Source organism: Pseudomonas sp., assembly GCF_049300855.1.
In the GTDB taxonomy this organism is placed as follows: Bacteria; Pseudomonadota; Gammaproteobacteria; order Pseudomonadales; family Pseudomonadaceae; genus Aquipseudomonas.
This window is the reverse complement of sequence record NZ_JBAQKH010000054.1, coordinates 170,937-284,266: the sequence shown is the minus strand read 5'-3', so window position 1 is coordinate 284,266 and position 113,330 is coordinate 170,937. Positions and strand designations below refer to the sequence as shown.

General features: G+C 60.8%; 108 protein-coding genes (2 of these 108 cut by a window edge). 51 read left to right on the top strand and 57 right to left on the bottom strand.

Going from position 1 to position 113,330, the window contains the following annotated elements; all coding sequences use genetic code 11:
• From WA225_RS26550 to pilG, 10 genes are all read right to left on the bottom strand, one after another.
• On the bottom strand, positions 1-270 hold the 5' portion of the coding sequence (locus WA225_RS26550) for a malonate decarboxylase subunit delta (protein WP_007913697.1). Its footprint begins 30 nt before the window's first position; the window shows 270 of its 300 coding nt (coding positions 1-270); its start codon is at positions 268-270; its stop codon lies beyond the left edge, outside the window.
• Complete coding sequence (locus tag WA225_RS26545; RefSeq protein WP_422610256.1) at positions 270-1,142, bottom strand: triphosphoribosyl-dephospho-CoA synthase; 873 nt, start codon at positions 1,140-1,142, stop codon at positions 270-272. The genes WA225_RS26550 and WA225_RS26545 overlap by 1 nt, the downstream gene beginning before the upstream one ends.
• Positions 1,142-2,812: a malonate decarboxylase subunit alpha gene (gene mdcA / locus WA225_RS26540; protein WP_169843415.1), complete on the bottom strand. Its 1,671-nt coding sequence runs from the start codon at positions 2,810-2,812 to the stop codon at positions 1,142-1,144. The genes WA225_RS26545 and mdcA overlap by 1 nt, the downstream gene beginning before the upstream one ends.
• 280 nt (positions 2,813-3,092) lie before the next feature.
• Positions 3,093-3,458 (bottom strand): DUF6124 family protein, encoded by a 366-nt coding sequence (locus WA225_RS26535; protein ID WP_422610255.1) that lies wholly within the window; start codon positions 3,456-3,458, stop codon positions 3,093-3,095.
• A 653-nt stretch (positions 3,459-4,111) separates the two neighbouring features.
• Positions 4,112-4,582: a chemotaxis protein CheW gene (locus tag WA225_RS26530; protein ID WP_422610254.1), complete on the bottom strand. Its 471-nt coding sequence runs from the start codon at positions 4,580-4,582 to the stop codon at positions 4,112-4,114.
• Complete coding sequence (locus tag WA225_RS26525) at positions 4,575-10,472, bottom strand: Hpt domain-containing protein (RefSeq protein WP_422610253.1); 5,898 nt, start codon at positions 10,470-10,472, stop codon at positions 4,575-4,577. Before WA225_RS26525 ends, WA225_RS26530 begins: the two co-directional genes overlap by 8 nt.
• An 11-nt stretch (positions 10,473-10,483) precedes the next feature.
• Positions 10,484-12,529, bottom strand: a complete 2,046-nt coding sequence (locus WA225_RS26520) for a methyl-accepting chemotaxis protein (RefSeq protein WP_242207794.1) — start codon at positions 12,527-12,529, stop codon at positions 10,484-10,486.
• A 154-nt stretch (positions 12,530-12,683) separates the two neighbouring features.
• A complete protein-coding gene (locus WA225_RS26515) occupies positions 12,684-13,223 on the bottom strand; it encodes a chemotaxis protein CheW (protein ID WP_422610252.1) in 540 nt (179 codons plus the stop codon).
• A 10-nt stretch (positions 13,224-13,233) separates the two neighbouring features.
• Positions 13,234-13,599 carry a twitching motility response regulator PilH gene (gene pilH / locus WA225_RS26510; protein ID WP_007913674.1) on the bottom strand — a complete coding sequence of 122 codons (366 nt, stop codon included), beginning with the start codon at positions 13,597-13,599 and terminating at the stop codon, positions 13,234-13,236.
• Positions 13,600-13,659: 60 nt separating this feature from the next.
• Positions 13,660-14,064 carry a twitching motility response regulator PilG gene (gene pilG, locus WA225_RS26505; protein ID WP_007913673.1) on the bottom strand — a complete coding sequence of 135 codons (405 nt, stop codon included), beginning with the start codon at positions 14,062-14,064 and terminating at the stop codon, positions 13,660-13,662.
• 225 nt (positions 14,065-14,289) lie between these two features.
• Here pilG and gshB point away from each other — a divergent pair, with 225 nt between their 5' ends.
• From gshB to WA225_RS26470, 7 genes are all read left to right on the top strand, one after another.
• Positions 14,290-15,261, top strand: a complete 972-nt coding sequence (gene gshB / locus WA225_RS26500; protein WP_422610251.1) for a glutathione synthase — start codon at positions 14,290-14,292, stop codon at positions 15,259-15,261.
• Between the two features lie 107 nt (positions 15,262-15,368).
• Positions 15,369-16,268: an energy transducer TonB gene (locus tag WA225_RS26495; RefSeq protein WP_422610250.1), complete on the top strand. Its 900-nt coding sequence runs from the start codon at positions 15,369-15,371 to the stop codon at positions 16,266-16,268.
• Positions 16,269-16,470: 202 nt separating this feature from the next.
• Positions 16,471-17,043, top strand: coding sequence for a YqgE/AlgH family protein (locus WA225_RS26490; RefSeq protein ID WP_422610249.1), 573 nt, complete (start codon positions 16,471-16,473; stop codon positions 17,041-17,043).
• Positions 17,043-17,480: a Holliday junction resolvase RuvX gene (gene ruvX, locus WA225_RS26485; RefSeq protein WP_064589634.1), complete on the top strand. Its 438-nt coding sequence runs from the start codon at positions 17,043-17,045 to the stop codon at positions 17,478-17,480. The genes WA225_RS26490 and ruvX overlap by 1 nt, the downstream gene beginning before the upstream one ends.
• 79 nt (positions 17,481-17,559) lie before the next feature.
• Positions 17,560-18,066 carry a bifunctional pyr operon transcriptional regulator/uracil phosphoribosyltransferase PyrR gene (pyrR, locus tag WA225_RS26480; RefSeq protein ID WP_064116261.1) on the top strand — a complete coding sequence of 169 codons (507 nt, stop codon included), beginning with the start codon at positions 17,560-17,562 and terminating at the stop codon, positions 18,064-18,066.
• A gap of 27 nt (positions 18,067-18,093) precedes the next feature.
• The gene (locus WA225_RS26475; RefSeq protein ID WP_007913665.1) at positions 18,094-19,098 is read left to right on the top strand and encodes an aspartate carbamoyltransferase catalytic subunit; all 1,005 of its coding nucleotides are present in this window, start codon (positions 18,094-18,096) and stop codon (positions 19,096-19,098) included.
• Positions 19,095-20,366: a dihydroorotase gene (locus WA225_RS26470; RefSeq protein ID WP_110718025.1), complete on the top strand. Its 1,272-nt coding sequence runs from the start codon at positions 19,095-19,097 to the stop codon at positions 20,364-20,366. Before WA225_RS26475 ends, WA225_RS26470 begins: the two co-directional genes overlap by 4 nt.
• Before the next feature lie 102 nt (positions 20,367-20,468).
• Here WA225_RS26470 and WA225_RS26465 read toward each other — a convergent pair whose 3' ends face one another.
• The gene (locus WA225_RS26465) at positions 20,469-20,900 is read right to left on the bottom strand and encodes an NINE protein (RefSeq protein WP_064116263.1); all 432 of its coding nucleotides are present in this window, start codon (positions 20,898-20,900) and stop codon (positions 20,469-20,471) included.
• A 249-nt stretch (positions 20,901-21,149) separates the two neighbouring features.
• Here WA225_RS26465 and WA225_RS26460 point away from each other — a divergent pair, with 249 nt between their 5' ends.
• Positions 21,150-21,767 carry a C40 family peptidase gene (locus WA225_RS26460; RefSeq protein WP_242207790.1) on the top strand — a complete coding sequence of 206 codons (618 nt, stop codon included), beginning with the start codon at positions 21,150-21,152 and terminating at the stop codon, positions 21,765-21,767.
• Between the two features lie 125 nt (positions 21,768-21,892).
• Here the strand turns inward: WA225_RS26460 and WA225_RS26455 are convergent, their stop codons facing one another.
• Positions 21,893-22,927: a type IV pilus twitching motility protein PilT gene (locus WA225_RS26455; protein ID WP_422610248.1), complete on the bottom strand. Its 1,035-nt coding sequence runs from the start codon at positions 22,925-22,927 to the stop codon at positions 21,893-21,895.
• Between the two features lie 56 nt (positions 22,928-22,983).
• Here WA225_RS26455 and WA225_RS26450 point away from each other — a divergent pair, with 56 nt between their 5' ends.
• The 10 genes from WA225_RS26450 to WA225_RS26405 all read left to right on the top strand — a co-directional run bounded on the left by WA225_RS26450 (position 22,984) and on the right by WA225_RS26405 (position 30,119).
• Entirely contained in the window at positions 22,984-23,670 is a 687-nt protein-coding gene (locus tag WA225_RS26450; protein ID WP_422610247.1) for a YggS family pyridoxal phosphate-dependent enzyme, read from the top strand.
• 23 nt (positions 23,671-23,693) lie between these two features.
• The gene (proC, locus tag WA225_RS26445) at positions 23,694-24,512 is read left to right on the top strand and encodes a pyrroline-5-carboxylate reductase (protein WP_422610246.1); all 819 of its coding nucleotides are present in this window, start codon (positions 23,694-23,696) and stop codon (positions 24,510-24,512) included.
• A gap of 10 nt (positions 24,513-24,522) precedes the next feature.
• Positions 24,523-25,113 (top strand): YggT family protein, encoded by a 591-nt coding sequence (locus WA225_RS26440; protein WP_422610245.1) that lies wholly within the window; start codon positions 24,523-24,525, stop codon positions 25,111-25,113.
• Positions 25,110-25,406 carry a DUF167 domain-containing protein gene (locus tag WA225_RS26435; RefSeq protein WP_007913642.1) on the top strand — a complete coding sequence of 99 codons (297 nt, stop codon included), beginning with the start codon at positions 25,110-25,112 and terminating at the stop codon, positions 25,404-25,406. The genes WA225_RS26440 and WA225_RS26435 overlap by 4 nt, the downstream gene beginning before the upstream one ends.
• Before the next feature lie 330 nt (positions 25,407-25,736).
• Positions 25,737-26,876, top strand: coding sequence for a homoserine O-succinyltransferase MetX (gene metX / locus WA225_RS26430; protein ID WP_016983244.1), 1,140 nt, complete (start codon positions 25,737-25,739; stop codon positions 26,874-26,876).
• Between the two features lie 7 nt (positions 26,877-26,883).
• Entirely contained in the window at positions 26,884-27,504 is a 621-nt protein-coding gene (gene metW, locus WA225_RS26425; RefSeq protein WP_034153662.1) for a methionine biosynthesis protein MetW, read from the top strand.
• 26 nt (positions 27,505-27,530) lie between these two features.
• A complete protein-coding gene (locus tag WA225_RS26420; protein ID WP_422610244.1) occupies positions 27,531-27,965 on the top strand; it encodes a DUF4426 domain-containing protein in 435 nt (144 codons plus the stop codon).
• The gene (gene rdgB / locus WA225_RS26415; protein ID WP_064116272.1) at positions 27,962-28,558 is read left to right on the top strand and encodes an RdgB/HAM1 family non-canonical purine NTP pyrophosphatase; all 597 of its coding nucleotides are present in this window, start codon (positions 27,962-27,964) and stop codon (positions 28,556-28,558) included. The genes WA225_RS26420 and rdgB overlap by 4 nt, the downstream gene beginning before the upstream one ends.
• Positions 28,555-29,760, top strand: coding sequence for a radical SAM family heme chaperone HemW (hemW, locus tag WA225_RS26410; RefSeq protein WP_422610243.1), 1,206 nt, complete (start codon positions 28,555-28,557; stop codon positions 29,758-29,760). The genes rdgB and hemW overlap by 4 nt, the downstream gene beginning before the upstream one ends.
• A gap of 35 nt (positions 29,761-29,795) precedes the next feature.
• Positions 29,796-30,119, top strand: coding sequence for a DUF3392 domain-containing protein (locus WA225_RS26405; RefSeq protein WP_422610242.1), 324 nt, complete (start codon positions 29,796-29,798; stop codon positions 30,117-30,119).
• A 131-nt stretch (positions 30,120-30,250) separates the two neighbouring features.
• On the opposite strand, the gene trmB is transcribed toward WA225_RS26405, so the two are convergent.
• From trmB to WA225_RS26385, 4 genes are all read right to left on the bottom strand, one after another.
• On the bottom strand, positions 30,251-30,976 hold the full coding sequence (gene trmB / locus WA225_RS26400) for a tRNA (guanosine(46)-N7)-methyltransferase TrmB (RefSeq protein WP_283438471.1): 726 nt from the start codon (positions 30,974-30,976) through the stop codon (positions 30,251-30,253).
• 9 nt (positions 30,977-30,985) lie between these two features.
• A complete protein-coding gene (locus tag WA225_RS26395) occupies positions 30,986-31,780 on the bottom strand; it encodes a thiazole synthase (protein WP_016983239.1) in 795 nt (264 codons plus the stop codon).
• 60 nt (positions 31,781-31,840) lie between these two features.
• Positions 31,841-32,041 (bottom strand): sulfur carrier protein ThiS, encoded by a 201-nt coding sequence (gene thiS, locus WA225_RS26390; protein WP_122604433.1) that lies wholly within the window; start codon positions 32,039-32,041, stop codon positions 31,841-31,843.
• Positions 32,042-32,112: 71 nt separating this feature from the next.
• Positions 32,113-32,493 carry a DUF423 domain-containing protein gene (locus tag WA225_RS26385; RefSeq protein ID WP_422610241.1) on the bottom strand — a complete coding sequence of 127 codons (381 nt, stop codon included), beginning with the start codon at positions 32,491-32,493 and terminating at the stop codon, positions 32,113-32,115.
• Between the two features lie 74 nt (positions 32,494-32,567).
• On the opposite strand from WA225_RS26385, the gene mtgA reads away from it, so the two are divergent.
• Entirely contained in the window at positions 32,568-33,290 is a 723-nt protein-coding gene (mtgA, locus tag WA225_RS26380; RefSeq protein ID WP_422610240.1) for a monofunctional biosynthetic peptidoglycan transglycosylase, read from the top strand.
• Positions 33,291-33,471: 181 nt separating this feature from the next.
• Here the strand turns inward: mtgA and rpoH are convergent, their stop codons facing one another.
• The 4 genes from rpoH to ftsY form a co-directional block, all read right to left on the bottom strand.
• Entirely contained in the window at positions 33,472-34,326 is an 855-nt protein-coding gene (rpoH, locus tag WA225_RS26375) for an RNA polymerase sigma factor RpoH (protein WP_003229146.1), read from the bottom strand.
• Positions 34,327-34,441: 115 nt separating this feature from the next.
• Positions 34,442-35,467, bottom strand: coding sequence for a permease-like cell division protein FtsX (ftsX, locus tag WA225_RS26370; RefSeq protein WP_064116278.1), 1,026 nt, complete (start codon positions 35,465-35,467; stop codon positions 34,442-34,444).
• On the bottom strand, positions 35,464-36,135 hold the full coding sequence (gene ftsE, locus WA225_RS26365) for a cell division ATP-binding protein FtsE (RefSeq protein ID WP_008065082.1): 672 nt from the start codon (positions 36,133-36,135) through the stop codon (positions 35,464-35,466). The genes ftsX and ftsE overlap by 4 nt, the downstream gene beginning before the upstream one ends.
• A complete protein-coding gene (gene ftsY, locus WA225_RS26360) occupies positions 36,132-37,646 on the bottom strand; it encodes a signal recognition particle-docking protein FtsY (protein ID WP_422610239.1) in 1,515 nt (504 codons plus the stop codon). The genes ftsE and ftsY overlap by 4 nt, the downstream gene beginning before the upstream one ends.
• On the opposite strand from ftsY, the gene WA225_RS26355 reads away from it, so the two are divergent.
• The 8 genes from WA225_RS26355 to WA225_RS26320 all read left to right on the top strand — a co-directional run bounded on the left by WA225_RS26355 (position 37,645) and on the right by WA225_RS26320 (position 46,248).
• A complete protein-coding gene (locus tag WA225_RS26355; protein ID WP_025112092.1) occupies positions 37,645-37,839 on the top strand; it encodes a hypothetical protein in 195 nt (64 codons plus the stop codon). The genes ftsY and WA225_RS26355 overlap by 2 nt on opposite strands.
• A 152-nt stretch (positions 37,840-37,991) precedes the next feature.
• Positions 37,992-39,347: a M16 family metallopeptidase gene (locus tag WA225_RS26350; protein ID WP_422610238.1), complete on the top strand. Its 1,356-nt coding sequence runs from the start codon at positions 37,992-37,994 to the stop codon at positions 39,345-39,347.
• A complete protein-coding gene (locus tag WA225_RS26345) occupies positions 39,340-40,827 on the top strand; it encodes a M16 family metallopeptidase (protein ID WP_422610237.1) in 1,488 nt (495 codons plus the stop codon). Before WA225_RS26350 ends, WA225_RS26345 begins: the two co-directional genes overlap by 8 nt.
• On the top strand, positions 40,827-41,429 hold the full coding sequence (gene rsmD, locus WA225_RS26340; RefSeq protein ID WP_422610236.1) for a 16S rRNA (guanine(966)-N(2))-methyltransferase RsmD: 603 nt from the start codon (positions 40,827-40,829) through the stop codon (positions 41,427-41,429). Before WA225_RS26345 ends, rsmD begins: the two co-directional genes overlap by 1 nt.
• A 101-nt stretch (positions 41,430-41,530) precedes the next feature.
• Positions 41,531-42,874: a M16 family metallopeptidase gene (locus tag WA225_RS26335; protein ID WP_422610235.1), complete on the top strand. Its 1,344-nt coding sequence runs from the start codon at positions 41,531-41,533 to the stop codon at positions 42,872-42,874.
• Positions 42,867-44,333: a M16 family metallopeptidase gene (locus WA225_RS26330; protein WP_422610234.1), complete on the top strand. Its 1,467-nt coding sequence runs from the start codon at positions 42,867-42,869 to the stop codon at positions 44,331-44,333. Before WA225_RS26335 ends, WA225_RS26330 begins: the two co-directional genes overlap by 8 nt.
• An 86-nt stretch (positions 44,334-44,419) precedes the next feature.
• Positions 44,420-45,409, top strand: a complete 990-nt coding sequence (locus WA225_RS26325; protein WP_422610386.1) for a hydrolase — start codon at positions 44,420-44,422, stop codon at positions 45,407-45,409.
• On the top strand, positions 45,406-46,248 hold the full coding sequence (locus tag WA225_RS26320; protein WP_422610385.1) for an AraC family ligand binding domain-containing protein: 843 nt from the start codon (positions 45,406-45,408) through the stop codon (positions 46,246-46,248). The genes WA225_RS26325 and WA225_RS26320 overlap by 4 nt, the downstream gene beginning before the upstream one ends.
• A 24-nt stretch (positions 46,249-46,272) precedes the next feature.
• On the opposite strand, the gene WA225_RS26315 is transcribed toward WA225_RS26320, so the two are convergent.
• Both WA225_RS26315 and WA225_RS26310 read right to left on the bottom strand, forming a co-directional pair.
• Positions 46,273-47,127 (bottom strand): sulfurtransferase, encoded by an 855-nt coding sequence (locus tag WA225_RS26315; RefSeq protein ID WP_422610233.1) that lies wholly within the window; start codon positions 47,125-47,127, stop codon positions 46,273-46,275.
• 32 nt (positions 47,128-47,159) lie between these two features.
• Positions 47,160-47,831 (bottom strand): TetR/AcrR family transcriptional regulator, encoded by a 672-nt coding sequence (locus tag WA225_RS26310; RefSeq protein ID WP_422610232.1) that lies wholly within the window; start codon positions 47,829-47,831, stop codon positions 47,160-47,162.
• Positions 47,832-47,976: 145 nt separating this feature from the next.
• On the opposite strand from WA225_RS26310, the gene WA225_RS26305 reads away from it, so the two are divergent.
• The 5 genes from WA225_RS26305 to WA225_RS26285 all read left to right on the top strand — a co-directional run bounded on the left by WA225_RS26305 (position 47,977) and on the right by WA225_RS26285 (position 52,617).
• The gene (locus tag WA225_RS26305; protein ID WP_422610231.1) at positions 47,977-49,407 is read left to right on the top strand and encodes a coniferyl aldehyde dehydrogenase; all 1,431 of its coding nucleotides are present in this window, start codon (positions 47,977-47,979) and stop codon (positions 49,405-49,407) included.
• A gap of 28 nt (positions 49,408-49,435) precedes the next feature.
• The gene (locus tag WA225_RS26300; protein ID WP_422610230.1) at positions 49,436-49,981 is read left to right on the top strand and encodes a twin-arginine translocation pathway signal protein; all 546 of its coding nucleotides are present in this window, start codon (positions 49,436-49,438) and stop codon (positions 49,979-49,981) included.
• 91 nt (positions 49,982-50,072) lie between these two features.
• Entirely contained in the window at positions 50,073-51,668 is a 1,596-nt protein-coding gene (locus WA225_RS26295; RefSeq protein WP_422610229.1) for a GMC family oxidoreductase N-terminal domain-containing protein, read from the top strand.
• Positions 51,669-51,783: 115 nt separating this feature from the next.
• Positions 51,784-52,263: a pantetheine-phosphate adenylyltransferase gene (gene coaD, locus WA225_RS26290; protein WP_003229157.1), complete on the top strand. Its 480-nt coding sequence runs from the start codon at positions 51,784-51,786 to the stop codon at positions 52,261-52,263.
• A 102-nt stretch (positions 52,264-52,365) separates the two neighbouring features.
• A complete protein-coding gene (locus WA225_RS26285) occupies positions 52,366-52,617 on the top strand; it encodes a YfhL family 4Fe-4S dicluster ferredoxin (RefSeq protein ID WP_038358877.1) in 252 nt (83 codons plus the stop codon).
• A gap of 132 nt (positions 52,618-52,749) precedes the next feature.
• Here the strand turns inward: WA225_RS26285 and WA225_RS26280 are convergent, their stop codons facing one another.
• The 3 genes from WA225_RS26280 to WA225_RS26270 form a co-directional block, all read right to left on the bottom strand.
• Complete coding sequence (locus WA225_RS26280) at positions 52,750-53,073, bottom strand: multidrug transporter (protein WP_422610228.1); 324 nt, start codon at positions 53,071-53,073, stop codon at positions 52,750-52,752.
• A 69-nt stretch (positions 53,074-53,142) separates the two neighbouring features.
• Positions 53,143-53,955, bottom strand: a complete 813-nt coding sequence (gene mutM, locus WA225_RS26275; protein WP_007913582.1) for a bifunctional DNA-formamidopyrimidine glycosylase/DNA-(apurinic or apyrimidinic site) lyase — start codon at positions 53,953-53,955, stop codon at positions 53,143-53,145.
• Positions 53,956-53,967: 12 nt separating this feature from the next.
• Positions 53,968-54,780 carry an HDOD domain-containing protein gene (locus tag WA225_RS26270; RefSeq protein WP_174823985.1) on the bottom strand — a complete coding sequence of 271 codons (813 nt, stop codon included), beginning with the start codon at positions 54,778-54,780 and terminating at the stop codon, positions 53,968-53,970.
• Positions 54,781-55,007: 227 nt separating this feature from the next.
• Between WA225_RS26270 and WA225_RS26265 the strand changes: the two genes are divergently transcribed.
• The 6 genes from WA225_RS26265 (at position 55,008) to ilvD (ending at position 62,769) form a co-directional block, all read left to right on the top strand.
• Positions 55,008-55,547: a type 1 glutamine amidotransferase domain-containing protein gene (locus WA225_RS26265; RefSeq protein ID WP_422610227.1), complete on the top strand. Its 540-nt coding sequence runs from the start codon at positions 55,008-55,010 to the stop codon at positions 55,545-55,547.
• Positions 55,548-55,757: 210 nt separating this feature from the next.
• Complete coding sequence (locus WA225_RS26260) at positions 55,758-56,954, top strand: class I SAM-dependent rRNA methyltransferase (RefSeq protein ID WP_422610226.1); 1,197 nt, start codon at positions 55,758-55,760, stop codon at positions 56,952-56,954.
• A gap of 446 nt (positions 56,955-57,400) precedes the next feature.
• Positions 57,401-58,471: a SagB family peptide dehydrogenase gene (locus WA225_RS26255; protein WP_422610225.1), complete on the top strand. Its 1,071-nt coding sequence runs from the start codon at positions 57,401-57,403 to the stop codon at positions 58,469-58,471.
• A complete protein-coding gene (locus WA225_RS26250) occupies positions 58,468-59,445 on the top strand; it encodes a diiron oxygenase (protein ID WP_422610224.1) in 978 nt (325 codons plus the stop codon). Before WA225_RS26255 ends, WA225_RS26250 begins: the two co-directional genes overlap by 4 nt.
• Positions 59,438-60,670, top strand: a complete 1,233-nt coding sequence (locus WA225_RS26245; protein WP_422610223.1) for an MFS transporter — start codon at positions 59,438-59,440, stop codon at positions 60,668-60,670. The genes WA225_RS26250 and WA225_RS26245 overlap by 8 nt, the downstream gene beginning before the upstream one ends.
• Before the next feature lie 257 nt (positions 60,671-60,927).
• Complete coding sequence (gene ilvD / locus WA225_RS26240) at positions 60,928-62,769, top strand: dihydroxy-acid dehydratase (RefSeq protein WP_008088424.1); 1,842 nt, start codon at positions 60,928-60,930, stop codon at positions 62,767-62,769.
• Positions 62,770-62,940: 171 nt separating this feature from the next.
• Here ilvD and WA225_RS26235 read toward each other — a convergent pair whose 3' ends face one another.
• Positions 62,941-64,002, bottom strand: a complete 1,062-nt coding sequence (locus tag WA225_RS26235) for a haloacid dehalogenase-like hydrolase (RefSeq protein WP_422610222.1) — start codon at positions 64,000-64,002, stop codon at positions 62,941-62,943.
• A 242-nt stretch (positions 64,003-64,244) separates the two neighbouring features.
• Here WA225_RS26235 and WA225_RS26230 point away from each other — a divergent pair, with 242 nt between their 5' ends.
• Complete coding sequence (locus WA225_RS26230; RefSeq protein ID WP_038358898.1) at positions 64,245-65,636, top strand: L-cystine transporter; 1,392 nt, start codon at positions 64,245-64,247, stop codon at positions 65,634-65,636.
• 110 nt (positions 65,637-65,746) lie between these two features.
• On the opposite strand, the gene WA225_RS26225 is transcribed toward WA225_RS26230, so the two are convergent.
• On the bottom strand, positions 65,747-66,259 hold the full coding sequence (locus WA225_RS26225) for a dihydrofolate reductase (protein ID WP_422610221.1): 513 nt from the start codon (positions 66,257-66,259) through the stop codon (positions 65,747-65,749).
• Between the two features lie 85 nt (positions 66,260-66,344).
• Between WA225_RS26225 and WA225_RS26220 the strand changes: the two genes are divergently transcribed.
• Together WA225_RS26220 and WA225_RS26215 are read left to right on the top strand one after the other, a co-directional pair.
• A complete protein-coding gene (locus WA225_RS26220) occupies positions 66,345-67,724 on the top strand; it encodes a DUF2868 domain-containing protein (RefSeq protein WP_422610220.1) in 1,380 nt (459 codons plus the stop codon).
• Positions 67,717-69,102: a GTPase/DUF3482 domain-containing protein gene (locus WA225_RS26215; RefSeq protein ID WP_422610219.1), complete on the top strand. Its 1,386-nt coding sequence runs from the start codon at positions 67,717-67,719 to the stop codon at positions 69,100-69,102. The genes WA225_RS26220 and WA225_RS26215 overlap by 8 nt, the downstream gene beginning before the upstream one ends.
• Positions 69,103-69,274: 172 nt before the next feature.
• Here the strand turns inward: WA225_RS26215 and WA225_RS26210 are convergent, their stop codons facing one another.
• The 7 genes from WA225_RS26210 to WA225_RS26180 all read right to left on the bottom strand — a co-directional run bounded on the left by WA225_RS26210 (position 69,275) and on the right by WA225_RS26180 (position 78,385).
• Positions 69,275-69,835 carry a phosphonate degradation HD-domain oxygenase gene (locus WA225_RS26210; protein WP_422610218.1) on the bottom strand — a complete coding sequence of 187 codons (561 nt, stop codon included), beginning with the start codon at positions 69,833-69,835 and terminating at the stop codon, positions 69,275-69,277.
• Positions 69,835-70,968, bottom strand: a complete 1,134-nt coding sequence (locus tag WA225_RS26205; protein WP_422610217.1) for a TIGR03364 family FAD-dependent oxidoreductase — start codon at positions 70,966-70,968, stop codon at positions 69,835-69,837. The genes WA225_RS26210 and WA225_RS26205 overlap by 1 nt, the downstream gene beginning before the upstream one ends.
• A 144-nt stretch (positions 70,969-71,112) precedes the next feature.
• On the bottom strand, positions 71,113-72,138 hold the full coding sequence (locus tag WA225_RS26200) for a putative 2-aminoethylphosphonate ABC transporter substrate-binding protein (protein ID WP_207848367.1): 1,026 nt from the start codon (positions 72,136-72,138) through the stop codon (positions 71,113-71,115).
• Between the two features lie 35 nt (positions 72,139-72,173).
• Entirely contained in the window at positions 72,174-73,898 is a 1,725-nt protein-coding gene (locus WA225_RS26195; protein ID WP_422610216.1) for a putative 2-aminoethylphosphonate ABC transporter permease subunit, read from the bottom strand.
• Positions 73,898-74,974, bottom strand: a complete 1,077-nt coding sequence (locus WA225_RS26190) for a putative 2-aminoethylphosphonate ABC transporter ATP-binding protein (RefSeq protein WP_016983207.1) — start codon at positions 74,972-74,974, stop codon at positions 73,898-73,900. Before WA225_RS26190 ends, WA225_RS26195 begins: the two co-directional genes overlap by 1 nt.
• A gap of 221 nt (positions 74,975-75,195) precedes the next feature.
• Positions 75,196-76,059, bottom strand: coding sequence for a LysR family transcriptional regulator (locus WA225_RS26185; protein ID WP_422610215.1), 864 nt, complete (start codon positions 76,057-76,059; stop codon positions 75,196-75,198).
• 13 nt (positions 76,060-76,072) lie between these two features.
• Positions 76,073-78,385 carry a heavy metal translocating P-type ATPase gene (locus WA225_RS26180; protein ID WP_422610214.1) on the bottom strand — a complete coding sequence of 771 codons (2,313 nt, stop codon included), beginning with the start codon at positions 78,383-78,385 and terminating at the stop codon, positions 76,073-76,075.
• 85 nt (positions 78,386-78,470) lie between these two features.
• Between WA225_RS26180 and cadR the strand changes: the two genes are divergently transcribed.
• A complete protein-coding gene (cadR, locus tag WA225_RS26175; protein WP_064116305.1) occupies positions 78,471-78,920 on the top strand; it encodes a Cd(II)/Pb(II)-responsive transcriptional regulator in 450 nt (149 codons plus the stop codon).
• A 126-nt stretch (positions 78,921-79,046) separates the two neighbouring features.
• Here cadR and WA225_RS26170 read toward each other — a convergent pair whose 3' ends face one another.
• The 3 genes from WA225_RS26170 to WA225_RS26160 all read right to left on the bottom strand — a co-directional run bounded on the left by WA225_RS26170 (position 79,047) and on the right by WA225_RS26160 (position 81,744).
• Complete coding sequence (locus WA225_RS26170; protein WP_008088441.1) at positions 79,047-80,018, bottom strand: thymidylate synthase; 972 nt, start codon at positions 80,016-80,018, stop codon at positions 79,047-79,049.
• A gap of 50 nt (positions 80,019-80,068) precedes the next feature.
• Entirely contained in the window at positions 80,069-80,884 is an 816-nt protein-coding gene (lgt, locus tag WA225_RS26165) for a prolipoprotein diacylglyceryl transferase (RefSeq protein ID WP_016983202.1), read from the bottom strand.
• A 77-nt stretch (positions 80,885-80,961) separates the two neighbouring features.
• Positions 80,962-81,744: a sulfite exporter TauE/SafE family protein gene (locus WA225_RS26160; protein ID WP_102354900.1), complete on the bottom strand. Its 783-nt coding sequence runs from the start codon at positions 81,742-81,744 to the stop codon at positions 80,962-80,964.
• A gap of 132 nt (positions 81,745-81,876) precedes the next feature.
• Between WA225_RS26160 and WA225_RS26155 the strand changes: the two genes are divergently transcribed.
• Positions 81,877-82,623, top strand: a complete 747-nt coding sequence (locus WA225_RS26155; RefSeq protein ID WP_422610213.1) for an NRDE family protein — start codon at positions 81,877-81,879, stop codon at positions 82,621-82,623.
• A 194-nt stretch (positions 82,624-82,817) separates the two neighbouring features.
• On the opposite strand, the gene ptsP is transcribed toward WA225_RS26155, so the two are convergent.
• Together ptsP and WA225_RS26145 are read right to left on the bottom strand one after the other, a co-directional pair.
• A complete protein-coding gene (gene ptsP, locus WA225_RS26150) occupies positions 82,818-85,097 on the bottom strand; it encodes a phosphoenolpyruvate--protein phosphotransferase (RefSeq protein ID WP_422610212.1) in 2,280 nt (759 codons plus the stop codon).
• A gap of 22 nt (positions 85,098-85,119) precedes the next feature.
• Positions 85,120-85,599 carry an RNA pyrophosphohydrolase gene (locus tag WA225_RS26145; protein ID WP_003229203.1) on the bottom strand — a complete coding sequence of 160 codons (480 nt, stop codon included), beginning with the start codon at positions 85,597-85,599 and terminating at the stop codon, positions 85,120-85,122.
• 143 nt (positions 85,600-85,742) lie between these two features.
• Here WA225_RS26145 and WA225_RS26140 point away from each other — a divergent pair, with 143 nt between their 5' ends.
• A complete protein-coding gene (locus WA225_RS26140; protein WP_236427434.1) occupies positions 85,743-86,399 on the top strand; it encodes an HAD family hydrolase in 657 nt (218 codons plus the stop codon).
• A gap of 105 nt (positions 86,400-86,504) precedes the next feature.
• Here the strand turns inward: WA225_RS26140 and WA225_RS26135 are convergent, their stop codons facing one another.
• Together WA225_RS26135 and ilvA are read right to left on the bottom strand one after the other, a co-directional pair.
• Positions 86,505-86,918, bottom strand: coding sequence for a DUF2269 family protein (locus WA225_RS26135; protein ID WP_422610211.1), 414 nt, complete (start codon positions 86,916-86,918; stop codon positions 86,505-86,507).
• A 40-nt stretch (positions 86,919-86,958) separates the two neighbouring features.
• Complete coding sequence (gene ilvA, locus WA225_RS26130; protein ID WP_422610210.1) at positions 86,959-88,473, bottom strand: threonine ammonia-lyase, biosynthetic; 1,515 nt, start codon at positions 88,471-88,473, stop codon at positions 86,959-86,961.
• Between the two features lie 147 nt (positions 88,474-88,620).
• On the opposite strand from ilvA, the gene rpiA reads away from it, so the two are divergent.
• Entirely contained in the window at positions 88,621-89,295 is a 675-nt protein-coding gene (gene rpiA / locus WA225_RS26125; protein WP_008088454.1) for a ribose-5-phosphate isomerase RpiA, read from the top strand.
• 146 nt (positions 89,296-89,441) lie between these two features.
• Here the strand turns inward: rpiA and WA225_RS26120 are convergent, their stop codons facing one another.
• The 4 genes from WA225_RS26120 to WA225_RS26105 all read right to left on the bottom strand — a co-directional run bounded on the left by WA225_RS26120 (position 89,442) and on the right by WA225_RS26105 (position 93,770).
• Complete coding sequence (locus tag WA225_RS26120) at positions 89,442-90,359, bottom strand: SdiA-regulated domain-containing protein (protein WP_422610209.1); 918 nt, start codon at positions 90,357-90,359, stop codon at positions 89,442-89,444.
• A 117-nt stretch (positions 90,360-90,476) separates the two neighbouring features.
• The gene (locus WA225_RS26115) at positions 90,477-91,400 is read right to left on the bottom strand and encodes an SdiA-regulated domain-containing protein (protein ID WP_422610208.1); all 924 of its coding nucleotides are present in this window, start codon (positions 91,398-91,400) and stop codon (positions 90,477-90,479) included.
• A 268-nt stretch (positions 91,401-91,668) separates the two neighbouring features.
• Positions 91,669-92,334 carry a fumarylacetoacetate hydrolase family protein gene (locus WA225_RS26110; protein ID WP_007913879.1) on the bottom strand — a complete coding sequence of 222 codons (666 nt, stop codon included), beginning with the start codon at positions 92,332-92,334 and terminating at the stop codon, positions 91,669-91,671.
• Between the two features lie 41 nt (positions 92,335-92,375).
• Complete coding sequence (locus WA225_RS26105; protein WP_422610207.1) at positions 92,376-93,770, bottom strand: FAD-binding oxidoreductase; 1,395 nt, start codon at positions 93,768-93,770, stop codon at positions 92,376-92,378.
• Between the two features lie 206 nt (positions 93,771-93,976).
• Between WA225_RS26105 and serA the strand changes: the two genes are divergently transcribed.
• Positions 93,977-95,206: a phosphoglycerate dehydrogenase gene (gene serA / locus WA225_RS26100; RefSeq protein WP_008085296.1), complete on the top strand. Its 1,230-nt coding sequence runs from the start codon at positions 93,977-93,979 to the stop codon at positions 95,204-95,206.
• A gap of 62 nt (positions 95,207-95,268) precedes the next feature.
• On the opposite strand, the gene WA225_RS26095 is transcribed toward serA, so the two are convergent.
• On the bottom strand, positions 95,269-95,694 hold the full coding sequence (locus tag WA225_RS26095; RefSeq protein WP_422610206.1) for a DUF4399 domain-containing protein: 426 nt from the start codon (positions 95,692-95,694) through the stop codon (positions 95,269-95,271).
• Between the two features lie 135 nt (positions 95,695-95,829).
• On the opposite strand from WA225_RS26095, the gene WA225_RS26090 reads away from it, so the two are divergent.
• On the top strand, positions 95,830-96,393 hold the full coding sequence (locus WA225_RS26090) for a transporter substrate-binding domain-containing protein (protein ID WP_422610205.1): 564 nt from the start codon (positions 95,830-95,832) through the stop codon (positions 96,391-96,393).
• 286 nt (positions 96,394-96,679) lie between these two features.
• On the opposite strand, the gene WA225_RS26085 is transcribed toward WA225_RS26090, so the two are convergent.
• Entirely contained in the window at positions 96,680-97,165 is a 486-nt protein-coding gene (locus tag WA225_RS26085; RefSeq protein ID WP_422610204.1) for a DUF523 domain-containing protein, read from the bottom strand.
• A 1-nt stretch (position 97,166) separates the two neighbouring features.
• Positions 97,167-97,799: a 2OG-Fe(II) oxygenase gene (locus WA225_RS26080; RefSeq protein WP_422610203.1), complete on the bottom strand. Its 633-nt coding sequence runs from the start codon at positions 97,797-97,799 to the stop codon at positions 97,167-97,169.
• A gap of 108 nt (positions 97,800-97,907) precedes the next feature.
• Here WA225_RS26080 and WA225_RS26075 point away from each other — a divergent pair, with 108 nt between their 5' ends.
• Entirely contained in the window at positions 97,908-98,639 is a 732-nt protein-coding gene (locus WA225_RS26075; protein WP_422610202.1) for a DUF2059 domain-containing protein, read from the top strand.
• Between the two features lie 132 nt (positions 98,640-98,771).
• On the opposite strand, the gene WA225_RS26070 is transcribed toward WA225_RS26075, so the two are convergent.
• Positions 98,772-99,719 carry an alpha/beta hydrolase gene (locus WA225_RS26070; protein ID WP_422610201.1) on the bottom strand — a complete coding sequence of 316 codons (948 nt, stop codon included), beginning with the start codon at positions 99,717-99,719 and terminating at the stop codon, positions 98,772-98,774.
• 98 nt (positions 99,720-99,817) lie between these two features.
• Here WA225_RS26070 and WA225_RS26065 point away from each other — a divergent pair, with 98 nt between their 5' ends.
• Entirely contained in the window at positions 99,818-100,396 is a 579-nt protein-coding gene (locus tag WA225_RS26065; RefSeq protein WP_422610200.1) for a DUF6436 domain-containing protein, read from the top strand.
• 102 nt (positions 100,397-100,498) lie between these two features.
• Positions 100,499-102,907 (top strand): penicillin acylase family protein, encoded by a 2,409-nt coding sequence (locus WA225_RS26060; RefSeq protein ID WP_422610199.1) that lies wholly within the window; start codon positions 100,499-100,501, stop codon positions 102,905-102,907.
• 181 nt (positions 102,908-103,088) lie between these two features.
• Here WA225_RS26060 and WA225_RS26055 read toward each other — a convergent pair whose 3' ends face one another.
• The gene (locus WA225_RS26055; RefSeq protein ID WP_422610198.1) at positions 103,089-104,054 is read right to left on the bottom strand and encodes a GlxA family transcriptional regulator; all 966 of its coding nucleotides are present in this window, start codon (positions 104,052-104,054) and stop codon (positions 103,089-103,091) included.
• Between the two features lie 154 nt (positions 104,055-104,208).
• Here WA225_RS26055 and WA225_RS26050 point away from each other — a divergent pair, with 154 nt between their 5' ends.
• On the top strand, positions 104,209-104,847 hold the full coding sequence (locus WA225_RS26050; RefSeq protein ID WP_422610197.1) for an HD domain-containing protein: 639 nt from the start codon (positions 104,209-104,211) through the stop codon (positions 104,845-104,847).
• Between the two features lie 148 nt (positions 104,848-104,995).
• On the opposite strand, the gene WA225_RS26045 is transcribed toward WA225_RS26050, so the two are convergent.
• From WA225_RS26045 to WA225_RS26015, 7 genes are all read right to left on the bottom strand, one after another.
• On the bottom strand, positions 104,996-105,886 hold the full coding sequence (locus WA225_RS26045) for an ABC transporter permease subunit (protein WP_093429780.1): 891 nt from the start codon (positions 105,884-105,886) through the stop codon (positions 104,996-104,998).
• Positions 105,883-106,764 (bottom strand): ABC transporter permease subunit, encoded by an 882-nt coding sequence (locus WA225_RS26040; RefSeq protein ID WP_422610384.1) that lies wholly within the window; start codon positions 106,762-106,764, stop codon positions 105,883-105,885. The genes WA225_RS26045 and WA225_RS26040 overlap by 4 nt, the downstream gene beginning before the upstream one ends.
• A gap of 35 nt (positions 106,765-106,799) precedes the next feature.
• Positions 106,800-107,942 (bottom strand): ABC transporter ATP-binding protein, encoded by a 1,143-nt coding sequence (locus WA225_RS26035; protein WP_034151965.1) that lies wholly within the window; start codon positions 107,940-107,942, stop codon positions 106,800-106,802.
• Positions 107,943-108,008: 66 nt separating this feature from the next.
• Positions 108,009-109,106: a polyamine ABC transporter substrate-binding protein gene (locus tag WA225_RS26030; protein WP_116254291.1), complete on the bottom strand. Its 1,098-nt coding sequence runs from the start codon at positions 109,104-109,106 to the stop codon at positions 108,009-108,011.
• A 188-nt stretch (positions 109,107-109,294) separates the two neighbouring features.
• Positions 109,295-110,407: a polyamine ABC transporter substrate-binding protein gene (locus WA225_RS26025; protein WP_422610196.1), complete on the bottom strand. Its 1,113-nt coding sequence runs from the start codon at positions 110,405-110,407 to the stop codon at positions 109,295-109,297.
• 172 nt (positions 110,408-110,579) lie between these two features.
• Positions 110,580-111,944, bottom strand: a complete 1,365-nt coding sequence (locus WA225_RS26020) for an aspartate aminotransferase family protein (protein WP_422610195.1) — start codon at positions 111,942-111,944, stop codon at positions 110,580-110,582.
• 56 nt (positions 111,945-112,000) lie between these two features.
• Positions 112,001-113,330, bottom strand: partial view of a glutamine synthetase family protein gene (locus WA225_RS26015; protein ID WP_007913846.1) — the 3' portion only. 29 nt of this gene lie beyond the right edge of the window; only the last 1,330 of its 1,359 coding nucleotides appear in the window; its start codon lies beyond the right edge, outside the window; it ends in the stop codon at positions 112,001-112,003.

Below are 113,330 nucleotides of genomic sequence, written 5' to 3'. Positions count from 1 at the left end.
TTCCAGACGCAAGCGCACCACCCCCGGCGTCGCGCCGAAGTCGTGGATATCGATGGCCATTGCCGGCGGCGTGGTGCCGTCGAACATCCGCGCAAACAGATGCTGCCAGCGCAGCTGTGCGCCGTTGACCGAGGTCTGCACATTGATCGTCAGCTTGCCGGCCAGGCCCGGTTCGATCAGCACTTCCAGATCACCCGAACCGACACAACCGACCAGCGCGCGACCGCGTGGTGGCTGCCCGGCAGGGAATTCAAACGATAAGGTTTCCATCAAAACGCTCCCTGAGAGTTGCCGTCGCGCTCGATACGGTCGAGCAGCAGCGTGGCGGCGAGCAAGTCGGCGGCGCCACCGGGCGAGGCATTCAATGCGATGAGTTGTTGATCCAGTTCGTGCAGCCGGCGGCGACCGCTGAGGCTGGCACTGCCGCCGGCGTCGAGCACCGCTTGCGCGCCGGACTGCATGGCGTGCAGACCCTCTTCACCGGCGCGGTAGAGCACGCAGGTGTCGGCCAGATTGGTCATGATCGCGAGCAAGGCGTCGAGCCGGGCGTTTTGTTCACCGTGGCCGTTGGCGCGGCTGCGCTTGAGTTGTGGCAGGCCGCGTTGCAGCACCGAAGGGAAGCCGAGTTGCGCTTCTTCACGAGCACCGCGAGCGCCGTAACGCAGGGCGACTTGCGCGCCGTGGCTCAAGGGTTTTGGTGCGTGGCGATCGTCCAACAAGGCCAAGCGTGCAGCGCGCAAGGTTACGGCGTTGGCGCTGGAAGATTGCGGCTCCAGCGCAGCGGCCGTCACCAACAATCCCAGCGCCCAAATGGCGCCGCGATGCGTGTTCACGCCGTTGGTGGTCGTAAGCATGGCTTGCTCGCCTTCACGGCCGATGCGGCCAATCGCTTCGCGCAACGTTGAATCGACTCCGCCGATTGCAACCGCCGCTTCAGCAATCTCCTTGAACGCCGGCCACAACGACAGCGCCGAAGCGTGCATCAGGCCCAAGTGCAGATCGGTGTGCGCGCCATTGCCGCGACGGTCGACCAGCGCCGGTTTCGGCGACAGATCGGCTTCGTCGATCAAGGCGTCCACCGCCAGATCAGCCAATCGATCAGCCAGGGACAGCGGTTGCGCTTGCAGGTTAAGTGCGTGCATTACCAGCTCCTGAATTTCGCGGGCGGGTTGTACAGGCCGCCGGACCACTCAACCAGATCGGCCACGCTTTTCGCCGCGAGCAATTCGCGGGTGGCGTCGGTGCGGCGGATGCCGAGGTCTTCGGGCAAGGCGATCAGGCCTTCACGGCGCATGCGCTCGGTGTCTTTCGGGTTGTGGCGCAGGCCGATGGCAGTGACGCCGGCGACCGCTGCGATCATTGCCTGACGTTCTTCCAGCGAGCGCGCCTTGTACAGGTAGGCGATGCCTTCTTCGGTGAGCAGGTGGGTGACGTCGTCGCCGTAGATCATGATCGGCGCCAGCGGCATGCCGCTTTTCTTCGCCACTTCGACCGCGTCGAGGGTTTCGACGAAGGTCGGTTTGCCGCCCTCCTGGAAGGTCTCGACCATTTGCACCACGAGTTTCTTGCCGCGTTCGAGCATCGGTTGCTGCGAGTCGTCGTGACGCATGTCCAGCCACGCCGGGGTGCCGTGACGGCGACCGCGCGGGTCGTGGCCCATGTTCGGCGCACCGCCGAAACCGGCGAGGCGGCCACGGGTCACGGTCGAAGAATGGCCGTCGCCATCAACCTGCAACGTCGCGCCGATAAACAGATCCACCGCGTATTGCCCGGCGAGTTGGCAGAACATCCGGTTGGAACGCAGCGAGCCGTCGCGACCGGTGAAGAACACATCCGGGCGGGCGGCGATGTAGTTTTCCATGCCCAGTTCGGTGCCGAAGCAATGCACGCTTTCGACCCAACCGCTCTCGATTGCCGGGATCAAAGTTGGGTGCGGGTTGAGCGTCCAGTTGCGGCAGATCTTGCCTTTGAGGCCGAGGGACTCACCGTAGGTCGGCAGGATCAGCTCGATGGCGGCGGTGTTGAAACCAATGCCGTGGTTGAGCGACTGCACGTTGTGTTTTTCGTAGATCCCGCGAATCGCCATCATCGCCATCAGCACGTGCACGGGCTTGATGTGCCGTGGGTCGCGGGTGAACAGCGGTTCGATGTAGAACGGCTTGTCGGCGACCACGACGAAATCGACCCACGACGCCGGAATGTCCACTCGCGGCAGTTCGCTGACGTCGTCGACCAACTGGTTGACCTGGACGATGACGATGCCGTCGCTGAACGCGGCCGGTTCGATCAGTGCCGGGGTGTCTTCGGTACTGGGGCCGGTGTAGATGTTGCCGGCGCGGTCGGCCATGAACCCGGCCGAGAGCACGACGTTGGGGATCAGGTCCACCACCAGCCGGGCGTAGAGTTCTATGTAGGTGTGGATTGCGCCGATTTCCAGCAGGCCGTCTTCGAGCAACTGGCTGATGCGCAGGCTCTGGGTGCCGGCGAAAGAGAAATCGAGCTTGCGGGCGATGCCGCGTTCGAACAGGTCGAGGTGCTCGGAGCGACCGACGCTGGGCATGATCATGTGCAGGTCGTGGAGCTTTTGCGGGTCGGCCTTGGCCAGCGAGCGCGAAAGGAAATCCGCCTGCTTCTGGTTATTGCCCTCCAGCACCACACGGTCGCCGGGATGAATCAGCGCTTCGAGCGCGGCGACGATCTTGTCGGTGGGCAACACCACACCGTCGGCCAGCCCGCGCACCTTGTCGAGGCGGCGCTGCTTCTCATCGCGCCGCCGCGTCCAGCGCGAGTCGGGGGAAATTGTTGTTGTCATGCTCACTCCACGGGGTTCGCTGTCGTGGAGCTAAGGTAGGCGTGTGGGGTGGGGGCATCAATCAAGCGCGGTGGTGAATCATTACGCTGAGCGTAACGTTCACTGCTCGCGAAGAGGCCAGCCAAAGCGGCGCAAAAGCTGTATCAGCCCGCCGATGATCGTTCCCACGCTCTGCGTGGTAATGCCTCAACGGACGCTCTGCGTTCGGCTTTTGGGACGCGGAGCGTCCCGGGCTGCATTCCTTTGCTGCGCGTGGGAACGATCAACCGTGACCAATCGATCAGTCAGTCGGCACCAACCTATCCAACAAACGGTTAACAGCCATCTCCGCCACCATCACCACCTGCGCAATACCCTGCACAGTCTTGCGGTGCGTACCCTCCACCATTGCCGCATGGTTGTTGAGCATCACCGTAGCCGAGCCGAGGGTTTCACTGGCGTCCGCCAGCAGGGATTCGGTGTCGGCATTGGGATTGGCCATGTACAGCGTGTTGGGGGTGTAAGGCGTGGCCATCAGGTCGGCGTTGGTCGGGCCGAGGTAATGGTCGAGGGCGCGCTCGGCGGCTTCGTGGAATTTCTTCGAATCGGGGGATTCGTAGGGGGATGCCGGGTCGGTGACCGGCGGGTTTGGCGTTACTTTGAACATTTACCAGATCCTCATTTGGGCTAGCCACCGCTTCTCTACTAAAAGAAGTGGAGGCAGCTGTGCGCAGGTTAGTAGACCGGGGATCTGGGAAACCGGCGCGCCCGAAGGCGCCCTGCGCACAACCACCATAAAGTGCAGGTATGGAGTACCTGACTGTCTGATGAGCTATACGCCCCAAATATGACGGGCTACTAAACCCGATCACTGGAAATCAGTGACGGAATCAAGTTACGCAGCATGCCGAGGGCGCACAAGCCGGCGGATTCTGGTGCATGCGTAGGCAGCGGCGCAAGGATTTGTAGGCTAGGGAGCCGTAACACCGGGTGTCTTTAAACAACGCGACTGGAAGGCGTTTATTACGCACGGAGATTGAGGATTTGTCTGTCGGATTGAGGTGTGGCGACTGGCGCTTTCGCGAGCAGGCTCGCTCCCACAGGGGGACTGTGTCCTGTCCAAAATCTGTGTTCACTGAAGATCAACTGTGGGAGCGAGCTTGCTCGCGAAGAGGCCAGCCGAAGCAGCGCAAGTTTTGGATCAGCCCGCCAATGATCGTTCCCACGCTCTGCGTGGGAATGCCTCAACGGACGCTCTGCGTTCGGCTTTTGGGACGCGGAGCGTCCCGGGCTGCATTCCCACGCGGAGCGTGGGAACGATCAGTGGGCTAGCCCAGCATCCACCAACAACTTCTCCAGCCCAAGCAAGTCAGGCACCTTCGCCACTTGCTCCCCGACCTGCACCGCCGCCTGCTCCAGCGCACACAACGGCACATCGACATAACTCAACTGACTGTCGAGCTTGTACGACCGCGGAATCCCCTGCACCAGCAGGGCAATGAACTTCAACTCCGGCAACCCGCCCAGCGCATTCAAAATCACGATCCGCGCGCGCTCGCCAATAACGATTTTCTGCCCGCACGCCGACTCGAAACTCAGCAACGGAATCTGCCTCTCACGCCACTTCACCCGCCCCAGATACCACGGCGGCGTATCCAGATCGAAGGCACTGGCCTGATAGTCGATCAGCTCGGCCACGGCGACGTTAGGCAGGATCAGATTGCGATCCGCCAGCGGCAGCAGCAACCCGGTGAGTTGGCTGCTGCGCTGATTATGCCGGCGCTCATGCATGTTTCTTGCTCCACTGGGCAATGCTTTCAAGCAGCACCGACTCTTGATACGGCTTGCCGAGGTAGTCGTTGACGCCGATGGCCATGGCGCGGTCGCGGTGTTTCTGCCCGGTGCGTGAGGTGATCATGATGATCGGCAGGTGTTGCAGGCGTTCGTCGTTGCGCACCTGGGTGGCGACTTCGAAGCCGTCCATGCGCGGCATTTCGATGTCGAGCAGCATCAGGTCGGGCATGTGTTCTTCGAGCAGCAGCATGGCGTCGACACCGTCCTTGGCGGTCAGCACGTTCATGCCGTGGCGTTCGAGCAAGCGGCTGGTGACCTTGCGCACGGTGACCGAGTCGTCGACCACCATCACCAGCAGCGGTTTGTGCGGTTCGCTGTCGATTTCCGGCAGCGTCGGCGGCTGTGCAACTCGCGCCTGCATTGCGCGGATTGGTGCGAGCAAATCGAGAATCAGCACCACCCGGCCATCGCCAAGAATCGTCGCCCCGGACACGCCCTGTACCGCCGCGAATTGCGCACCGAGGCTCTTGACCACGATCTCGCGGGTGCCGGCCATGGTATCGACCAGCACCGCGATGCGTCGGTCGTTGTAATGCACCAGCAGCACCGGTAACGGCAGGTTCTGGCCGAGCAATTTCGGCCGTGGCGCGGTTTTCAGCAGTTCGCCGAGGTAGCACAGTTCGTAGGTCTGGCCGCCGTACTGATAACGCGGCGGATCAACGCGGAAGTGAGCTTCCAGATCATTCGGCAACACGCGAACGATGCCTTCGATGGTGTTCAGCGGAATCGCATATTGATCCTCGCCACACTGCACCATCAACGCGCGGTTGACCGACACGGTGAACGGCAGACGAATGCGGAAATGCACGCCCTGCCCCGGCACCGAATCAATGCTCATGCTGCCGCCGAGTTGCCGCACCTCTTCATGCACCACGTCCATGCCGACGCCGCGCCCGGAAATCTGCGTTATCTTTTCCGCCGTGGAAAACCCTGGCTGGAGGATGAACTGCAACACGTCGCGGTCGCTGATCTCGGCTTCCGGCGCGAGCATGCCGCGCTTGATCGCCTTCTTGCGCACCGCTTCCAGTGGCACCCCGGCGCCGTCATCGCGAATGTCGAAAACAATGTCGCCGCCCTCGCGGGACAGGTCGAGGCTGATCTGCCCTTGCGCCGGTTTACCCGCCGCCAGCCGCACTTCGGCGGACTCCAGACCATGATCGACGGCATTGCGCAGCATGTGTTCCAGCGGCGCGGCCATGCGTTCGAGCACGTTGCGGTCCATCTCGCCTTCGGCGTTGCCGACGACAAACGCGACGTCTTTGTTCAGTTCTTCGGCGACCTGGCGGACGATGCGTTTCAAACGCGGCAACATGCGCTCGAACGGCACCATGCGCGTGCGCATCAGGCCTTCCTGCAATTCGGTGTTGATGCGGCCCTGTTGCTGCAACAGGTTCTCCGCGTCGTGATTACGGCGGTCGAGGGTTTCCTTGAGGTCGAGCAAGTCAGAGGCTGATTCGAACAACGCCCGCGACAGTTGCTGCAACTGCGAATGGCGGTCCATTTCCAGCGGGTCGAATTCCTCGTAGCCGAGACGTTCGGCATCGACTTGCTGGCGACTGAGAATCCGCCCCTGGGTTTCGGTATCGAGCCGGCGCAACTGGTCACGCATGCGTTCGATGGTGGTTTCCATCTCGTTCAGGGCGATCTGCGCGTCGTTGACCTGCTGTTCGATACGGCCCCGGAAGATCGAGGTTTCCCCGGCCAGATTGACCAACTCGTCGAGCAGTTCGGCGGAGACTTTGACCATGTCCGCGCCAGCCTCGGCTGCCGGCGGTGCAGGTTCGGTCTTGGCGGGCAGCGGCAACGTTGGCGGTGTTTCGACCGTTACCGGATGACTGAAATTCTGGATCGCGTTGATCAGCCGATCGGCCGGTGGACACGGCTGCCCGGCGCGCACGCCATCAAGCATTTGCGCCAAGCGATCATGCCCACGCTGCACCAGCGCAAACAGCTCCGCCGATGGCTGCAACGCGCCGCTGGAAAGACTTTCGTAAAGGTATTCCAGCTCATGGGCGAGGTCGCCGATCGGGCCGATCTCGACCATCCGCGCGCCGCCCTTGAGGGTGTGCAGATCGCGCAGCAGGGTTTCCACTTCCTGACGATTGCCCGGCTCGGCCTGCCAGCGCAGCAGTGCGGCGCCGGAGTTTTCGATGATGTCGAAACCTTCTTCGAGGAAGATTTCCAGCAGCTCCGGGTCGTGGCCGGCGCTGTCGTGATCGGTTATTGCTGGCGGCGTTTCGGCAACGTTTTGGCCTTGGCGGACCTGTCGGATCGTTTCGATCAGATCCTGTGCCGGCGTCAGTGGCTGATGGTTTTGCAGTTGATCAAGCATCAACGCCAAGCGGTCATGACTCTTGAGCAGCAAGCGCCCCAGGCTTTCGCTGTAGTGGTAGCGACGATCGACCAGTCCTTCGTAAAGGCTTTCCAGCTCTTGAGCCAGATCGCCGATGGCCTCGACTTCGGCCATCCGCGCGCCGCCCTTGAGCGTGTGCAAATCCCGTTGCAGCGAGGACAGTGGCGCAACGTTGTCGGGGTCACTCAGCCAGCGCTGCAAGGCTTGGCCGGCGCTGTCGAGAATGTCGACCGCCTCTTCAAGAAAGATCTCGACGATCTCATCATCGGGTTCAAGCGCCGTTGCCTTTTGCTGCAACTCTGCGGTGGCGCTGCCCAGTTCACGGATACTCAAAGTACGGCTGCCATCGCTGCGAATCAAGCCCATCGACGACGGGTCAAGACTCTCATCGAGCAGGTCATGCAAGGCACGAATTCGTTCCGGCTGCGGCGTGACTTCCTGGCCGGCCGCCAGTTCGTCGAGCATGTTGATCAGTGCTTCGTGGGCGTTTTGCGCTTCCTGGAAAAACCGCTCGCTGACCGCCAGGCTGCTTTCTTCCACCGCGCCATAGAGGTCGAGCAAGGCTTCACACAGCACGTCGACCGGCAGCAGGTCGGCCATGTGCGCGCCTTCGCCGAGGGTGGTCAGCTCATCCAGCAACGCACTGAGTTCCTGACGCTCGCCGGGATGTTGCTGCCAGCGCTGCAAGAGATTTTCCGCGTCAAGGAGGATGTCCATGCCCTGGGCGAGGAAGTTGTTGATCAGTTGCGGGTCGCGCTTGATCCGCAGGCCGGTGTGCGGCGCATCGAGGATCGACGCCAGGCGCTCGGTGAGCAAGGTTTCCGAGCGTTTGATCAGCGACTGCGCGCCGACAATCGGCGCCAGCGGATCATGCTTGAGCTGACGCAGACCGACGCGGAACAGGCCCTCGGCTTCAAGTAGCAACTCCACTTCGTCGAGGTCCAGCGGCAACTGGTGCGCCTTGAACTCGCGGGCCAGTTGATCGAGCGGTGCAGCGAGTTCGGCAATCGGCAATACGCCAGCCATCGACGCGCTGCCCTTGAGCGTGTGCAGGGCGCGCTGCAATTCATCGCTGGCCTGCAACGGCACATGCTCGGCGGCTTGATCGAGGAAACGGTTGAGGCTGGCGAGGTGGGTTTCGGCTTCTTTGCGGAAGATTTCCAGCAACAGCGGATCCAGCGCCGCGACATCGTCGACGTCTTCGGCAGCCAGCGGCTCGTCACCCTTGGCCAGGGCGTGGGCACGGGCCGCGAGTTGATCGACATCGCTGCGTTGCCGCTGGCTGTTCGTGGCGAATTCGCTGATCAACTCGGGCAGCAACAGCACGGTGTCGGTCAGCACTTGCTGCACCACCGAGCCCGGTTCGACGCTTTGTTCGAGCACACGGTTGAGCAGGTTTTCCACCGACCACGCCAGCTCGCCGAGAATCAGCGCGCGGACCATGCGCCCGCTGCCCTTCAAGGTGTGAAAGGCGCGACGCAGCTCGGTCAGCGCATCGCGGTCCTGCGAATTGGCGATCCAGCGCGGCAAGTATTCGTGGAGGACTTCGAGGACTTCATCGGTCTCTTCGAGGAACACTTCGCGCAGTTCATCGTCGACCGGTTCTTCATCGGCCGGTGGCGGCATCAGGCTGCCGGGTGTAATCAGTGCAGGCGGGTTAAGCGCTGAAACCGGGCTGGCCAGAACGTCGGCCAGCGACTGCACGATTTCCGGGTCGTCGAGCGCCTGCATGTCCTGCATCACCAGCGCTTCGCTGGGGCTGAGCACGTCGTCGAGCACGGGCACATGCGGCTCATTTGGAAAGAAACCGAGGCTGGCGAGGGACTTCTGCGCGACGTCCAGCAATTGTTCGCCCGCTGCCTGTGGGTCGTCGCTCAAGCGTTCGAGGTAATACTCGAGGCTGCTGATGACATCGGCCAGATGATCCAGTTGCTCCCAGCCCGGCTCGTGCGGGTCGAGCAGCAAATGTTCGCGGATAAAACCGTTGCAGGCTTCGACCAGACTCGCCGCCCGGCTGAGCGGAATCATCGCCAGCGCACCGCGCACCTGAGTCAGCAGCGCCGGCAACGGTTGCAGGTGCTGGCGATCCCAATCGGCGTCGATGTAGTCGACGATCATGTCCTTGGCCTGTTGCAGGCAGATGCGCGCTTCCTTGATGACGATCTGGTGAATCTGCGTCAGGTCGGTGGTCGGCAGGCGCGCATCTTCCGGGCTTTCCGGCTCGACGGTGCCGACCATCCCGGCCAGCGTCGCTTCGACGTAGAGCAAGGCGCCGGCGACGTCCATCAGGATCGCGTCGTTCGGTTCACGCTGGCCTTGGGCGAGACTGAGCACCACGGCCAGTTGATCAATGATCACTTTGCGCGGCTGACCGAAACCGAGCACCGCGAGGGTGTCGGCGATCTGCCGCAGCGGTGCGAGCAAACTCTCCAGATCCGAGGTGTGCTGGCGGTCGCTGCGCACGAACAGGTCGAGGCGTTCCTTGACCCGCACCAGCTCTTCACACAGCGCCGCCAGCACCGAGCGCATCGCATCGCGGTCGGGGCCGGCCAGGCGCGCGCGTTCTTCGTCGACCATCGCGCTGTCGGGCAACGCGTCGTCCAGCGAGTAGCGATCTTTCATGGTCAGCATCTGCCCGGTGGGATGTTCGGCTTTGGCAATATAGAACAACAGGCTTTTCAGCAGCTCCGGCGGTGGCGGCTGGTTGAGGCCGGCCATGCCTTGGTCGAGCAGACGCTTGAGCTCTTTGTCGGCGTCCTTGAACAGGCTGCGCAGCGCCGGACTGTTGGCAATCACGCCTTCGCGCATGCCTTCGACCAGCGCCGAAGCGACTTGCCACAACGGGCTCAGCGGCGAATCACCGCTCAGTGCTTCGAGGCGGGTGAAGACTTTCGCCAGATAATCGAGGTGCGTCTGGTCGTCCTGCTCGCGCAGTAAACCGACCAAGGCCATTTGCAGCATCTGGCGTAATTTGCGCAGGACGTTGGGCAGTTCCGCCGGCTCGAGCAGCGCCAGTTCATCGGCGCTCAAGGGCGGTAGTTCGGGCAATTGCGGGCTGAACAGGCTGGTTTCCGAGAGCAGGCTTTCGCCCCGGGCACTGCGCAGATCGTTGATCAGCGGCAGCACCACCAACGGCAAATCACGCCGGGCGCTCTGCACGCGATCGAGGTAGATCGGCAATTGCCCAAGGGCTTGCAGCAACAGGTGCAGCGCTTCGTCGCGGTGGCTGACGCGCTCGTGCTGCAAGGCTTCGACCAGATGCTCCATTTCCTCGGCGAGCAGGGCTGCGCCGTAGAATTCGACCATCTGCAAACTGCCGTGGACCTGATGGATGTAATCGTGGCACTCGTCCAGCCCGGGGAAGGCCTGCGGATCTTCGAGCACGGCTTCAATCGCCTGATGCGCCTGTCTCAGCGTTTCGGCAATTTCGCCTTTGACCCATTCGAGGGCCACGTAGTCATGCCGGTCACCCATAACCGCTCCGATCACACTTTTTCCGCCGCCGGCAAGGTGAAGCCGGACACCGAACGGCGCAACTGACTGGCCATTTTCGCCAGGTTACCGATGCTCTCCGCAGTGGCCGTGGAGCCGGACGAGGTCTGCGAAGTAATCTGCTGGATCACGTTCATCGTCAGCGAGATCTGCCCGGCTGACGAGGTCTGCTGCTGCGCCGCGTTGGAGATGCTTTGAATCAGCGCCGCAAGGGTCTTCGACACGCCTTCGATTTCTTCCAGGGCCACACCGGCATCCTGCGCCAGTCGCGCGCCGCGCACCACTTCGGTGGTGGTTTGCTCCATCGAGATGACGGCTTCGTTGGTGTCAGTCTGAATCGCCCGCACCAGGGTTTCGATCTGCCGGGTAGCGGCGGACGAACGTTCGGCCAGACGCTGCACTTCGTCGGCGACCACCGCAAAACCGCGTCCGGCATCACCGGCCATCGACGCCTGAATCGCCGCGTTGAGGGCGAGGATGTTGGTCTGGTCAGCGATGTCGTCGATCAGGCTGACGATGTCGCCGATTTCCTGCGACGACTCGCCGAGACGCTTGATGCGTTTGGCGGTGTCCTGAATCTGTTCGCGAATGTTGTCCATGCCGTGGATGGTGTTGTGCACCACCTCGTTGCCCTTGTTGGCAATTTCCACGGAGCGCTCGGCTACCGCTGAAGACTCGGCAGCGTTGGCCGAGACCTGATCGATGGATTCGGCCATGTCGCTGATCGCTGTCGAGGCTTCAGAAATCTGCTGGGCCTGATGCTCCGAGGCCTGCGCCAGGTGCATGGCGGTGGCCTGGGTTTCCTGCACCGCAGCGGCGACCTGGCCGGCGGTGAGGTTGATCGTCGCGACCAGATCGCGCAGTTGGTCGACGGAGTAGTTGATCGAATCGGCGATGGTGCCGGTAAAGTCTTCGGTTACGGAGGCGGTCACGGTGAGGTCACCGTCGGCGAGGTCTTCGATTTCATCGAGCAGACGCATGATCGCGTTCTGGTTGCGCTCGTTCTTTTCGGCGGTTTCACGCAACTGGCGATTGGTTTCGCGGACCATGACCATGCCGATGAGGATAATCGAAGCCAGCGCCAGCAAACCGAGGACGTAGCCGCCGATGGTGTCGGTGTTGCGTCCGCCGGCAAGGTTCTCGAAACCGGTCGCCAGGTGCGAGGCTTCGTCGAGCAGGGTTTGCGAGAGGCTGAAGATGTTGCTCGCCGATTCGCGGACTTTGAACAGCTCCGGCGAGGTTTCGAGGATTTCATCGACGGAGCCGGAAACGAACTGGAACAGCTCGGAGATCTCGCTCAAACGAGCACGGGCATCACGGTCTTCAACCTGGCTGATTTTCAGCGTCGGATTGCCTTGCAGCATACCGTTGAGCACTTGGCCGAAACGCGTGGCATCGCGGCCAAAGGCGTCGGCGGCTTGCTGCGAGTTTTCGTCGCCGGCAAGCACGGTGTTGACCGCGCCGAGGATGCGTTCGGCGAGCAGCGACTGACGTTGGGCCATGGCCACTTGCGCCGCCGGGGCACCGCGCTGGAGGAGGATTTCGACGACTTTTTCGTATTCGATCTGCAACTGCGGCACGGTTTCAGCCAGGGTCGCGGCGACCTGATGCAGTGACAGCACGGTCTGTTCGCTGGAAAGAATCGCGTCGGTGTTTTTCAGCAGACGTTCCCAGTCGAGCTGCACGGCGCGCATTTCCGGGCGCACGGTGGCAGGTGCTGGCGGCAGGCCGGTGGCCGGATCGCCCTTCTTCAGGTAACCCCAGCGCTGGGCGAAATCGTTGCGCGCATCGCTGAGCAGCTTGAACGCGGCAGCCTTGCCGGCGGCGGCTTCGGTGGCGTTCTTGGCGATGCGTTGCGAGAGCACGCGCAGTTCACCGGCGTGGCCGATGTACTGTTTGTCGTAGTTCGCCTGGGTGTTGAGGTAAGCGAAGTTGGCGAACAGCAGCATGATGAACACGATCAGTGCGATGAACAGCACGATGATCTGCGAGCGACTGCGCGAGCCTTCCGCCGGCTTGCCTGTTTTTGCTTTTGTCATCGGTCCTCGCCCTTAACCCACACCTTTGAGGCCTGCTGCAATCCCTGTGGGAGCGAGCTTGCTCGCGAAAGCGCTGGGTCAGCCGATATTTGTTTCGCCTGACACGCCCTCTTCGCGAGCAAGCTCGCTCCCACAGGGGATGGTATTGAATCTGTTATATCGCGACGCTCATGAACACCGGAGATTTGGCCAGGGCAAACAGGCTGAACACCCGCCAGTTCTGCTCACGCCGGAAATAGCCTTTGACGAACTCGGCCTTGGAACCCTGGCGCTTGCTGATCGAGATCGGTTCGAAGCTGTTCTGCTCAAAGTGCTGCAAGCCAATCACCTCATCGACCATCAACCCGGCAAACACGTCCCCATGCTCAACCACCAACACCCGTCGCTGTTTACGCAGCGGCGACAGCTCATGCCCGAAGAAACCGCACAGATCCATGATCGGCAGCAGCCGCCCGCGCAGGTTAGCCACGCCTTTGACCCACGGCTTGACCCCGGGCAACTGGGTGAAACGCGGCTCATGCAGCACTTCGCTGACTTCGCCCATCGGCGCCACATACCAATGCTCGCCAAGGCGAAAGCCGATGCCGCTCCAGCGATCCTGGCGCGCCGGTTGCGACGGCAGGTCTGCCGCCAGCAAGCGGCAGCGCTGGTCGATTTGCCAGAGCAGTTCGAACGCGGTCAGCGATTCGCTCATGGTCGCGCGATCAGCCTTTGAGCACGTTGTTCAGGGTCTTGATCAAGGTGTCTTCGTCGACCGGTTTGGTCAGGTAGTCCTTGGCGCCCTGACGGGTGCCCCAGACCTTGTCGGTTTCCTGATCCTTGGTGGTGATGATGATCACCGGGATGTGGCTGGTGTCGGCATCCTTGGTCAACTGGCGGGTCGCCTGAAACCCGTTGAGGCCGGGCATGACGATGTCCATCAGCACCGCGTCGGGTTTTTCCTGACGGGCCAGGGCCACGCCGTCGGCACCGTTTTCCGCTTTGAGCACTTCATGGCCGTGCTTTTCGAGCATGCCGGTGAGTTTGTACATTTCAGTCGGCGAATCATCGACGATCAGGATACGTGCCATGGTTTTCCCCATTTTTCTTGTCGACCCCCGACCCGCTGGCCGAGCGTCACTGTACGTGTCTTACTGCGGCAAAACGGCGGCGAAGCCCGGTACGTGGGCCTGGATCGCGTTGAGCAGTTCTTCCTTGCTGAAAGGCTTGGTCAAAAATTGATCGGAACCGACAATCCGCCCCTTGGCCTTGTCGAACAGCCCGTCACGCGATGACAGCATGATCACCGGCGTGGCCTTGAACGCACTGTTGTTCTTGATTAAAGCGCAGGTCTGATAACCATCCAGACGCGGCATCATGATGTCGACAAAAATGATCCCGGGATGGTTGTCGGCGATCTTCGCCAGGGCGTCGAAACCGTCGATCGCCGTGATCACTTCGCACCCGACATTTTTCAACAATGTTTCGGCGGTGCGACGAATCGTTTTCGAGTCGTCGATCACCATGACCTTCAAGGCGCTGGACTGCTGTTCCATAAGAGGGCTCTACCGTCGCCTTTGCGAATCAATTTGTCCGTTTTGCGGTTATGAATGGCTCGAAACCCTTGATGTTCAAGGGCCAGCACGCTACGCCAGTCTTTTTAGCACAGTCTCCAGATGCAATCTATCGACGGGTTTTTCCTTGACCGAAAACCCGCCCGGCGCCACTCTGGCGGCACTTTTTCAATACCGATCCGGTAGCCAATTTTCGAGGAAAACCCAATGAGCGTTCGCGTCGGGATTGTCATGGACCCTATCGCCAGCATCTCCTATAAAAAGGATAGCTCGCTGGCCATGCTGCTGGCCGCGCAGAAGCGCGGCTGGGAACTGTTCTATATGGAACAGCGCGACCTGTATCAGGGTGAAGGTCAGGCGCGGGCGCGCATGAAGCCGCTGAAAGTCTTCGCCAACCCGGAAAAATGGTTCGAACTGGACGCCGAACAGGACAACCTGCTCAGCGATCTGGACGTGATCCTGATGCGCAAGGATCCGCCGTTCGACATGGAGTTCGTCTACTCCACCTACCTGCTCGAACAGGCCGAAACCGCTGGCGTACTGGTGGTGAACAAGCCGCAGAGCCTGCGCGACTGCAATGAAAAGCTGTTCGCCACGCTGTTCCCGCAGTGCACGCCGCCAACCGTGGTCAGCCGCCGCGCCGACGTGCTGCGTGAATTCGCCGCCAAGCACGGCGACGTGATCCTCAAGCCGCTGGACGGCATGGGCGGTACTTCGATTTTCCGTCACCGCGCGGGCGATCCGAACCTGTCGGTGATTCTGGAAACCCTGACCGCCCTCGGTGGCCAGCAGATCATGGGCCAGGCTTACCTGCCGGCAATCAAGGACGGCGACAAACGCATCCTGATGATCGACGGCGAGCCGGTGGATTACTGCCTGGCGCGGATTCCGGCGCAGGGCGAAACCCGTGGCAACCTCGCCGCCGGTGGCCGTGGTGAAGCGCGCCCGCTGACCGACAAGGATCGCTGGATCGCCGCACAAGTCGGCCCGACCTTGCGTGAGAAAGGCCTGCTGTTCGTCGGTCTCGACGTGATCGGTGAAAGCCTCACTGAAATCAACGTCACCAGCCCGACCTGCATCCGTGAAATCGACAATGCTTTCGGCACCGATATCGGCGGCATGTTGATGGACGCGATCGAGAAGAAGCTGCAAGCCGCCGGCAAAAAGCCACAAGCTTGATGCACGTCACATGCAGTCTGTCGCTTGAAGCGTGAAGCCCAAGGCGTGAAACCAACATTGCGTTATCATGCGCAGCCTCTGAAAAACGCGATGTTGGTTTTCTTGTCATGACCCTCCCGTCCGATCTGCCCGCAGAACTCGCCCACCGTGGCGTGCGCCCGGCCGATCGCCTCGGATTTACCCTGTTTCTCGCGGCGCTGATTCATTTGGCGCTGCTGCTCGGCGTCGGTTTCACCATGGTCGAGCCCAAGCAGATCAGCAAAACCCTGGAAATCACCCTCGCCACCTTCAAGAGCGAAAAGAAGCCGGAGAAGGCTGACTTTCTCGCCCAAGAGCATCAGGAAGGCAGCGGCACGCTGGACAAGAAGGCGATCCCGAAAACCACTGAAGTGGCGCCGTTCCAGGACAATCAGGTCAAGAAAGTCACCCCGCCACCGGCCGCTAAGCCGCAAGTGCAGGAGGCCGCGCCCAAGGCTGCGGTGACCACCGTCGCGCCGAAGCCGAAAAAGGCACCGACCAAGAAAGAAGAAAGCAAAACCGAAGTCAAACCGACAGTCGACGCCCCAGAATTCGACAGCTCGCAGCTGTCCAGCGACATCGCCAGCCTCGAAGCCGAACTGGCCAAGGAGCAACAGCTGTACGCCAAGCGCCCACGCATCCACCGCTTGAGCGCGGCGTCGACCATGCGCGACAAGGGCGCCTGGTACAAGGACGACTGGCGCAAGAAGGTCGAGCGCATCGGCAACCTCAATTACCCCGAAGAAGCCCGGCGCAAGCAGATCTACGGCAATTTGCGCCTGATGGTCTCGATCAACCGCGACGGTTCGCTGTATGAAGTGCTGGTGCTGGAGTCGTCCGGCCAGCCGCTGCTGGATCAGGCGGCGCAGCGCATTGTCCGACTGGCGGCACCGTTTGCGCCGTTTACCGGGGACTTGTCGGACATCGACCGTCTGGAAATCATCCGCACCTGGAAATTTGCCCGAGGCGACAAGCTCTCGAGCAACTGACACACCACACAACCCTTGTGGGAGCGACGGTGCGACGATTCGACTTGCTCGCGAAGAGGCCGGCACATGCACCATTGATGTTGCCTGACCTGACGCCCTCGCGAGCAAGTCGAATCGTCGCACCGTCGCTCCCACATTTGATCTGCGTTGTTCTCTGATCCTCAGCTTGTCAGTTTGCCCCTTCGACGCCACACTAGCGCACATGAAAAACGTCAGCCCCAGCTACCTCAAGCATCAATTCCTGATCGCCATGCCCCACATGGCCGACCCGAACTTTGCCCACACCTTGACCTACATCGTCGAGCACACGGCCAATGGTGCGATGGGGATCGTGGTCAACCGGCCGCAAGAGCTGAATCTGGCCGACATCCTTGAGCAATTACGTCCGGACATCGATCCGCCAGCACTCTGCCAGCATGTGCCGATCTTCATTGGCGGCCCGGTGCAGACCGATCGCGGTTTTGTTCTGCACCCGGCGGGCAAGACCTTCCAGGCCACCGCGCAACTGGACGGCGATCTCTCGCTGTCGACTTCGCAGGATGTGCTGTTCGCCATCGCTGACGGCGTCGGCCCGGCGAAAAGCCTGATTGCCCTCGGTTACGCCGGTTGGGAAGCCGGGCAACTGGAAGCGGAACTCGCCGACAACGCCTGGCTGAACTGCCCGTACGACGCCGACATCCTCTTCAACACCAGCAGCGAACTGCGTCTGGAAGCGGCGGCCAAGCATCTGGGGATCAACCTCAGCCTGCTGACCAGCCAGGCAGGTCACGCCTGATGGCCCTGCGCCTGATTCTCGGCTTCGACTACGGCACCAAACAGATCGGCGTCGCGGTCGGCCAGGTGATTACCGGCCAGGCCCGCGAGCTGTGCACCTTGAAGGCACAGAACGGCGTTCCCGACTGGAACCAGGTCGAAGCCCTTATAAAGGAATGGAAACCTGACGCCGTCGTCGTTGGCCTGCCGCTGAACATGGACGGCACGCCGAGCGACATGTGCGTACGTGCGGAAAAATTCGCCCGGCGCCTCAATGGCCGCTTCAACCTGCCCTTCTATACCCATGACGAGCGCCTGACCACGTTCGAGGCCAAAGGCGAGCGCCTGGCCCGTGGCGGTCAGAAAGGCAGTTACCGCGACAACCCGGTGGACGCCATCGCCGCCGCTCTGCTGTTGCAGGGCTGGCTCGATGAAAACACTGCATTGTTTGAATCCTGACAAGCGCTTCGGCGCTTTTCTTTTGAGTGAAAAACCGAGCCGCGTCCAAGGACCCGGCTCGCCCCAACAAGGAGCAACCATGAGCCTGCCAAATCCCGCCGATCTGATCAGCCAGATGGCGACCCGCCTCAAGGCGCACCTTGCCCAGCGTGACATCACTGAACCGCGTTACATCGGCATTCGCACTGGCGGCATCTGGGTCGCGCAGGCCTTGCTCAAGGAACTGGGCAGCGACGCGCCACTGGGCACGCTGGATGTGTCCTTCTACCGCGACGACTTCAGCCAGAACGGCCTGCACCCGCAAGTGCGCCCGTCCGCCCTGCCCTTCGAGATCGAAGGCCAGCATCTGGTGCTGATCGATGACGTGCTGATGAGCGGCCGCACCATCCGCGCCGCCATGAACGAATTGTTCGACTACGGCCGCCCGGCCAGCGTGACCCTGGTCTGCCTGCTGGACCTGGACGCCGGCGAGCTGCCGATCCGCCCCAACGTGGTTGGCGCGACCTTGTCGTTGGCCGCCCACGAACGGGTCAAGCTGTCCGGCCCCGAGCCGCTGACGCTCGAACTGCAAGATTTCAACCTTTAATCCGCCCTATTGAGAGTCCCCTTCGCGATGACGCCTCTAGATACCAAGCGCCCGCTGCAGCTCAATGATCAGGGCCAGCTGCGCCACTTCCTCTCGCTCGACGGCCTGCGCCGCGAGTTGCTGACGGAAATCCTCGACACTGCCGACTCGTTCCTCGAAGTCGGTGCCCGGGCGGTGAAGAAAGTCCCGTTACTGCGCGGCAAGACCGTGTGCAACGTGTTCTTCGAAAACTCCACGCGCACCCGCACCACCTTCGAACTGGCAGCCCAGCGGCTGTCGGCAGACGTAATTACCCTGAACGTGTCGACCTCGTCGGCAAGCAAGGGCGAAACCCTGCTCGACACCCTGCGCAACCTCGAAGCCATGGCTGCCGACATGTTCGTCGTGCGCCACGGTGATTCCGGCGCCGCGCACTTCATCGCCGAGCATGTCTGCCCGCAAGTGGCGATCATCAACGGCGGCGATGGCCGTCACGCGCACCCGACGCAGGGCATGCTCGACATGCTCACCATCCGTCGGCACAAGGGCGGCTTCGAAAACCTCTCGGTGGCCATCGTCGGCGACATCCTGCACTCGCGGGTCGCACGTTCGAACATGCTCGCGCTGAAAACCCTCGGTTGCCCGGACATCCGTGTGATCGCGCCGAAAACCCTGCTGCCGATCGGCATCGAACAATACGGCGTGAAGGTTTACACCGACATGACCGAAGGCCTGAAAGACGTCGACGTGGTGATCATGTTGCGCCTGCAGCGTGAACGCATGACCGGCGGCCTGCTGCCGAGCGAAGGCGAGTTCTACCGCCTGTTCGGCCTGACCACCGCGCGCTTGGCCGGGGCCAAACCGGATTGCATCGTCATGCACCCGGGGCCGATCAACCGTGGCGTGGAAATCGAGTCAGCAGTGGCCGACGGCCCGCACTCGGTGATCCTCAATCAGGTGACCTATGGCATCGCGATTCGTATGGCCGTGCTGTCCATGGCCATGAGCGGGCAAACCGCGCAGCGTCAATTCGAGCAGGAGAACGCCCAGTGAAGCTCAGCATTCTCGGCGCACGCGTCATCGACCCAAGCAGCGGCCTGGATCAAATCACCGACATTCATGTTGAAGCCTGCAAGATCGTCGCCCTCGGCGCGGCCCCGGCCGGTTTCACGGCAGTAGAAACCATCGACGCCCAAGGCCTTGTCGCTGCTCCGGGCCTCGTCGACCTCAACGTTGCCCTGCGCGAGCCGGGTTACAGCCGTAAAGGCTCGATCATCAGCGAAACCCGCGCGGCCGCCGCCGGTGGCGTGACCAGCCTGTGCTGCCCGCCGAAAACCAAACCGGTGCTCGACACCTCCGCCGTGGCCGAGCTGATCCTCGACCGCGCCCGCGAGGCCGGCAACACCAAGGTGTTCCCGATCGGCGCGCTGAGCAAAGGTCTGGACGGCGAGCAACTGGCTGAGCTGGTGGCGCTGCGCGACGCTGGTTGTGTGGCGTTCGGCAATGGTCTGGAGAGTTTCCGCAACACCCGCACTTTGTGCCGGGCGCTGGAATATGCGGCGACCTTCGACCTGACGGTGATTTTCAACTCCCAGGATCATGATCTGGCTGAGGGTGGTTTGGCTCACGAAGGCGCGGTGGCCAGTTTCCTCGGTTTGCCGGGGATTCCGGAAACCGCTGAAACCGTGGCCCTTGCCCGCGACCTGTTGCTGGTCGAGCAGACCGGCGTGCGCGCGCACTTCAGCCAGCTGACCAGCGCTCGCGGCGTTGCCCTGATCGCTCAGGCGCAGGCCCGTGGCTTGAAGGTGACGGCGGATGTCGCGTTGTATCAACTGATTCTGACCGATGAAGCGCTGATCGACTTCAGCAGCCTGTACCACGTGCAACCGCCGCTGCGCACCCGTGCGGACCGCGATGGTTTGCGTGAAGCGGTGAAGTCCGGTGTGGTCTCGGCGATCTCCAGCCATCACCAGCCGCACGAACGTGACGCCAAACTGGCACCGTTCGGCGCGACCGAACCGGGCATCAGCAGTGTTGAACTGTTGCTGCCGTTGGCGATGACATTGGTTGAGGATGGTTTGCTCGACCTGCCGACCTTGCTGGCGCGCCTGAGCGCTGGCCCGGCTGAAGCACTGCGTCTGCCGGCCGGCAAACTGGCGGTGGGCGGTGCGGCGGATATCGTGCTGTTCGATCCGCAGGCTTCGACGGTGGCCGGTGAAAACTGGCTGTCGAAGGGTGAGAACTGCCCGTTCATTGGGCACACTTTACCGGGTGTGGTTCGCTACACGCTGGTGGACGGGCGGATCAGTCACCAGGCTTGATACCGGGTTGCCCCCAATCGCTGGCAAGCCAGCTCCCACAAGGTCTTGCGCTATCTTTGGGTTAGCGCAAAAACCTGTGGGAGCTGGCTTGCCAGCGATGGCTTACTGGAAGGCGCCTCTGCCCTCGGCGTTGCGCACGGACACCTGATCATTCAGCGTCCAGAAGTCATACAGCACGCCCAAAAAGAACAACCCGCCCGTCAGCAGATAGATCAGTCCGCTGATCCACTTGCCCTGATACATCCGGTGCACACCGAGCGCGCCAAGGAACGTCAGCAGAATCCACGCCACGTTGTATTCGATCGGCCCTGCGGTAAAACGCAGATCCGCCTCGCGGTCCATCGCCGGGATCAGGAACAGGTCGATCAGCCAGCCGATGCCGAGCAAACCGAAGGTGAAGAACCAGATCGTCCCGGTCACCGGTTTACCGTAATAAAAGCGGTGAGCGCCGGTAAAACCGAAAATCCACAGCAGATAGCCGATCACCTTGCTGTGCGTATCCTGGGGTTGTGCAACCTGCTGATAGCGGTTCATGGATGACCTCATTTGCTTCGATAGATAAATTTTTTCTGACTTTCTGTGACTTTTTTGTGTCGAGCCGACAAGTGGCTCTTCACTGTTACACCCTGCGCAAAGCCTTATTACAGCGGACTTCTGTCCGACAATCGCGTCAATCTGCCGCTTATTTGGTTCCGTTGCCCGCCAGTTGAATCGACCAACGGACTCAGAAGGGACAAAAAAGCTGTTATAAAGTTGCGCGCTATCACTGAAGAGCCACGCCTAATGCGACCATTTTTCAAGACATGGCTAACCATCTGCCTATTAATGCCACTGGCCGCCCACGCCACCAATCGTGAGCAACGTCTTCCTAACGTTAACGGCTTTACCCCTAAATCCCATGCTTCGGCTCCTTCGAGCAAAAGCAGCAAAAGCAAAACCACCACGCTGAGCAGCAAGAGCCACAGCAAGCTGGTGCCACCGATGGCGAGCAAGGAAAGCAGCAACGTGCTGAGCCGTGCGGTGAACGTCCTCGGTACGCCTTATCGTTGGGGCGGCAGCAGCCCAAGTAAAGGCTTCGACTGCAGCGGCCTGGTGAAATACGCGTTCAACGACGCGACGTTCGACCTGCCACGCACCTCCAACGCCATGGCCAGCGGTCACGGTGAGAAAGTCGAGCGCAAGGATCTGAAGCCGGGCGACCTGATTTTCTTCAACATCAAGAGCCGTCGGGTCAACCACGTTGCCATCTACCTGGGCAACGACCGCTTCATCCACGCACCGCGTCGTGGTAAAGCGGTGAGCATCGATACGCTGAACAAGCCGTATTGGGAACAGCATTACGTGGTTGCCAAGCGGGTGTTGCCGAAAGAACAGAGCCAGATGCGCGTGGTTCAGCGCTAATACCATACCGATCATTCCCACGCTCCGCGTGGGAATGCCTCAATGGACGCTCCGCGTCCGCTTCGGCAGGGACGCAGAGCGTCCCGGGCTGCATTCCCACGCAGAGCGTGGGAACGATCACTCCCTCAGAAATTATCCGGCGTACGCGCCTTCTCCCGCGCATGCTCGCGGCTGATCAAGCCCTTGGTCACCAGATCCTTCAGGCACATGTCCAGTGTCTGCATCCCCAACGACCCGCCGGTCTGAATCGCCGAATACATCTGCGCCACCTTGTCCTCGCGGATCAGGTTACGGATCGCCGACGTCCCCAGCATGATCTCGTGCGCCGCCACCCGCCCGCCGCCGATCTTCTTGATCAGCGTCTGCGAAACCACCGCCAGCAACGACTCCGACAGCATCGAACGGACCATCGACTTCTCGTCACCGGGGAACACGTCCACCACCCGGTCGATGGTTTTCGCCGCTGAGGTAGTGTGCAGCGTGCCGAACACCAAGTGCCCGGTCTCGGCAGCGGTCAGCGCCAGGCGAATGGTTTCCAGATCGCGCATCTCGCCGACCAGAATCACGTCCGGATCTTCACGCAACGCTGAACGCAAGGCCGTGGCGAAACTGCGGGTATCACGATGGACTTCACGCTGATTGATCAGGCATTTGCGCGACTCGTGAACGAATTCGATCGGATCTTCAATGGTCAGGATGTGGTGATGGCGGTGGGTATTGAGGTAATCGATCATCGCCGCCAGCGTGGTCGACTTGCCCGAACCGGTCGGCCCGGTGACCAGCACCAGCCCGCGCGGCGCATCGGTGATCTTGCGGAAGACGTCGCCCATGCCGAGGTCTTCCATGCTCAGCACCTTCGACGGAATGGTGCGGAACACCGCTCCCGCGCCACGGTTCTGGTTAAACGCGTTAACCCTGAACCGCGCGACACCCGGCACTTCGAAGGAAAAGTCGGTTTCCAGATGTTTCTCGAAGTCGACCCGCTGGGTGTCGTTCATGATGTCGTAGATCAATTCGTGCACTTGTTTGTGATCCAGCGCCGGCAGATTGATCCGCCGCACATCGCCATCGACCCGGATCATCGGCGGCAGACCGGCCGACAGGTGCAGGTCGGAAGCTCCCTGTTTGGCGCTGAAGGCCAGCAGTTCAGTGATATCCATAGCGCTCCTCAATTCCAGTAGAATGCCGCGAACCTTCAGACCGCCGGCGCCTCTTGATGTCCACGATAGCAGACAACATTCTTCAGGTTGGTTCGCGCATCCAGACCGCGACCCAAGCCGCACACCGTCCTGAAAACAGCGTCCAGTTGCTCGCCGTGAGCAAGACCAAACCCGCCCAGGCCCTGCGCGAAGCGTATGCCGCCGGCCTGCGGGATTTCGGCGAGAACTACCTGCAGGAAGCCTTGGGCAAACAGCTCGAACTGGCTGACCTGCCCTTGATCTGGCACTTCATCGGCCCCATTCAGTCGAACAAGACTCGCGCCATCGCCGAGCATTTCGACTGGGTGCACTCCGTGGATCGCCTGAAAATCGCTCAACGTCTGTCCGAACAACGCCCGGCCGAGCTGCCGCCGCTGAACATCTGCATTCAGGTCAACGTCAGCGGTGAGGCCAGCAAATCTGGCTGCACCCCGGCCGATCTGCCGGCATTGGCCGCGGCCATCAACGCGTTGCCGCGTCTGAAGCTGCGCGGCTTGATGGCAATTCCCGAGCCGACCGACGATCGCGCCGAGCAAGACGCGGCCTTCGCCGCGGTGCAGAAATTGCAGGCCGGCCTCGATCTGCCGCTCGACACACTGTCCATGGGCATGAGCCACGACCTCGAGTCGGCCATTGCCCAAGGCGCCACCTGGGTGCGTATCGGTACGGCCCTGTTTGGCGCCCGCGATTATTCCCAGTCTTGAACGTTTCCAGATAAGGACCACACATGAGCAACACACGTATTGCGTTTATCGGTGCGGGCAACATGGCGGCCAGTTTGATCGGCGGCCTGCGCGCCAAAGGTCTGGAAGCTGCACACATCCGTGCCAGCGATCCGGGCGAAGAAACCCGCGCCAAAGTCAGCGCCGAACACGGCATCGAAACCTTTGCCGATAACGCCCAGGCCATCGACGGCGTCGATGTGATCGTACTGGCAGTCAAGCCGCAGGCGATGAAAGCCGTGTGCGAGGCGATTCGCCCAAGCCTGAAAGCCAATCAACTGGTGGTCTCCATTGCCGCCGGCATCACCTGCGCGAGCATGACCGCCTGGCTCGGCGAGCAGCCGATCGTGCGCTGCATGCCGAACACCCCGGCACTGCTGCGTCAGGGCGTCAGCGGCTTGTACGCGACCAGTGAAGTGACTGGCGAACAGCGTCAGCAAGCCGAAGAGCTGCTGTCCGCCGTCGGCATTGCCCTGTGGCTCAACGAAGAGCAGCAACTGGACGCGGTGACCGCTGTGTCCGGCTCCGGCCCGGCGTACTTCTTTCTGCTGATCGAAGCCATGACCGCCGCCGGCGTCAAACTCGGCCTGCCGAAAGACATCGCTGAACAGCTGACCCTGCAAACCGCGCTCGGTGCCGCGCACATGGCCGTCTCCAGCGATGTCGACGCTGCCGAACTGCGTCGCCGCGTGACCTCGCCAAACGGCACCACGGAAGCTGCAATCAAATCATTCCAGGCCAATGGCTTTGAAGCCCTGGTCGAAACCGCACTCGGCGCCGCCGCGCACCGCTCGGCCGAAATGGCCGAACAACTGGGCAAATAAGGAGCCTTACATGATTGGATTGAACACCGCAGCGGTTTACGTGCTGCAAACCCTCGGCAGCCTGTACCTGCTGATCGTGCTGCTGCGCTTCGTCCTGCAACTGGTACGGGCAAACTTCTACAACCCGCTGTGCCAGTTTATCGTCAAAGCGACCCAGCCGCTGCTCAAGCCACTGCGTCGGATCATCCCGAGCCTGTTCGGCCTCGACATGTCGTCGCTGGTGCTGGCGATTCTGGTGCAACTGGCGCTGATAGCGCTGACCCTGCTGCTGACTTACGGCACCACTGGCAACCCGCTGCAACTGTTTATCTGGTCGCTGATCGGCGTGACCGCGCTGTTCCTGAAGATTTTCTTCTTCGCCCTGATCATCAGCGTGATTCTGTCGTGGGTCGCACCGGGCAGCCACAATCCGGGTGCTGAGCTGGTCAACCAGATCTGCGAGCCGGCCCTGGCACCGTTCCGCCGCTTCCTGCCTAATCTCGGCGGCCTGGATCTGTCGCCGATCTTCGCCTTCCTCGCGCTCAAGCTGATCGACATGCTGGTGATCAATAATCTGGCGGCGATGACGATGATGCCGGAAATCCTCCGTCTGCTGATGTGAGCTGGTTTCGTTGGGACGGTGACGACTTGATCCTCGAGTGTCACCTGCAACCGGCAGCCCGTAGCGATGACTTCGCCGGGCTGCACGGCGATCGTCTTAAGATTCGCCTGACTGCGCCGCCGGTCGAGGGCAAGGCCAATGCTTATCTGATGGGTTTTCTGGCCAAGGCGTTTGGGGTTTCCAAGAGCCAGGTCAGTTTGCTCAGTGGCGAGTTGAACCGGCAGAAGCGAGTGAAGATCTGCTCGCCGAAGAAGTTGCCGGACTTGCCGGGGTTGGTTGGGCGCTTGTCTTGAGATTGGCGGCGTCTGTGCCCCTCACCCCAGCCCTCTCCCCCTGGAGAGGGAGCCGATCCAGGGTGTTTTCAAAACTTGAGTTCGACTCGATATCCCACGTCGGCGTATCTCGAACATCCATCCCAGTCAGTCCCCTCTTCCTCCGGGAGAGGGAGCCGATTTGGGTGGTTTTCAAAACCTGAGTTCAACTCGATAGCTCAGGTCGGCGTAGCTCGAAAGAACACCTCGGTCGGTCCCCTCTACCTCTGGGAGAGGGCTAGGGTGAGGGCCGCTTGCCGCTAACCCCCCCGGTCTTTAGACTTACGCCTCATTTCAACGAGAGCAGGGTCGATGCCAACTGCCTTTCCCCCCGATTCTGTTGGTCTGGTGACGCCGCAAACCGCGCACTTCAGCGTTCCGCTGGCGCTGGCCTGTGGTCGTTCGCTGGCCGCCTATGACCTGATCTACGAAACCTACGGCACGCTGAACGCGCAAGCGAGCAACGCCGTGCTGATTTGCCACGCCTTGTCCGGCCACCATCACGCCGCCGGTTATCACAGCGTCGACGACCGCAAGCCCGGTTGGTGGGACAGCTGCATCGGCCCCGGCAAACCGATCGACACCAATAAATTCTTCGTGGTCAGCCTGAATAATCTCGGCGGCTGCAACGGCTCCACCGGCCCGAGCAGCATCAACCCGGAGACCGGAAAACCGTTCGGTGCCGACTTCCCGGTACTCACCGTGGAAGACTGGGTGCACAGTCAGGCGCGTCTCGCTGACCTGCTCGGCATCGGCCAGTGGGCGGCGGTGATCGGCGGCAGCCTCGGCGGCATGCAGGCGCTGCAATGGACCATCACTTATCCGGATCGCGTGCGTCATTGCCTGGCCATCGCCTCGGCACCGAAGCTGTCGGCGCAGAACATCGCCTTCAACGAAGTCGCGCGTCAGGCGATCCTCACGGATCCGGAATTCCACGGCGGCTCGTTCCAGGAAGCTGGCGTGATCCCCAAGCGCGGCTTGATGCTGGCACGGATGGTCGGGCACATCACTTACCTGTCCGACGATTCGATGGGCGAGAAATTCGGCCGTGGCCTGAAGAGCGAAAAGCTCAACTACGACTTCCACAGTGTCGAGTTCCAGGTCGAAAGCTACCTGCGTTATCAGGGCGAAGAGTTCTCCGGACGCTTCGACGCCAACACCTATCTGTTGATGACCAAGGCGCTGGACTACTTCGATCCGGCGGCGAACTTCGACGATAACCTGGCGAAAACCTTCGAGAACGCCACGGCCAAGTTCTGCGTAATGTCGTTCACCACCGACTGGCGCTTCTCCCCGGCCCGCTCGCGCGAGCTGGTGGATGCCTTGATGGCGGCGCGCAAAGACGTCAGCTATCTGGAAATCGACGCACCGCAGGGCCACGACGCCTTCCTGATTCCGATCCCGCGCTACTTGCAGGCGTTCGGCAATTACATGAACCGCATCACGCTGTGAGAAAGCCATGAGAGCTGATCTGGAAATCATCCAGGAATGGATCCCCGCCGGCAGCCGCGTCCTCGACCTCGGTTGCGGCGACGGCGAGTTGCTGACCTGGCTGCGCGACAACAAGAATGTCACCGGTTATGGCCTGGAAAACGACGCCGAGAACATTGCCGAGTGCGTGGCCAAGGGCATCAACGTCATCGAGCAGGATCTGGACAAGGGGCTGGGCAATTTCGCCAGCAACAGTTTCGACATCGTCGTCATGACCCAGGCCCTGCAAGCCGTGCACTACCCGGACAAGATCCTCGACGAAATGCTCCGCGTCGGTCGTCAGTGCATCATCACTTTCCCGAATTTCGGTCACTGGCGCTGCCGCTGGTACCTAGCGAGTAAGGGCCGCATGCCGGTCTCCGAGTTCCTGCCGTACACCTGGTACAACACGCCGAACATCCACTTCTGCACCTTCGAAGACTTTGAAGAACTTTGCCGCGAACGTGATGCGAAGGTCATTGATCGGCTTGCCGTGGATCAACAGCACCGTCACGGGTGGGCCAGTAAGCTATGGCCTAATCTGTTAGGTGAGATCGGTATCTACCGCGTCAGCAGCCCGCAGCTTGCAGACCACAAAGTCGCGGTCTGAATCCCGGCATTTCGAGGAGCACGATCATGGGTCGTTTAGCATTGTTGTTATTGACTGCCTGCCTGAGCGCCAGCGCCATGGCGGCCGATGTCATCAAGGGTGAGCGTCAGGAAACCTTTGGCGACGTCACGGTGCACTACAACACCTTCAACTCGACCTACCTGCAACCGGACATCGCCAAGGCGGCGGAGCTGATCCGCAGCAAGAATCAGGGCGTGATCAATGTCTCAGTGATCAAGGACGGCAAACCACTGATCGCCAGCGTCACCGGCACGGTCAAGGACCTGACCAGCCAGAGCGTGACCCTGAATTTCCGTCAGGTCACCGAACAGGGCGCGATCTACTACATCGCCCAGTATCCGGTTGAGCAGCAGGAAACCCGCACCTTTGAGATCAAGGTGCAAAACGGCGACAAGATCAACACCATCAATTTCAACCAAGAACTCTTTCCCGGCGAATGATGAACATCAAGCAGCTCGTACTGGCCAGCCATAACGCCGGCAAACTCAAAGAACTCCAGGCCATGCTCGGCGACTCGGTGCAACTGCGCTCGATTGGCGAATGGAGCAAGGTCGAGCCGGAAGAAACCGGTCTGTCGTTCGTCGAGAACGCGATCCTCAAGGCGCGCAATGCCGCACGCATTTCCGGGCTGCCGGCGCTGGCTGACGATTCCGGTCTGGCGGTGGATTTCCTTGGCGGTGCGCCGGGCATTTATTCGGCGCGTTATGCCGACGGCAAGGGCGATGCGGCGAACAATGCCAAATTGCTCGATGCACTGAAAGATGTGCCGGAAGCCGAGCGCGGTGCGCAGTTCGTCTGCGTGCTGGCATTGGTGCGTCACGCCGATGATCCGTTGCCGATTCTCTGCGAAGGCCTGTGGCACGGACGCATCCTGACCGCTGCCAGCGGCGAGCACGGTTTCGGTTATGACCCGCTGTTCTGGGTGCCGGAACGTGACGTGTCCAGCGCCGAACTGAGCCCGGCCGACAAGAACCAGATCAGCCACCGCGCCCGTGCAATGGATCTGCTGCGCCAGCGTCTGGGCTTGAAATGACCGGTGACTCCTCCGCGTCGTCGCTGATTGTCGGCGGCGCCGCTTCCTCGCCTCGGGCGCCATTGCCGACACTGCCGCCCTTGGCGCTGTACATTCACATCCCGTGGTGTGTACGCAAATGCCCTTATTGCGACTTCAACTCGCACACCGCCAGCCCGGTGCTGCCAGAGCAGGAATACGTCGACGCGCTGCTGGCCGATCTCGACCAGGATCTTCACGCTGTTTACGGCCGTGAAATCAGCTCGATCTTCTTTGGTGGCGGCACGCCGAGCCTGTTCAGCGCAGAAGCGCTTGGGCGTTTGCTCGAAGGTGTCGAGCAGCGTATTCCGTTTGCCGACGACATCGAAATCACTCTGGAAGCCAACCCCGGCACCTTCGAGCAAGAGAAGTTCGTCGCGTATCGCAAGCTGGGGATCAATCGCCTGTCGATCGGCATCCAGAGCTTCCAGCAGGAAAAACTCAAGGCGCTCGGACGGATTCACAACGGCGACGAAGCGGTACGCGCGGCCGGAATGGCACGTCAGGCCGGGTTCGATAACTTCAACCTCGACTTGATGCACGGCTTGCCCGATCAATCGCTGGACGATGCCTTGAGCGATCTGCGCCAGGCCATCGCACTGAATCCTACGCACATCTCTTGGTATCAACTGACGCTGGAACCGAACACGGTGTTCTGGAACCAGCCGCCAGTGCTGCCGGAAGACGACACGTTATGGGACATTCAAGAGGCCGGGCAGGCGCTGCTGGCCGAGCACGGTTATGCACAATACGAAGTGTCGGCCTATGCACAGGCTGGACGCCCGGCGCGACATAACCTCAATTACTGGAGTTTTGGCGACTTCATCGGCATCGGCGCGGGTGCGCACGGCAAGCTCAGCCACCCGGATGGGCGCATCGTGCGTACCTGGAAAACCCGTCTGCCGAAGGACTACCTCAACCCGGCAAAAAGCTTCCAAGCTGGCGAAAAAGCGCTGACCAACGACGAGATGCCGTTCGAGTTTCTGATGAACGCCTTGCGCCTGACCGCAGGCGTCGAGTCGCGCCTGTATCCGGAGCGTACCGGGCTGTCGCTGGAGAGCCTCGCCGAAGGCCGGGCAGCGGCAGAACAAAGCGGTCTGTTGCAGGTCGAACCGTCACGTCTGGCAGCCACCGAGCGCGGACAGCTGTTTCTCAACGACTTGCTGCAACAGTTTCTGAGCTGAGCCCAACTCTCAACTTCAGTCCCAAGGAAAAACCCATGGATTTGATACTCGACCTGCTCGCCACCGTCTCCCGCTGGAGCCGCAGCAACCTCTCGGAAATCGCCCTGGCGCTGGTCGGCTGCCTGCTGGTGCTGTTCGGCGCCGACTTCAAAAGCTGGGTCGAGCAGCGTCTGGGCAGCATCGCCGGCGCCTTGCGCGTGCCATTGATGTCGCTGCTGTGCGTGATCGGCAGCGGCGCGGCGCTGATTTACGCCACGCCGTGGGTGGTCAAGGGCTTGAGCCAGTTCAACAACTACAGCCTGGCGCCCGTCCTGCTGGTAGTCCTCGTGCTCATTGGCGTAGTCGCCGACCGCCGCTGATTCCGCAAATACCCTAAAACAACTGTGGGAGCGAGCTTGCTCGCGAATACGGTGTGTCAGTCAACATCAGTGTTGAATGAACATCCGCTTTCGCGAGCAAGCTCGCTCCCACAGGTTTTATTGCTTGATGCTTAGGCGAGTTTTTCGAACTTCAGATCCCATACGCCATGGCCAAGACGTTCGCCACGGCGTTCAAACTTGGTGATCGGGCGTTCGGCCGGGCGTGGCACGCACTTGCCGTCTTCGGCGAGGTTGCGGTAGCCCGGCGCGACGTTCATCACTTCCAGCATGTATTCGGCGTACGGTTCCCAGTCGGTGGCCATGTGCAGAATGCCGCCGACTTTCAACTTGCTGCGCACCAGTTCAGCGAACGAGGCCTGAACGATGCGACGCTTGTGGTGACGGCTCTTGTGCCATGGATCCGGGAAAAACAGCATCAGGCGATCAAGGCTGTTGTCGGCGATGCAACGGTTGAGCACTTCGATCGCGTCGCAATCGTAGACCCGCAGGTTGGTCAGGCCCTGAGTCAGCACGCCATTGAGCAGCGCGCCGACACCCGGGCGGTGCACTTCAACGCCGATGAAGTCCTGATCCGGTGCCGCCGCTGCCATTTCCAGCAGCGAGTGGCCCATGCCGAAACCGATCTCCAGCGAGCGCGGTGCCGAACGGCCGAACACTTGATCGTAATCCACCGGCGCGTCAGCCAGCGGCAGCACGAACAGCGGCGTGCCTTGATCCAGACCTTTTTGCTGGCCTTCGGTCATGCGCCCGGCGCGCATCACGAAACTCTTGATGCGGCGGTGTTGGCGCTCGTCGCCCTCTTCCGTCTGGATAGGCGTGTCGTTCGATTCAGTCATCAATGGCTCTTACTTGATCAGACCATCCAGCGGCGAGGAGGCGCTGGCATAGAGTTTTTTCGGCATACGGCCAGCGAGGTAGGCCAGACGGCCTGCAACGATGGCGTGTTTCATGGCTTCAGCCATCATCACCGGCTGCTGGGCGTGAGCGATGGCCGAGTTCATCAGCACCGCATCGCAACCCAGTTCCATGGCGATGGTTGCGTCGGACGCAGTGCCGACACCGGCATCGACCAACACGGGAATCTTGGCTTCTTCGAGGATGATCTGCAGGTTGTACGGGTTGCAGATCCCCAGACCGGAACCGATCAGGCCGGCCAGCGGCATCACCGCGATGCAGCCGATTTCCGCCAGTTGCCGGGCAATGATCGGGTCATCACTGGTGTAGACCATCACGTCGAAGCCTTCCTTGACCAGCGTTTCGGCGGCCTTGAGGGTTTCGATGACGTTAGGGAACAAGGTCTTCTGGTCAGCCAGCACTTCCAGCTTGACCAGATTGTGGCCGTCGAGCAGCTCACGGGCCAGGCGGCAGGTGCGCACGGCTTCGATGGCGTCGTAGCAACCGGCGGTGTTCGGCAGGAAGGTGTAGCGCTGCGGCGACAGCACGTCGAGCAGGTTCGGCTCGCCTTCGATCTGGCCCAGGTTGGTGCGGCGCACGGCGAAGGTGACGATCTCGGCACCCGAGGCTTCGATGGCCTGACGGGTTTCTTCCATGTCACGGTACTTGCCGGTACCGACCAGCAAACGCGACTGGTAAGTACGACCGGCCAGAACAAAAGGCTTGTCGCTGCGAACGATGCTCATGGGGAATCCTCTTTAAGGGTGAGGGTCTTGCAGAATTCTGTGCCCTCGCGGGCCGGGCGATCAGCCGCCGCCGATGGCGTGCACCACTTCGACGTTGTCACCGTCATTGAGCGTGGTGTCGGCATGCTGGCTGCGCGGAACGATATCCAGATTGAGCTCGACTGCCACCCGGCGTCCGGTCAGTTCCAGGCGGGTGATCAGGGCCGCAACGGTTTCACCGTCGGGCAGTTCAAGGGATTCGCCGTTCAATTGAATGCGCATGCGTAATGCCGCCATCATTTTTTGGGGCTGGCATTCTAGCCCGATCATGACCTAAAGGTCAGCACCAAGCGTCAAGCGGTTGGTTGCAAGCGCCAGGCGGCGAGCCCCAGGCATACCCAACCGGCCAGAAATGCCAGGCCGCCGAACGGGGTGATGATGCCAAGCTTGCTGATGCCGGTGGTGGTCAGCACGTACAGACTGCCTGAAAACAGCACAATACCAACGGTGAACGATACGCCCGCCCAAGCAACCAGCCGCCCCTGAATCTGCGTGGCCAACAGCGCTACACCAAACAACGCCAAGGTGTGCACCAGTTGATAGGTGACGCCTGTATGAAAAATCGTCAGGTACTCGGGTGTCAGGCGGTTTTTCAGGCCATGGGCGGCGAACGCACCCAGTGCAACACCGGTGAAACCGAAAAAAGCGGCCAGCATCAAAAAGCCACGCAGCATTGGGAACTCCAGTCAGACGCGATCGGCAGGGTCTGTATAATGGCCCGCTCCACCGGTTCGGCCAAGCCATCTCTATGCTGCGTACTATTTTCCGTCGTCTCACGAAGGCCCTGCTCTGGTTCGCGGGCGGCAGCATCTTGCTGGTGCTGGTGTTTCGCTTCGTGCCGCCGCCGGGCACGGCGCTGATGGTCGAGCGCAAAGTCGAATCCTGGGTCGATGGCGAGCCGATTGATCTGCAACGTACCTGGAAGCCGTGGGATGAGATTTCCGATGACCTCAAAGTCGCGGTCATGGCCGGTGAGGATCAGAAGTTTCCCGAGCATTGGGGCTTTGACTTCAGTGCGATTCAGGCAGCGCTCGCCCATAACGAACTGGGCGGCTCGATTCGCGGCGCCAGCACGCTGAGTCAGCAAGTGTCGAAAAACCTGTTCTTGTGGGCCGGTCGCAGCTATCTGCGCAAAGGCCTGGAAGCCTGGTTTACCGCGTTGATCGAGGTGTTCTGGCCCAAGCAGCGGATTCTTGAGGTGTACCTGAACAGCGTCGAGTGGGATGACGGGGTGTTTGGCGCCGAAGCCGCAGCCCGCCATCACTTTGGTGTGAGCGCGAAGTCGTTGTCACGGCAGCAGGCGAGTTATCTGGCGGCTGTTCTGCCCAATCCACGTGTGTGGAGCGCGAGCCATCCGACCGCTTATGTGTCGCGCCGGGCCGGGTGGATTCGCCAGCAGATGAGTCAGTTGGGTGGGGATAGCTATTTGCTGGGGCTCAACGATTCACGCCGGGCACCTTGGTCTGAATAACGCTGAAGATCCCCTGTGGGAGCGGGCTTGCCCGCGAATGCGGTGGATGATTCAGCAGTGGCGGTGACTGACACTCCGCTTTCGCGAGCAAGCTCGCTCCCACATGGATTTTGTGTGAAGCCTGAAATGAAAACGCCCCGATCATCGCTGATCGGGGCGTTTTTTATTGCCGAGGCGCCGGTTATGCGGCGATCGACAACTTGAGCTTGTTCATCGCGCTCTTCTCGAGCTGACGGATTCGCTCGGCCGACACGTTGTACTTCTGCGCCAGGTCGTGCAGCGTGGCTTTCTCTTCTGCCAGCCAGCGCTGGTAGAGGATGTCGCGGCTACGTTCGTCCAGCACTTCCAGCGCTTCGTGCAGGTTGTGGTTGGAGTTGTCGCTCCAGTCGGCATCTTCCAGTTGACGCGCCGGGTCGTACCGGTGGTCTTCCAGGTAGTTGGCCGGCGACTGGAAAGCGCTGTCGTCGTCGGCTTCAGCAGCCGGGTCGAAGGCCATGTCATGGCCGGTCAGGCGACTTTCCATCTCGCGCACTTCCCGCGGCTCGACGCCGAGGCTTTCCGCCACACGGTGTACTTCCTCGTTGTTCAGCCACGCCAGACGTTTCTTCTGGCTGCGCAGGTTGAAGAACAGCTTGCGCTGGGCCTTGGTGGTCGCGACCTTCACAATGCGCCAGTTGCGCAGGATGAACTCGTGAATTTCCGCCTTGATCCAGTGCACGGCGAACGACACCAGACGCACACCCATTTCCGGGTTGAAACGCTTCACGGCCTTCATCAGGCCGACGTTGCCTTCCTGGATCAGGTCAGCCTGAGCCAGACCGTAGCCGGAATAGCTACGGGCAATGTGTACGACAAAACGCAGGTGGGCGAGCACCATCTGCCGAGCCGCCCCCAAATCCTGCTCATAGTAGAGACTCTCGGCCAGTTCACGCTCCTGCTCCGGCGTCAGCAATGGAATGCTGTTGACGGTGTGCACGTAAGCTTCCAGGTTCGCACCCGGAACCAACGCATACGCAGGTTGCAAAGAATTGGTCATACGAAAAAACCTCCCACTTACATACTCGTGCCTCTCGGCACTGCGAAAAATTGACCGGGAATTCAAGTGCAAGTTCCCAAAAAAACCGCAAGGTCAATCACGCGCAAAAAAGATTCTACTTCGGCGCCAGCTCCCTGAGATGACGTGCGACTGCAATCCATGCACCGATATAACCCAACAGCACCGCGCCAAGCAAGAGCGACAGACCATCGGCAACTGGCACTCCGGCCAGCGCGAAATCACTGCCGTACAAGCCGGCCAGTCCAACCACCGCGTCGTTCAGCCAGTTCAGGCCGAACGCCAATACACCCCAGGACAACAGTCCCGCACCGAAGCCATACAACGCGCCCATATAAAGGAAGGGACGACGCACATAGCTGTCAGTGCCGCCGACGAGTTTAATCACTTCTATCTCGGTGCGGCGGTTTTCAATATGAAGACGAATGGTATTGCCTATCACCAAAAGTAATGCAGAAACCAAAAGCACCGTCAGACCGAAAACAAAACGGTCGCCAAGCTTGAGGATGGCAGCCAGACGCTCGACCCAGACTAGATCAAGTTGCGCCTGTTGTACCTTGGGCAGCTCGGAAAGTTTTTGTCTTAATGCTTCCAGGGTCGGCTTGTCGACTTCGTTCGGGGTGACCAGCACCACGCCCGGCAATGGGTTCTCCGGCAACTCACGCAGGGCTTCGCCCAACCCGGACTGTTGCTGGAACTCTTCCAGCGCCTGGTCACGGCCGACATATTCAGCATCAGCTACGCCGGGCATGCCTTTGATCTGCTCGCGCAGCGACTCGCCCTGCTCCGGGCTGGCGTCGAGTTGCAGATACAGCGAAATCTGCGCCGCACGCTGCCACGAACCGCCCAGACGCTCGACGTTGTTGAGCAACAGCGACAAGCCCATCGGCAGGCTCAGCGCCACAGCCATCACCATGCAGGTGAAGAAACTGCCGATCGGCTGTTTGCCCAGACGACGCAGGCTGTCGAGCAGGCTGGCGCGATGGCTTTCAATCCACGCACGGAATAGCGTGGCGAAGTCCGGACCATCGTCATCGTCGTGCTTTTTCTTCTTCGGCGGCTGCGGATCGGCGGCTTTTGGGGCCACGCGTTCGGAAACCTTCGGACTGCGTGTCGCACTCATTCGCCGGCCTCCCCGTCACCGATCAATCGGCCGCGTTGCAGGGTCAGCATGCGGTGACGCATGCGCGCGATCAGCGCCAGGTCGTGACTGGCGATCAGCACGCTGGTGCCCAGACGGTTGATGTCTTCGAACACGCCCATGATTTCCGCCGCCAGACGCGGGTCGAGGTTACCGGTCGGTTCGTCCGCCAGCAGCAAGGCCGGGCGGTGCACGATGGCGCGGGCAATGCCGACGCGCTGTTGCTGACCGGTGGACAGGTCGCCCGGGTACAGATCGGTTTTATCCGACAGCGCCACGCGCTCCAGCGCCGAATCGACGCGCTTGGCGATTTCAGCCTTGGACAGCCCGAGAATCTGCAGTGGCAAGGCGACGTTGTTGAACACCGTACGATCGAACAGCAACTGGTGATTCTGGAACACCACGCCGATCTGCCGGCGCAGAAACGGAATCTGCGCGTTGCTGATGGTGCTCAGGTCTTGCCCGGCCAACAGCAGTTTGCCGCTGGTCGGACGTTCCATCGCCAGCAACAGGCGCAACAAGGTGGATTTACCGGCACCGGAGTGGCCGGTGACAAACAAGAACTCGCCACGACGGACTCGAAAGCTCAGCTCATGCAAGCCGACGTGACCGTTCGGGTAGCGTTTACCGACCTGTTCGAAACGAATCATGAACGCTCCCGCTCGGCAAACAGTGCCTGGACAAAGGGTTCGGCTTCAAAGGTACGCAGATCGTCGATGCCTTCACCGACGCCGATGTAGCGAATCGGCAGGCCGAACTGCTTGGCCAGGGCGAAAATCACCCCGCCCTTGGCGGTGCCGTCGAGCTTGGTCAGCGCCAGACCGGTCAGTTCGACGGTCTGGTTGAATTGCTTGGCCTGGTTGATGGCGTTCTGGCCAGTACCGGCGTCGAGCACCAGCAACACTTCGTGCGGTGCGTCGGCGTCGAGCTTGCCAATCACCCGGCGAACCTTTTTCAGTTCTTCCATCAGGTTGTCTTTGGTGTGCAGACGGCCGGCAGTGTCAGCGATCAGTACGTCTATACCGCGGGCCTTGGCGGCCTGCACGGCGTCGAAGATCACCGAAGCCGAGTCGGCGCCGGTGTGCTGGGCGATCACCGGGATCTTGTTGCGCTCGCCCCAGACCTGCAGTTGCTCCACGGCAGCGGCGCGGAAAGTATCACCGGCGGCGAGCATGACTTTCTTGCCTTCCAGTTGCAGCTTCTTCGCCAGCTTGCCGATGGTGGTGGTTTTGCCGGCGCCGTTGACGCCCACCACCAGAATCACGAACGGCTTGTTCTGCGAGGCGATTTTCAGCGGTTGTTCGACCGGTTTGAGCATCGCGGCCAGCTCGGCCTGCAGGGATTTGTACAGCGCGTCGGCGTCGGCCAGCTCTTTGCGGGCGACCTTCTGAGTCAGGCGCTGGATGATTTGCGTGGTGGCTTCGACACCGACGTCGGCGGTCAGCAGACGGGTTTCGAGGTCATCGAGCAGATCGTCATCGATGGTTTTGCGGCCGAGGAACAGGCTGGCCATGCCCTCGCCGATGCTGGCGCTGGTTTTCGACAGGCCTTGCTTGAGGCGGGCGAAGAAACCGGCTTTGGTTTCTTCGGTGCGCGGGGCTTCGACGGGGGCCTCGGCGATCACTTCAACTGGAGTAACAGGAGCAGCGACAACCGGTGCAGGTGCAGGTGCAGGCTCGGGCTCGGGCTCGGGCTGTTGGACAACAGGCGCAACAAACACGGGCGCAACAGGCTCAGCAACAACCGGCGCAGGCTCGACAACCGGCTCAACCACTGGCGCCGGCGCCACTTCGGGAACAAACGCGGCAGGCGCAGGAATCACTGGCGTGACATGCGGCGCGTCTTCAACCAGTGCCACCGGCTCTTCCGCCACTGGCAAGGTCAACCATGGCTCAGCCACCGGCGTCAGCGGCAGTTCAGCCGCCACTGGCGCTTCTGGCTCAGGCTCAGGCTCAACCGGTTGCAACACCGGCTCGGCAATCGGCAGCACAATCGGTGCCGGTTCTTCTTCTATAACCGGAGCAGGTTGCGGCGCAGGCTCAGGAATCGCGGGCGGCTGTTCGACGACGGGTTCCTGCGGTTTCTTACGCAGCCATCCGAACAGGCTTTTCTTCTCGCCAGCCGCAGCTGGGGTCTTCTTGTCGTCGTTGGAACCAAACATGGAGGACGGCTATCTCACGGTAGCGACGCGCCATAAGGGCGCCCCGGCAAATAAATATTCGATGCAGAACAGACTGTGTTTCATCCAGCTTGTTCACGCGCAACATTTTGTCGAGGCGCCACAGGCACCTCAAAGGTCGATTAATACGAAGGACTGGAACGGCATCGTCGGCGAAAACGCAGAGTTTAGCTGACAAACTCAAAGCTTCTGCCGGGAACCCATACAACCTATCGACCGATCAGTGGCTTGATAGGCGTGGCCGCCAGTAAAACGGATCAGTATCCTAGCACCTCCTCGCCCGCCTAGGCTAAGACCAAGCGGGCAGCCCAACAGGTTAAAAAACGAATGAATGCTCTAGCCCGCCGCGCCGCAGGCCTGCTGCTCAGCACAGTCTGCCTGCCCCTTTCGGCCCTGGCGGCCGACCCGCAACCGACTCACGAATTCACCCTCGACAACGGCCTCAAGGTCGTCGTGCGCGAAGACCATCGCGCGCCGGTGGTGGTCTCGCAGGTCTGGTACAAGGTCGGCTCCAGCTACGAAACCCCGGGCCAGACCGGTCTGTCTCACGCGCTTGAGCACATGATGTTCAAGGGCAGCGAGAAAGTCGGCCCCGGCGAAGCGTCGCTGATCCTGCGCGATCTGGGCGCCGAAGAGAACGCCTTCACCAGCGACGACTTCACCGCCTATTACCAGGTGCTGGCCCGCGACCGTCTGGGCGTAGCATTCGAACTGGAAGCCGACCGCATGGCCAATCTGCGCCTGCCGGCCGACGAGTTCGCCAAGGAAATCGAAGTCATCAAGGAAGAGCGCCGCTTGCGCACTGATGACAAGCCGATGTCCAAGGCCTACGAACGCTATAAAGCCATGGCCTACCCGGCCAGCGGTTACCACACGCCGACCATCGGCTGGATGGCTGACCTCGACCGCATGAAGGTCGAAGAGCTGCGCCACTGGTACCAGTCCTGGTACGTGCCGAACAACGCCACGCTGGTGGTAGTCGGCGATGTGACCCCGGACGAAGTGAAAACCCTCGCCCAGCGCTACTTCGGCCCGATCGCCAAGCGTGACGTGCCACCGGCGAAAAAGCCGCTGGAACTGGCCGAACCCGGCGAACGCCAGATCACCTTGCACGTGCAGACGCAGCTGCCGAGCCTGATGCTCGGTTTCAACGTGCCGAGCATCGCCACCGCTGAAGACAAGCGCTCGGTCAACGCTCTGCGTCTGATCTCGGCGCTGCTCGACGGCGGTTACAGCGGGCGCATCCCGACACAACTGGAGCGCGGCGAAGAGCTGGTCTCCGGCGGTTCGTCGAATTACGACGCCTACACCCGTGGCGACAGCCTGTTCACCCTGTCGGCAACCCCGAACACGCAAAAGAAAAAGACCATGGCGCAAGCCGAGGCCGGCCTGTGGAAGCTGCTGGAACAGCTGAAAACCACCGCGCCGTCCGCCGCAGAACTGGAGCGCGTGCGTGCCCAAGTGATCGCTGGCCTGGTCTTCGAACGCGATTCGATCACCAGCCAGGCCACGGCGATTGGTCAACTGGAAACCGTCGGCCTGTCGTGGAAACTGATGGACACCGAACTCGCCGATCTGGAAAGCGTGACCCCGCAAGACATCCAGAACGCCGCCAAGCTGTATTTCACCCGCGAACGTCTCAGCGTCGCCCACGTCCTGCCACTGGAGACGACTCATGAGTGAGCGCAAATCCCCACGCCTGCTGCTCGGCCTGATCGCCGTGGCGGTGATCGGCTCTGCCGCGTTCTACCTGATCCCAAGTGCCGAGAGCAAAGCCAGCGAAGCACTGGATAACGCCAAAACCAGCCAGAAGCTGCAATCGCTGGCCGAACTCGACGGCAAGGCCCCGGCCAGCCGCAAGCTCGACGTGCAAACCTGGAACACCGCCGAAGGCGCCAAGGTGCTGTTCGTCGAAGCCCACGAACTGCCAATGTTCGACATGCGCCTGATCTTTGCCGCTGGCAGCAGCCAGGATGGCAGCGCGTCAGGTCTGGCGGTGCTGACCAACGCGATGCTCAACGAAGGTGTCGCCGGTAAAGACGTCGGCGCCATCGCTCAAGGCTTCGAAGGCCTGGGTGCGGATTTCGGCAACGGTGCCTTCAAGGACATGGCGCTGGCTTCGTTGCGCAGCCTGAGTGCCGCCGACAAGCGTGAGCCTGCCTTGAAGCTGTTCTCGGAAGTCATCGGCAAACCGACCTTCCCGGCCGACTCGTTCGCGCGCATCAAAAATCAGATGCTCGCCGGTTTCGAATACCAGAAACAGAACCCCGGCAAACTCGCCAGCCTTGAGCTGATGAAGCGTCTGTACGGCGATCACCCGTACGCGCACTCGAGCGACGGCAATCCGCAAAGCGTGCCGAAGATCACCCTCGCGCAATTGCGTGAATTCCACGCCAAGGCCTACGCGGCTGGCAACGTGGTGATTGCATTGGTCGGCGATTTGTCTCGCGCGGAAGCCGAGGCGATTGCCAATCAGGTTTCCGGTGCACTGCCCAAAGGCCCGGCGCTGGCGAAGATCGCTCAGCCGCAGGAACCGAAAGCCAGCACCCACCACATCGAGTTCCCGTCGAAGCAGACCAATCTGATGCTCGCGCAACTGGGCATCGACCGTGACGATCCGGATTACGCGGCGCTGTCGATGGGCAACCAGATCCTCGGTGGTGGCGGTTTCGGCACGCGCCTGATGAGCGAAGTCCGTGAGAAACGTGGCCTGACCTACGGCGTGTACTCGGCCTTCAGCCCGATGCAGGCGCGTGGCCCGTTCATGATCAACCTGCAGACCCGCGCGGAAATGAGCGAGGGCACCCTGAAACTGGTGCAGGACGTACTCGCCGACTACCTGAAAACCGGGCCGACGCAGAAAGAACTCGACGACGCCAAGCGCGAACTGGCCGGCAGCTTCCCGCTGTCCACCGCGAGCAATGCCGATATCGTCGGCCAACTCGGGGCGATGGGCTTCTATAATCTGCCGTTGAGCTACCTGGACGACTTCATGCGTCAGTCGCAAAGCCTGACCGTGGAACAAGTCCGCGACGCCCTGAACAAACACCTGAGCACGGACAAAATGGTCATCGTCACCGCGGGTCCAACCGTGCCGCAAAAGCCGTTACCGGCCCCATCTGATAAACCTGCCGAGCAACCGCTCGGGGTTCCGGAGCATTAATGGCAACTCGAGCACCCAAAAAACCTGCGCAAAACGTTCACAACGGTGTGAACCAGTTGCGCATCATTGGCGGCCAATGGCGCAGCCGCAAGCTGAGTTTCCCCGACGCGCCGGGCCTGCGCCCGACGCCGGATCGCGTGCGTGAAACCCTGTTCAACTGGCTGGCACCGTACGTTGAAGGGGCCAAAGTGCTCGACCCGTTCGCCGGCAGCGGCGCGCTGTTTCTCGAAGCGCTGTCGCGTGGCGCGGCCATGGGCCAGGCGCTGGATGCCAGCAACATTGCCGTCTCCAGCCTGAAAGAGCACCTCGGCACCCTGCGCTGCACCAACGGTCAAGTGCAGACCGCCGACGCCCTGCGTTATCTGGAAACCCAGACCGCCAGCGCGTTCGATCTGGTGTTCCTCGACCCGCCGTTCAATCAGAACCTGTTGCCAGCCGTTTGCACCCTGCTGGAAGAACGCCAGTGGCTGGCGGATGACTCGTGGATCTACACTGAAAGCGAAACCGCGCCGTCGACGCTAGGCCTGCCGGGCAACTGGCGCCTGCACCGCGAGCAGAAATCCGGGCGGGTTTATTACGCGCTGTGGCAGCGCAGCGCCTGAAACACGGCTGAAAGTGCGGTAGATAGTTACAGCACATCGCCCAATGAAGATCGTCACAGTGGTTGCCGCAACCTGCGTTAACCACTGAGGACACTTCTCGTATGGACACATTCTGCAGCCGGATGCTGCTTTTTCTCTGCCTGGCGCCCTTGATCGCGCTGGCCGCCCCTGCCCCGCCAACTCACGCGTTTACCCTGGACAACGGCCTACAGATCCTCGTGCGGGAAGATCATCGCGCGCCGCTGGTCACCTCTCACCTGCTGTTCAAGGTCGGCTCCAGCGACGAGGCACCGGGGCAGACCGGGCTCTCGCACATCCTCGAACACATGCTCTACAAAGGCAGCAGCAAAACCTGCGCCGACGAAGCCTCGGCGATTCTGCAAGCGCTGGGTGCAGAAGAAAACGCTTTCACCACCGAAGATGCCACGGCATATCACCAGACACTGGCGCCACGCTATCTGGGGGTGACGTTCGAATTGATGGCTGACCTGATGTCCACCGCCGCCCTGCGCAGCGAAAATCTGACAGCGGAAATGGCCGTGATCCGCGAAGAACGTCATCTGCGTGTTGACGACAATGGCGCCGCACGCGCATTGGAACGCTTCACCGCCATCGCCCAGCTCGCCAGTAGCTCACGCACGCCCGTGATCGGCTGGATGCATGATTTGCATCGCGTCAACGACGCCGAACTTCGGCGCTGGTATGAAACCCGGTATGCCCCAGGCAATGCCGTGCTGGTGATTGTTGGCGATGTCACGCTGGCGCAGGTCAAACCGTTGGCCGAACGTTACTTCGGCGTGCTCGCCAAGCGTCACGTTCCGCGCCTGCTCAGGCCCGTGGAACTGGAAAGTCCCGGCGAGCGCAAGTTGACCTTGCGTGTCTCGACACACACACCTCGCCTGCTCATGGCATTCAACGTTCCGGGAATGGCCACGGCGAAAGACCCACACACCGTACATGCCTTGCGGCTGATCAATATGCTGCTGGCCGGTTCCAATAGCGCACGCCTGCAGAAACGCCTGCAATTCGCCGAACAACTGTTCAGCAAGGTCGACAGTCATTACGAAGACCTGACGCGCGGTGACACGCTGTTGCTATTGACCGCAGAACTGGCTGATCCGGCCATCACTGACCTCGATGCCGCGCAAGCACGCATCTGGCGACTGATCGAGGAACTGCACGCCACCGCGCCGACCCTGGAAGACCTAGAGCGCGCCCGCACCCAACTGATCGCGCGGCACGTTTATGCACAGGACTCGATCGAGCAACAGGCCACTGAGTTGGCGACCCTGCGCAGCATCGATCTGCCCTGGAACCTGAGGGATCAAGACGCTGAAGCACTCAAACAAGTGACCCCGGAGGATATTCGCCAGGTCGCCGCGACCTGGTTGACCCGCGAACGCTTGAGCGTCGCCCACGTCCACGTGGAGAAGCCCCATGAATAAACTTTCCTGCCTCGTGCTGCTCGGCGCCGGGCTGATCCCGCTGGCGTCCGCCGATGATCAGAACCTGCCCGCGCCGACAGCTCATTTACAATCGCTGCTGGAGCTGAAAGCCCCGGCAACCGCGCCACGTGCGCTGACCATCAAAGGCTGGAAAACCCTGTCGGGCAGCAAAGTATTGTTCATCCGCACCACCGAGTTACCGATGTTCGATGTCCACATCAGCTTCGCTGCAGGCAGCGCCCGCGATAGCGCTATGGCGGGGCTCGCGACGGCAACGTTTGGCATGCTCACTGAGGGCGTGCCCGGCAAGGATCAGGCCGCCATCGCCGAAACCTTTGACAGCCTGGGTGCAGAACTGAACATGGAGATCGACCACGCGCGCGCCACGTTCTCGTTGCGCAGCCTGAGCGATCCGGCAAAAAGCACCCCGGCCCTAAACCTGCTGACGCAGATCGTCGGTGAGCCGCTGCTCAGCGAAGAACGTCTGAGCCCTATTAAAAACGAACTGCGCGCTGAACTGGCTTTTCAGCAAGACGATGCCGGCCATTTGAGCAAGCAACGGATCAAGACCCTGCTGGCCCCGAACAGTCCTTATTCGCATCCGGTCTACGGCACCGAGCAGGGCCTGGCAGCTATCACTCACTCGGCCGTGCGCAATTTCCATCAACAGCACTATGTTGCGCAGACTGCGCAAATCACCCTGGTAGGCGACCTGACGCTGGAACAGGCAAAAGCGTTCAGCCTGCAGATCAGCAACGCCTTGCCCGCCGCAGGCGAACCGGCAACCGTCACCGCCTCCGTGTCGCCAGCGCCAGACCCTGTCGTGGGCAGTCATATCGAACGTGCGCAGCAACAGACTCACCTGCTGCTCGCGCAGCCCATCGTGCCGCGCGGGCACGCCGATTACGTTGCGCTGTACGCCGCCAACCTGATTCTGGGCGGCACCCACAACAGTCGCCTGATGAAAGAACTGCGCTACAAACACGGCCTGGTGTATGAGGCGAGCAGTGAAATCGAAGAGTGGGCGCAAGGCAGCCTGCTGACCATCACCCTGCAAACCGGCGCGCAGTTCAGTGTGGGCACAGAGACGTTGCTGCGTTCTCTGCTCAGCGATTTTGTGCGTGACGGGCCGACCGCAGAGGAGCTCGATCAACTCAAGCGCAGGCTGGCCGACATGAGCGCAATGAGCAGTGCCAGCAACCGGCAGATAGTGGCCAGACTGGTGAAAATCAATCGCCATGACTTACCGCTCGATCTGGACTACACCGCACAACAGGTGCAGCGACTGAGCCTCGAAGACATTCGGCAAGCCCTGAACAAACATGTGGCCGCAGACGGTTGGCAAGTGGTGACGGTGGGGGCCACTGTCGAGCAACTGCCACTGCCGCCTGTCAGTGCACCGTCCGATCCAACCGACCAGCACAGGTGTCGCGTCAATCCGGGCTTTGTGGCAAGTTAGCGTCTTTCACTGAAAGCGGCGGCGCCCGTTGCGCCTGCCGCTTTGCGCAAGACCTGTCGAGATTTGCCGTGCAACCACCGTCCCTGATGCCCAGCCCCCGCTTCACTCCGGCCTTCGGCCTGGGCAACCCGCATCTACAAACGTTATGGGGCCCGTTGTGGCGCAAAACCGTGCACCTGGAGCGCGAACGAGAACGCTTGTGGCTCGAGGATGGCGATTTTCTCGACCTCGACTGGCACGGCCCGCACACGGCGCAGGCGCCGTTGGTGTTAGTGCTGCATGGGCTCACCGGTTCCTCCAATTCGCCTTATGTAGCGGGCATCCAGAAGTCACTGGCTGATCAAGGCTGGGCCAGTGTTGCGTTGAACTGGCGCGGCTGCTCTGGCGAACCGAATTTGCTGCCGCGCAGCTATCACTCCGGCGCCAGCGAAGACCTTGCCGAAACCATCAAGCACCTGCGCGCCAAACGCCCGCTGGCGCCGTTGTATGCCGTCGGCTATTCGCTGGGCGGTAACGTGCTGCTCAAATATCTCGGGGAAACCGGCAGCGCCAGCGGTGTACTCGGTGCAGTGGCGGTGTCGGTGCCGTTTCGTCTTGATCAATGCGCCGATCGTATCGGCCTGGGATTCTCCAAGGTCTATCAAGCGCACTTCATGCGCGAGATGGTCGCCTACATCAAGAACAAGCAACGGCAATTCCAGCATGACGGGCGCAAGGACGGTCTGGCAGCATTGGCGGCGCTTGGCTCACTGGAAAACATGCGCACGTTCTGGGATTTCGATGGCCGGGTCACTGCGCCATTGCACGGTTTTGATGATGCCGAGGATTACTATCGGCGGGCTTCGAGTCGCTATTTCCTCGGCGAAATCCGCACGCCAACCCTGATCATTCAAGCCGCGGATGATCCGTTCGTGTTCCCCCACAGCTTGCCGTCGGCCAGTGAGCTGTCGACCTCGACCGCATTTGAATTGCAGGCACGCGGCGGGCACGTTGGCTTCGTCGATGGCTCGCTGCGTCAGCCCGGTTACTACCTGGAGCGACGCATCCCGCAATGGCTGGCCCGCGTGCCCGCATGAGCGGTCAGGGCGAGTCGATCCGCTTCTGGCAAACCGCGCCGCTGGCCGGGGTCGAGTTGTTGTCGGCGCGCTACATCGAGCAGCGTTTCGCCCCGCATGTGCACGACGGCTTCGTGATCGGCATGATCATGGCCGGTGCCCAGCGTTACCGTTATCGCGGCGCCGAACATCTGGCCGGCAGCGGCACGTTGGTGCTGATCAATCCGGATGAACTGCACACCGGACACAAAGGTACCGAGGACGGCTGGCTATACCGGGCGTTTTATCCCGACACTTCACAGATCGTTTCGCTGCTGGATGAACTGGAACTGTCCACCAGCAATCTGCCGGCGTTCGGCGCCACGCTGTATCGCGATGCGGATCTGGTCAACGGGTTTGCGCAACTGCACCGTTTGCTGGAAAGCCCGGCCAGTGCGCTGCAACAGCAAACGGTGTGGCGCGAAATGATGCTGTTGCTGTTGCAGCGTCACGCGGCAGTGCCGGTTCCCGGTCGGGCCGGCAAGGAACACCGCGCGGTGTTGCTGGGCAAGGAATTGCTACACGCGCAACTGTCCGCGCCGCCATCGCTGGAAGAACTCGCAGCGGCGGTCAATCTGTCGCCGTTCCACTTCGCCCGGGTGTTCCGCCGCGCGACCGGCATGCCGCCACACACTTGGCTGATGCAGCAACGCATCGCCCAGGCGCGGGCGCTGTTGCAGCACGGCTGTCTTCCAGTGGAGGTCGCCACGCAATTGGGCTTCGCCGACCAGAGCCATTTGAGCCGACAGTTCAAGCAGGCTTATGGCGTAGGACCCGCTGCGTATCGCAGTGCCCGACAGACTCCCTCAGACACCCCATAACCAATGTGGGGGGATTTGTATTGGTTATTCGCCGGTGGCGATGCCGCGAGCCGGCTCGTTGATCCACTCACTCCACGACCCGGCATACAACGAACCCAACGGATAACCCGCCAGACACAGCGCAAACAGGTTATGACACGCCGTCACCCCGGAGCCGCAATACGCCACCAGATCCGCCGGTGAGCGCTCGCCAAGCTTCGCCGCAAAACGCTGCTTGAGCTGATCGGCCGGCAGGAATCGCCCGTCACCGCCCAGGTTGTCGGTGAACGCCGCGCATTGCGCGCCGGGAATATGCCCGGCCACCGGATCAATCGGCTCCACTTCCCCCTTGAAGCGCGGCAACGCCCGGGCATCGATCAGCGTCAGCGCCGGCTGGCCGAGGCGCTGCTGCAATTGCTCGGCGCTGAGCAGCAGGCTCATATCTGCCTGGCCATTGAAGTTGCCCGGGATAATCGTCGGCGCATCCAGACTCAGCGGCAGACCCGCCGCGTGCCAGGCCTTGAGGCCGCCATCGAGAATAAACACGCCGTCGCGCTTGCCCAGCCACGCCAGCAACCACCATGCGCGCGCCGCGAAGGCACCCGGACCGTCGTCATACAAAACCACGTCGCTGTCATCGTTGATGCCCCACGCTTGCAGGCGCTCGATCAGCGCCGCCGGCTCTGGCAATGGATGCCGCCCGGTCACGCCCTTGACCACTTTGCCGCTGAGGTCACGCTCAAGGTCAGCGAAACTTGCCCCGGCAATATGCCCTTCGGCGTAGCTGCGCTGACCGTAATCCGGGTCTTCGAGGGCAAAACGACAATCGAGAATCACCAGCCCAGGCTGTTCCTTGCGGGCATCCAGTGCTGGCGGGCTGATCAACTGCGCAATCGGCATAACGAGCTCCTGTGGAGTTGCAACGGGAATGGTTACTTTACGTCTTCGAGCGCCTGGGCCAAGGGTACGTAGAACTCGTCGAACAGCGCGTTGACCTCGTCTCGCGCCTGCTCGGTGACAAAACCGGCCTCCAGCACCAGCACTTGATACACGCCGCGTTTAACAGCCTGCTCACTGAGGTGATTGGAGTTCTCGCGGGTGGTGCACAGAAAGCGTACCCACGAGGTCAGGATGATCCAGGCATTGAGGGTCAGGGATTCGATCTGTACACGGTCCATTTTCAGGATACCGGCGGCGACAAAACCTTCGTAGATCGCCGCGCCCTGAATCACGCAGCGCTGGGAAAAGCGCCGATAACGCGCGGCCAGTTCGGCGTCGCTGTCGAGCAGGTGTTCGAGATCGCGGTGCAGAAAGCGGTAACGCCACATCGCCGAGAGCAGTTCCTTGAGATAGAAACGCTTGTCTTCGACCGTCGCGGCGCGCCCCTGCGGCGGGCGCAGAAAGCTGTCCACCAAGGCTTCGTACTCACTGAACAGCACGGCGATGATCGCCTGCTTGTTCGGGAAGTGGTAGTACAAATTGCCCGGAGAAATCTCCATGTGGGCCGCAATGTGGTTGGTGCTGATGCTGCGCTCGCCCTGCTGATTGAACAGCTCGAGACTGTTCTGAACGATGCGCTCGCTGGTTTTTATTCGTGGGGCCATGGCTTGAGCTTTAATTCAGAGTGCGGTGACTGGCATCTTACGACCTATCCGGAAATGGATAAAACAAAGCTGCGCGAGGAAGTCATTTGACTTTATAGAGCATAGACTCTAAAAAGTCCTCACTACAATAAAACCGGAGCCTTTGATGACTGCCGACATTGCTTACCTGCAAACGCTGCAACAGCCACTCGAAGCGCTCGACCGGTTGTTCGCCGCGCAACGCGCCGCGTATGCCGCCAACCCGATGCCGCCTGCCGCTCAGCGCCAGCAGTGGCTGAAAAGCCTGCGTGATTTGCTCAGCAGCGAGCGCCAGGCGTTGATCGAGGCCATCAGTGCGGATTTCAGTCATCGCAGTGCCGACGAAACCCTGCTCGCCGAATTGATGCCGAGTCTGCATGGCATTCATTACGCCAGCCGCCATCTCAAGCGCTGGATGAAAGCCTCGCGGCGCAAAGTCGGCGTCGCCTTCCAGCCCGCCTCGGCAAAGGTGATTTACCAGCCGTTGGGCGTGGTCGGCGTCATCGTGCCGTGGAATTATCCGTTGTATCTGGCCATCGGACCGCTGGTCGGGGCATTGGCAGCGGGCAATCGGGTAATGCTCAAACTCAGCGAATCGACCCCGGCCACCGGAATGTTGCTCAAGCAATTGCTGGCGCGGGTGTTCCCCGAAGACCTGGTCTGCGTGGTGCTCGGCGAGGCTGACGTCGGCGTGGCCTTCTCGCGCCTGCCCTTCGATCATCTGCTGTTCACCGGCTCGACCAGCGTCGGCAAGCACGTGATGCGCGCCGCAGCTGAAAACCTTACGCCCGTCACCCTGGAACTGGGCGGCAAATCCCCGGCGATCGTCTCCCGCGATGTGCCGCTGAAGGACGCCGCTGAGCGTATCGCCTTCGGTAAAACCCTGAACGCCGGACAAACCTGCGTCGCGCCCGATTACGTGTTGGTACCGGAAGACCGCGTCGGCGCTTTCGTCGAAGCCTATCGCCAGGCCGTGCAGAGTTTTTACCCGAGCCTCGCCGACAATCCGGATTACACGGCGATCATCAACGAACGCCAACTGGCGCGCCTCAACGGTTACATCAGCGATGCGACCAGCAAGGGCGCGTTGTTGATTCCGCTGTTCGAGCAAGGCCAGGGGCGGCGCATGCCGCACAGTGTGTTGTTGAATGTCAGCGACGAGATGACCGTGATGCAGGACGAGATCTTCGGCCCGTTGCTGCCGATCGTGCCGTATCAGGATTTGCAGCAGGCATTTGCTTACATCAATCAGCGGCCACGTCCTCTGGCTCTTTACTACTTCGGCTACGACAAACGTGAACAGAATCGCGTGCTGCACGAAACCCACTCTGGCGGCGTGTGCCTGAACGACACCTTGCTGCATGTGGCGCAGGACGATATGCCGTTCGGTGGCATCGGCCCGTCGGGCATGGGTCACTACCACGGTCACGAAGGTTTTCTGACGTTCAGCAAGGCCAAGGGCGTATTGATTAAACAGCGCTTCAACGCCGCCAAACTGATTTACCCGCCGTACGGCAAATCGATTCAGAGACTGATCCAGAAGCTGTTCATTCGCTAACGTTCGTCACCGCCGGGTAATAACAACAATGCACCCAAGCCTGACCGAAACACCTGCCCTGTCGCGCCGTGGCCTGCTGAAATTCAGCCTCGGCGCCACCGCGTTTCTTGCCACCGCCGGGCTCGGCGCCAGCCTCAGTGGCTGCTCGTCGAGCGTTGCCGCCAATGGTTTCAGCACGCTGCGTGACGGCGATCTGCTGTTTTTACGCGCATTGATTCCGGTAATGCTCGACGGCGCCGTGACGGCCGAGCAAATGCCGAGTTCAGTTGAAGACACGCTGAAATCGCTGGACTACAGCCTCGATCACCTGTCGCCGGAAATGCTCAAGCTCACCCGGCAACTGTTCGACGTGCTGGGCATGGCGGTGACACGCGGACCGCTCACCGGGATCTGGGGCAGTTGGGAAAATGCCAGCCCCGAGGCGATGCGCAATTTCCTCGAGCGCTGGGAAAACAGCTCGTTGAGCCTGCTGCGCATGGGGCATAGCTCGTTGCAGCAGATGGTGATGATGGCCTGGTACACCCGCGCAGAGTCGTGGGCGCATTGCGGTTATCCCGGCCCGCCTACCGTTTGAGATAGGCGTAGCTCCGTTCGCGAGCAGGCTCGCTCCCACAGGGGCAAGCCGCCACACCTTGCATCCAAAAATAATAAAGAGAACCTGACCGATGCCCGTACCCGACCCGTTCCGCGAAGGCCTCGCCCGAGGCTGGAAAACCTACAACGGCGCGCAACTCACCGACGACCTGACCCTTGAAGCCGACGTGGCCATCATCGGCAGCGGCGCGGGCGGTGGCACCACCGCTGAAATTCTCAGCGCCGCTGGCTACAAAGTCCTGCTGATCGAAGAAGGCCCGCTGAAAACCAGCTCCGACTTCAAAATGCTCGAAGACAAGGCCTACAGCAGCCTCTATCAGGAAGGCATCGGTCGCATGAGCAAGGACGGCGCGATCACCATCCTGCAGGGGCGCGCGGTCGGCGGCACGACGCTGATCAACTGGACATCGAGCTTTCGCACGCCCGAACCGACGCTTGAACACTGGGCCAGGGAGCACAACGTCAAAGGCCACAGTGCCGCCGAGATGGCGCCGTGGTTCGAAAAAATGGAACAGCGCCTCGGCGTTGCGCCGTGGATGGTGCCGCCCAACGCCAACAACGACGTGATCCGCAAAGGCTGTGAGCAACTCGGCTACAGCTGGCACGTGATCCCGCGCAACGTGCGCGGCTGCTGGAACCTCGGTTACTGCGGCATGGGCTGCCCGACCAACGCCAAGCAATCGATGATGGTCACGACCATTCCGGCGACGCTGGAAAAGGGTGGCGAGCTGCTCTATCTGGCCCGCGCAGAAAAACTGCTGATCAACGGCGATCAGGTGACCGGCCTGCACTGCGTGGCAATGGATGAACGCTGCGTTGCCCCGACCGGGCGCACCATCACCGTCAAGGCGCGGCATTACGTGCTGGCCGGCGGTGGCATCAACAGCCCGGCACTGTTGCTGCGTTCGGACGCCCCGGACCCGCATAAAAACCTGGGAAAACGCACCTTCCTGCACCCGGTGAACATGTCCGCCGCGCGCTTTGACGACGTCATCAACCCGTTTTACGGGGCGCCGCAGTCGATCTATTCCGACCATTTCCAGTGGAAGGACGGCACCACCGGGCCGATGGCTTTCAAACTGGAAGTGCCGCCGCTGCACCCGGCGCTGGCGGCCACGCTGCTCGGTGGCATTGGTGAAGAAAGTGCGCAACACATGGCTGACCTGCCGCACACCCACGCCATGCTGGCCTTGCTGCGCGACGGTTTTCACCCGGACAGCACCGGTGGCGCAGTCGAATTACGTGGCGATGGTTCGCCGGTGCTCGACTATCAGGTTTCACCCTACGCCTGGGAAGGCCTGCGCCGGGCCTTTCACGTCATGGCCGAAATCCAGTTCGCCGGCGGCGCGAAATCGGTGATGCCGATGCACGCCGACGCGCATTACGTGAAAACCCTGGCTGAAGCGCGCACGCAGATCGACGGTTTGAGCCTTGAGTTGTATCGCACACGCTTGGGCAGCGCCCACGTCATGGGCGGTTGCGCGATGGGCGAAGAGCCGAAAAATGCCGTCACCGACAGCCTCGGCCGCCATCATCAATTGGCGAATCTGTCGATTCACGATGGCTCGCTATTCCCCACCAGCATCGGCGCCAACCCGCAGTTGTCGGTGTATGGTCTGACGGCGCAATTGGCGACTGCCCTCGCCGATCGACTGAGAAACCCGTGAAAAAACCGATTATTCGCGTCGTCTATAGTGCTTTCTTACCCAACAGGCGACTTGGCCGACCGGGACGGCTGCGATACCATCCGACTCCCCAACGGACTCCCGCCAGGACGACGCGATGAACCGAGTGTTGTACCCAGGTACCTTCGACCCTATTACCAAGGGCCATGGCGATCTGGTCGAACGCGCCTCGCGCCTGTTCGATCACGTGATTATTGCGGTCGCTGCCAGCCCGAAGAAAAACCCGCTGTTCCCGCTGGAACAACGGGTCGAACTGGCTCGCGAGGTCACCAAACACCTGCCGAACGTCGAAGTGGTCGGCTTTTCGACGCTGCTGGCGCATTTTGCCAAAGAGCAGAACGCCAATGTGTTCCTGCGTGGTCTGCGCGCGGTGTCGGACTTCGAATACGAATTCCAGCTGGCCAACATGAACCGCCAGTTGGCCCCGGATGTCGAGAGCCTGTTTCTCACCCCATCCGAGCGTTATTCGTTCATTTCCTCGACGCTGGTGCGGGAAATTGCCGCGCTGGGCGGCGATATCAGCAAGTTCGTTCACCCGGCCGTGGCTGACGCGCTGACTCTGCGCTTCAAGAAGTAACGACCGTTCAAACGGCGCCCGCGTGCACTGCGGGCGCCAATGCGGCACAATTGCGCGCATTGGTTTATAGCGCCCGGGCCTGCCGCCCCGGCTGGAGTTAGCATGTCCCTGATCATCACCGACGATTGCATCAACTGCGACGTCTGCGAACCCGAGTGCCCGAACGCCGCCATTTCCCAAGGCGAAGAGATCTACGTGATCGACCCGAACCTGTGCACACAGTGCGTCGGCCACTACGACGAACCGCAGTGCCAGCAGGTCTGCCCGGTGGATTGCATTCCACTGGACGAGGCGCATCCGGAGACTGAAGAACAGTTGATGGAAAAGTACCGCATCATCACCGGCAAGGCCTGATCCGCCGGATTTGTAGCGCTCTTTCGGGCCTCTTCGCGAGCAAGCTCGCTCCCACATTTGAAATGCATTCCAATGTGGGAGCGAGCTTGCTCGCGAAAGGGCCATCAGCCACACAGCAAAACCCTGACCAGCTCACTCACGCTGCTCAAACCCCTCCCCGATACACCCCAGACACCGCACAAACGCTGCCTTCGCCGGATCCACCACCAGCGCTTGCCCCGCATCGCCGATCCCGCCACCCAGCGCGGTAAACGGCAACGACACGACAAACGCTCCCGCACCGATCACCGTCGCCACCACCAATAGAGGTCGGGCAATCAGCAAATCGCCGATCATCGCGTAGGCCGGGGGATTCTGGATGGTGTAGCGCGGATCACCGCTGCCATTTTCCGTGGCCTGAACAGCCAGACTGGAACACAGCAGCAGCGCAACAACGAGGACTTGCAAGGACTTCATGGCACGATCCTTCGGGCTGAACAGTGAGACAACTCACTATAGACCGTAGGACCTTTTCAGCTTTTTGCCTCAGCTCTGACAGCGCGGGCAGAACACACTGGCGCGCTGCCCCAGCTTCACTTCACGCAGCCCGGTGCCGCAGACCTTGCAATGTTCGCCGCCACGGCCATAAACAAACAGTTCCTGCTGGAAATAGCCCGGCTGGCCGTCACCACCGATGAAATCACGCAACGTGGTACCACCGCGCTCAATGGCGGCGGCCAGAATACGTTTGATCTCGATCGCCAGCTTCAGATAGCGCCCCCGGGAAATCCCTCCGGCCTCGCGGCGCGGATCGATTCCGGCGGCAAACAACGCTTCGGTCGCATAGATATTGCCGACCCCGACCACCACCGCGTTATCCATGATGAACGGCTTGACCGCCATCGAGCGCCCGCGCGACAGCTGGAACAGGCGCTCACCATCGAACAGATCGGTCAGCGGCTCCGGGCCAAGGCGAATCAGCAATTCATGATTGAGCGGATCATTGCTCCACAGCATCGCGCCGAACCGTCGTGGGTCGGTGTAACGCAGCGCCAGCCCCGACTCCAGTTCGATATCGACATGTTCATGCTTGAGCGCCGGCAAACCGACTTCGACCAGACGCAAATTGCCCGACATGCCCAAATGACTGATCAACGTGCCCACCTCGGCATTGATCAACAGATACTTGGCGCGCCGTTCGACCAGCACGATGCGCTGCCCTGACAGGCGCACATCGAGGTCTTCGGGAATCGGCCAGCGCAGCCGCCGATCGCGCACGATGACCCGGCTGACTCGCTGGCCTTCCAGGTGCGGAGCAATCCCGCGACGGGTGGTTTCGACTTCCGGCAGTTCAGGCATGGCGTCCTCGGATCAATGCGCGCCGAGGTCGCGGATCGTTTGTTTAAGGGTTTCGAAGTCGTAATCCGACAGCCCTACATAGTCGAGTACCAGCGGGCCGACGGCGTTCCATTCGAAATCTTCGGTCTGGTTACCCAGCACGCGATACGAAGCACAAATGTGTTCGGCCATTTTCAGGATCGCCAGCAGGTTTTTCAGCTGACTGTTGCGCGACGACTCATCGCTGAAGATCGCCAGGGCATTATGGTGATTGGCGATGGCCGCACTGACATGCTCCGGCAGCCGCCAGGACTTGGCGGTGTAGTAACCGACCACCGCATGGTTGGTGTTGAACTCGCTGTTCTCGGTATCGACGACCCGGCATTCAGCGCTGGCGTTGGCGTACGCCTTTTCCAGCACCGACATGTAATTGGGGAACCGCTGCAGCATCAGCGGCACGCCGCAATCGTGGAACAGGCCCAAGGCATATGCCTCGTCGCCCGCCTGAGTACCGATGCGCTTGGCCAGTGTCAGGCACGTCATCGCCACGTCCTGGGCGGTGTCCCAGAAACGGTTGAGGGTGACGATGGTGTCGTCGTTCATCTCGCCCTTGATCGACTGCGCGTTGATCAGGTTGATGATCGAACGGCTACCCAACAGGTTCACCGCGCGCTGAATCGAGGTGATCTTGTTGCTCAAGCCGTAATACGGCGAGTTGACGATTTTCAGCAGCGAGCCGGACAGGCCAGGATCCTGAGCGATCAGCTTGGCGATCACCTCCAGGTCCGGGTCGGGCATGTACTGCTCCATTTGCAGATCCACCATGATCTGCGGTTGCGCAGGCACACTGATGCCTTGCAGCGATTGTTGAATCTGTTCGGTGGTCAGCTCTTGGGACATAAGTACACACTCAGGGACAGGCGGCGATTCTAACCGTTGAAACCGCAGGGCGACACACCGATGGGCACATCGCAGGAACTTTCATTCAAGCTCAGGCTTCGGATTTTGTAAGGCGCGACGGACAATTTCTGTCTGCTGCGCCAGTAAATTCCCGCAGACTCAGGAGCTTATCGATGGCCACCTCACTCAATGGCAAGCGCGTCGCTTTTTTGGTAACCGATGGTTTCGAACAGGTTGAATTGACAGGTCCCAAGCAGGCCCTGGAACAGGCTGGTGCCCAAGTCGACATCCTTTCGGCTGAAGCAGGCAAGGTCAAAGGCTGGAACCACGACAAACCGGCAGACGATTTCACGGTCGACCAGACTTTCCAGAGCGCCAGCAGCGAGCAGTACGACGCGATCGTCCTGCCGGGCGGCGTGCAGAACTCCGACACCATCCGTATCGATCAGGATGCCCAGCACCTGGTCAAGACCGGCGCCTCGGCCGGCAAGCCGATCGCAGTGATCTGTCATGGTGGCTGGTTACTGATCTCGGCGGGGCTGGTCAACGGCAAGACCATGACCAGTTACAAAACGCTCAAGGATGATTTGGTCAATGCCGGGGCCAACTGGGTCGATAAAGAGGTGGTCAAGGACGGTCACTTGATCAGCAGCCGCCAGCCGGATGACATTCCGGCGTTCAACAAAGAGCTGATCGACGCACTGTTGGCGTAGAAGTCAAAACCGCTTCGCGAGCAAGTCGAATCGTCGCATCGTCGCATCGTCGCTCCCACACTGGCCTTGTGTCCGTCACAAATCCCCTGTGGGAGCGACGGTGCGACGATTCGACTTGCTCGCGAAGGCGTCGTCAGCGTTTCATCGCTCTCCAATCCCGGCACCAGCCCCAACACGCTATACTCCCGCTCTTTTTTCCGGAGCGACGTCATGTCCCTGCCTAGCCTGCGCCTCAAAGCCAACGCCGACCGTCGCCTGCGCAACGGCCACTTGTGGGTCTACAGCAACGAAATCGATGTGGCCGCCACCCCATTGCACGGCTTCAAGGCCGGCGACCAGGCGATCCTCGAAGCAGCCGGCGGCAAACCGCTGGGCATCGTGGCGATGAGCCCGAACAACCTGATCTGCGCCCGTCTGGTGTCGCGCGACATTAAAGTGCAACTGGACAAGTCGCTGCTGGTGCACCGTCTGAACGTTGCCCTGTCGCTGCGCGAGCGCCTGTTCGACAAGCCGTTTTATCGCCTGGTCTACGGTGATTCCGACCTGCTGCCGGGCCTGGTGGTTGACCGTTTCGGCGACATCCTGGTGGTGCAGATCGCCTCGGCGACCATGGAAGCGCACAAAGATGACGTGATCGCCGCGCTGACCCAAGTGCTCAAGCCAAGCGGCATTCTGTTCAAGAACGATTCTGCTGCGCGTGATGCCGAAGGCCTCAACCGCTACGTCGAAACCGTGTTCGGCCTGGTGCCGGAGTGGGTAGCGCTGGAGGAGAACGGCGTGAAGTTCGAAGCCCCGGTCATTCAAGGCCAGAAAACCGGCTGGTTCTACGACCACCGCATGAACCGCGCACGCCTGGCGCCGTACGCCAAAGGTAAACGCGTCCTCGACCTCTACAGCTACATCGGTGGTTGGGGTGTGCAGGCTGCCGCATTCGGCGCCAGCGAAGTGTTCTGTGTCGATGCGTCAGCCTTCGCCCTCGACGGTGTTGAGCGCAACGCTGCGCTGAACGGTTTCGCCGACAAGATGACCTGCATCGAAGGCGACGTCTTCGAAGCGCTGAAAGAACTGAAAGCCAGCGAAGAGCGTTTCGACGTGATCGTGGCCGATCCGCCAGCGTTCATCAAGCGCAAGAAAGACATGAAAAACGGTGAAGGCGCCTACCGTCGCCTGAACGAGCAAGCCATGCGTCTGCTCAACAAGGACGGCATCCTGGTCAGCGCGTCGTGCTCGATGCACCTGCCGGAAGACGACCTGCAGAACATCCTGCTGACCAGCGCCCGTCACCTGGATCGCAACATCCAGATGCTCGAGCGTGGCGGTCAGGGCCCGGACCATCCAGTGCATCCGGCCATCGCGGAAACCCGCTACATCAAAAGCATCACCTGCCGTCTGCTGCCTAACAGCTGACAACCGTGTGACGGGGAGCCCAGCGGCTCCCCGTTTGCTTTGCGCGCGGTCATTGGCGCCCTGCTGTCACCCTTTCCACACCGAGCTTCCTACACTTGCCTTCCCATTGAAGTGCAGGAAATTTCTTCACGCCCGTTAATTATTGCCATTAGTCTCACAACTTCGGTACAAGCCAAAGATGAGTCCGACAAAATTACTGGAATATTCCTACTTAATATCCACTTGCCAATAATCCATTACAAACTATTATTGAGCTGTCACCACGAGGTGGCATTTACCATTCAATGAACAAGGAGTTCACGTCATGAAAGTTATCTCTATGGAAGGCAACAAAATGGCAAACCTGGCTTTTCTGGTAGCCCCTAAAGCCCGCTAAGCGAGTCTAGACGCCGGGTGGTGCCGGCAACCCGGCGTCTTTACGACCTTCTACCAGAGTCTTCCAAAACATGCACATCAACCCTTATTTATTTATATTGCCGCGCACACCCGCGCCTATCGTCTGGAATTATAAAGATCACATTCAATATGAACTTGAGCTTGACTACTCACTGAGACTAAGCCAACTCATCAACAATCCCGACTTGTTCGATAGTCGCAACAATATAGACATACAACTGCTCAACGCCGGAATCCTGAGTATTTCAAAACAAGACTCTATTGAATGGGGCTGGGACGAGTTATCGAAGATTTATCACATTGGCACGCAAAACATTCCCTGCGAACATATTCCGCACAATATTGATGAGTGGTCGAGACAATATCTGGACCACTGCAGTGAGGTTTTAGCCAAACCCGCACCCTGCGCCGGGCGCGCGATCATCGACGCGACTTCGCGCATCGCATTGCCCACAGCCACCGCACCGTCTCACGACAAGCTGACTGACGCCCTGACCCGGCGCAAAACCTGTCGCTCCTTTACCGGCCGCGCCCTTTCGCTCGACGACGTCAGTACGTTGTTGTACCTGTCATTCGGTTATCTGCAAGAACGCGACAACGCGCAAGACGGCATTGCCGAAGGTCTCGACGCGCGCCGCAGCAGCCCCTCAGGCGGCGGGCTCAACGCTTGCGAATGTTTTCTGCTGGCACAGCATATCGACGGTCTGGAACCGGGCGTTTATGCGTATCACCCTGCCGAACATGTCCTGACACGGGTGAATGCGTGGCCGCAAGCGCCGCTGGGGCAGTTACTCGGCGGGCAGCATTTCATCAACAACCTGCCGCTGGGGTTGTTCATCACCGCCCGGTTCGACCGGTTATGGTGGAAATATGAACACTCGCGCGCCTACCGCATGGCCTTCGTCGAGGCCGGTCATCTGTCGCAATCCTTCCAGTTGATCGCGACAGCGTTGGGCCTCAATACCTGGCTGACCGGCGCATTCACTGACGATCAGGTCGAGGCCCTGCTGAGCATCGAAGGCACGGCCGAGCAACCGCTGTTTTTTGTCGGCTGTGGCGAAAGTGACGGCCAGGCAATGTGTCAGGAGATTCAGGATCTGCTGCGAGGGCCGCAAACATGAGCGCCCTTGATGATGCTCAGGACGAAGCGCCGGTTTCCTGGGCATTGCGCTTTACACTCGGTGACTGGAACAGTCGCGCCTCGGTACGCAGGAGCCCGCACGACTATCAGCTAGCCGATGACGTCCAGCAACAGTTGCTCACTCGTCACTGGTTTCCACCCGCGTTCCTGCCGTACCTGGCACACCCGGCGATCGTCGCGGCAGGTCGCGCCGTTACCCATCGCCTGACAGCCAGTCATCTGGTGCATTTTCTCGACTACACGACGCTGCTCGAGCACCGCATCGTCAATCGCGCCGTCGAGGTTATCGTCCACGGTGAGCTATCGGTCTTCGTGCCGGTACGCATGAAAACCGCCGCGCTCCAGCTCTACACAGACGAGGGCTATCACGCGCTGTTTTCCAATCGCCTCGCCGAACAGATCGCTGACTTGCATGGCTTTACCGGACGTCCGGTGATGCCGTTGCGCATCAGCCGCCTGAACGCACTGATCGCCCGTACGCCTGAAAGCAAGCGGCCATTGGCGTGGTTTCTGCTTGGGTTCGTCTCGGAAACCATCATTGCCCGGGAGTTGCTCGATGTGTGCCGCGACAGTCTGGTGTCCACGGTCAACGACATGTTGCGCGATCACTTGGCTGACGAGGCCCGCCACAGTCGATTTTTCGCCGAGGTGTTCCATTATCTGTGGCTGACACTGAACAGCCGCCAGCGCACCTTCGCCGCCAGAACCGTGCTGATCGTCATCGAGATGTTCTTTGAAGTGGATGCCCGTTGGTTGCAGCAGAGCCTGCGCAGCAACGGCATCGACGAACGGGCCATCGAGGAAATTCTCGGCAGCCTGACCGACACACAAGCCAGACGTCTGCGCGCCAGAACGGGGGCCATCGCCACCGTTGATGCACTGAAAAAGGCCGGTTTCTTCGCCACGCCCAATAACCGCAAGCTTTTCGCCAAGGCAGGACTGCTCGATGAATGAAGGAAAACCTCAGGTCAGCTCCCGTCAACGGCGCGGGGCCATCAGCCTGCTATTGGCCATGGTTTTGCTCGGTGTGTTTCCGCTGGATGTCCTGCTTCCCTCGTTCCCGGCCCTGGCCGAGCACTTTCGCACCAGCCCGGCAGACATTGCACTGTCCATCAGCCTGTTCGCCGTGGGCATTGCCTTCGCGCAATTACTGATCGGGCCTCTCTCGGACGTGATCGGACGCAAGGGCCTGCTGCTGGTGGGCATGAGCATTTCAATGCTCGGTGCCCTCGGCTGCGCGCTGACCAGCGACTACACACTGTTTCTCGGGTTCAGGCTGATCCAGGCCTTGGGTTGCGGCTGTTTCGTGTTGTCCCAGGCGCTGGTGCAGGATCTGTTCGAAGGCGAGGAGCGAGATCGCCTGCGTATCCTGATGGTGACCGCCACAGGGCTGTTCATCTCGGTATCGCCATTGGCTGGCACCTTCCTGCAGGCCAGCCTCGGCTGGCGAGGCAGCTTCTGGGTGTTCACCGCACTGGCGGCAGCGGTGCTGCTCAAGGCCTGGCTGTTTCTCGACAACAGCCGTCCGGCCGCCAGTGACCGTCCGGGCCATTTCCTCAAGGCCTATCAAAGGGTACTGGGAGATTTTGATTTCGTGGGTCACTGGCTGATATCGGCTTTCGCGTTCGCCTGCCATTTCTCGTTCATCGTGATCTCGCCGCTGATCTTCATGGATCAGCTGCAACTGTCGGCCTATGACTTCTCACTGATATTGCTGATCTACGGCGCTGCCTACGTAGTCGGTGGCATCATCGCCACCGTGCTCAGCCGCCGAATAACGCCCGGCCAGCAAATCGTCGTCGGGCTTAGCCTGATCCTGCTCTCGGGGCTGGTCATGCTGAGCCTGAGTGCAACGTTCGAACTGTCACCCGCCACCGTATTGATCCCGATGCTGGTCTGCACCGCCGGCACCACCATTGCCCGGCCGGCGGCCACGTCGCGGGCCATGGGGCTGTTCCCGGAGATCGCCGGTACATCGGCTGCGGCAGGCAGCACACTCATTTTCATTTGCGGTGGATTGATCAGCGCGCTGATCAGTCTGAGCCCGGCCAACCTCCAGTCGACACTGGGTTGCAGCTTTGTCTTGCTCAGCGCCGTGGCACTGGCCCTGAACAGTCGGATCAGCCGGCGCACCAGAACCCTTCAGGTCACTGCCATTGTGCAACCGGGGGCGGACTGAACCTGCCGATCGTCATCCCACACGCCCCCTCGGCGCTGGAACAACACTTTGCGCCATTCCCTCCAGGCGCCAGCGGTGTAGAATCGGCTGATTCATCGCCATTCATCCCCCGGCGGGTTTATGAGCTCAGGCTGAGACCAGCGGCGATCCCGCAACGTCATCGGCAACTTCACGGACACACGGCCATTTCTGAGTGTTCCAGAGGTCAATAGAAGCTCACTCCCATTTAGTACCTGATTAGCCGCCCGGAGTGCTCCATGCCAGATTACCGCTCGAAAACATCCACCCACGGCCGCAACATGGCCGGCGCCCGCGCACTGTGGCGCGCCACCGGGATGAAAGATGACGACTTCAAAAAGCCGATCATCGCCATTGCCAACTCGTTCACCCAGTTCGTACCGGGCCACGTGCACCTGAAGGATCTGGGGCAACTGGTCGCCCGCGAAATCGAACGCGCTGGCGGTGTAGCGAAAGAATTCAACACCATCGCCGTGGATGACGGCATCGCCATGGGTCACGACGGCATGCTGTACTCGCTGCCGAGCCGCGAGATCATCGCCGACTCCGTCGAGTACATGGTCAACGCCCACTGCGCCGACGCCATTGTGTGCATCTCCAACTGCGACAAGATCACCCCGGGCATGTTGATGGCTGCCTTGCGCCTGAACATTCCGGTGATCTTCGTTTCCGGCGGTCCGATGGAAGCCGGCAAGACCAAACTCGCTTCCCACGGCCTCGACCTCGTCGACGCCATGGTGATCGCCGCCGACGAAAGCGCTTCTGACGAGAAAGTTGCCGAGTACGAGCGCAGCGCCTGCCCGACGTGCGGTTCATGCTCGGGCATGTTCACCGCCAACTCGATGAACTGCCTGACCGAAGCGCTCGGCCTCGCCTTGCCGGGCAACGGTTCGACCCTCGCCACCCACAGCGACCGCGAGCAACTGTTCCTGCAGGCTGGCCGCACCATCGTCGAGCTGTGCAAGCGTTACTACGGCGAGAACGACGAGTCGGTATTGCCGCGCAACATCGCCAACTTCAAGGCGTTCGAGAACGCGATGATGCTCGACATCGCCATGGGCGGTTCGACCAACACCATCCTGCACTTGCTCGCGGCCGCCCAGGAAGCCGAGATCGATTTCGACCTGCGCGACATCGACCGTCTTTCGCGCACCGTTCCACAGCTGTGCAAAGTCGCGCCGAACATCCAGAAGTACCACATGGAAGACGTGCACCGCGCTGGCGGCATTTTCAGCATCCTCGGCTCGCTGGCCCGTGGCGGTCTGCTGCACACCGACCTGCCGACCGTGCACAGTCGCAGCATGGAAGAAGCCATCGCCAAGTGGGACATCACCCAGACCACCGATGAAGCAGTGCATCACTTCTTCAAGGCTGGCCCTGCCGGTATCCCGACGCAGACGGCGTTCAGCCAGTCGACCCGTTGGGAAACCCTGGATGACGACCGTGAAAACGGCTGCATCCGTAGCTTCGAACACGCCTATTCGCAAGAAGGTGGTTTGGCCGTGCTGTACGGCAACATCGCCCTCGACGGTTGCGTGGTGAAAACCGCCGGTGTCGACGAATCGATCCACGTCTTCGAAGGCAACGCGAAGATTTTCGAAAGCCAGGACAGCGCCGTGCGCGGCATTCTTGCTGACGAAGTGAAGGCTGGCGACATCGTCATCATTCGCTACGAAGGCCCGAAAGGCGGCCCGGGCATGCAGGAAATGCTCTACCCGACCTCGTACCTGAAATCCAAAGGCCTGGGCAAAGCCTGCGCATTGCTCACCGACGGGCGTTTCTCCGGCGGCACGTCGGGCCTGTCCATCGGTCACGCTTCGCCAGAAGCTGCAGCCGGCGGTGCGATCGGTCTGGTACAGGACGGCGACAAAGTGCTGATCGACATTCCGAACCGCTCGATCAACCTGTTGGTCAGCGACGAAGAACTGGCGGCACGCCGCGCCGAGCAGGACAAGAAAGGCTGGAAACCGGTCGAGATCCGTCCACGCAAAGTGACCACCGCCCTCAAGGCTTACGCCCTGTTGGCGACCAGTGCCGACAAAGGTGCTGTGCGTAACAAAGCGATGCTCGACGGTCTGTAAGTCTTAACCGTCGAACAAAATATGCCCCGCCAAGTGGGGGGCTGATCGTTCCCACGCTCTGCGTGGGAATGTCTCAAGGGACGCGGAGCGTCACGGGCTGCATTCCCACGCAGAGCGTGGGAACGATCAAAGATCGCAGCCTTCGGCAGCTCCTACAGGGGATTCTGCGGCTTACTGAATCTCCTCCGGCTTGACGATCACCCAGTTCTTGTCCGCCGTCACCGGCAACCCTTCTTTCGCCTGCGCCGCTGCGTGCTTGGCCATCATGCCGTTCAACTGCGTCATGTACTTGTCTTTGCGGTTGATCCACAGGTGAATCCCGCCCTTGGCCACATCGACATCGTGGAACAGCATGTAACCGTCGCTGGTCGGGGTATCACCACCGACCAATACCGGTTTTTTCCATTCATCGATGTAGGTGAGGATCGCTGCGTGCTTGCCGGCCATCCACGTCGCCGGCGTCCACAGATACGGCGTCAGTTCGAGCCCAAGGTTGGCCTTCTCGTCATATTTGCCGGCAGTGATCTGCTTGCGCGCGGTGGTCAGTTCGTTGGTTTCACGGTTCTTCAGCAGCGTGGTCACGCCAATGACGTTCTGCGGTTTGACGTTGTAGCCGTACTTCGGATCCGCCGCGACCATGCGCACCAGTTCCTCGGAAGCAGCGGTCATCACGTAAACCTCGATGCCGTTTTCCATCAGCTTGTTGTACAGCTCAACCTGGCCGGTGAAGATTTTCGGCGGCTGCACGTCGAGGTTCTTGACCACATCGCCTTCGTAATACGTCGCCGGCACCGGTTTGCCCGAAGCCATCAGCTCATCGACGTAGCCCTTCAGCTCTTTGAGGGTGAAACCGGAGAACACCTGTGCCACCCACGGGTAGCAGACCATGTCGTCGACTTCGCAGAGGCGATAGTAGTAACTGAACAGGCTTTCCTTGTGGTCGGCGGTGTCCTTGAACGGCATCAGTTTCAGGGAAGGGTCGAGTTTGTCGCGGGTGATCAGGCCCTTGTTTTCCATGAACGGCAACAAGGACTCTTCGAGGTCGTAGCGGTAACTGGTGTTGTCCATGTCGAACACCGCGTAGTTACCTTTGTTGGCATTGGCGGCGATCATCGCGTCCAGCGCCTTGGCCTGATCCACCGGCCAGTGTTTCAGGTCGGTGGCAAAGGCCTGAGTCGCCAGACCCATGCCCACCGTCAGTGCGACAGCCAGAAATTTCGGTGCGAACTTCATAAGCCTCTTCTCCCTGATTCAAAGAGATCGACGCTAACAAATAAGTGTGACAGTCCTCGTCTGTCAGCGACCGCCCGCGCCGCTATTTGCGCCAGATGCATTGCCGAGAGCGACACGCGCTTATTCCAAAAACGACGGACAACCTGCCATTTCGGTATTAAATCATTGCAAATCAAACTGTTAGGCTTGCCGGTTCGCAGCAGCCCCGGAAGGCTGTTGGCAAAGTCTTTCCTGGAGTTCTCATGAACCTACCGTTGATTCTCAACCTGCTGGTGTTCCTCGCCTTGCTCTTCGGTCTGGCACAAACCCGCCACACCACCTGGAGCCTGGCGAAAAAAGTCCTGCTCGCACTGGCGATGGGCGTTGCGTTCGGCGTGGCCCTGCACACCGTTTACGGTGCCGGCAACCCGGTGCTGAAAGCCTCGATCGGCTGGTTCGATCTGGTCGGCAACGGTTACGTGCAGTTGCTGCAAATGATCGTCATCCCGCTGGTGTTCGCCTCGATCCTCAGCGCCGTGGCGCGCCTGCACAACGCCTCGTCGTTGGGCAAGATCAGCTTCCTGACCATCGGCACGCTGCTGTTCACCACCGCGATTGCGGCGCTGATCGGCATCGGCCTGACCAACCTGTTCGGCCTCACCGCCGAAGGTCTGGTCGCTGGCACGCAGGAAATGGCCCGTCTGCAAACCATTCAGACTGACTACGCCGGCAAGGTCGCCGACCTCAATGTGCCGCAACTGCTGCTGTCGTTCATCCCGCAGAACCCGTTTGCCGATCTGGCGCGGGCCAAGCCGACCTCGATCATCAGCGTGGTGATTTTCGCTGCATTCCTCGGGGTTGCTGCACTGCAACTGCTCAAGGATGACGTCGAGAAAGGTCAGAAAGTGATCAACGCCATCGACACCCTGCAAGCCTGGGTGATGCGTCTGGTGCGCCTGGTGATGAAGCTGACCCCGTACGGCGTGCTGGCGCTGATGACCAAAGTGGTCGCCGGTTCCAACCTGCAGGACATCATCAAGCTCGGCAGTTTCGTCGTGGTCTCGTACCTCGGTCTGGGCCTGATGTTCGTGGTTCATGGCTTGCTGGTGTCGGCGGCCGGGATCAACCCGCTGCGTTTCTTCCGCAAGATCTGGCCGGTGCTGACGTTCGCGTTCACCAGCCGTTCCAGCGCGGCAAGCATTCCGCTGAGCATTGAAGCGCAGACCCGTCGCCTGGGCATTCCGCAATCGGTGGCGAGTTTTGCCGCATCGTTCGGTGCGACCATCGGCCAGAACGGTTGCGCGGGCTTGTACCCGGCGATGTTGGCGGTGATGGTTGCGCCGACCGTGGGCATCAACCCGCTGGATCCGCTGTGGATCGCGACGTTGGTGGCGATTGTGACGTTGAGTTCGGCCGGTGTGGCCGGTGTCGGTGGCGGCGCGACGTTCGCGGCACTGATCGTGCTGCCGGCGATGGGCTTGCCGGTGTCACTGGTGGCGTTGCTGATCTCGGTCGAGCCGCTGATTGATATGGGGCGTACGGCGTTAAACGTGAGTGGTTCGATCACCGCTGGCGCGATTACCAGTCAGGTGATGCAGCAGACCGATAAAGCGCTGCTGGATGCCGATGAGCATGCGGAGTTGGCTCAGGCTTAAGCCAAGATGATCGTTCCCACGCTCAGCGTGGGAACGCAGCCCGTGACGCTCCGCGTCACCTGGACGCAGAGCGTCCGTTGAGGCATTCCCACGCAGAGCGCGGGAACGATCTATGTGCGCTCCCAGACTTCGAAGTTGTAGGCAGGTTTGTCGCCCTCAGCTGGATTCGGCACGTTCGACACCAGTTTCCAGTCGTTCAAATCAAACTCCGGAAACCACGCATCCCCTTCCGGGCTCAACGCCACGCGCGTCAGATACAGACGATCCGCCTGCTCCAGCCCTTGCGCATACAGCTGCGCGCCGCCAATCAGCATCAGCTCATCGACGCCCTGCGCTTTCGCCCACTCTTCGGCGCGAACCACGGCTGCTTCCAGCGACGGATAGACTTCCGCACCTTCCAGCACCAGATCGGCCTGACGGCTAACGACGATATTCAGGCGCCCCGGCAATGGTCGACCAAGCGAATCCCAGGTCTTGCGACCCATGATGATCGGCTTGCCCAAGGTCGTGGCCTTGAAGTATTTGAAGTCCCCCGGCAGGTGCCAGGGCATGCTGTTGTCGACGCCGATCACGCGGTTTTCACCGAGGGCTGCGATCAGGCTGAGGGGAAGTGATTTAGTCATGCCGGCGAGGATACCAGAGCCGCGCTTACCCCGATAAGCGCCACAGCGGTTATGCTCAGCGCTCAATTGAGCGACGGGATGCCGCGTGACTGAACTGACTCCACTGCAAAACCTCTGGCTCACCGAGACCGTGCGGCTGCGCGAAGAACATGCCGGTCCCCTGGATGATCTTGAAGCCAACCGACTGGCGCGCACCTCCGGCGGTGATCTGCCGAGCCGTATTCAGCGCCGGGCGTTGTGGCTGGCCGAGCGTGACGGGCTGACCGCAGCTCTCAAACACTGGCTGCAAGGCGCGCGCCTGGCGCTGGTGCTGATGGCGCTTCTGGCCTGCGTCACCGGGGCTGGCATGGCATTTTCTGCGCTCGGCGACGGTACGCGAGCGGTGAACATTTTCTGGGCGCTGGGCACCTTGCTCGGGGTCAATCTGATCCTGCTGCTGAGCTGGGCATTCGGCCTGCTATTCGCTGGCGAACATGCTGCTGCGCTCGGCCGCCTGTGGCTGTGGCTCAGCGAAAAATTTGCCCGGGACGCCAAAGCCGCGCAGTTGCCCCCCGCATTGCTGGTCTTGCTGCAACGCCACAAACTCAATCGTTGGGCGATTGGCACGCTGGTCAATGGCCTGTGGCTGCTGATCATGTTCAGCGCGCTAAGCACGCTGATATTGATGATGGCCACTCGGCAATATGACTTCATCTGGGAAAGCACGCTGCTGGGCGCAGACTTTTTTGCGGCACTGACTGATGCGTTGACGGTTATTCCCCATGCGCTGGGCTGGAGTGCGCCGAGCGTGGACATGATCCGCGTGACGCTGGACACCGATTACAACCGCGTCCTGGTTCGCCAGATGTGGGCGATATGGCTGGTCGGCGCGGTGCTGATCTATGGCGTGCTCCCCCGCCTGCTGCTGATGCTGTTCTGCCGTTGGCGCTGGAAGCGTGGACGTGATCGCTTGCGTCTGGAACTGAACCTGCCCGGCTACGCGCAATTGCGTGAACGCCTGATGCCGACCAGCGAACGCCTCGGCGTCAACGACCCGGAGCCTGCGCAATTGCACCGTGTCGAAAGCGGCGTTGGCGAACTGGTTAGCGAAGGCGCGTTGGTGGTCGCGATTGAACTCGACGAACAACGCCCATGGCCGCCCGCGCTGCCGAAAAACGTCAGCAATGCCGGCATCCTCGACAGCCGCGAATCGCGCCACAAACTGCTCGAACAACTCAGTCGCTTTCCGCCGGCACGTCTGGCAATTGCCTGCGACCCACGGCGCTCGCCGGATCGCGGCAGCCTCGCGTTGATCGCAGAACTGGCGCGCAATGCCGGGGAAACCCGCGTCTGGCTGCTGCAAGCGCCGCCCGGCGAAGCGCTGGACGCCGAACGCCTCGGCGACTGGCACATAGCGCTGCAACAACTGGAGTTGCCGTTCGCCGATTGCGCGCCGTTGAACTGGCTGGAGACTGGCCATGACTGATGCCTGGAAAGCGCCGCTGAAACTTGCAGTGGTCGGCCACACAAACGTTGGCAAGACCTCGCTGCTGCGCACGCTGACCCGCGATGTCGGCTTCGGCGAAGTGTCCCATCGCCCGAGCACCACGCGGCATGTCGAGGGTGCGCGGTTGTCGGTGGACGGCGAGCCGTTGCTCGATCTCTACGACACGCCGGGGCTAGAAGACGCCATCGCCCTGCTCGACTTTCTCGAACGTCTGGAACGCCCCGGCGAACGCCTTGATGGCCCGGCGCGACTGGCGCGGTTTCTCGACGGCAGCGAGGCACGCCAGCGCTTTGAGCAAGAAGCCAAAGTGCTGCGGCAACTGCTCGCTTCCGACGCCGGTTTGTATGTGATCGATGCACGCGAACCGGTGCTGGCCAAGTACCGCGATGAACTGGAAGTGCTCGCCAGTTGCGGCAAACCGTTGCTGCCGGTGCTGAATTTCGTCAGCAGCGCCAACCATCGTGAACCGGACTGGCGTGAGGCGTTGGCGCGGCTCGGGCTGCATGCGCTGGTGCGTTTCGACAGTGTCGCGCCGCCGGAAGATGGCGAACGGCGCCTGTATGAAAGTCTGGCGCTGCTGCTGGAAAATGCCCGTCCGCAACTGGAACGCTTGATTGCTGATCAACAGGCTCAGCGCCTCGCGCGGCAGCAAAGTGCGGCGCGGTTGATTGCTGAGTTGCTGATCGATTGCGCGGCTTGTCGGCGTAGTGTGGTCAGCGAAGCCGAGCAGGAACAGCAAGCGATCAGTGAACTGCGCAAGGCTGTGCGCCAGCGTGAGCAGAAGTGTGTGGAGGCGCTGCTCAAGCTGTATGCGTTTCGTCCGCAGGATGCGGCGGCGAGTGATTTGCCGTTGCTGGATGGGCGCTGGGGTGATGATCTGTTCAACCCGGAAACCTTGAAGCAACTCGGTGTGCGAGTGGGCGGCGGTATTGCTGCCGGTGCGGCTGCGGGGGCGGGTGTGGATTTGCTGGTTGGCGGGATTACCCTTGGTGCGGCGGCGCTGGCGGGGGCGATTGCCGGTGGTGCGCTGCAGACGGCGCGCAGTTATGGCAGCCGGTTGCTGGGCAAGATCAAAGGCCAGCGCGAGCTGACGGTGGATGACGGGGTGTTGCGGCTGTTGGCGTTGCGCCAGCGGCAGTTGGTATTGGCGCTGGATCAGCGTGGGCATGCGGCGATGGATGCGGTTCAGGTGGCGACGCCGCAGGATAAAACCTGGCGTGAGGGCAAATTGCCCGAGGCGCTGAACAAGGCGCGGGCGCATCCGCAGTGGTCGTCGTTGAATCCGCAGGCGAAGTTGAATCAGGGGGAAAGGCAGGAGCAGATTGAGGGGTTGGTTGATCGGGTGCTGGAGCTTTAGATCGCTACCCCCTCACCCCAGCCCTCTCCCCCAAGGGGTAGAGGGGGAAGGGAGCCGATCTTCATGCTTTTCAAACCTGAGTTCGACTGGATATCTCAGGTCGATGTATGGCCCAAGAACAACACGGTCGGCTCCCTCTCCCTCTGGGAGAGGGCTGGGGTGAGGGTCGCAATCACCCGGCCGACAACAAAACCTCAGCCTTGCGCTTCAGCACCGCCAGATCAATCACCGGCACCGCCCTCTCCTTCGCCAGCTCATCCCACTGGCGCATCCGCAAACTCACCGCACACAACGGATCGCGCTCAAACACGTCCGCCTCAGCCTCGGTCATCACCCCGCCCTGATACGCCAGCGTCCGCCGGCTCGCCTCACTCAGCCGATCAAAATACCCCGGCTCACGCAACGTCAGATACCGCTTGGCCTGCACGTGATATTCCACCAGCCGCGCCATGCGCTCGCTGAAACCGGCCTCACGCAAATAATCCGCGCCCAGCCGTTCATGGCTGACCACGCCATACCCGCCCATGTTCTCTGCGCCCTCGGCACACAGATGGCCGATGTCATGGAAGAACGCCGCGAGCACCACTTCATCATCAAAGCCCTCGGCGATCGCCAGTTCGGCAGCCTGGGACATGTGCTCGATCTGCGACACCGGTTCGCCGATGTAATCGTGAGTGCCAAAGCGTTCATACAACCCGAATACGCGGGCAACGACTTGCTCGTGACCTGTCATCAAATTTCCTCCAGCAACTGTGCAACGTTGCGTTCAGCCAGCGCCGGGCCGACGCTCATGCCGACGCCGGTGTGCATCAGCGCCACACTCAATCCCGCTGCCGGGCGCAGCAACGAAAACGGCCCCGGCCCCCGAGAACCATAGACGCCCTGCCAGCGCTCGACCACTTGCACCTTGCAGCCCAGCGTCTGCTCGGCCAACTCGATCATCCAGTTATCCACTTGCTCGGCGTTGAACGGTGAAGGGTCGCTGCCGTAATGGTGCGAGTCGCCGATGATCAGTTCGCCGTAGGGCGTCGGGCTGATCAACAGGTGGATGCCGTTGTCGTGCAGGTGCGGTTGTTCGCGGAGGATTTGCGCCTGCACCGCCGCCGCTTCCGGCAGATCGGCGAAGGCGCCGTAATGCACGCAGCTGAGGCCGGTGAGCAAGGCGTGTTGCAGATTCAGATCGATCTGCGGTTTGGCGCGGAGCATTTGCAGGCGGCAGATTTGCGGGTCGAGCGCCGCGATCGGTTCGGCCAGCAGAGTCTGATAGTCGTGGCCGGAGCAGACGATGATCTGCCTGGCGGTAAAGCTGCCGGCGGTGCTGTGCAGGCGCCCGGGTTCGACGTCGCGCACCAGTGTCGAGAAGTGAAATTCGACACCGAGGTCGCGGCGCAGGTAAGCGATCAGCGCTGGAATCGCTTCGCGCGAGTACAGCTGTTGATCGTCGATGCCATGAAGGGCGGCGCGGTGATGACTGAACTGGCCTTTGTACAAGTCGCGCAGTGCCGCGCCGCGCAGCAATTGAATGTTGTAACCGTGCTCCACGGCGCGGCCGTTGCAGAAGGCTTCGAGCAGGTGTTCTTCGGCTTCGGTGCGGGCGAACAAATAGGAGCCGTTGCGTTTGATTTGCAGGCCGGCGAGTTGCGCCCAGTCGCCCCAGATCTCGCGGCTGGCCTTGGCCAGTTCGAGCATTTGGCCGGGTGGCTGGCCGGTGACCAGCGCCTGGCCGAAGTTGCGCACCGAAGCGCCCAGCGGCGTGGCGGTGCGTTCGAAGACGGCGACTTTGAGGCCACGTTTGGCGGCGGCGTAGGCGTGGGACAGGCCGAGGATGCCGGCGCCGACGATGAGCAGGTCTTTGTGTTGTGTCATTTAGAGGTGCTCTGAATGAGAGGCCGTCATCGCTGGCAAGCCAGCTCCCACACGGTTTAGAGGTGTTCACAAAATCTGCGTCCACCACGAATCACTGTGGGAGCTGGCTTGCCAGCGAAGGGGCCCTGTCAGTCGATAAAGATCTTACTTGGCGACGACTTTCTCGGACTTGCCGTCATAGCGCTTGCGCCACTCGGTCAGGATCTCGTCGCGATTCTTCGAGGCCCAGGCAAAGTCGTTCTTGATCAGGCGTTGCTCATAATCCGCCGGCAATTCGGTCTGCGGCTTGGCGATCCCTGGCTGTGCAAGAACAGCAAAGTTCTCCTTGTACAGATCCATCGCCTCAGCACTCGCCGAGAAGTCAGCCAGTTTCTTCGCCGCGTCTTCATGCGGCGTGCCTTTGATCACCGCAGTCGCTTCGATCTCCCAGCCCAGACCTTCCTTCGGCAGGATGATGTCGAGTGGCGCGCCCTGACGCTTCAGCTGTACGGCTGGGTATTCAAAGGAAATCCCGATCGGGAACTCCCCCGCCGCCGCCAGTTTGCAAGGCTTGGAACCGGAGTGAACGTATTGGCCGATGTTCTGGTGCAGACCGTCCATGTACGCCCAGCCCTGCTTCTCGCCAAAGGTTTGCAGCCAGGCGCTGACGTCGAGGAAACCGGTGCCGGACGACGCCGGGTTCGGCATGACGATCTTGCCTTTGTACTCAGGCTTGGTCAGATCCTGCCAGCTCACCGGTTTAGTCAGGCCCTGCTTCTCGGCTTCGACGGTGTTGAAGCAAATCGTTGCGGCCCAGACGTCCATACCGACCCAGGCTGGCGGGTTGGCGGCGTCGCGGTAGTTCGCGCCGATCTTGCCGAGATCCTTCGGCGCGTAGCTTTGCAGCATGCCTTGCTGATCGAGGATCGCCAGGCTCGAAGCCGCCAGGCCCCACACCGCGTCAGCCTGCGGACGGGCCTTTTCGGCGAGCAGTTTGGCGGTGATGATCCCGGTGGAATCACGCACCCATTTGATCTCGACGTCCGGGTTGGCCTTTTCGAACGCGGCTTTGTAGGCGGTCAGTTGCTCGGCTTCGAGGGCGGTGTACACCGTCAACTCGGTTTTTGCCGCGAAGGCATTCAGGCTGAAAGTAGCGAGCACAGCAGCGGCCAGGGCCATAGGCTTGAACATGATCGGTATCCTGTCTTTTGAGTTGAGGGTGTGAATCAGTGACCAGGCGTGGTTTGCCGCCAGGCTTGAGAACGGCGCAGCAAGCCGCGCGAAGCCCACGCCAGCAGCAGGGACACGCCCGCCGAGGTGAACAGAATCAGGGTCGACATCGCCGCCGCGCCGCCAACGTTGCCGGCGTCATCCATGTTCAGCACCGCGACCGCCGCGAGGATGGTGTCGGGGCTGTAGAGGAAGATCGCTGCCGACACGGTGGTCATCGCCGAGACGAACAGGTAGCGCACTATGTCGAGCAGCGCCGGCAGGCAGATCGGCACGGTGACGCGCAAGTAATGCCGATACAGCGGCGCCTTCAGCGACAACGCAGCGGCTTCAAATTCGGCGTCGAGTTGACGCAGTGCAGTGGTCGCGGTCATTTGTGCAGTGGTCAGGTAGTGCGCAATGGTGCAGACAATCAGCAGCGTCATCGTCCCGTACAGCACATGCAGCGGGTTGCCGGTGAGGTTGAAGAAGAAGACGTAACCCAGACCGAGCACCAGCCCCGGCACCGCCATCGGCACAAAGCTGAGCATGCGCAAGGCCAGATTGAGGCCGCGTTGGCTGCGGGTTTTCTCCATCAGGTAAGCGCCGGTGAAGATCAGCACGCTGCCGATCAGTGCCGTGCCCAAGGCCATCTTCAGGCTGTTGCTGTAGGCCAGCCAGCCACCGCCGGCGGTTTCGTTGAACTGATAGTGGTTGAGCGACAGCGACAGGTTGTACGGCCAGAATTTCACCAAGGAGGAGAACACCGCCATGCCGAACACCAGAATCAACGCGGCGCTGATCAGCAAAACAATCGCCAGATAGCAGCCATCGCGCAGCTTCGACGGCGCCGGTTTGAACACCTGCGCCCGCCCGCTCATGGAGTCACCGTGACGGCGGCGCAGCCAGGCATCGACACCGAAGCTGAACAGCGCCGGCAGCAACAGCACCATGCCGATCAACGCGCCGCGACCGAATTGTTGTTGGCCGACCACGGCTTTGTAGGCCTCCAACGCCAGCACTTGATAGTCGCCACCGACCACCACCGGCACGCCGAAATCGGTGATGGTCAGGGTGAACACCAGACAGAATGCGGCAAACACAGCCTGGCGAGTGGCCGGCCAGGTGATGCTGCGAAACGCCTTGGCCGGACTGGCGCCCATGCTCGACGCCGCATCAAACAGTCGCGCATCGGCCAGCGACAATGCGGAGAGCAAAATCATCAGCGCATGGGGAAAGGTGTAAATCACCTCACCCAGCACAATCCCCCAAAACCCATAAATGTTGTCCGAGAGCAGCCCGCGCAACATGCCTTGGTTGCCGAACAGATAGACCAGCGCAATCCCCGGCAGCATCGACGGCGCCATCAGCGGCAGCAGGGAAATCCCGCGCCAGATGCCTTTCGCCGGAATCAACGTGCGTTGCAGCGCGTAGGCAAACAGGTAAGCCAGCGGTACGACGATGGCCGCAACGCTGAGGGAAACTTTCAGACTGTTGCCGAGCAGCCAGTGGAAGTTCTCGCTGGTGACCATTTCCTTCGCTGCGATCCAGCCACCGCCCTGCCCGGCCTCATTACTAAAGCCACGCCAGAAGATCGCCAGCAACGGCAGCAACACCGCGACGCCGAGCAACAGCAGCAGAAGGACTTTGCCGCCGACAACAAAAATACGATCGCCGATCTCGGCTTTGGAGGTCTGTCGCACCTGCTTGTGCGGTAGCGGCAGCGCGAGGTTGCTGTTCATCAGGCAAACACCTGCAGACTGCGCGGCGGCAAGGCGACCATGATCTGCTGGGCGCCGAGGCGCGGCATGGCTTCCGGGGCGAGTTCGGCGAGCAGCGCGTGGCCCGGCAATTGATCGAGTTCAAAGCTCATGCGGCAACGATTACCGAGGAAGGTGATTTCGCGGACTTTGGCCGGAAACAGGTTTTCTTCGTGCACCGGCGGATTGACGTTGATCGCTTCCGGGCGGCAGAACAAACGACCCGAGGCGCGCTGAACGCTGCCGTCGCTGAGGCGCAGGTTCATTCCGCCGACCTGCGCGTGGCTGTCGCTGCTGCGCTGGAACGGCAGCCAGTTGCCCTGCCCGACAAACTCGGCCACGAACGGCGTGGCCGGGCGGTTGTAGATTTCCTGCGGGGTGGCGTATTGCTCGACGCGACCGTTGTTCATCACCGCGATACGGTCGGCCATGAGCATGGCTTCGTCCTGATTGTGCGTGACCATCAGGGTGGTGATGCCGAGGTTGCGTTGCAGCTGGCGCAGTTCGGTGCACAGATGCTCGCGGACCCGGGCGTCGAGCGCCGACATCGGTTCATCGAGCAACAGCAGCGACGGTGCCGGTGCCAAAGCGCGGGCCAGCGCCACGCGTTGCTGTTGGCCGCCGGACAATTGGCCGGGATATTTTTTCTCGCTGCCGGTGAGGCCGACCAGTTCGAGCATCTGCCCGACACGGCGGCGTACTTCGTCGCGACCGCTGCCGGCGAGGCCATAGGCAATGTTCGCTTCGACGGTCAGATTGGGGAACAGCGCGTAGGACTGGAACAAAATCCCGTAGTCACGGGCTTGCGGGGCGAGGTGCGAGACGTCGCGATCACCGAGGTACAGCTCGCCGCTGTCCTGTTTTTCCAGACCGGCGATGCAGCGCAGCAAGGTGGTTTTGCCGCAGCCCGACGGGCCGAGCAGGCACACCAGTTCACCAGCAGCGACGTCGAGGGAGACGTTATCCAGTGCGGTGAACGCGCCGAAGCGTTTCTGCACGCCGCGCACTTTCATCGGCGCACCGGGGTTGGTCAGGGCAGTTGCGATGGCAGGATTCATGGACAGACCTCATCAAGCAGATGAGGCCAATCCTAGAGTTGTAATGCGTCCGTCATGTGGCAACAAGGCAAAAACGGCCGATAGTGGTATTCGGGGATTTTGGTTCACCAAAGATCGTTCCCACGCTCCGCGTGGGAATGCCTCATCGGACGCTCCGCGTTCAGCTCTTGGGACGCAGAGCGTCCCGGGCTGCATTCCCACGCAGAGCGTGGGAACGATCATTACGCGGGAGACATTTCCTGCGCCAACCCAAGAAACGCCGCTGGCAACCGCGCCGCCTTCCTCTCCTTGAGGCAGTAAAGGTATTCAGGAATCTGCGGCGCATTCTCGATCGTCAACACGCGCAACTGCGGATCGTGCGGCACTTCCTGCCGCGCAATAATGCTGATACCGATATTGCGCAACACCGCCTCACGAATCGACTCACGACTACCAATCTCCAACAACGGCCCGAAACTCACCCCGGCCGTCGCCAACAACTCTTCAGTCAGCCGCCGCGTGGTCGAGCCCGACTCGCGCATCAACAACGTATGCCCGGCAAGCGCACTCAACGCGACATGCTCCTGCGCCGCCAGCGGATGATTGCGATGCACCGCCAGCACCAGCGGATCCGTCCCGAGCACCCGGCGAATCAACCGCGCGTCATCCAGCAATTGCGACGACGCGGCGATGTCGACCCGATAATCCTCCAGCGCTTCGAGCACCTGCTGCGAGTTACCGATTTCCACCGACACTTCCACCTGCGGCAAGCGCTCGCGGAAGGTCTTCACCAGATCGAGGATGTAATACGGCGCCGTCGCGGCGATGCGCAACGTGCCCTGCACCTGACCGCTGTTGCGCAGGAAAAACTCGATGTCCGCCTCTTGCTGCAGCAGCGTCTTGACCATCGGCAGCAACCGCGCACCTTCATCACTGACGCTCAGACGCCGGCCGCCACGGTAGAACAACTCCACCGAATACTGACTTTCCAGATGGCGGATCTGCGTGGTCACGGTGGGTTGGCTGAGGCCGAGTTTTTTCGCCGCCAGCGTGATGCTGCCCAGGCGGGCGACCATGTAAAACGCTTTCAGCTCGGCACTCAGCACAACCTTTCCTCATCTATTTGCGCAGCAGGCGCAAACCGTTGAACACCACCAACAGGCTCACGCCCATGTCGGCGAACACCGCCATCCACATGGTGGCGAGCCCGGCGAAGGTTACCGCAAGAAAGATAACCTTGATCACCAAAGCCAGCGCGATGTTCTGTTTCAGAATGCTCGCGGTGTTGCGCGACAGACTGATGAAGGCCGGGATCTTGCGCAGATCGTCGTCCATCAGGGCGACATCAGCGGTTTCAATCGCCGTATCGGTACCGGCAGCGGCCATGGCGAAACCGATCTCGGCGCGGGCCAGTGCCGGCGCGTCGTTGATGCCGTCGCCGACCATGCCGACCCGCCGACCTTGTGCATAAAGGTCTTCGATGGCTTGCAGTTTGTCGGTCGGCAGCAAGTCACCACGCGCTTCGTCGATGCCGACCTGCGCGGCAATCGCCTGGGCAGTGTGGACGTTATCGCCGGTGAGCATCAGGGTTTTCACCCCGAGTTCGTGCAATTGGCGGATCGCTTCGCGGCTGGTTTCCTTGACCGTGTCAGCCACGGCGAACAGTGCCAGCGGGCCAGAGCTGTCGAGCAGCAGCACCACGGATTTGCCCTGCTTCTCCAGCGCGAAGAGTTTTTCTTCCAGTGCCGGCGAGCACAGGCCGAGTTCTTCGACCAGACGATGGTTGCCCAAATGGTAGGTCTGGCCGTTGATGTCGCCTTTGACGCCACGCCCGCCCAGTGCTTCGAAGTTATCCACAATCAGCGCGGCGAAGTTTTTATCCACAGCGGCGTTGGCGATGGCCAGCGACACCGGGTGATCGGAGCGACCGGCCAATGCTGCAGCGATGGCCGGCGCCGTGGCATCGGCGGTTGGATCTAGGGAAAGGTAATCGGTCTGCACCGGTTTGCCGTGGGTGATCGTGCCGGTTTTGTCCAGCGCCAGATAATCGAGTTTGAAACCGCCCTCCAGATACACGCCGCCCTTGACCAGAATGCCTTTGCGCGCCGCTGCCGCGAGGCCGCTGACGATGGTCACCGGGGTGGAAATCACCAGTGCGCATGGACATGCAACCACCAGCAACACCAGCGCGCGGTAGATCCAGTCGAACCACACAGCGCCCATGAACAGCGGCGGAATGATCGCCACGGCCAAGGCAAAGACGAACACCACGGGCGTGTAGATTTTCGAGAATTGATCGACGAAGCGCTGGGTCGGCGCACGCGCGCCTTGGGCTTGTTCAACAGCGTGAATGATGCGCGCCAGAGTCGAGTTGTTCGCCGCTGCGGTCACCGCGTACTCCAGCGAACCGGCCTGGTTGATGGTGCCGGCGAAGACTTTGTCACCGACGGTTTTTTCCACCGGCAGGCTTTCCCCGGTGATCGGCGCCTGATCGATGGTCGAACTGCCGCTGACTACTTCGCCGTCCAGCGCAATGCGCTCGCCGGGTTTCACTCGCACGCGGGCGCCGAGTTCGACGCTTTTCACGTCCTGCTCAATCCAGCTGCCGTCAGCCTGCAGCACCGTGGCTTGCTCTGGGGTCATCTGCATCAAACCGCTGATCGCATTGCGCGCACGGTCCAGCGAGCGCGCCTCGATCAGCTCGGCGACGGTGAACAGGAACATCACCATCGCCGCTTCCGGCCATTGGCCGATGAAGATGGCGCCGGTCACGGCGATGCTCATCAGCGCATTGATGTTGAGGTTGCGGTTCTTCAGGGCGATCCAGCCCTTTTTATAGGTGGTCAGGCCACCGCTGAGGATCGACACCAGCGCGATGATCGCCACCACCCAGGTCGGTGCGGCGTTGGTGAAGTGGATGACTTCGGCAGCGAGGGCGCCCACACCGGACAGCGCCAACGGCCACCAGTGTTTTTTAACCGGTGCCGGGGCTGGCGCTTCGACGCCCGCCTCCAGCGGCTCGGCGTGCATGCCGAGGGATTTGATCGCTTCGGTGATCGGTTCGGTGCCCGGCAGATTGTGGGTCACGCCGAGCACGCGGTTGATCAGGTTGAATTCCAGTTGCTGCACGCCGGCGAGTTTGCCGAGCTTGTTCTGGATCAGCGTCTGCTCGGTCGGGCAGTCCATCGCCTCGATACGGAAACTGCTCAGCCGCGCATCGGCGGTGGTCTTTTCGCTCAGTTGCACCAACGCAGGCGCGGCGGCTGTCGACGAGCAGCAGGAGTCGTCGCCATGGGAATGCACCGGTGCCGGCGCTGCGACTTTCGACCCGCAGCAGGAATCGCCGCCATGGGGATGCTTATGCACAGGCTGCAATTTATGACTGTGATCGTGGCCGTCGCCGGGCTTGTGGGTGTGCTGAGAATCGCTCATTGGTCGCGTCCATGAAGGTGCCTGTTGCCAAGTAAAGACCCTGTAGCCACTATAGGGTCAAGCACCCTTTTTGGAGATTGTCGTCATGAAGATCGGAGAACTGGCCAAACTCACCGACTGCGCCGTGGAAACCATCCGCTACTACGAGCGCGAAAACCTCCTGCCGGAACCGGCCCGCAGCGACGGCAACTACCGCGTCTACACCCAGGCCCACGCCGAACGCCTGACCTTCATCCGCAACTGCCGCACCCTCGACATGACCCTCGAAGAAATCCGCAGCCTGCTGACTTTGCGCGACAGTCCGCAGGATCAGTGCGAGAGCGTCAATGCGTTGATCGACGAACATATCCAGCATGTTAAGGCGCGGATTGATGGGTTGTTGGCGTTGCAGACGCAACTGCTCGACCTGCGCCAGCGCTGTGGCGAAGGGCCGGATGCGGAACAATGCGGGATTTTGCAGCGGCTGGAAGTGAGTGGCGGGGTTGTCGCAACCGAGGTCGAACACTCCCATGTAGGCCGCAGCCACGGCCACTAAAGAACACCGCATAACGCTCGTTCCCATGCTCCGCGTGGGAATGCCGCCATGGACGCTCCGCGTCCAAAGTGACGCAGAGCGTCACGGGATTCATTCCCACGCAGAGCGTGGGAACGATCCTACCGACTAGACCGCCATCGGCGCGGTCATTGGCGCGTGGTGCTCGTAACCTTCCAGCGAGAAGTCGCTCGGCTCGACCAGTTCCAGCCATTCCGGCTGATACACGCCCGTCTTGGCAAACTCCGGCACGCGATCGGAGATCTTCAGCTTAGGCATGGCGAACGGCTCGCGCTTGAGCTGTTCGTTGAGCATGTCCAGGTGGTTCTCGTAGACGTGCGCATCACCGATGAAATAGGTGAACCAGCGCGGCGTGTAACCGGTGAGGCGACCGATCAGGCTCAGCAGCGCGGCGCCTTCGGTGAGGTTGAACGGTGTGCCCAGGCCCAGATCATTGGAGCGGATGTAGAGGGTCAGAGAAATCTCTTTGGTCTCGACATTCGGGTGGAACTGGTACAGCAGGTGGCACGGCGGCAGGGCCATTTCATCCAGCTGGGCGACGTTCCAGCCGTGGAACAGAATACGGCGGCTGCCCGGATCTTTGATGATCGTGTCGACGCACTGGCGCACCTGATCGATGGCTTTGTACAGCACCACGTAAGCCTGGCCGTCTTCTTCGCCCTGAGCGATCTGCTTGTAGCCGTTGCTCAAGGTTTGTTCGATGGCGGCGGTGTTGCTCAGCGGGATCTGCTTGTACGCCGGCCATTTGCGCCATTGCACGCCGTAGATTTCGCCGAGGTCGTCGTCACCCTGGCGGAACGGGTTGGCCAGCCACTGCGCGTTTTCGTTGGCGTTCTGGTCCCAGACCTTGCAGCCCAGCGCCCGGAATTCGGCGGCGTTGTTGACGCCACGGAGAAACCCGCACATCTCGCCGATGGCCGATTTGAAAGCCATTTTGCGCGTGGTGATCGCCGGAAAACCTTCCTGCAGATCGAAACGCAGCATCGCCCCCGGGAAACTGATGGTGTTGATGCCGGTGCGGTTGGCCTGCTTGGTGCCGTTCTGAATGACGTGCGAGACCAGTTCGAGATATTGCTTCATGAGTTACCTGTGTCCTTTGAGCCCCGGCGTCGCGCGCCGGGGTTCGTAGTTTAAGCCGTCGGCGCGAGCGGTGCTGCCGGTGCGCGACGATAGGCCAGCCAGATCAGGAACAGCCCGCCGACGATCATCGGCACGCAGAGCACCTGGCCCATGGTCAGCCAGTTCCAGGCCAAGTAGCCCAGCTGCGCATCCGGCACGCGGACGAATTCGACGATGAACCGGAAGATGCCGTAGAACAGCGCGAACATGCCCGATACGGCCATGGTCGGACGCGGCTTGCGCGAGAAAATCCACAGGATCAGGAACAGCGCCACGCCTTCCAGCGCGAACTGATACAGCTGCGAGGGGTGACGCGGCAGTTGCGCCGGATCGCTGAACGGCGGGAAGACCATGGCCCATGGCACGTCGGTGGCCTTGCCCCACAACTCGGCGTTGATGAAGTTACCGATGCGCCCGGCGCCTAGGCCGATCGGCACCATCGGTGCGACGAAGTCCATCAACTGGAAGAACGACTTGCCATTGCGCTTGCCGAACCACAAGGCTGCGAGCATCACGCCGATGAAACCGCCGTGGAACGACATGCCGCCCTTCCACACTTCGAAAATCAGCGTCGGGTTGGCCAGGTAGGCGCTCAGATCGTAGAACAGCACATAGCCCAGGCGCCCGCCGACAATGACGCCCATCGACATCCAGAAGACCATGTCGGAGAGTTTCTCCTTGGTCCAGGTCGGGTCGAAACGGTTGAGCCGGCGCGACGCCAGCAGCCACGCACCGCCGATGCCGACGAGGTACATGAGACCGTACCAGTGGATTTTCAGCGGACCGATGGCCAGGGCCACCGGGTCGATCTGCGGGTAAGGCAGCATTGCGACTCCTCGTTAGAGTTGAAACCAAAATTCCCGGGCGACGCTGCCACCTCAGGATTAAGCCAGGATTGCGACGGTTACAGCAGGAAGCTCACACCCACGCTGAACAGCAAAGCGGCGAACAGCCGTTTCAGCAAGCGCGGCGACAACCGATGCGCCAAACGCGCGCCGATGCGGGCGAAAACCATGCTGGTCAGGGCGATGCCCAACAACGCCGGCAAATACACAAAACCGAGACTATGCGGTGGCAACAACGGATCGTGCCACCCCAGAATCATGAAACTTAATGCACTGACCAAGGCAATTGGCAGGCCGCAGGCCGATGAGGTCGCCACGGCTTGCTGCATCGGTACGCTGCGCCAGGTCAGGAACGGCACAGTCAAAGAGCCGCCACCGACGCCAAAAATCGCCGAGGCCCAACCGATGATGCTGCCGGCCACGGTCAGACCGAATTTGCCCGGCACCGTTCGGCTGGCCTTGGGTTTGATGTCCAGCGCCAGTTGCACCGAGATGATCAAGGCAAACACGCCGATGATCTTTTGCAGGTGCGGGCCAGAAATCGCCTCGGCAGTCAGGGCACCGAAACCGGCGCCGAGCAGGATGCCGACGGCCATCCACATGAAGATCGGCCAGCGCACTGCGCCACGACGGTGATGCTCACGCACGGCGTTGACCGAGGTGAAGATGATCGTCGCCAGTGACGTCCCGACCGCCAGATGGGTGAGGATCGACTGATCAAAGCCCTGCAAGGTGAAACTGAACACCAGCACCGGCACGATGATGATCCCGCCGCCGACGCCAAACAGCCCGGCCAGCACGCCCGCACAGGCGCCCAGCGCCAGATAGAGCAGAAATTCCATGACCGTCTCCCCAGACCGCATCCGCAAAACCGGAGCGGCATGGTAACGGATGCACCCCCTTCTCCTCCACTTGCGATGGATGCACGGACGCCGGATGCGTAGAGTGAGCAAAAAACACACAAGGACCACCTTATGTGCCTGATTGTTTTCGCCTGGCGCCCGGGCCATGCCCAGCCGCTGATCGTCGCGGCCAACCGTGACGAGTTTTACGCCCGGCCGAGCCTGCCCTTGGCGCAGTGGCCGGAGGCGCCGCATGTGCATGCCGGACGAGATCTTGAGGCCGGTGGCACCTGGCTGGGGATCGGCGCCAGCGGGCGCTTCGCGGCGCTGACCAATATCCGTGATCCGCATCAGCCACCGGCGCGCAAGTCGCGAGGGGAGTTGGTGGCACGGTTTCTCACCGGTGATGCGTCGATCGATGATTATTTGAGCGATGTGGTCGGGCGTGCGCCGGAATATGCCGGGTTCAACCTGCTGCTCGGCAACAGCCATGAGCTGTGGCACTTCAATGCGCGGATGTCGGAGCCGGTGATGCTGGAATCGGGTGTCTACGGGTTGTCGAATGCCGGGCTGGATACGCCGTGGCCGAAGTTGCTCAAGGCCAGGGGTGCGTTGAGTGCAGTGCTGGATGATCCGCAGCCTGAGCGGTTGTTGGCGTTATTGAGTGATGCGCAAACGGCGCCGTTTGCCGAGCTGCCGGATACCGGTGTGGGTTTGGCAACGGAGTCATTGTTGTCGAGTGTGTTTATCGCCAGCCAGAGTTACGGGACGCGGGCGAGTACGGCGTTGGTGGTGCAGGCGGATGGGACGCGGCGGATGGTCGAGCGGAGTTTTGGGCCGTATGGCGGGCATCTTGGGGAAGTTGAGCTTTGCGTCTAAGAGCTGACCCTCACCCCAGCCCTCTCCCGGGGGGAGAGGGAGCCGACCGAGGTGTCTTGAGCCATACATCGACCTGAAAGACCGAATCGATTATGGATTCAGCAAAGCACTTTCAGGTCGGCGTAGCTCTGCAGCATCCCCCAATCAGTCCCCTCTCCCTCCGGGAGAGGGTTAGGGTGAGGGGCTCTTGATCTTTAGACGGCCTTGATCACCGCCGGCGGATTGATCTTCGACAACCCAAGGTTCTTCAGCGCCAATTGCAGCGAGCTGTGGATAACTTGCGGGTTATCAATGGTCATCAGCTCAGCCAACAAATCCTTGGCCTTGCTCAGATTGACCTGCCGCAACATCCACTTCACTTTCGGCAAGTTGGTGGCGTTCATCGACAAACTGTCAAAACCCATCGCCATCAACAGCACCGCCGCCGCCGGATCACCGGCCATCTCGCCGCAGATGCTCACCGGTTTGCCTTCGGCATGCGCATCACGCACCACGGTTTGCAGGGCTTGCAGCACCGCCGGGTGCAGGTAGTCGTAGAGATCAGCTACACGCGGGTTGTTGCGGTCGACCGCCAGCAGGTACTGGGTCAAGTCGTTGGAGCCGACCGAGAGGAAGTCGACCATCCGCGCCAGTTCCTTGGTCTGGTACACCGCCGCCGGAATCTCGATCATCACGCCAATCGGCGGCATCGGCACGTCGGTGCCTTCGTCGCGCACTTCGCCCCAGGCCCGGTGGATCAGGTGCAGGGCTTCTTCGAGTTCGTGGGTGCCGGAGATCATCGGCAGCAGAATCCGCAGATTATTCAGGCCTTCGCTGGCCTTGAGCATCGCGCGGGTCTGCACCAGGAAGATTTCCGGGTGGTCGAGGGTGACGCGAATGCCGCGCCAGCCGAGGAACGGGTTGTCTTCCTTGATCGGGAAGTACGACAGCGACTTGTCACCACCAATGTCGAGGCTGCGCATGGTCACCGGTAGCGGGTGGAACGCGGCGAGCTGCTCGCGGTAGATCGCCAGTTGTTCTTTCTCGCTCGGGAAGCGCTGGTTGATCATGAACGGCACTTCGGTGCGGTACAGACCAACACCTTCGGCGCCGCGTTTCTGCGCCCGCGCCACATCGGCGAGCAAACCGGTGTTGACCCACAGCGGCATGCGGTGGCCGTCGAGGGTCACGCACGGCAGGTCACGCAGGGTGTCGAGGCCCAGCGCCAGTTGTTTCTCTTCTTCGACGACTTCAGCGAACTGCTTGCGCAGCACTTCGCTCGGGTTGGTGTAGACCTCGCCGCGTGTGCCATCGACGATCATTTCGATGCCGTCGACCTTGGCGTACGGCAGGTCGACCAGACCCATGACGGTCGGAATGCCCATGGCGCGGGCAAGGATCGCAACGTGCGAGTTACCCGAACCGAGTACCGAGACCAGACCGACCAGCGTGCCTTCCGGCACCTCGCCGAGCATCGCCGGCGTCAGTTCTTCACTGACCAGAATGGTTTTTTCCGGGTAGACCAGGTTCTGCTGGCGCTCTTCCTGCAAATAGGCGAGCAGGCGGCGACCGAGGTCTTTGACGTCCGAGGCACGCTCACGCAGGTAGGCGTCGTCCATCAGCTCGAAACGGTTGACGTGTTCCGTGACCACCTGGCGCAGCGCGCCCTGGGCCCACTGGCCGGTCTTGATCACGGTGGTGATTTCGCTGCCCAGCGAGGCATCGTCGAGCATCATCAGGTAGACGTCGAACAGCGCGCGCTCTTCCGGGCGCAACTGGGTCGCGAGCTTGGCGGACAACGCGCGCATGTCGGCGCGCACGCCTTCGATGGCGGTCTTGAACAGCGCCAGTTCAGCATTGATGTCGGTAACGGTCTTGTCCGGCACCACGTCGAGGTCCGCTGGCGGCAACATGACCACCGCGGTACCGACCGCTGCCCCCGGTGAACCCGGCACGCCGACGAACTTGGCTTCCTGAATGCCTTTGCCCTGACGGCCCAGACCACGGATCGATCCGGTGGCCTCGGCGTGGGCGATAACCCCGGCGAGCTGCGCGCTCATGGTCACGAGGAAGGCTTCTTCGCCTTCGTCGAACTGGCGGCGTTCTTTTTGCTGGATGACCAACACGCCGACGACGCGGCGGTGGTGAATGATCGGTGCTCCGAGGAACGAGGCGTAACGCTCTTCACCGGTTTCGGCGAAGTAGCGGTAGCGCGGGTGAACCGAAGCGTTTTCGAGGTTCAGGGGTTCTTCACGCGTGCCGACCAGACCGACCAGACCTTCGTTGGGTGCCATGCTGACCTTGCCGATCGAGCGCTTGTTCAAGCCCTCGGTGGCCATCAGGACGAAGCGGTTGGTCTCGGGATCAAGCAGGTAGACCGAGCAGACCTGGCTGCCCATGGCCTCTTTGACGCGCAACACAATAATCCCCAACGCCGCCTTGAGATCCTTGGCGGAGTTAACTTCCTGGACGATCTTGCGCAGCGTATTGAGCATGGCTCGGGGTCGAACTCCGTCGTCAGTCGCGCGCTAAAAGGCGCGGGGCAAGCTCTTTGAGGGCGCGGCGATACACCTCGCGCTTGAATGTCACCACCTGGCCCAACGGATACCAATAGCTGACCCAGCGCCAGCCATCGAACTCCGGTTTACCGGTCAAATCCATCCGCACCCGCTGCTCGTTGGAGATCAGGCGCAGGAGAAACCATTTCTGTTTCTGGCCGATGCACAGCGGTTGGCTGTGCGTACGCACCAGACGTTGCGGCAAACGATAGCGCAACCAGCCCCGAGTACAGGCCAGTATTTCAACATCTTCACGTTCCAGGCCAACTTCTTCGTTCAGCTCGCGGTACAAGGCGTCTTCCGGCGTCTCTTCAGGGTTGATTCCCCCTTGCGGAAACTGCCAGGCATCTTGATTGATACGGCGAGCCCATAGCACCTGGCCGGCGTCATTCGTCAGAATGATCCCGACATTGGGGCGGAAACCATCGGGGTCGATCACGGCAACAACCTCGCAAACGCATGTCGCCGCATTGTTCCACAAAGGTTGATAAGGCGGCAACGAAGCTTCCTACCTTATGTGCACTCTTGTGAAAAGACCGTATTCTTGTCGCCTTTTTACAGACTTATCAGCGGGTAACTGCAATGCGCCTGGCACTCTTCGATTTGGACAACACCCTTCTGGGCGGCGACAGCGATCACGCCTGGGGCGACTATCTGTGTGAACGCGGCTTCCTCGACCCGATTGCGTACAAAGCACGCAACGACGAGTTCTATCAGGATTACCTGGCCGGCAAACTGGATAACGCCGCGTACCTGAACTTCTGCCTGGAGATCCTCGGCCGTACCGAAATGGCCGTGCTCGATCAATGGCACAGCGATTACATGCGCGACTGCATCGAACCGATCGTGTTGCCGCAGGCACTGGAACTGCTGAAAAAGCACCGCGACGCCGGCGACAAACTGGTAATCATTACCGCGACCAACCGCTTCGTGACCGCGCCGATTGCTGTGCGTCTTGGCGTTGAGACGCTGATCGCTACCGAGTGCGAAATGGTCGATGGTCGTTACAGCGGGCGCAGCACTGATATTCCGTGCTTCCGTGAAGGCAAGGTGACGCGCCTCAATCGTTGGCTGGAAGAGACCGGGTATTCGCTGGACGACAGTTATTTCTATAGCGATTCGATGAATGATTTGCCGCTGCTGGAGCAGGTGGCGAATCCGGTGGCTGTTGATCCGGATCCGAATCTGCGCGCTGAAGCCGAGAAGCGTGGCTGGCCGGTGATCAGCCTGCGCGGCTGATATCGCCTTCGCGAGCAAGCTCGCTCCCACAAGGTATTTGTGAACGACACAGATCCAATGTGGGAGCGAGCTTGCTCGCGAATGGGGTCAACTCGGTCTCAAGCCTTAAACAGGCTTGGCCCCCATCAACCCGGCAATGGCGAGAAATCCGATGCCGCTGACAATCGCCAGCGCCAAGGTGAATTTCCAGTTACCAACCCCGCCAGTCCACAGCCGATTAAGCCGCACCAACAGCCACACTGCACTCAACGTAGCCACGGCGTAGATCACGCTGGACCCCAGAATCCAGAACTGCCCCAATGGCCAGCCAATCAGGTGCACCAGCCACCAGCCGGTGAAAGGCATGCTGAGCATACCGATCAGCATCAAACACCAGATAAACAGCCAGGGACGCTGCATCGTGCTGGCCGGCCCTTCACTGCGATTACGCCAGGTCAGGGCGGCGAGCCCCAGCCCGCTCGCGAGGATCACCACCGTCGCCGCGACGTGAAGGACTTTCAGGGTGGTCAGGGTTTCCATGTATTTCTCTTCCTTGGGCCATGCCCATCAGCGTAGCCGCTCAGCCGAGAAACAGCTGATAGGCCGGGTTCTCGCTTTCATCCCAGTACGGGTAGCCGATTTCCTCAAGGGCCGCTGGCACCAGATGACGCTCGTCGTGCGGCACTTGCAGGCCCGCGACCACGCGGCCATCGGCGGCGCCGTGGTTGCGGTAGTGGAACATCGAGATGTTCCAGCGCCCGCCCAGCTTATTAAGGAAGTTGAACAGCGCGCCGGGACGCTCCGGGAATTCGAAGCGGAATACCACTTCATCAATCACGTGCGCCGCGTGGCCGCCGACCATGTGGCGGATGTGCAGTTTGGCCAGTTCGTTGTCGGTCAGATCGAGCACCGGGAAGCCTTGTTCGGTGAGGCTCGCGAGCAACGCACTGCGCGGGTCATTTTCCGGGTGAGTCTGCACGCCAACGAAGATGTGTGCTTCGCTGCCGGTGTTGTAGCGATAGTTGAATTCGGTGATCTGGCGCTTGCCGATGGCTTCGCAGAACGCCTTGAAGCTGCCGGCCTTCTCGGGGATGGTCACGGCGATGATCGCTTCGCGGCCTTCACCCAGCTCGGCGCGCTCGGCGACGTGGCGCAAGCGGTCGAAGTTGACGTTGGCGCCGGAGTCGATGGCGACGAAGGTCTGGCCACTGACGCCGCGCAACTCGACGTACTTCTTGATCCCGGCCACGCCCAACGCGCCGGCAGGCTCGGTGATCGAGCGGGTATCGTCGTAGATATCCTTGATCGCCGCGCAGATCTCGTCGGTGCTGACGGTGATCACTTCATCGACATAGTCTTTGCAGATGTCGAAGGTGTGCTGGCCGATCTGCGCCACCGCCACGCCGTCGGCGAAGATGCCCACGGTCGGCAACACCACGCGCTCACCCGCAGCCATCGCCGCTTGCAGGCAGTTGGAGTCGTCCGGCTCGACGCCGATGACTTTGATGTCCGGGCGCAGGTATTTCACGTACGCAGCGATGCCGGCGATCAGACCGCCGCCACCGACCGGCACGAAAATCGCGTCCAGCGGCTGCGGGTGCTGGCGCAGAATTTCCATCGCCACGGTGCCCTGCCCGGCAATGGTGTGCGGATCGTCGTACGGGTGGATGTAGACGTAACCTTTTTCATCGACCAGTTTCAGCGAGTAGGCCAGGGCCTCCGGGAACGAATCACCGTGCAGCACCACTTTGCCGCCGCGCGAACGCACGCCTTCGACTTTGATTTCCGGAGTGGTCTTGGGCATGACGATGGTCGCTTTCACGCCCAGCACTTTCGCCGCCAGGGCCAGACCTTGCGCGTGGTTGCCCGCCGACGCGGTGACCACGCCACGGGCGCGCTCTTCATCGCTCAGTTGCGTCAGCTTGTTGTAGGCGCCGCGAATCTTGAACGAGAACACTGGCTGCAAGTCTTCACGCTTGAGCCAAATGTCGTTGCCCAGCCGCTCGGAGAGCTGGCCGGCGTTCTGCAGCGGGGTTTCTACGGCAACGTCATAAACGCGCGAGGTGAGGATCTTTTTGACGTACTGTTCGAGCATCGGAAAGCATCACTGAGCGGTTGAGCGGGACCGAGGAGTCTAACCCGGCTTTTGCCCGCACGACCACACGAATCCAGAGGTTTTAGCCGCGCTTGCGGCTATAATGCCGGCCTTTCCGTTCTCCCCTTGCCCGCTTCCGGAGCCCGCATGACCCAGGATCAACTCAAACAGGCAGTGGCTCAGGCCGCCGTCGACTTCATCCTTCCGAAACTCGACGACAAGAGCATCGTCGGGGTCGGCACCGGCTCCACCGCCAACTGCTTCATCGATGCCCTGGCCCAGCACAAGGGTGCGTTCGATGGTGCGGTTGCCAGCTCCGAAGCCACCGCCGCGCGCCTGAAGGGCCACGGGATTCCGGTGTATGAGCTGAACACCGTCAGCGACCTGGAGTTCTACGTCGACGGCGCCGACGAAAGCGATGCGCACCTGAACCTGATCAAGGGCGGTGGCGCCGCACTGACCCGCGAGAAGATCGTCGCGGCCGTGGCCAAGACCTTCATCTGCATCGCCGACGCCAGCAAACTGGTGCCGGTGCTGGGCGAATTCCCGCTGCCGGTCGAAGTGATCCCGATGGCGCGCAGCCACGTTGCTCGTCAATTGGTGAAACTGGGCGGCGACCCGGTTTACCGCGAAGGCGTGCTGACCGACAACGGCAACATCATCCTCGACGTGTTCAACCTGCAGATCACCAACCCGGTGGAACTGGAAGCGCAGATCAATGCGATCGTCGGCGTGGTCACCAACGGTTTGTTCGCGGCGCGTCCGGCGGACCTGCTGTTGCTGGGCACCCCTGAAGGCGTGAAAACCCTCAAGGCTGAATAAGCCCAGTCACCCACATATTTGTGGGCAGACGAATAAACCTGTGGGAGCGAGCTTGCTCGCGAATGCGCCAGTTCAGCCAACATCTTCATTGGCTGACACGACGCCTTCGCGAGCAAGCTCGCTCCCACAGTGTTTTGTGGTGTGAGTTAGGGCTGTGCAGGTTTTTTGAAGACGTAAAACAGATTCGGCTCACTCACCAGATACAACGTCCCGTCATCATCCATCGCAATGCCTTCCGCCTGCGGTACGGTCTTTTTCAAACCCTGCCGCCCGCCGCTGATGGACATCGTGCTCAACGGCCGCCCGTCAACATCCAACTCCAGAATCAATCGCGACTCATCCGACAGCGCCAATAAATGGCCGCTGCGCTCGTCGTATTGCAAGCTCGACAGATCGCGCACAAACATCCCGGCATCGCGCTTGGGGTCGTTGATCACGTGCACCGCGTAGGACTTCTCCGGATTGAAGTGCGGAAAGCCGTGCACTTCGTAAATCAGCATCGGATTGCGCTCCTTCGCAACAAACAGGCGCTTGCCCACCGAGTCGTACGCCAGGCCTTCGAAGCCCTTGTTGCTGGCCATATGCACGCCGAGGGTCATCTGCTCGGCGTCCGCCGCGTCGAGGAATGTGGTGTCTGCTTCCAGGTGAATCTTGATCAGCCGCTGCTGACGCTCGTCAGTGATCACGTAGGTGTCAGCGCTGATGTACTCGACGGCTTCCGGATCGCCAAAACCAATCAGGGCGATGCGTCGCAGGATCTTGCCGTCGAGCGACAGTTCGACCAGTTCGGAATTCTTGTTGGTCACGGTGAACAGGCTTTTGCGCACCGGATCGAGGGTCAGTGCTGAAACATCGTCGTCCAGCCCTTCGATGACCCGCGCCTCGATCTCGACCCGATATTGGTCCAGAGCAATGGACTCACTGCTCTGCGTCTGCCACAGGGTGTGCAGATTGAACCAGGCGCGCTCGAACAAACGCATGTATTGGCCGATCGCTATCAGCGCGATCAAGGCAATCACCGAGAGGAGAATAATCAGAGGCTTGGGACGGGCAAGTCGACGCATTCGGGCAGGCTCGGAATCAAAACAGGCGGATGAAATATCACGCCCGTCTGAACTGAAGCTTAATGGCCACTTGCCTGTCAGGACAATCAGACTTGTCTGAAATTGCCGCGAGGACAGTTATTGCTGTTTTTCGAAGCGATAGAACAGGTTCGGCTCGCTGACCATGTACAGCGTGCCCGCCTCGTCCATGGTCACGCCTTCGGCGCGGGGGATGGTGTTCTTCAAACCGTTGAAGCCGCCGAGCAGGGTCATGAAGCTGACTTGCTCGCCCTTCTCGTCCAGCTCCAGCAACAGGTGGGAATCAGCGGACAGCACCAGCGTGTGCCGCGTGCGCGGGTCAATCGCCAAAGCCGAGAGATTGCGAATATCCAATTCATCACTGGCGAGCTTTTGCTTGTCGCCCTTGAGGGTCTGGCTGCCATCGCTTTTCCAGGTGAACAGCGCCGGCGGTCGCTCCTCGCCCAGCAGCAGTTGCTGGTTGTGCGAGTCCCAGGTGATGGCTTCGAAGGCTTTATTCTGGTCTTTCGACGGGCCGAGATCGTATTTCGGGAAGTCGGCGATGTTCAATTCGCGGGTGTCGGCGTCGACCTTGACGATCGACAGCAGGTGCTGGCGCTCATCGACAATCGCCATCAAGCCATTTTCCATGACGGTCAGGCCTTCCGGATTGCTCCAGCCCACCAGCGGCATCTTGCGCAGCACATCGCCCTGTACCGTCAGCTCGGCGAGAAACGGGTTTTTGCCCATCACCGAAAACAGCGTTTTGGTCTGCGGGTTGTACGACAGATCCGAAGCCTCGTCCTTGTCCATGCCCGTCAGCGGTTTGGCGTCGATTACCACCCGATAATCCGGCAGCCAGATGCTTTCTTTCTGCTCGGCCTGGCTCTCAAAGCGCTCCTGCACCCAGAGCACACCGCGATCATCCCAATGCATGGCAAACGCCAAGGCATAAGCGGCGGCAATCACCAGCAAGAGCCAGACATACCAACGCAGGGCGAAACGTGAACGGCGAGTGGGCTTGAGCTGAGTTTGAGATGACATCGAGGGACGCGTTCCGAAAATTCAGGCTAAGGGTAATAGCACAAAGAGGCCGGCTCAGACGCCAGAATGAGAGGAATTATCCGTACAGGATGTGAAAAAAACGGCAAATGGCGGGATTGTCGTGTGTTGCCAGCGATCTTCAGGGCAGCACAAAACAATGTGGGAGCGAGCTTGCTCGCGAAGGCAGAGTGTCAGTCGACATCTTTGCTGACTGACAAAATGCTTTCGCGAGCAAGCTCGCTCCCACAGGGGATTTGCAGTGTGGCGGTTAGCGCACGCTGCTGGTGAAGCTGCTCGCGCCGACCAGTTCGAGGACGATGTCATCGCCAACGTTCAGCGGGCCAACACCCACCGGCGTGCCAGTGAGGATGACGTCACCGGCCTGCAGCGAGAAGCAGCCGGCCATGTGCTGGATCATCGGCACGATCGGGTTGAGCATCGCGCTGCTGTTGCCGTCCTGGCGGACTTCGCCGTTGATGGTCAGGCGAATGCCGATGTCGGTCAGGTCAGCGAAGGTGCTGCCGACCACGAACGGGGCAAGCACCGCCGCGCCGTCGAACGACTTGGCGATTTCCCAAGGCAGGCCTTTGGCTTTCAGCTCGGCCTGTTTGTCGCGCAGGGTCAGGTCCAGCGCCGGGGCGAAACCGGAGATGGCGTCGAGCACTTCTTCACGGCTCGGTTTGGTCGACAATGGCTTGCCGATCAACACGGCGATTTCCGCTTCGTAGTGCACCGAACCGCGCTCGGTCGGAATGGCGAAACCGCCTTCCAGCTCAACCACGCAACTGCCCGGCTTGATGAACAGCAACGGCTCGGTAGGCACCGGGTTGTCCAGTTCCTTGGCGTGTTCGGCGTAATTGCGGCCAATGCACACGACTTTCCCGATCGGGAAGTGGATGCGCGTGCCGTCGACGTACTGGTGCTGATAGCTCATTTACCGACTCCTGCCTTCATTGATTCATCAAAGATTGTCGATCAAACCGCGAAAATCTTGCCCGGGTTCATGATGCCGTTCGGGTCGAACACCGCTTTCACCGCTTTCATGTACTCGATTTCGACCGGGGAACGGCTGTAGGTCAAATAATCGCGTTTGGTCATGCCCACGCCGTGTTCGGCGGAGATCGAACCGTTGTACTTCTCGACGGTTTCGAACACCCACTTGTTGACGGTTGCACACTTGGCGAAGAACTCGTCCTTGCTCAGGTTATCCGGCTTGAGGATGTTCAAGTGCAGGTTGCCGTCGCCGATGTGGCCGAACCAGACGATTTCAAAATCCGGGTAGTGTTCACCGACGATCGCGTCGATTTCCTTAAGAAATGCCGGCACTTTCGACACGGTGACCGAGATGTCGTTCTTGTACGGCGTCCAGTGCGAGATGGTTTCGGAAATGTATTCGCGCAGTTTCCACAGATTCTGCAGTTGGGTTTCGCTCTGGCTCATTACGCCGTCCAGCACCCAGCCCTGTTCGACGCAATGCTCAAAGGTTTCCAGGGCGCTGTTGGCCACTTCTTCGGTGGTCGCTTCGAATTCCAGCAAGGCATAGAACGGGCAATCGGTTTCGAACGGCGCCGGTACGTCGCCACGGCCCATGACTTTGGCCAGGGCCTTGTCGGAGAAGAACTCGAACGCGGTCAGGTCGAGCTTGCCCTGGAAGGCGTGCAGCACCGGCATGATCGAGTCGAAATCGGCGGTGCCGAGGACCATCGCGGTGAGGTTTTTCGGCGCACGATCGAGGCGCATGGTCGCTTCGACGACGAAACCGAGGGTGCCTTCAGCGCCGATGAACAGCTGACGCAAGTCGTAACCGGTGGCGTTCTTGATCAGGTCTTTGTTCAGCTCCAGCACATCACCTTTGCCGGTGACAACTTTCATGCCGGCGACCCAGTTACGGGTCATGCCGTAGCGAATCACCTTGATCCCACCGGCATTGGTGCCGATATTGCCGCCAATTTGACTGGAACCTGCCGAGGCGAAGTCGACCGGGTAGTACAGACCTTTTTCTTCGGCGACGTTCTGCAAATGCTCGGTGACCACACCCGGCTGACAAACGGCGGTGCGGTCGGTGAGGTTCACGTCGAGAATCTTATTCATGTAATCGAACGAGACAACCACCTCGCCATTCGCCGCCACCGCAGCGGCGGAAAGCCCGGTGCGCCCGCCCGATGGCACCAGCGCAACCTTGTGCGTGTTGGCCCAACGGACCACGGCCTGCACCTGCTCGATGGTCTTGGGAAACACGATGGCACTGGGCGCCGGGGCGAAGTGCTTGGTCCAATCCTTGCCGTACGCGTTCAGGGAGTCGGCGTCGGTCAGGACCTTGCCAGGCTCGACCAGGGTCTTCAGTTCATCAATCAGGGCAGGATTGGTCATCGACAGAACTCTCGAACAATTCATGGTCATCCTGAGAACGCTTCACGTCGCAGGAATGAGTGTTTAGCGGGGAGGCTATGCTAGCATATCGACCCCGCAGGACAGTGCCCAAGGCCAGATCTGCGGTAACGGCTTTCCTGCCGTTTGGGTCAGCTCCAGGCTGCGCCCCTCCCTGCCATTTTTCTCCGGGATACAGGTTTACGCAGATGAGCAAGACTTCTCTCGATAAGAGCAAGATCAAGTTCCTTCTTCTCGAAGGCGTCCACCAATCGGCTGTCGACGTCCTCAAGGCGGCGGGCTACACCAGCATCGAATACCTGACAGGTTCCTTGCCGGAAGCCCAGCTCAAGGAAAAGATCGCTGACGCTCACTTCATCGGCATTCGTTCGCGCACCCAACTGACCGAAGAGATCTTCGATCACGCGAAGAAGCTGGTCGCGGTCGGCTGTTTCTGCATCGGCACCAACCAGGTTGACCTGAGTGCTGCCCGTGAGCGCGGTATCGCCGTGTTCAACGCGCCCTACTCCAACACCCGCTCCGTTGCCGAACTGGTGCTGGCCGAAGCGATCCTGCTGCTGCGCGGCATCCCGGAGAAAAACGCTTCCTGCCACCGTGGCGGCTGGATCAAATCCGCAGCCAACTCCTTCGAGATCCGTGGCAAGAAACTCGGCATCGTCGGCTACGGCTCGATCGGTACGCAGCTGTCGGTTCTGGCTGAAGGTCTGGGCATGCAGGTGTATTTCTACGACACCGTGACCAAGCTGCCGCTGGGCAACGCTACTCAAATCGGTAGCCTGACCGAACTGCTGGGCATGTCCGACATCGTCACCCTGCACGTTCCGGAAACCGCTGCGACCCAGTGGATGATCGGCGAGAAGGAAATCCGCGCCATCAAGAAGGGCGGCATCCTGATCAACGCCGCGCGCGGTACCGTGGTCGAGCTGGACGCCCTGGCGGACGCGATCAAGGACAAGCACCTGATCGGCGCGGCCATCGACGTGTTCCCGGTGGAGCCACGCTCCAACGACGAAGAGTTCGAAAGCCCGCTGCGTGGCCTCGACAACGTGATCCTGACCCCGCACATCGGTGGCTCGACCGCCGAAGCGCAAGCTAACATCGGTCTGGAAGTGGCAGAGAAACTGGTCAAGTACAGCGACAACGGTACTTCGGTTTCGTCGGTGAACTTCCCGGAAGTGGCCCTGCCGGCTCACCCTGGCAAGCACCGCCTGCTGCACATCCACGAGAACATCCCGGGTGTGATGAGCGAGATCAACAAGGTCTTCGCCGAAAACGGCATCAACATCTCCGGTCAGTTCCTGCAGACCAACGAGAAGGTTGGCTACGTGGTGATCGACGTCGACGCCGAGTACTCGGACCTGGCGCAAGAGAAGCTGCAGCACATCAATGGCACCATCCGTAGCCGTGTGTTGTTCTGATTAAGCGTTGAGCGACAAAAAAAGGGAGCCTTCGGGCTCCCTTTTTCATGCACGGCGAAAACTTATTCGACGTTGATGGTGATTTTCTTCGAGACGATTGGCGGGTCGAATGCCATGTGACCGCTGTCGCCAAGTTCCAGCTGCAAGGTGTGTTTGCCCGGGGTGAGCTTGATGTCAGCCTGGGTCTGCGCCTTGCCGAAGTGCATATGGTTGGCATCGGTAGGGACGACCGAACCGGCAGGAACAATTTCCTTGGCGTCGATCAGCAGGTGATGGTGACCGGTGTTCTTGGTGACGTCACCGGCCGGCGCCAGTGCGACGTCCTTGGTACCGAACTTGACGGTGAAGGTCTGCGAAACCGTGGCCCCGTCCTCGGGAGAAACGATGAACACTTCGGCGCCTTTTGGCGCCGGTGTCGCCGCACTGGCCAGCACCGAAACGCCCATCAGCACACCCGCGAACGCTGCACGTGACATAAAGCTTTTCATTTTCTTCTCCAGTTTTTCCGTAAAATCCGCACGGTCATGACAACTTCATGACCATTCGTTGTCGAAGGCACTCGACAACCATAGCAAAGCGAGCCTGAATCAGAGGGTCGCGATAATGATTTCAAAGGAGTGACCATGCGTTTCCTGCCTGGCCTGATCTGCCTGCTACCCCTTTTGAGCCCTCTGGCTCACGCCGAACTGATTGATGACGTCAACGACCGTGGTGAGTTGCGCATAGCCCTTGAGGCTAATACACCGCCGTTCAATTTCAAGGATGGCGACACCCTCACGGGGTTCGAGGTCGAGCTTGGGCAACTGCTGGCCAACGAGCTGGATGTGCGCGCCGACTTCATCGTCAACGACGAAGCCGATCTGCTCCAGGGCGTTGAAAGCGGCAAGTACGACGTTGCGCTCAACCACATAGCACTGACACCGGCGCTCAAGGATCGTTTCGACTTCAGCGAGTCTTACGGCAAGGTCGATTCGCAGCTGCTGGCGAAAAAAGATGAGCAGCCACGGCCGATGGTGCTGGTGCAGGCGTTGACGGAAGAGAAGCCGAAAGCGGCGGAACCGGTGGATTTGGCGATTCCGTTTCAGAAGGGTAATCCGGCGTTTCAGGCCAGCCTTGCGAGTGCGATGCAGCGGATCAGGGCGGATGGGCGTTTGGCGGCGTTGACCGAGAAGTGGTTGAAACCTTAAAAGCCCCTCACCCTAGCCCTCTCCCGGAGGGAGAGGGGACTGAATGGGGGATGCTTCAGAGATACGCCGACTTGGGATGGCTATACCGAATCCGAAATCGACTGACCATGACTTCGTCGACGCCATAATCGATCGGTCATGGCTGTGTCGAATCCTTAATCGATCAGTCATGGCTGTGTCGAATCCATAGTCGAAAAGGTCTTTCAGGTCGATGGACAACGCCAGACACTACGGTCGGCCCCCTCTCCCTCCGGGAGAGGGCTGGGGTGAGGGCAACGATTCCGGATCAGTCCAAAGCAGCAAGGGCCAGCGCGGCCTGCGGCAATTCCAGTTCACTGAAAACCTGCACACCATGGCGCTTGAGCAGCGCAGCCGTCACGCCCTCGCCACTGACTTTGACGCCACTGAACGTGCCGTCATAAGTCAGCAGATTCCCGCACGACGGACTGTTGGCCTTCAGCACCGCCACACGAATGCCGTGCTTCTGCACCAGCTCCAGCGCCTGCCGCGCACCGTCCAGAAACTGCGCACTGACATCCTCGCCCTCAGTGGTGATCACCGCCGCAACACCATCCAGCACCTCACCACCCTGCCCGCCCGGTATCTCCGCCGCCGCCCGTGGCGTCGGCAAACCACCGGCAACCTCCGGACACAACGGCACCACCCGCCCTTCAACAATCCACTGTTCCAGCAAATCAAACGGCCCGCTCGCGCCGCCGTCGTAACGCACGCGATGGCCCAGCAGGCAGCGACTGACCAGAATCTTGTCCATGTCAGAACGGCTCGTTGCCACGGCGGCGGAACCAGCCGGTCAGCGACAGGCGCTCGCGGTTCGCCGGCAGCACTTCATGAGGCACTTCGCCGGAAAGAAACACCACCAGACACCCGCCGGCAGGCTGCACGTCGTGCACGCGCTCATCGCTCAGGTACATGCGCAACTGGCCGCCGTCTTCCGGCAGCCATGCATCATTGAGATAGACCACCACCGAGACCATGCGCTTGTCATCGTCACGAAAACGGTCGACATGCCGACGATAAAACGCACCCGGCGGGTACAGCGCGAAATGGCATTCGAAGTCTTCAAGACCGAGGAACAAGCCACGGTTGAGCGCCTCGCGCAGGCTCTCCATCAGGTTCAGATAGCGGTCGCTGGCCTCAGCCTGCCCTGGGTCGATCCATTGGATGTGGTCGCCGCGTATCCCTTCGCGAATCTCTGAAAACGGCCCGCGACCGACCGCCGCCGGCGCCAGCTCACCCTCGGCCTCACGTTTGCGGCACTCGGCCGCCAGCTCGCGGGTCAAACCGGCGGGCAGGAATATGTTCTGCTGCGACCAGCCGTGTTCGGCCAGGTCATCGACAATGCGTAACAGCAGTGGGTGTTCAGAGGATATTTGCATGGCGCGCATAGTATGTCGGCGGCAAGAAATCCGACAGAGCCACGCGGCGGCTTGCTACGAATTCTCGACAAGTACCGGCACCGCACGGAGAATAGTCCGCTGCTGACAGGAGTCCCTATGCGCCGTTTGCTTTTTTCACTGTTGATGTTCTGCGTTTTGCCCGCCTGGGCGGACGGCCACGATCAGTTGTACAAGGTCGCCGGCTGGCCAGATCAACGTGCGCATTTCAATGACGCCCTGAGTGCCGCGCAGCAGCGCTATCAAAACAGCCTGCCGCCCGCCGTGTTTCAAGCGTTGGTGAACAACAGCAACCAGCGCTTCGCTCCTCAGGCTGTCGATCAACGCGCCGAAGCGCAACTGCGGCAGAACCTCGCTGACCCGAAACCGGCCCTGACCTTCTTTCAATCGCCGCTGGGCAAGAAAATCGTTGCCGCCGAATTGCTCGCGACCCGTCGTGATCAACTGGCGAAGAACGCCAAGGGTCTGCCGAAGATGCAGGTCAGCGACAGCCGTCTGCTGATCATCGGTCACCTCGCGCAAGCCTTGCCTGCCCGTGAAGCCGGCGCTGAAGTGAGCCTGGCGATTGCCGGCGTCGCGGCGGACAGTTTGAGTTCGATGATCCCGGGGCTGCTCGGTGGCGGTCAGGCGCAAGGCATGCTCAACGGTCAGCGCCAGCGTTTGATGGATCAGATCGGCGCGGACATGAACAACACGTTGCTTTACGTCTATCGCGACTTGTCGGATGAAGAACTGGAAGAGTTTGCGACGTTTGCCGAATCGACTGAGGGCAAGGCGTATTACCAGGCGGCGCTGGCGGCGATTCGCGCAGGGTTGGCGGTCGGGCAGTGATCCTTGTTGCCTGACAAACCGCCTTCGCGAGCAAGCTCGCTCCCACATTTGGATCTTCAGCGAACACAAAATTGTGAACATCCCCAAGCCCCTGTGGGAGCGAGCTTACTCGCGAAGGGGCCCTCACAAACGCTAGAGATTCCGGCCCCTGATCCGCTTGCTCAGAAACTCGAAATACTCCTCACGCATCTCCACCGTCTCATTCGCCAGATGATGCCGCGCCTCGGCCAGCAGCAAGATCTGCGGCCGGTCGAACTTCCACTTCATCACCTGCAGATTGTGCTGCCAGTCCACCGTCATGTCCGCCTGCCCCTGAATGATCAACGGCCGTCGCGGACTTTTTTTCGCGTGCTCGACGCGGATGATCCAGCGTGACAGCGCCCCCACCCACTTCGTCGGCAAACGCCGGGGCTGCAACGGATCGGCCTGCAGAAACGGCAGGAAATCCGGATCGTTGGAGTTTTCGCTGAAGCGTCGCGCGACTCCCCGAACGAAAGGCCTGAGCAGGTAATAGCTCAGCTGCGACCAGCCCCACGCCCGTGGCCGCACCAGTGGCGCCATCAAAATCACCTGACCCTGCGCCGGGCTGTTTTCCGCATGGTTGAGCAAATGATCGACCACAATCGCCCCGCCGGTGCTCTGCCCACACAGATGCCACGGCTGTGGCAGCGCGATCGACTGCGCCTCGGCAAACAAGCCTTGCAGGACATCCTGATACTCGGCGAAATCGCGGATGCTCGCGCGCGGCCCGCTCGACAGGCCATGGCCCGGCAAGTCGCAGGCGATCACTGCAAAGTCCTGATCCAGCGCCCACTCGATCACATGCCGGTAGAGTCCGACGTGATCGTAGTAACCGTGCAGCAGGAACAGCGTCGCCTTGACCTTTTCCGGCCACCAGCAATGGCTGACCACGTCATAGCCATCGACCTCGAAACGGCCCATGCCACGCCAGACATCGCGATGGGGAAAATCGGTTTGATAAAACTGCTGGTACGCCTTCGCCTCGTCCGACAACGGCTGCCACTCGGCCAAAGGCTTGAGGCTGGCGCGGATTTGATCGGGGTCGAAAGTGGCAGACATAAGGCAATTCCAAAACGGTAAACAGACTTTATCGGCCTGCGATATTCATCTGTCGTGGCAGACATGGCAAGCTAGCCCGCCTCTGAGGAACCAAATCCATGCGTTCGCCCTACCGCACCGCACTGTTTGCCAGCCTGCTCGCGCTGATCTGCGCCGGGGTGCTGTGGGCCGCGTATGACTGGTTTCAAGGGCGTTATCTGCGCGCATTCAGCGAACACACAGCGGTGTTTTCCGGTGATCCGCTGCGCCTTCCTGACAATCTCGCTGGCCCCGGCAAGATTCGTCTGGTGCACTTCTGGGACCCGGCTTGCCCGTGCAACGTCGGCAATCAACAGCACCTGACCGAGATGGTCGAGCAGTTCGGCGCCAAGGGTGTCGAGTTTTTCGCCGTGCAAAAGACTGGCAGCCACGGCCAGTTGCCCGCCACCCTCAGCAGCCTGAAAACCATCACGGTATTGCCTGGCTCCGAACAGGTGCCCGCCAGCCCGGCCGTTGCGATCTGGGACCGCAGCGGCAAACTGGCGTACTTCGGCCCGTACAGCGAAGGCCTGACCTGCAATTCCAGTAACAGTTTTATCGAACCGATTTTGAATGCCCTGACGCAAGATCGCCCGGTCAATGCCACGCACACCCTGGCGGTCGGTTGTTACTGCCCGTGGCCGGTGGAGGCGCAGTAAGGCATTCCGGACTTTTCAAGGACAGCGCTGCACGGCACAGAAGGTCTGTGCTAATTGTTTGCAGCCCGACGGGCGGCAATCCCGCATGCACAAGGAGTCACCATGAAGCGCGTGTTCACCGTACTTGGCTTGCTCATCGTTGTTCTGCTCGCCGGCGTCGGCTGGTATGTCTACAGCAAACAACCGACGCGCCAGGGCCAGGTCGAACTGCGCAACCTGCAGGGTTCGGTGACCGTGCGCTATGACGAACGCGGTGTGCCGCACATCCGCGCCGAGAACGAAACCGACCTCTACCGCGCCCTCGGTTATGTGCATGCCCAGGACCGGCTGTTCCAGATGGAAGCCATGCGCCGCCTCGCCCGGGGCGAACTGGCCGAAGTGCTCGGGCCGAAGCTGCTCGACACCGACAAACTGTTCCGCAGCCTGCGCATCCGTGAGCGCGCCGCCAGTTACGTCGCCAGCCTCGATAAACAGTCGCCGGCGTGGAAGGGCCTGCAAGCCTATCTGGATGGCATCAACCAATATCAGGACAGCCACGCCGCACCGATCGAGTTTGACGTGCTGGGCATCCCCAAACGGCCGTTCACGGCAGAAGACAGCATCAGCGTCGCCGGCTACATGGCCTACAGCTTTGCCGCGGCGTTTCGCACCGAACCCTTGCTGACTTACGTGCGCGATCAACTCGGCGCCGACTACCTCAAAGTCTTCGATCTCGACTGGCAGCCCAATGGCGTGCTCGCCAACCGTCACGCCAAGCCAGCGCCAGCCCTCGCTGCCGGCGACTGGAAAGACCTCAACGCCCTCGCCCGCCTCAGCGAACAAGCGCTGATCGACAATGGTTTGCCGCAGTTCGAAGGCAGCAACGCCTGGGTCATCGCCGGCAGCCGCAGCCAGAGCGGCAAACCGCTGCTGGCGGGTGATCCGCACATTCGCTTCTCGGTGCCGTCGGTGTGGTACGAGGCGCAACTGTCGGCGCCGGGCTTCGAGTTGTACGGCCATCATCAGGCGCTGGTGCCGTTTGCGTTCCTGGGGCACAACCTCGACTTCGGCTGGAGCCTGACGATGTTCCAGAACGACGATCTGGACCTGATCGCCGAGAAGGTCAACCCGGACAATCCGAATCAAGTCTGGTATCGCGGCCAGTGGACCGACATGGTCGTCACCGAGCAGCAGATCAACGTGAAGGGGCAGTCGCCCGTCACCCTGACCCTGCGCCAATCGCCCCACGGGCCGATCGTCAACGATGCCCTCGGCAGCGCTGCCGGCAAGACGCCGATTGCCATGTGGTGGGCCTTCCTCGAAACGCCGAACCCGATCCTCGAAGGCTTCTACCAGCTCAACCGCGCTGACACGCTGGCCAAGGCGCGCGCCGCCGCAGCCAAGGTGCAGGCACCGGGGCTGAATCTGGTTTACGCCAACGCCAAGGGCGATATCGCCTGGTGGGCCTCGGCATTGCTGCCCAAGCGCCCGACCGGGGTGCGGCCGGAGTTCATTCTCGACGGCAGCAGCAATCAGGCCGACAAGGACGGCTTCTACCCCTTCAGCGCCAACCCGCAGGAAGAGAACCCGACGCGCGGCTACATCGTCTCGGCCAACTTTCAGCCGCTGTCACCGACCGGCATGGAGATTCCCGGTTACTACAACCTCGCCGACCGTGGGCAGCAACTCAATCGTCAGCTCAGCGACAAGAGCGTGAAGTGGACCAATGAGGCCAACCAGAAACTGCAACTGGGCACGGCGACCGGTTATGGCCCGCGATTGCTTGCACCGTTGCTACCGGTGTTGCGTGAAGTGGTCAGCGATCCGGCGCAACTGAAACTGGTCGAGCAACTGGCGCAGTGGCCGGGCGACTATCCGCTGGATTCGGTCAATGCGACGGTGTTCAACCAGTTCCTCTATGACCTGGCCGATGCGGCGATGCGTGATGAGTTGGGCAATGACTTCTTCGACACGCTGCTGTCGACGCGGGTGATCGATGCGGCGCTGCCGAAGCTGGCGGCGAATGCCGATTCTCCGTGGTGGGATAACCGCAACACGCCGGCCAAAGAAACTCGCGCTGACGTCCTGCGCACGGCATGGCAGGCAAGCATGGCGCATTTGAAGCTTACGCTTGGCGACGATGTTGCTGGCTGGAAATGGGGGGCCGCGCACACGCTGACTCACGGGCATCCGCTGGGGCAACAGAAGCCACTGGATCGGATATTCAACGTCGGGCCATTTGCCGCGCCGGGCAGTCATGAGGTGCCGAACAACCTTTCCGCACGGATCGGCCCGGCGCCGTGGCCGGTGACTTACGGACCCTCGACGCGGCGGCTGGTGGATTTTGCTGATCCGGCGCATGGGTTGACGATCAACCCGGTTGGGCAGAGTGGTGTGCCGTTTGATAGCCACTATGACGATCAGGCTGAGGCGTATGTCGACGGGATGTATGTGCAGGCGCATTTCAATGCTGAAGAGGTGACGGCGAATACGCGCAGTACGTTGAAGCTGTTGCCTGCGCGGGCGCCTTAAAAGCCCCTCACCCTAGCCCTCTCCCAGAGGGAGAGGGGACTGACCGAGGTGTCTTTTGTCATATATCGACCTGAAAGAGCGGTGTCGATTATGGATTCACAACCGCTCGCTCAGGTCGGCGTATCTCGCCAATCTCCCCGAATCGGCCCCCTCTCCCTCTGGGAGAGGGCTGGGGTGAGGGTTAGAGCATCACCGCAAAATTCAGCCGAAACTGCTGCGGCGTCACCCCCAACCGCCGGTTGAACACCCCGCGCATGTGCTGCGCATCGCGAAACCCGCACTGATACGCCACCGTCTTCAATGGCGCCGCCGTGCTTTCCAGCATCACCCGCGCCGCATCCACCCGCGCCCGCTCGACGAACTCCGCCGGCGTGACCTTCGCTTCCCGAGCAAACACCCGCGAAAAATTGCGTGCACTCATGTTCGCCGCATTGGCCAGATCGGCAATCGTCAGATCGCCCGTCAGATTGGCCAATACATACAACTGCACCATCGCTACTGCCGACGTCGGCTCCGCGTGCGGCGTGAGGAACGGACTGAACTGCGACTGCCCACCGGAGCGCTGAGTGAACACCACCAGACGCTTGGCCACGCTCAGCGCCACTTCTGCACCGTGATCACGCGCCAGCAAATACAGCGACAGATCAATCCCCGCCGTGACCCCGGCCGAGGTGTAGAGCGTGCCGTCCTCGACATACAAGCGATCAGCTTCGACCTGCGTGGTCGGGCACAACTGCGCCAACGCCTCGGCGTCATTCCAGTGCGTGGTGACGGTGCGCCCTTCCAGCAACCCGGCGCGCGCCAGCATGAACGCACCGTTGCAGATCGAACCGAAACGCCGCGCGCGTGAACAGGCATCACGCAGCCAATCATCGAACGTCGCGCCAAAAACCATGAACGGCAATCGTGGGCCACCGCCGACCAGCAGCAGGTCATAAGCGTCGAGTGCTTCGCTGAAATGCCGATGGGCGTTGAGGGTCAAGCCGTTGGAGCAGGCCATCGGGCCGTGCTCGACGCCAATTACCTCAAGTCGATAGTGGTCCTCGGGCGACAAGAACCGGTTGGCCTCGGCGAACACATCCATCGGGCCGCTGACATCCAGCGACTGCACACCTGCGAACACCACAATGGCGACGGTTTTGCTCATGGCGGCAAAGCTCCTTGGGGTCTCTGAGTCGAGTTGGCACGATTTGCAGGTGGATTGGCAAGGATCGCAGCCATGCATCGATTGTTCGCTTTTAGCGCCGGGAACAGACTTTCCCCATCAGCGCCACAACGGCGTTTTCGACGAGGAAACCGTTATGAGCAGCACCATTGCCGGCATCAAAATCCCCGACAGCGCCCTCGCCCGGGCCACCACCGAGTACATCCGCGACATCGAGTCCGACCTGCTCTACCACCACTCGCGCCGGGTATTTCTGTTCGGCGCACTGAGCGGTGAACGCCAGCAACTGGCCTACAACCCGGAGCTGTTGTACATCGGCGCGATGTTCCACGACTTGGGTCTGGTCGAAGGCCACCGCAGTGATGACGAGCGTTTTGAAGTCGACGGTGCCAATGCAGCGGCAGCGTTTCTCAGGCCGTACGGGTTGAGCGATGACGACATCGAACAGGTCTGGCTGTCGATTGCCTTGCACACCACACCGGGTGTGCCGAAGCATCTGCGCCCGACCGTAGCGCTGGTCACCGCAGGCGTGGAGATGGACGTGCTGGGCATGGATTACGCGGCGTTCAGCACTGTGCAGCGCGAAGCGGTGGTGCATGCGCACCCGCGTGGGGAAGGTTTCAAGGAATGCATCATCTGCGCGTTTGCCGATGGCTTGCGCCATCGTCCGCAGACCACGTTTGGCAACGTGAAGACCGATGTGCTGAAGGATCAGGAGCCAGGGTTCAAGCCGATGAACTTTGTTGAAGTCATCCGCCAATCTCCCTGGACTTGAATACCACCAAAAAACCTGTGGGAGCGAGCTTGCTCGCGAATGCGGTGGGTCAGCCAACATTTCAGTCGACTGACACGCCCTCTTCGCGAGCAAGCTCGCTCCCACAGGGATTGGGGTTGATCACAGATTTTTGATCAACCCCATTGGCTTACGCCGCTTCCGGCGCTGGTGCGCGACGCACGTCCGGCTGCTTCCACGAATCGGCGGCGCTTTCTTCGATGGCTTGCTGAATGGCCTTCTTGCGCGCTTCTTCGGCGCGGCGGCTGAAGAACCAGACCATGAAGGTCACGATCGACACCGCCAGCAGAATCAGACTGGCCACGGCGTTGATCTCAGGCTTAACGCCCAGACGCACCGCCGAGAACACTTCCATCGGCAGGGTCGTCGAACCCGGGCCGGAAACGAAGCTCGCCAGTACCAGGTCATCCAGCGACAGCGCGAACGACATCATGCCGCCCGCCGCCAGCGATGGCGCGATCATCGGAATGGTGATCAGGAAGAACACCTTCCACGGCCGTGCACCGAGGTCCATCGCCGCTTCTTCGATCGACAGGTCGAGCTCACGCAAACGCGCCGACACCACCACCGCCACATACGCCGCACAGAACGTGGTGTGGGCGATCCAGATGGTGACGATGCCACGCTCCTGCGGCCAGCCGATCATCTGCGCCATCGCCACGAACAGCAGTAACAGCGACAGACCGGTGATCACTTCCGGCATTACCAACGGCGCCGTCACCAGGCCGCCGAACAGCGTGCGGCCCTTGAAGCGGGTGATACGGGTCAGCACGAACGCCGCCAGCGTGCCCAGCGCCACCGCCGCGACGGCGGTGTAGCAGGCGATTTCCAGCGAACGCAGCACCGAGCCCATCAGTTGCGTGTTGTCGAGCAGGCCGACGTACCACTTGATCGACCAGCCGCCCCACACCGTCACCAGTTTCGAGGCGTTGAACGAGTAGATCACCAGGATCAGCATCGGCAGATAAATGAACAACAAACCCAGGACCAGCATCAGGCTGGAGAAACGGAAGCGCTTCATTCTTTACCCTCCATTTCCTTGGCCTGACTGCGGTTGAACAGAATGATCGGCACAATCAGGATCGCCAGCATCACCACCGCCAGCGCGGACGCCACCGGCCAGTCACGGTTGTTGAAGAACTCTTGCCAGAGCACTTTACCGATCATCAGGGTTTCCGGACCGCCAAGCAGTTCCGGGATCACGAACTCACCGACCACCGGGATGAACACCAGCATGCAGCCGGCAATAATGCCGTTCTTGGACAGCGGGATGGTGATTTTCCAGAAGCTGTTGAAGGTGCTCGAACCGAGGTCGGAAGCGGCTTCCAGCAAGCTTTGATCGTGCTTCACCAGGTTGGCGTACAGCGGCAGGATCATGAATGGCAGGTACGAGTAAACGACGCCGATGTACACCGCCAGGTTAGTGTTGAGGATCTGCAGCGGCTCGTCGATTAAACCCATGCTCATCAGGAAACCGTTGAGCAGACCGTTGTTGCTGAGGATGCCCATCCACGCGTAAACGCGGATCAGGATCGCGGTCCAGGTCGGCATCATGATCAGCAGCACCAGCACCGTTTGCATCTCTTTACGGGCGGTGGCGATGGCGTAGGCCATCGGGTAGCCGATCAACAGGCACAACAGCGTGCTGAAAAACGCCATCTTCAGCGAGCCGAGGTAAGCGGCGATGTACAACTCGTCGCCCGCCAGCATCGCGTAGTTGCCCAGGTTCAGCAGCAGTTGCAGCTTCTGCTCGGCGTACGTGTAGATCTCGGTGTACGGCGGGATGGCCACGTCGGCTTCGGCGAAGCTGATCTTCAGGACGATGAAGAACGGCAACATGAAGAACAGAAACAGCCAGATGAACGGGACCCCGATGACCAGTTGCCGGCCATTGGGGATTATTCGGTTGATGCGGCGTTTGAATTTGCGCATGTTCATGAGCGAAGTACCACGCCGCTGTCGTCTTCCCACCACACGTAAACCTGATCGCCCCAGGTCGGACGCGCGCCACGGCGCTCGGCGTTGGCCACAAACGACTGCACCAGTTTGCCGCTCGGCAACTCAACGTAGAACACCGAGTGCCCGCCGAGGTAGGCGATGTCGTGGACCTTGCCGCTCGACCAGTTGTACTCGCAGGTCGGTTGGTCGGCGGTGACCAGCAGCTTCTCCGGACGGATCGCGTAGGTCACGGACTTGTCTTGCACCGAGGTGCTGATGCCGTGGCCGACGTAGATCTGCCGGTCGAGGTCTTTGCAGGTGATGGTCGCGTGGCCCTCGGCGTCGTCGATCACTTCGCCTTCGAAGATGTTGACGTTGCCGATGAATTCGCAGACCAGACGGCTGGTCGGGGTTTCGTAGATGTCGATCGGGCTGCCGATCTGGGCGATCCAGCCCAGGTGCATGATCGCGATACGCTCGGCCATGGTCATGGCCTCTTCCTGGTCGTGCGTCACCATGACGCAAGTCACGCCGACGCGCTCGATGATCTCGACCAGCTCAAGTTGCATCTGCGAACGCAGCTTTTTATCCAGTGCGCCCATCGGTTCGTCGAGCAGCAGCAGCTTCGGCCGCTTGGCCAGCGAACGTGCCAGCGCCACGCGCTGACGCTGACCGCCGGACAGTTGATGCGGCTTGCGCTTGGCGTACTGGCTCATCTGCACCAGTTTGAGCATCTCGGCCACACGGGCGTCGACTTCAGCCTTGGGAATCTTGTCCTGCTGCAGGCCGAAGGCGATGTTCTGCGCCACGGTCATGTGCGGAAACAAGGCGTACGACTGGAACATCATGTTGATCGGACGTTCGTACGGCGGCATGTCGGTGATGTCGACGCCGTCGAGGAAAATGCGCCCCTCCGTGGGCCGTTCGAACCCTGCCAGCATCCGCAGCAGAGTGGATTTGCCCGATCCCGAACCGCCGAGCAAGGCGAAGATCTCGCCCTTTTTGATTTCCAGGGACACATCGTCCACGGCAATCGTCTCGTCGAACTTCTTCGTGACCCGGTCGATTTTGACCAACACCTGTTTCGGTGTCTGGTCGCCCTCGAGGGCTTTCTTATAGGCGCCGGAGGCAACTGCCATTTACGAAACTCCCAGAAAAAAACAATGCAGTTCGCCCCGCAAGGCGAACCCAGGATAGTGTGTGCCTTACATCCCCGACTTGACCTTGGTCCAGCTGCGGGTCATCAGGCGCTGAATGTTCGGTGGCAACTCGATCGACACATAAGCCTTGTCGATAACGGCCTGCGGCGGATACACCGACGCATCGGTGCGGATGGATTGCTCCATCAACTTGTCCGAACCCGGGTTGGGGTTGGCATAACCGACGTAATCACTGACCTGAGCGATCACCTCAGGTTTCAGCAGATAGTTGATGAAGGCATGAGCCTCCTTCACGTTCGACGAATCCTTGGGGATTGCCAGCATGTCGAACCACAGCGCACCACCCTCTTTCGGCACCGCGTAGGCGATGTTCACGCCCTTTTTGGCTTCCGCTGCGCGATTCTTCGCCTGGAAGATATCGCCGGAAAAACCAATGGCCACGCAGATGTCGCCGTTGGCCAGGTCGCCGATGTATTTAGAGGAGTGGAAGTAAGTCACGTAAGGACGCACCGCGAGCAACTTGTCGGTGGCTTTTTCGTAGTCCTTGGGATTGGTGCTGTTGGCATTCAGGCCCAGATAGTTGAGCACGGTCGGCATCATTTCATCCGCCGAATCGAGGAACGCCACGCCGCAGCTTTGCAGCTTCTTGATGTTCTCCGGCTCGAACAGCACGCCCCACGAATCGATCTTGTCGACGCCCAGCACAGCCTTCACTTTATCGACGTTGTAACCGATGCCATTGGTGCCCCACAGGTACGGGACGGCGTACAGGTTGCCCGGATCGTTCTGCTCCAGACGCTTGAGCAGCGCCGGGTCGAGATTGGAATAATTGGGCAGCTTCGACTTGTCGAGCTTCTGGAATGCGCCGGCCTTGATCTGCTTGCCAAGGAAGTGGTTCGACGGCACGACCACGTCGTAACCGGTACGCCCGGCCAGCAACTTGCCTTCCAGGGTTTCGTTGGAGTCGAAGACGTCGTAGACCGGCTTGATCCCGGTGGCTTTCTGGAAGTCGGCCAGGGTGGTCTCGCCGATGTAATCGGACCAGTTATAAATATGCACCGTACCGGCGGCCTGGGCTCCGACAGCAATCGTCAGGCCGGCAGTGGCCAGCAGGGCTTTGCGCAAAGAAGAAAAAATAGGCAAGTGGAGGTCCTCTAATTTAGTTGGGCCCAAGTTGCCCCGCGCTGCATGACAGCCATGGCTGCCCGGCAACAAAACCGGCGCGCAACTTACCCTCGAAAAACCGTTCCTGCAAAACTTCCTGTCATTTAATTGATCCGCTGGCCGCCCTCGCGGGGGATGACGGTCAGCGGTTGCTGCTTCAAACCGGCTTATTTACCCGATTTGATCTTGGTCCAGCTGCGGGTCATGATCCGCTGAGTCGCGGCCGGCAAGTCGGCAATCGCGTACAGCTTGGCCAGCACGTCAGCCGGTGGGTAAACGCCCGGATCGCTGGTGATGTCTTTATCAACCAGTGGGGTTGCAGCGGCGTTACCGTTCGGGAAGCGTACGGCGTTGGTGATTTCCGCCATGATTTCCGGCTTCTGCAGGAAGGTCATGAACTTGTAGGCGCCTTCGACGTTTTCGGCATCTTTAGGGATGGCGACCATGTCGTAGAAGCTGCCGGCACCTTCTTTCGGAATGTTGTAGCTGACTTTCACCTTGTCGCCGGCTTCAGCCGCGCGCGACTTGGCCTGGTAGATGTCACCCGAGTAGCCGATCGCTACGCAGATGTTGCCGTTGGCCAGGTCGGAGATGTACTTGGACGAGTGGAAGTAGGCGATCGAAGGACGCACCTTCATGATCAGCGCTTCAGCCTTGTCGATGTCTTCTTTCTTCTGGCTGTCGGTTGGCAAGCCCAGGTAGTGCAGCGCCACCGGAATCATCTCGGTTGGCGAGTCGAGCAGGCTGATGCCGCAGGATTTCAGCTTGGCAGCGTTTTCCGGCTTGAAGATCAGATCCCACGAATCGACCGGCGCGTCGGCGCCCAGTGCAGCCTTGACCTTCTCGGCGTTGAAGCCAATACCGATCGAGCCCCACATGTACGGGAAGGCGTGCTCGTTGCCCGGGTCGCTGACCGACACGGCTTTGAGCAAATCAGTGTTGAGGTTCTTCCAGTTAGGCAGCTTGGACTTGTCCAGCTTCTGGTAGACACCGGCCTTGATCTGCTTGGCGAGGAAGTTGTTCGACGGTACGACGATGTCGTAGCCGGACTTGCCAGCCAGCAGTTTGGCTTCGAGGGTTTCGTTGCTGTCGAAGACGTCGTAGACGACTTTGATACCCGACTCGTCTTCAAACTTCTTGATGGTGTCCGGGGCGATGTAGTCGGACCAGTTGTAGACGTGCAACACCTTGTCGTCCGCCTGAGCCGCAGCCGCCATGATTCCCATCAGGGACATGGCGAGCAGAGTCTTGCCAGCGAGCTTTTTGCCTAATGCCTTCATGCGTTAATGCTCCAAATTTTTCTTTTTTGAACCACTTTGTTCAGCGGCCGAACCCGGACAACTGGAACCGCGGCTAGTCTGGCAAGATCCGAGGCGGTCTTTCAAGAAAAGACCAGCCTTTCTGACAGCTTTGAGCGAGTGCGCCACGGCTCCCCCGCTCAGAGCCTAGCACTTAGCCTTGCAACGCACTGAGGGTCAGGTCCAGACACTTGCGTGCCTTTGTAACCAGCTCATCGATCTCCGCTTTGCTGATCACCAGCGGCGGCGCGATGATCATTGTGTCGCCCACAGCGCGCATGATCAGGCCGTTGTCGAAGCAGAACTGGCGGCAGATCATGCCGACGCCCTTGCCTTCGTAACGCTTGCGGGTGGCCTTGTCCTGCACCAGCTCAATCGCACCCAACAGACCAACCCCGCGAACTTCACCCACCAATGGGTGATCGTTCAGTTCCCGCAGACGTTTCTGCAAATACGGTGCCGTTTCGTTGTGCGCGTTCTCGATAATTTTTTCATCGCGCAGGATGCGGATGTTTTCCAGACCCACCGCTGCCGCCACCGGGTGACCGGAGTAGGTGAAGCCATGGTTGAAATCACCACCTTCGTTGAGCACCGCAACCACGCTGTCGCGGACGATCAGGCCACCCATCGGGATGTAGCCGGAGGTCAGGCCTTTGGCGATGGTCATCATGTCGGGTTTGAGGTCGTAGAAATCGCTACCGAACCACTCACCGGTACGGCCGAAACCGCAGATCACTTCGTCGGCGACGAAGAGGATGTCGTACTTGGCGAGGATTTCCTTGATGCGCGGCCAGTAAGTGTCGGGCGGAATGATCACGCCGCCAGCGCCCTGAATCGGCTCGGCAATAAAGGCACCGACGTTGTCGACGCCGACTTCGAGAATCTTCTCTTCCAGCTGATTGGCTGCCCAGGTACCGAATTCTTCCGGGGACATGTCGCCACCTTCAGCGAACCAGTAAGGCTGCGCGATGTGAACGATGCCCGGGATCGGCAGGTCGCCTTGTTCGTGCATGTAAGTCATGCCACCGAGGCTCGCGCCGGCCACGGTCGAACCGTGATAACCGTTCTTGCGGCTGATGATGACTTTCTTGTTCGGCTGGCCCTTGATCGCCCAGTAGTGGCGAACCATACGCAGCATGGTGTCGTTGCCTTCGGAGCCGGAACCGGTGAAGAACACGTGGTTCATGCCTTCCGGCGCAACGTCGGCGATCGCCTTGGCCAGTTCCAGTGCCGGCGGGTGCGCGGTCTGGAAGAACAGGTTGTAGTACGGCAGTTCACGCATCTGTTTGGCGGCTGCATCGGCCAGTTCATCGCGACCGTAACCGATGGCCACGCACCACAGCCCGGCCATGCCGTCGAGAATCTTGTTGCCTTCGCTGTCCCACAGGTAAACGCCCTTGGCGTTGGTGATGATCCGCGGGCCCTTCTCTTTCAACTGCTTGAAGTCGCTGAACGGGGCCAGGTGGTGATCATTGCTGAGTGCTTGCCACTCGCGGGTTTGCGGGTTGTTGCTGGTCATGCCAATTCTCCTTGTTATCGGTGAAGACGCGGCCGGCGAGGGCCGCGCCCGGCGTATCAGACGGCGAAGAGCAGGTACTCACGCTCCCAGGAACTGATCACGCGCTTGAAGTTTTCATGCTCGGCCCGTTTTACCGCGACGTAGCCCGTGATGAAGGTTTTGCCCAGGTACTTCTCGATGGTCGCGCTGTTTTCCATACGTTCCAGCGCGTCTTCGATGGTCAGCGGCAGACGCAGGTTGCGGCGTTCATAACCACGACCGACCACTGGCGCGCTCGGGTTGAGGCCTTCGACCATGCCGATGTAACCGCAGAGCAGGCTCGCGGCAATCGCCAGATACGGGTTGGCGTCGGCGCCCGGCAGACGATTTTCCACACGACGGTTCTGCGGGCCGGCATCCGGAACGCGCAGGCCGACGGTGCGGTTTTCTTCGCCCCACTCGACGTTCACCGGTGCCGAGGTGTCCGGCAGGAAGCGGCGGAACGAGTTGACGTTCGGCGCGAACAGCGGCAACAGCTCAGGGATCAGTTTCTGCAAACCACCGATGTGGTGCAGGAACAACTGGCTCATGGTCCCGTCTTCATTAGAGAAGACGTTCTTGCCGGTCTCGATGTCGATGATGCTCTGGTGCAAGTGCATCGCACTGCCCGGCTCGCCGGTCATTGGCTTGGCCATGAAGGTGGCGGCCACGTCGTGCTTGAGTGCGGCTTCGCGCATGGTGCGTTTGAACACCAGAATCTGGTCGGCCAGCGACAGTGCGTCGCCGTGACGGAAGTTGATTTCCATCTGCGCCGTGCCGTCTTCGTGGATCAGCGTGTCGAGGTCCAGCTCCTGCAGTTCGCACCAGTCGTAGACGTCTTCGAACAACGGATCGAATTCGTTCGCCGCTTCAATGGAAAACGACTGACGACCGATTTCCGGACGGCCCGAGCGACCGATCGGTGGCTGCAACGGATAGTCAGGGTCGTCGCTGCGCTTGGTCAGGTAGAACTCCATTTCCGGCGCCACGATCGGCTGCCAGCCCTTGTCGGCATAGAGTTTGAGGACCTTCTTGAGGACGTTGCGCGGCGACAGCTCGATCGGATTGCCTTGCTTGTCGTAGGTGTCGTGGATCACCTGCGCGGTCGGCTCGATGGCCCAAGGCACCATGTACACGGCGTTCTGGTCGGGGCGGCAGATCATGTCGATGTCGGCCGGGTCGAGCAGTTCGTAATAGATGTCGTCTTCGACGTAGTCGCCGGTCACGGTCTGCAGCAGCACGCTCTCGGGGAGGCGCATGCCTTTTTCGGCGATGAACTTGTTGGTCGGCGAGATCTTGCCCCGGGTGATCCCGGTCAAGTCGGCGATCATGCATTCGACTTCTGTGATCTTGTGGTCTTTCAACCAA

Excerpts from the sequence above, each read along its gene's own strand:
- cadR (WP_064116305.1), top strand. The coding sequence starts at position 78,471 with ATGAAGATCGGAGAACTGGCCAAACTCACCGACTGCGCCGTGGAAACC.
- rsmD (WP_422610236.1), top strand. The coding sequence starts at position 40,827 with ATGGCAACTCGAGCACCCAAAAAACCTGCGCAAAACGTTCACAACGGT.
- WA225_RS26230 (WP_038358898.1), top strand. The coding sequence starts at position 64,245 with ATGAACCTACCGTTGATTCTCAACCTGCTGGTGTTCCTCGCCTTGCTC.
- pyrR (WP_064116261.1), top strand. The coding sequence starts at position 17,560 with ATGAGCCTGCCAAATCCCGCCGATCTGATCAGCCAGATGGCGACCCGC.
- pilG (WP_007913673.1), bottom strand. The coding sequence starts at position 14,064 with ATGGAACAGCAGTCCAGCGCCTTGAAGGTCATGGTGATCGACGACTCG.
- WA225_RS26215 (WP_422610219.1), top strand. The coding sequence starts at position 67,717 with ATGACTGATGCCTGGAAAGCGCCGCTGAAACTTGCAGTGGTCGGCCAC.
- metW (WP_034153662.1), top strand. The coding sequence starts at position 26,884 with ATGAGAGCTGATCTGGAAATCATCCAGGAATGGATCCCCGCCGGCAGC.
- WA225_RS26515 (WP_422610252.1), bottom strand. The coding sequence starts at position 13,223 with ATGAGCGAATCGCTGACCGCGTTCGAACTGCTCTGGCAAATCGACCAG.
- hemW (WP_422610243.1), top strand. The coding sequence starts at position 28,555 with ATGACCGGTGACTCCTCCGCGTCGTCGCTGATTGTCGGCGGCGCCGCT.
- WA225_RS26075 (WP_422610202.1), top strand. The coding sequence starts at position 97,908 with ATGCGCCGTTTGCTTTTTTCACTGTTGATGTTCTGCGTTTTGCCCGCC.
- WA225_RS26020 (WP_422610195.1), bottom strand. The coding sequence starts at position 111,944 with ATGACCAGCAACAACCCGCAAACCCGCGAGTGGCAAGCACTCAGCAAT.
- WA225_RS26455 (WP_422610248.1), bottom strand. The coding sequence starts at position 22,927 with ATGGATATCACTGAACTGCTGGCCTTCAGCGCCAAACAGGGAGCTTCC.
- WA225_RS26545 (WP_422610256.1), bottom strand. The coding sequence starts at position 1,142 with ATGCACGCACTTAACCTGCAAGCGCAACCGCTGTCCCTGGCTGATCGA.
- WA225_RS26080 (WP_422610203.1), bottom strand. The coding sequence starts at position 97,799 with ATGCGCGCCATGCAAATATCCTCTGAACACCCACTGCTGTTACGCATT.
- WA225_RS26285 (WP_038358877.1), top strand. The coding sequence starts at position 52,366 with ATGTCCCTGATCATCACCGACGATTGCATCAACTGCGACGTCTGCGAA.
- WA225_RS26250 (WP_422610224.1), top strand. The coding sequence starts at position 58,468 with ATGAGCGCCCTTGATGATGCTCAGGACGAAGCGCCGGTTTCCTGGGCA.
- WA225_RS26065 (WP_422610200.1), top strand. The coding sequence starts at position 99,818 with ATGCGTTCGCCCTACCGCACCGCACTGTTTGCCAGCCTGCTCGCGCTG.
- WA225_RS26105 (WP_422610207.1), bottom strand. The coding sequence starts at position 93,770 with ATGACCAATCCTGCCCTGATTGATGAACTGAAGACCCTGGTCGAGCCT.
- WA225_RS26325 (WP_422610386.1), top strand. The coding sequence starts at position 44,420 with ATGCCCAGCCCCCGCTTCACTCCGGCCTTCGGCCTGGGCAACCCGCAT.
- WA225_RS26350 (WP_422610238.1), top strand. The coding sequence starts at position 37,992 with ATGAATGCTCTAGCCCGCCGCGCCGCAGGCCTGCTGCTCAGCACAGTC.
- rdgB (WP_064116272.1), top strand. The coding sequence starts at position 27,962 with ATGATGAACATCAAGCAGCTCGTACTGGCCAGCCATAACGCCGGCAAA.
- ptsP (WP_422610212.1), bottom strand. The coding sequence starts at position 85,097 with ATGCTCAATACGCTGCGCAAGATCGTCCAGGAAGTTAACTCCGCCAAG.
- ilvD (WP_008088424.1), top strand. The coding sequence starts at position 60,928 with ATGCCAGATTACCGCTCGAAAACATCCACCCACGGCCGCAACATGGCC.
- WA225_RS26170 (WP_008088441.1), bottom strand. The coding sequence starts at position 80,018 with ATGAAGCAATATCTCGAACTGGTCTCGCACGTCATTCAGAACGGCACC.
- WA225_RS26300 (WP_422610230.1), top strand. The coding sequence starts at position 49,436 with ATGCACCCAAGCCTGACCGAAACACCTGCCCTGTCGCGCCGTGGCCTG.
- WA225_RS26245 (WP_422610223.1), top strand. The coding sequence starts at position 59,438 with ATGAATGAAGGAAAACCTCAGGTCAGCTCCCGTCAACGGCGCGGGGCC.
- gshB (WP_422610251.1), top strand. The coding sequence starts at position 14,290 with ATGAGCGTTCGCGTCGGGATTGTCATGGACCCTATCGCCAGCATCTCC.
- WA225_RS26525 (WP_422610253.1), bottom strand. The coding sequence starts at position 10,472 with ATGGGTGACCGGCATGACTACGTGGCCCTCGAATGGGTCAAAGGCGAA.
- WA225_RS26295 (WP_422610229.1), top strand. The coding sequence starts at position 50,073 with ATGCCCGTACCCGACCCGTTCCGCGAAGGCCTCGCCCGAGGCTGGAAA.
- WA225_RS26320 (WP_422610385.1), top strand. The coding sequence starts at position 45,406 with ATGAGCGGTCAGGGCGAGTCGATCCGCTTCTGGCAAACCGCGCCGCTG.
- WA225_RS26050 (WP_422610197.1), top strand. The coding sequence starts at position 104,209 with ATGAGCAGCACCATTGCCGGCATCAAAATCCCCGACAGCGCCCTCGCC.
- WA225_RS26495 (WP_422610250.1), top strand. The coding sequence starts at position 15,369 with ATGACCCTCCCGTCCGATCTGCCCGCAGAACTCGCCCACCGTGGCGTG.
- ftsX (WP_064116278.1), bottom strand. The coding sequence starts at position 35,467 with ATGAGTGCGACACGCAGTCCGAAGGTTTCCGAACGCGTGGCCCCAAAA.
- WA225_RS26225 (WP_422610221.1), bottom strand. The coding sequence starts at position 66,259 with ATGACTAAATCACTTCCCCTCAGCCTGATCGCAGCCCTCGGTGAAAAC.
- WA225_RS26235 (WP_422610222.1), bottom strand. The coding sequence starts at position 64,002 with ATGAAGTTCGCACCGAAATTTCTGGCTGTCGCACTGACGGTGGGCATG.
- WA225_RS26460 (WP_242207790.1), top strand. The coding sequence starts at position 21,150 with ATGCGACCATTTTTCAAGACATGGCTAACCATCTGCCTATTAATGCCA.
- WA225_RS26305 (WP_422610231.1), top strand. The coding sequence starts at position 47,977 with ATGACTGCCGACATTGCTTACCTGCAAACGCTGCAACAGCCACTCGAA.
- WA225_RS26210 (WP_422610218.1), bottom strand. The coding sequence starts at position 69,835 with ATGACAGGTCACGAGCAAGTCGTTGCCCGCGTATTCGGGTTGTATGAA.
- WA225_RS26395 (WP_016983239.1), bottom strand. The coding sequence starts at position 31,780 with ATGAGCATCGTTCGCAGCGACAAGCCTTTTGTTCTGGCCGGTCGTACT.
- WA225_RS26140 (WP_236427434.1), top strand. The coding sequence starts at position 85,743 with ATGCGCCTGGCACTCTTCGATTTGGACAACACCCTTCTGGGCGGCGAC.
- ftsE (WP_008065082.1), bottom strand. The coding sequence starts at position 36,135 with ATGATTCGTTTCGAACAGGTCGGTAAACGCTACCCGAACGGTCACGTC.
- WA225_RS26110 (WP_007913879.1), bottom strand. The coding sequence starts at position 92,334 with ATGAGCTATCAGCACCAGTACGTCGACGGCACGCGCATCCACTTCCCG.
- WA225_RS26535 (WP_422610255.1), bottom strand. The coding sequence starts at position 3,458 with ATGTTCAAAGTAACGCCAAACCCGCCGGTCACCGACCCGGCATCCCCC.
- WA225_RS26405 (WP_422610242.1), top strand. The coding sequence starts at position 29,796 with ATGGATTTGATACTCGACCTGCTCGCCACCGTCTCCCGCTGGAGCCGC.
- WA225_RS26465 (WP_064116263.1), bottom strand. The coding sequence starts at position 20,900 with ATGAACCGCTATCAGCAGGTTGCACAACCCCAGGATACGCACAGCAAG.
- WA225_RS26330 (WP_422610234.1), top strand. The coding sequence starts at position 42,867 with ATGAATAAACTTTCCTGCCTCGTGCTGCTCGGCGCCGGGCTGATCCCG.
- rpiA (WP_008088454.1), top strand. The coding sequence starts at position 88,621 with ATGACCCAGGATCAACTCAAACAGGCAGTGGCTCAGGCCGCCGTCGAC.
- WA225_RS26090 (WP_422610205.1), top strand. The coding sequence starts at position 95,830 with ATGCGTTTCCTGCCTGGCCTGATCTGCCTGCTACCCCTTTTGAGCCCT.
- WA225_RS26385 (WP_422610241.1), bottom strand. The coding sequence starts at position 32,493 with ATGCTGCGTGGCTTTTTGATGCTGGCCGCTTTTTTCGGTTTCACCGGT.
- lgt (WP_016983202.1), bottom strand. The coding sequence starts at position 80,884 with ATGCTGCCTTACCCGCAGATCGACCCGGTGGCCCTGGCCATCGGTCCG.
- WA225_RS26335 (WP_422610235.1), top strand. The coding sequence starts at position 41,531 with ATGGACACATTCTGCAGCCGGATGCTGCTTTTTCTCTGCCTGGCGCCC.
- WA225_RS26055 (WP_422610198.1), bottom strand. The coding sequence starts at position 104,054 with ATGAGCAAAACCGTCGCCATTGTGGTGTTCGCAGGTGTGCAGTCGCTG.
- WA225_RS26205 (WP_422610217.1), bottom strand. The coding sequence starts at position 70,968 with ATGACACAACACAAAGACCTGCTCATCGTCGGCGCCGGCATCCTCGGC.
- WA225_RS26345 (WP_422610237.1), top strand. The coding sequence starts at position 39,340 with ATGAGTGAGCGCAAATCCCCACGCCTGCTGCTCGGCCTGATCGCCGTG.
- WA225_RS26315 (WP_422610233.1), bottom strand. The coding sequence starts at position 47,127 with ATGCCGATTGCGCAGTTGATCAGCCCGCCAGCACTGGATGCCCGCAAG.
- WA225_RS26260 (WP_422610226.1), top strand. The coding sequence starts at position 55,758 with ATGTCCCTGCCTAGCCTGCGCCTCAAAGCCAACGCCGACCGTCGCCTG.
- WA225_RS26420 (WP_422610244.1), top strand. The coding sequence starts at position 27,531 with ATGGGTCGTTTAGCATTGTTGTTATTGACTGCCTGCCTGAGCGCCAGC.
- rpoH (WP_003229146.1), bottom strand. The coding sequence starts at position 34,326 with ATGACCAATTCTTTGCAACCTGCGTATGCGTTGGTTCCGGGTGCGAAC.
- WA225_RS26195 (WP_422610216.1), bottom strand. The coding sequence starts at position 73,898 with ATGAACAGCAACCTCGCGCTGCCGCTACCGCACAAGCAGGTGCGACAG.
- WA225_RS26060 (WP_422610199.1), top strand. The coding sequence starts at position 100,499 with ATGAAGCGCGTGTTCACCGTACTTGGCTTGCTCATCGTTGTTCTGCTC.
- WA225_RS26190 (WP_016983207.1), bottom strand. The coding sequence starts at position 74,974 with ATGAATCCTGCCATCGCAACTGCCCTGACCAACCCCGGTGCGCCGATG.
- WA225_RS26115 (WP_422610208.1), bottom strand. The coding sequence starts at position 91,400 with ATGTCATCTCAAACTCAGCTCAAGCCCACTCGCCGTTCACGTTTCGCC.
- WA225_RS26440 (WP_422610245.1), top strand. The coding sequence starts at position 24,523 with ATGATTGGATTGAACACCGCAGCGGTTTACGTGCTGCAAACCCTCGGC.
- pilH (WP_007913674.1), bottom strand. The coding sequence starts at position 13,599 with ATGGCACGTATCCTGATCGTCGATGATTCGCCGACTGAAATGTACAAA.
- WA225_RS26255 (WP_422610225.1), top strand. The coding sequence starts at position 57,401 with ATGCACATCAACCCTTATTTATTTATATTGCCGCGCACACCCGCGCCT.
- WA225_RS26160 (WP_102354900.1), bottom strand. The coding sequence starts at position 81,744 with ATGGAATTTCTGCTCTATCTGGCGCTGGGCGCCTGTGCGGGCGTGCTG.
- WA225_RS26355 (WP_025112092.1), top strand. The coding sequence starts at position 37,645 with ATGGAGGACGGCTATCTCACGGTAGCGACGCGCCATAAGGGCGCCCCG.
- mdcA (WP_169843415.1), bottom strand. The coding sequence starts at position 2,812 with ATGACAACAACAATTTCCCCCGACTCGCGCTGGACGCGGCGGCGCGAT.
- mutM (WP_007913582.1), bottom strand. The coding sequence starts at position 53,955 with ATGCCTGAACTGCCGGAAGTCGAAACCACCCGTCGCGGGATTGCTCCG.
- WA225_RS26520 (WP_242207794.1), bottom strand. The coding sequence starts at position 12,529 with ATGACAAAAGCAAAAACAGGCAAGCCGGCGGAAGGCTCGCGCAGTCGC.
- serA (WP_008085296.1), top strand. The coding sequence starts at position 93,977 with ATGAGCAAGACTTCTCTCGATAAGAGCAAGATCAAGTTCCTTCTTCTC.
- WA225_RS26450 (WP_422610247.1), top strand. The coding sequence starts at position 22,984 with ATGTCCACGATAGCAGACAACATTCTTCAGGTTGGTTCGCGCATCCAG.
- proC (WP_422610246.1), top strand. The coding sequence starts at position 23,694 with ATGAGCAACACACGTATTGCGTTTATCGGTGCGGGCAACATGGCGGCC.
- WA225_RS26475 (WP_007913665.1), top strand. The coding sequence starts at position 18,094 with ATGACGCCTCTAGATACCAAGCGCCCGCTGCAGCTCAATGATCAGGGC.
- WA225_RS26135 (WP_422610211.1), bottom strand. The coding sequence starts at position 86,918 with ATGGAAACCCTGACCACCCTGAAAGTCCTTCACGTCGCGGCGACGGTG.
- WA225_RS26280 (WP_422610228.1), bottom strand. The coding sequence starts at position 53,073 with ATGAAGTCCTTGCAAGTCCTCGTTGTTGCGCTGCTGCTGTGTTCCAGT.
- WA225_RS26530 (WP_422610254.1), bottom strand. The coding sequence starts at position 4,582 with ATGCATGAGCGCCGGCATAATCAGCGCAGCAGCCAACTCACCGGGTTG.
- ruvX (WP_064589634.1), top strand. The coding sequence starts at position 17,043 with ATGGCCCTGCGCCTGATTCTCGGCTTCGACTACGGCACCAAACAGATC.
- coaD (WP_003229157.1), top strand. The coding sequence starts at position 51,784 with ATGAACCGAGTGTTGTACCCAGGTACCTTCGACCCTATTACCAAGGGC.
- WA225_RS26200 (WP_207848367.1), bottom strand. The coding sequence starts at position 72,138 with ATGTTCAAGCCTATGGCCCTGGCCGCTGCTGTGCTCGCTACTTTCAGC.
- WA225_RS26085 (WP_422610204.1), bottom strand. The coding sequence starts at position 97,165 with ATGGACAAGATTCTGGTCAGTCGCTGCCTGCTGGGCCATCGCGTGCGT.
- mtgA (WP_422610240.1), top strand. The coding sequence starts at position 32,568 with ATGCTGCGTACTATTTTCCGTCGTCTCACGAAGGCCCTGCTCTGGTTC.
- ftsY (WP_422610239.1), bottom strand. The coding sequence starts at position 37,646 with ATGTTTGGTTCCAACGACGACAAGAAGACCCCAGCTGCGGCTGGCGAG.
- WA225_RS26035 (WP_034151965.1), bottom strand. The coding sequence starts at position 107,942 with ATGGCAGTTGCCTCCGGCGCCTATAAGAAAGCCCTCGAGGGCGACCAG.
- trmB (WP_283438471.1), bottom strand. The coding sequence starts at position 30,976 with ATGACTGAATCGAACGACACGCCTATCCAGACGGAAGAGGGCGACGAG.
- metX (WP_016983244.1), top strand. The coding sequence starts at position 25,737 with ATGCCAACTGCCTTTCCCCCCGATTCTGTTGGTCTGGTGACGCCGCAA.
- WA225_RS26155 (WP_422610213.1), top strand. The coding sequence starts at position 81,877 with ATGTGCCTGATTGTTTTCGCCTGGCGCCCGGGCCATGCCCAGCCGCTG.
- WA225_RS26095 (WP_422610206.1), bottom strand. The coding sequence starts at position 95,694 with ATGAAAAGCTTTATGTCACGTGCAGCGTTCGCGGGTGTGCTGATGGGC.
- WA225_RS26310 (WP_422610232.1), bottom strand. The coding sequence starts at position 47,831 with ATGGCCCCACGAATAAAAACCAGCGAGCGCATCGTTCAGAACAGTCTC.
- WA225_RS26490 (WP_422610249.1), top strand. The coding sequence starts at position 16,471 with ATGAAAAACGTCAGCCCCAGCTACCTCAAGCATCAATTCCTGATCGCC.
- WA225_RS26025 (WP_422610196.1), bottom strand. The coding sequence starts at position 110,407 with ATGAAGGCATTAGGCAAAAAGCTCGCTGGCAAGACTCTGCTCGCCATG.
- WA225_RS26070 (WP_422610201.1), bottom strand. The coding sequence starts at position 99,719 with ATGTCTGCCACTTTCGACCCCGATCAAATCCGCGCCAGCCTCAAGCCT.
- WA225_RS26120 (WP_422610209.1), bottom strand. The coding sequence starts at position 90,359 with ATGCGTCGACTTGCCCGTCCCAAGCCTCTGATTATTCTCCTCTCGGTG.
- WA225_RS26265 (WP_422610227.1), top strand. The coding sequence starts at position 55,008 with ATGGCCACCTCACTCAATGGCAAGCGCGTCGCTTTTTTGGTAACCGAT.
- WA225_RS26180 (WP_422610214.1), bottom strand. The coding sequence starts at position 78,385 with ATGAGCGATTCTCAGCACACCCACAAGCCCGGCGACGGCCACGATCAC.
- thiS (WP_122604433.1), bottom strand. The coding sequence starts at position 32,041 with ATGCGCATTCAATTGAACGGCGAATCCCTTGAACTGCCCGACGGTGAA.
- WA225_RS26045 (WP_093429780.1), bottom strand. The coding sequence starts at position 105,886 with ATGAAGCGCTTCCGTTTCTCCAGCCTGATGCTGGTCCTGGGTTTGTTG.
- ilvA (WP_422610210.1), bottom strand. The coding sequence starts at position 88,473 with ATGCTCGAACAGTACGTCAAAAAGATCCTCACCTCGCGCGTTTATGAC.